Below are 101,956 nucleotides of genomic sequence, written 5' to 3' on the forward strand. Positions count from 1 at the left end.
GGATCAGGCCGTCCGGACGGGCCGGCTGGTGCGGGGTCAGCCAGGTCGTGCGGGGTCAGCGCGGGGCGGACGCCCGCCGGCGGAGGCGGTACCCGGTGACGCCGCCGACGGCGGCGAGCCCCGCGAGCCCGGCGAGGGCCGCCGGGTGCCAGTCGGGCCCGGCCGGCCGGGCCTCGGCGGCGACGGCGACCTGCTCCGCCGCGGCGGCCGTCCCACCGTCCGCCGCGACGGCCGTCGCGCCGTCGACCGGACCGTCCGTCAGGCCGCCGAACCCGCCGGCCAGGCCCTTGCGGTCGTAGGCCGAGCCCGGCAGCTTGTCGCCGTACCGGGTGGCGACCAGCTTCTGGTAGGCGGCGAGGGTGGTGCTCCGCTGCCCGCCCAGGCCGCTCTTGGCCTCCTCGTTGAGCGGCTCGACCATGCCGTCGGCGGTGATCCGGTACCAGGCGTGGATCTGCGGCTCGGTGAAGGTACGGGCCTGCGGGGTGCCGCGTTCGGCCAGGGCGAGGTCGGTGTCGCCGTCCCGGATGCCGGCCAGCTGCCAGCCCTCGGCGCCGACGTTGCGGGAGCCGTCGGGGGACGTGGAGGAGCCGGGGTTGCCCTGCGGCGCGAGCAGGACGGCGGCCTGGTGGCCGTCGGCGGCGGTCACCCGGGAGGCCAGGTAGGTGAGCCGCAGCGCGCCCTGCGGGTTCGTCTGCGCCTTGCCGGCGACGAAGTCGGCGCTGAGCTCGAACACCGGCACCGGGTCCTTGAGGTCGAACCTCGGCGGGGCGGCGACCGCCGTGGGCGGGTTGCCGGGAGCGCCGACGGCGCCACCGTCGGCCGCCGCCGCGGCGGGGTTGGCCGGGCTGGCCGGGCTGCCCGGGCCGGCCTTCGGGGCCGCGACCAGGAAGCGGGAGACGGCGTCCCGGACCTGGTTGCTCTGGAGCACCTGCTGCGCGGACTGGTAGCCCGCGATGCCGTCACCGTCGGCGGCCTGAGACGAAACGATTCCGCACTGGGACGCGGCGAGCGTGGCCGTGGTGACGACGGCGGCTCGGACGATCAGGCGGGCGGAGCGCCGCAGGGTCTGCGTGGTCTGCGTGATCTGCATGGTCGGTCCTCTCCTCAGCCGTGGATGCCGATGCGGGAATGGGTCCACTGGAACGAGTTGTTGTTCACGTAGGTGTCGAAGTTCCACCACGTGTAGGTCTGGGTGCTGGGCCACGGGTCGCCGACGGCGATCATGTTGCTGGCGCCGTCGTAGCCGTAGACCACGTTCATGTGGCCCCCACCGCTGCGCCAGCCGATCCGGACGCCGAACGGCCGGCCCGCGGCGATCTCCGTGGTGGACTCCCCGAACGAGGCGTTGCGGTACAGGCTGCGGCCGCTGGTGCTCAGCCCCAGCCGGGCCAGCCCGTTGGCCATGTCCTCCAGTGTCGCGGGCTGGTTGTTGCAGTCCACCCAGCTGCCCTGGGCCGCGAGGCGGCAGAAGTCGTCCTGGCTGATGCCGGTGCGCCCCCAGTAGTTGGCGATGGTCAGGCCCGAGGCGTCCCAGCACCACTGGGTCTTGACCTGCTTCTGCATGGCGATGTTGAGGGTCCGGCTGTTCGCCGATGTGTTGGTGGGGGCCGGGTCGGGCTTCGAGCCGCAGACCGGCAGGCTGTTGGTGTTCTCCTGGATGAAGGCGTCGGCGATGTAGAACGAACCGGAGTAGATCCAGCGGTTGTTGTTCTCCACGGTGTCGCCGGTGGTCCGGCAGGACATCGCGACCTTCTCGCCGATCCGGGACGAGCCGCTGGTCTGGGCCGAAAGGGACGGCTGGGCACGGTGGTTGATGGTGCTGTACCGGCCGTTGCCCGCGATCACGGTGCCGTTGACCAGGCCGGCCTGGGCGAAGGCGCCGAGGCCGAACAGCAGACCGCCGGAGAGCGCCGCGGCGCTCGCGGTCAGCAGGACCTTCCTGCGGCGGGACTTACGGAGTCGGTGCAATGGTGCTCCTTGATCCGAGTGCTTGGGAGTCCGGGAATTCCCGAACGCGCCTGCCCGGAAAGGGGCCCCGGGCCCGCCGCGCCCGTTGCCCGCCGTTCCGTGAACAGGCGTGACCACATCTCTTTCCTCTGGTGGATCGAGTGGCCGGAATCCTGCCAGAGGTGCCGTGGATCACTGAACGGTCGTTATCCCGTTGCGAAGATGTAACCCTTTCAACCAGTCGGCCCGGATGAATTGTCGATGCGTCAGATAGGCGTCAGGCCACGAGAATTGGTCATCGGCGCCGAACCGCGACCGGATCGCCCACGCAATCCAATCGCACACGACGTGATGCAAACGTTATGTTTTGTGATCTGTTGTGAGACGCGTTATCAGCAAGCGGATCGCGCTTCGGTGGAGAAAATGTGACGCCGGATCAATCGATCGGGAAGAACCGCCCCGGGTTTCCCGGAGGAACGTCGAAGCCCGGCCGTCGGAATGGACGGCCGGGCCCCGGTGGGGGTGTCGACTTCAGGTGTCGGTTCAGGTGTCGGTTCAGGTGTCGGCTTCAGCGGGGGCGGCGGAGCAGGACGGCCACGGCCACGGCGGCGAGCAGGGCGGCGGCGGAGCCGACGAGGAGGGCGTCGTGCATGCCGAGGACGAAGGCCGCGCGGGCGTGCTCCACGGCCGGGCCGCCCATGGCGGTGGCCGCGCCCAGCGAGGAGCGGGCGGCCCGGGCGGCGTGCTCGGGCAGGCCGGGCAGCTGGAGGTGGTCGCGGTAGGAGGCGGTGAGGACACTGCCGAGGACGGCGATGCCGAGGGCGCCGCCGAGTTCGCGGGCGAGGTCGTTGACCGCCGAGGCGACGGTCTGGAGGGCCGGCGGCAGGGCGTCGGTGATGGCGGTGGTGGCCGGCGTCATCGCCAGGCCCAGGCCCGCGCCCAGCAGCACCAGGGTGCCGGCGACCAGGCCGTACGAACTGTCGGCGTCCAGGCGGGAGAAGAACGCCAGCCCGGTGCCGGCCAGGACCAGGCCGAGCAGCCACGGGCGGCGGGCGCCCAGCCGGGCGGTCAGCAGCGGGCTGAGCCGGGAGCCGGGCACCATCCCCGCGGCCATCGGCAGCAGGCTCACGGCGGCGACCAACGCGCTGTCCCCGCGCACCAGTTGGAGGTACTGCATGACCATGAAGAGGAAGCCGAAGAAGGCGAAGGACTGCAAGGTGATGGAGAGCGAGCCGGCGGCGAAGTGGCGGTTGCGGAACAGTCGCGGATCCAGCAGAGGGTGGCGCCGCGTCAGCTCCCAGGCCGTGAAGCCGGCCAGGACGAGCAGGCCCAGCCCGATCCCGGCGAGCGTGACCGGGCTGCCCCAACCGTGCTGCGGCGCCTCGATGATGCTGTAGACCAGCGCGCCCAGGCCGGCGACCACCAGCAGCGCGCCGACCCGGTCGAGCGGCGGGTGCTCCGACTCGGCCGACTCGGGGACGAACAGCAGGGCGCCGAGCAGCGCGACCGCCGCCAGCCCCACGTTCAGCAGGAACACCGAACGCCAGGTCCACTCCTGGAGCAGCGAGCCCGAGACCAGCAGCCCGACCACGGCACTGGCACCCGCGACCGCCGCCCAGACGCTGACCGCGCTCGCCCGCCGCTCGCGCGGGAAGGTGCCGGTGATGGTGGACAGGGTGGCCGGCATGACCAGCGCCGCCCCCGCGCCCAGCAGGACCCGCACCGCGATCAGCATCGCCGGGGACGTGGTGAGCAGGGCCCCGGCCGAACCGCAGCCGAACACGGCGAGCCCGACGATCAGCGCGCGGCGGCGCCCGAACCGGTCGCCCAGCGCGCCCGCCGGCAGCAGCAGCGCGGCGAAGACCAGGCTGTACGCGTCGATGATCCAGGAGAGCTGGGTCTGGCTCGCACGGGTCTCCCGGGCGATCGACGGCAGCGCCACGTTCAGCGAGGACATCGCGGCGACCACGGCACCCAGCGCCAGGCAGGTGACCGCGAGGACCAGGTTGTGCCGGACGGCGGTCGGCGCCCGGCCACCGTCCGCGGCGAGGGTGGCGGCGGGCTCGACGGACGGCTGGTCGGGCTGGACGAACGGCTGGACGGGCCGCTGGGCGGGTGGTTGGACGGCGTGCACGGTACTCGGCCTCCCCGGGTGGATCGGTGGATCGGTGGCTCGGTGGTTCGACCCGGCCAGGCTGGCCCCGCCGCCGCTAGCATTTCAACGGTGATGAATAAATCTCCGCGCCGCGGCCGCCGCCCCGGCAGCCCGGACACCCGCGCCGCCATCCTCGACGTCGCCCGGCGCCGCTTCCTGGCCGAGGGGTACCACGCCGTGACCCTGCGCTCGGTCGCCGCCGAAGCGGACGTCGACCTCGCCCTGATCAGCTACTTCTTCGGCTCGAAGAAGGGCCTGTTCGGCGCCGCGATGGCGCTCAAGGTCAACCCGACCGAGGTCCTCGCCGCCTCCCTGGAAGGCGACCTGGCCACCCTGCCGCAGCGCGCCCTGCGCAACCTGCTGGCCGCCTGGGACAACCCGGAGAACGGGCCGGCACTGCTCGCCATGCTGCGCAACCTGGTCCAGGACGACGGGCACGCCGCCCTGTTCAAGGAGGTGGCGGAGAAGGAGATGATCGACCGGTTGGCCGCGAGGATCGGCGGCGCCCAGGCCCGCCGCCGCGCCGCCGTGTTCGTCGCGCAGATGGGCGGACTGATCGTCGCGCGCTACCTGGTGCGGGCGGAGCCGGTGGCATCGATGTCGGTTGATGAAATCGTCCGGGCCTTCGGACCGTCCCTCCACCAGGCCCTCCAGGGCGCCCCGCCACCCGGCCGCCGGCACTGACGCCAGCGTGCCGCCCCCGGGCCCGGCGCGCCGCGGCCGCACGCTCCGAGCCGGGCGGGCACAGTGGTCGGATGCAGGCGTACGAGGAGGCACCGGAGCAGGAGGCGCCGCAGGAACAGCGGGCCGGCTGGTTCGAGCTCTTCTTCGACCTGGTCTTCGTGGTCACCGTGAGCGTGCTGGCCCACGGCCTGCACGGCGACCCGGGCGCCGGGGAGTTCGGCACGTTCCTGGTGCTGTTCTTCCCGGCCTGGTGGGCCTGGGCCAACCTGACAGTGACCATCAACGTCTTCGGCTCGGACCGCCCGCGCGGCCAGGCCCTGCTGCTGGGCACGATGCCCGCGCTCGGGCTGATGGCCGCCGCCGCGCCGAGCGGCCTGGGCGAGCGGGCCTGGGCCTACGCGCTCGGGGCGGCGTGGGTGCGGCTGGGGTTCTTCGCGATCTGGTTCGAACGGGCCCGGCAGCCGGGGAACTCGCTTCCGCTCTGGCGGCCGGTGCTCTACTGCCTGCTGCCCGCCGTGCTCTGGGCGGTCTCCGCCGCCGTCCCGGCCCCCGGGCGGTTCGTGCTCTGGGCCGTGGCGATGGCCCTGGAGGTGGTGCTCCTGGTGATCCGCGCGGGGATGAGCGACGCCTTCTACGCCGCCCTGTCCGTCGAGCACCTGGTCGAACGGATCGGGCTGTTCGTGGTCATCGTGCTCGGCGAGAGCGTCTTCACCGTCGTCGTCACCCTGGCCGACCACTTCACCCGGCCGTCCGGCGTCGCGGCGCTGTTGGCGTTCGTGGTGGTCGCCGAGCTCGCCATGGTCTTCTTCGTCTGGGGCACGGCGGAGGCCGCCCGTGGGCTCACCCGGGCCCAGGCCGGCGGGTCCGGCCGGGCCATCAGGGACACCGTGATGTACCTGCCGTTCGTCCTGGTCTCCGGCATCACGATGATCGCCGCCGCGCTGGGCACCGCGGTCGCCGAGCCCGACCACGTCCTGCCGCCCGGCTCCCGGTGGGCCCTGTGCGGCGGCGTCCTCGCCTTCTACACGGCCAACGCCGCGATCTCGCTGCGCTACGGCGACGGCCTGCGCGCCGTCCTGGGCTGGTACCTGCCCTGCCTGGTGCTCAGCCTGGCGGGCCTGGTCCCGGCCTCGGTGTTCCTGCCCGCCTGGGCCGCGGTGGGCTGCGCGGCCGCGGTGGTGTTCACGCTGGCCAAGCTCGCGGCGTACCGCAGCGCCGCCCGCCGCCGGGGCCCGGCCGCCGGCTGAGGCCCTGCCACCCGCGTTGCGGGGGCGTGTCACAACACGCCGGGCCGTCGCGTCCTATGGGCACATCCGTCGACACCGAGAGAACGGAAGAGGGACCCCATGAGCAAGGTCTGGTTCGTCACCGGTTCGTCCCGCGGCCTGGGCCGCAGCTTCGTCGAGGCCGCCCTGTCCCGTGGCGACCGGGTGGCCGCGACCGCCCGCAACGCCGGGAGCCTCGCCGGGCTGGTCGCCGCCCACGGCGCCGCGGTGCTCCCACTGGAGCTGGACGTGACCGACCGGGCCGCCGTGCACACGAGCGTACGGCGGGCCAAGGAGCACTTCGGTCGGCTCGACGTCGTCGTCAACAACGCGGGTTACGGCCTGTCCGGCGCCGTCGAGGAGTTGACCGAGCAGGAGCTGCGCGACCAGCTGGAGACCAACCTGTTCGGCGCGGTCTGGGTGGTCCAGGCCGCGCTGCCGCACCTGCACGAGCAGGGCGGCGGGCACATCGTGCAGATCTCCTCGGTCGCCGGCGTCTCGGCCTTCCCGCTCGGCGGCGGGTACTGCGCCTCCAAGTGGGCCCTGGAGGGCCTGAGCGAGTCGTTGGCCCAGGAGGTGGCCGGTTTCGGCATCAAGGTGACCCTGGTCGAGCCCGGCGGCTACGCCACCGACGCGGTCGCCTCCGCCGTCCGGGCCGAGGCCGCGCCGCACTACGACGGTGTCCGCGAGGCCTTCGCCGCGTACGCGAGCACGCTCGACCTCGGCGACCCGGCCGCGGCGGGCCGGGCGCTGCTCAAGCTCGTCGACGCCGAGAACCCGCCGCTGCGGGTGTTCTTCGGCAACCAGGGCCACCAGATGCTCCAGCAGGTCTACACCGACCGGCTGAAGACCTGGGCGGACTGGCAGGACCTCGCGGTGGAGGCCCACGGCCAGAGCCGGAGTTGAGCCGGCGGCCGCGACGGCGAGCGCACGGCCGCGAGCGCACGACGGCGGGTCACCGTACGACAGCGGGCCACCGCCCGAGGGCGGTGGCCCGCGTGGGTCCGGGCCGGTGCGCGGGTCAGTCCGGCCGCCGTGGGCGAACCGCACGATCGTCGCCACCGGTCTGTTGTCCTGGGTGTTCACCCCGTACGGGGCCAGTGTCGCCGACGACTTGATGGTGGTCGTCCCGGCGCCGGAGCCCCGGAAGGCCATCGGAGCGAGCCCGTCCGGGGCCCGTTCCTCCGGTCAGAAGACCGAGAGGCCGGAGAGGGTGGTGAGGGTGTCGAGGGCGGTGACGGCGGCGACGGAGTTGCCGGCCTGGTCGAGGCGGGGGCCCCAGGCGCAGACGGCGGCGCGGCCGGGGAGTATGGCGAGGACGCCGCCGCCGACGCCGCTCTTGCCGGGCAGCCCGACCCGGAAGGCGAACTCGCCGGCCGCGTCGTAGGTGCCGCAGGTGAGGAGGACGGCGTTGACCCGCTTGGCCTCGCTGCGGGTCATCATCCGGGTGCCGTCGGTGCGCAGGCCGTAGCGGGCGAGGAAGGAGCCGGCGAGCACGAGGTCGCGGCAGCTCGCGGCGATGGCGCAGTGGGCGTAGTAGTGGTCGAGGACGGTCTCGACCGGGTTCTCCAGGTTGCCGTGGCTGGCGATGAAGTGGGCCAGCGCGGCGTTGCGGTGGCCGTGGGCGGCTTCGGAGGCGGCCACGGCGGGGTCGGTGTCGAGGCCGGGGTTGCCGGATTCGCGGCGGAGGAAGGCGCGGACGGCTCCGGCGGCGTCGCCGGTCAGGCTCTGCAGGCGGTCGGTGACGACGAGCGCGCCCGCGTTGATGAAGGGGTTGCGCGGGATGCCGTGTTCGGTCTCCAGCTGGACCAGCGAGTTGAACGGGTTGCCGGACGGCTCGCGGCCGACGCCGCGCCAGACGGTGTCGCCGCCGTGGGCCAGGGCGAGGGCGAGGGTGAACAGTTTCGAAACGCTCTGGATGGAGAACGGTCGTTCCCAGTCGCCGACACCGTACAGCTCGCCGTCGACCGTCGCCACGGCCATGCCGAAGGCCTCCGGATCGGCCTCGGCGAGCGCCGGGATGTAGTCGGCGACCCGGCCCTGCCCGGCGGTGGCCCGGGCGGCGGCCTCCGCTGCCTCCAGCAACTGCTGCCAGTCCAGGTTCTCTCCGACGGGCAGAGCGTTCATCGTCCGTTCCTCCACGAGCACGACCACGAGCATGAGCACGAGCGCGGCCGGGGGCGTCCCCGGTCCGAGGAGGATTATCCGTGGTCGCGGCGCTGGTCCCGCCCCTGGTCCCGGCGCCGGTCCCGGCCGTGGTCGCGCAGGGTGCGGCGGGCGGCGCCCAGGGTGAGCAGGGCCCAGAGGACGCCCGCGCCGGCCGTGACGACGAGGCCGCCGCCGAGGAAGGGGAGGTCCTCGTCCGTCGCGGCCGGCGGGGCCCAGCCCGCCGGGTCGACCAGGACGGTCGTGCGGGTGCCGATGCCGGCCGTCGAGGAGCAGCCCGAGCCGCCGTACGAGGCGTGCGGCAGCGGGTGGCCGTCGGCCCGGCGGATGCCGCAGGTCCAGCTCACCCGGCCGCTGCGGTCCGTCGCGCGGTGCGCCGAGGTGATGATCACCTCGGTCTCCACGCCGCGATGGGCGATCAGCTCGGCGCGCAGGCCGGCCGTCGTGACGCCCAGCAGCACGACCCCCAGCAGGACGCCCGGCCAGAGCACCCAGCCGCTGACCCGGACGACCATCAGCCCGCCGAGCCCGGCGATGAACACCAGCAGGGCGAGGACCGTGCAGAGCACGGCGTAGTCCGGGTTGGTGGCGATCGCCAGCAGCCCCGTCATCAGCACCGGGACGAGCAGCCCGGTCAGCAGCGCCGCCCGGCGGACGGTGCGCGGGGAGGGCGGGCGGTCCTTCCCGGGGCGCCTGCGCCGCACGGGCTTCGGGGGCCGGACCACCCCCTCGGCCAGCGGTCTCTTCCGCTTCTTCGTCCGGCTCCGCGCCATGTCGCCCCCGTTCGGTCCCGTCTTCTCGCGTGCTCGCCCGCTCGCGGTGCTCGCGCGCGCTCGAGACAGGACAGTCTGACGCCGCCCCCGGACCGCGGGAAGCCGGGGGGTGACCTCGTCGCGGCGACGACCCGTCACCTTCGTCCACTACCGATCACTACCGATCGGTAGTGCTGTTTCGGACGAGTTCACCGATTGCTCGTCAGATGTCTTGAAACCCGTGCGCCCGGCGAAGTTGGATGCACAACATCCCGCGACCCGACGGGTCCACGACACACCCGCCCCACGGAGCCTCGATGCCCCTGCCGTCCGTCCGCCGCGCCCTCGCCGCCGGTGCCGCCGCCACCGTGCTCGCCGCGCTCGGGACCGCCCCGGCCGCCGCCGAGACCGCGCCGACCACCGCCCCCGCGCTCGACGTCCTGACCTACAACGTCTTCCTGATGAGCACCACGCTCTACCCCAACTGGGGCCAGCAGTACCGCGCGCAGGCGATCGCGTCGGCGGACTTCTTCCAGGGCCACGACGTGGTGGTCCTGGAGGAGGCCTTCGACAACGCGGCCTCGGACGCGCTGACGGCCAAGGCCTCGGCGGCCTACCCGTACCACACGCCGGTGGTAGGCCGGTCCACCAGCGGCTGGGACGCCACCTCCGGCAGCTACAGCTCCACCACCCCCGAGGACGGCGGCGTCACGCTGCTCAGCAAGTGGCCGATCCTGCACAAGGAGCAGTACGTCTACAAGGACGCCTGCGGCTCCGACTGGTGGTCCAACAAGGGCTTCGTCTACGCGGTGCTGAACGTCGACGGCCGGCGCACCCACGTGGTCGGCACCCACCTCCAGTCCACCGACTCGGGGTGCTCCAGCGGCCAGGCGGCGGACATCCGGGCCAGGCAGCTCACCGCGATGCGGGACTTCCTGGACGCCAAGCGCATCCCGGCCGCCGAGCCGATCGTCCTGGCCGGCGACCTGAACATCGACTCGCACGGCTCCGAGTACCAGGCGCTGCTCGACAACGGCAACCTCGCCCCGGCCTCCGCCCGCACCGGCTGGCCGTACTCCTTCGACACGGCGGACAACTCGATCGCCGCCTACCGCTACCCGGGCGAGACCAAGGAGGACCTGGACTACGTCCTCTACCGCGCCGACCACGCCCGCCCGCAGCAGTACACCAACCAGGTCCTGCGGGTGCACAGCGCACCCTGGACGGTGAGCAGTTGGGGCAGGAGCTACACCTACTCCGACCTCTCCGACCACTACCCGCTCGCCGCCCACTGAGCCCGGGGGCTCAGAACTCCAGCGGCCGGTAGATCGGGACGCCCGCCTCGACGAGCTCGCCCCGGATGGCGAAGAAGGCGTCGCCGAACGGGTCCTCGCCGGTGACCGGCAGCAGCCCGCGGCGGATGGCGAGGTCGTGCGGGGCGAGCTCGCCGGCGGTCGCGAGGTGGCGCCGGGCGGCTTCCGGCCGCCCGGCGCGGGCCAGCCAGACCGCGAGCCGGGCGTGGGCGCGGGCCCGCTGCTCGGCGGGGGTCGGCACCCGCAGGTGCTCGGCGACCTGCTCGGCGCCGCCGCCGGCCTCGCCGTCGAGCACCCAGCGGCGCAGCGCCTGCCCGGAGGCCTCGGAGTCGAGGCCGTTCATCGAGCGGAAGAGGTCGGTGGCGGTCTGGGTGTCCTGGGGGCGGGCGATCCGGCCGTCCTCGTCGATCCAGACGACGGTCGGGACGTTGATCACGTTGTAGAGCTCGGCGACCTCGCCGTCCACGTCGATCAGCGCGGGGTGGGTGACCCCGGCCTCCTCGATCCAGGGGCGGGCGTCCTCGGCGGTGCGGTCGGCGGCGATGCTGATGACGGTGAGGCCGTCGGCCTCCAGCGCGGCGTGGCGCTCCTGCCAGGCGGGCAGGTCGTAGCGGCAGCCGCACCAGGAGGCCCAGAAGACCAGCGCCACCTTGCGGCCGCGGTAGGCGGAGAGCGTGGTGCCGTCGAGGGTGAAGTCGGGGGCGGTGGCCTCGGCCGAGAGCCCGGTGTCGGCGTGGGCGAGCGCCAGTGCGCGCTCGGCCGGGTCGAGGACGGCGACCCGGCCGGTCAGCTCCGCGAACCGGAGGACGTCCACGCCCCCGTCGGTGGTGGCCTCGGCGGCGCGGAAGTTCGGCAGGCAGGCGTCGTCCTTGCACCAGCCGTACGACCGGGGCTCCCAGCCCAGCAGCGGCCGGTCGGCCGGCGCGACGAGCCGGCCGTCGACCAGCTCCGCGTCGATCTCGTAGGTGTGTCCGGCTTCGATCACGGTGAACGTGGTGGTCATTGCTCCCCCTTGGATAGTTCGACTATCCAGAGAATAGATAGCATCACTATCCAAGTCAAGCGGGGGCAGCCGGGGGCCGCGGGGCGGGGGAGAACGGGACCGGCCGGGTGCGGAAGGTCGGGGTGCGGAAAATCTGTTATCCGGGCCGCCGGGGCGGGTCTCCTGGGTGTGGGAACGACCGCGGGCCGCCGCTCTGGCGGGTCGGCGGTGCGGTGCGGGGCGTCATGGGGAGGCTCCGCCCGGAGGGGACGGCCGGTGGGCCGGGGCTGGGCCGGTCCGTCCCCGATCGTGGTCGGCTCCCGCCGTGCCGACGGGTCCGCGCCCGCCCGGTCGGCACACTTCGGACGCCGGCGGTCCGTGGGTCCCCCACGGCCGCGGACCGCCGGGCCGGGTCCGGGTCTCAGGCGGGCAGGGTCCAGCGCTGGTTGGGGCCGCCGTGGCAGTCCCAGATCTGCAACCGGGTGAGGTCGTCGCTGCTGCCGTTCCGGGCGTCCAGGCAGCGCCCGGAGGCCGGGTTGAGCAGGGTGCCGTCCGAGCGCGGCTGCCAGTGCTGGGCGCCGGTGCCGTTGCAGTCGTAGAGCTGGGCGCTGGTCCCGGCGGCGGTCCAGCCGTTGGTGACGTCCAGGCACTTGCCGTAGGCGTGCAGCGACCCGTCCTGCTGGACGGTCCAGTCCTGCGCGCCGGTGGCGTTGCAGTGGTAGAGCTGGACGGCGGTGCCGTTGACGGTGGCGGCCCACTTGACGTCCACGCACTGCCCGGCGAGGCCGGTCACCGGGCCGCTCGGGCGCGGGGTGAGCCAGCGTTGGGCGGCCGCCCCCGAGCAGTCCCGCAGCAGCAGCCGGCCGTCGGCGGCGGCCAGGCAGCGGCCGGAGTCGGGGTGGTGCAACGAGGAGTCCGCGCGCAGCCGCCACACCTGGTCGCCGGCCCCGGTGCAGTCCCGGAGCCGGACCGCCGAGCCGTCGGAGGGGCCGGCCGGGCGCAGGCAGCCGTCGAGGACGCGGACGGTGCCGTCCGAGCCGACGGTGAGGTCCTGGGCCGCGGTACCCGCGCAGGCGGCCAGCCGGACCGCCTCGTTGCCGTCCGCGGCGGCGGCGTCCGCGTCCAGGCAGGAGCCGTCGGCGCCGGTGATCCGCCCGGACCAGGCGGAGACGGGCGCCGAGTACGGCACCTCCACCGAGCCGCCCAGCCTCGGCGTGCGCGACGAGGAGCCGACCGTCAGGCCGTACTGCCCGCCGGGCACCTGCCAGCCGTGCGTGCCCTGGTCCCAGGTGGCGAAGGCGGAGCGGTCGAGCGTCAGCTCCAGGTGTGCCGAACGGCCGGGTGGCAGGGTCACCTTGTCGAAGGCCTTGAGCTGCTGCGGCGGCTCCCCGGCGGCGGCGGGGAAGGCGACGTACAGCTGCGGCACCTCGGTGCCGGTGCGGCTGCCCCGGTTGGTGAGCTCGAAGCCGACCCGCACCCGGCCGGCGGCGTCCGGGCCGGTGACGGTGAGGCCGGCGTAGCCGAAGTCGGTGTACGAGAGGCCGTGGCCGAACGGGAACAGCGGCGCGGTGCCGCTCGCGTCGTACCAGCGGTACCCGACGCCGAGCCGCTCGGTGTAGTGGTAGGCGCCGTCCGTGCCGGGGTACTGGGCCTGGTCGCGGATCGGCGTGGCGGCCGCCGAGGTCGGGAAGGTGACGGGGAGCCGGCCGGCCGGGTCGGCGTCGCCGAACAGCACGTCGGCGAGCGCGGTGCCGCTCTGCTCGCCCGGGTACCAGGCCTCGACGACCGCCGGCACCGCGTCCAGCCACGGCATGGTGACCGGGCCGCCGGTGTTCAGCACCACCACCGTGCGCGGGTTGGCGCGGGCGACGGCGCGGATCAGCGCGTCGTCGGCCGGGGCGAGGTCCAGTGTGCGGCGGTCGGCGCCCTCGGTCTCCTCGTCACCGACCACCACCACCGCGACGTCGGCCCCGGCGGCCACCGAGGCCGCGGCGTCCGCGTCGTCGCCCGGGTGGTAGCGCACGTCCACCCCGGTGCCGGCCCGGGCGGCGAGGCCCTGGCGGGGCGTCACGGTGTGGGCGGCGTAGGGGGCGACGTGCGAGGAGCCGTAGCCGCCGGTGTACGCCCGGTCGGCCCAGGGGCCGATCACCGCGATCGACTTCAGCCGGGCGGCGTCCAGCGGCAGTGCGGCCCGCTCGTTGCGCAGCAGGACCGTGCCGGCGGCGGCGATCCTCCGGGCGTCGTGGGCGCCGGCGGCCGGGTCGGAGGCGGGCGGCTGGCCGCCGTCCAGGGCGCCGGTGCGGACCATCAGCCGCAGCACCCGTCGCGCCTGGTCGTCCAGCACGGCCGGGGCGAGCCGGCCGTCGGCCACGGCGGCGGGCAGGTCGGTGAAGTAGGTCGAGCCGCCGAACTCCTGGTCCAGGCCGGCGGTCGCGGCGTTCACCGAGGAGTGGGTGGCCGGGTAGTCGGAGCCGACCGCCCCGTCGAAGCCCCAGCGGCCCTTCAGCACGTCCCGCAGCAGCGGGAAGTTCTCGCACGCCCAGATGCCGTTGACCGGGTTGTAGCCGCACATCGCCGACCAGGCCCGGGCCTCGCGGACGGCCGCCCGGAAGGCGGGCAGCTCCAGCTCGGTCAGGGTCCGCTCGTCGACCTCGGAGCTGTACGACTGCCGGTCGTCCTCCTGGTTGTTCGCCGCGTAGTGCTTGACCTGCGCCGCGACGCCCTGGGACTGGATGCCGCGCACCTCGCCGGCCGCGATCCGCCCGGCCAGGTACGGGTCCTCGCCGAAGGTCTCGAAGTTGCGCCCGCCCTGCGGGACGCGGACGAGGTTGACCATCGGCGCGTACAGCACCTGGTAGCCGCGGGCCCGTGCCTCGCGGCCCAGCACGCTTCCGAAGGTGGTGGCCAGACCCGGGTCGAAGGCGGCGGCGAGCGACACCGGCGCGGGCAGCGCGGTGGCCGGCTGCCCGTCCCGGACGCCGGCCGGGCCGTCGGAGAGCAGCAGCGGCGGGATCCCCAGCCTCGGCACGCCCTCGACGTAGCCCACCGAGTTCACGTCGTTGGGCGCGGTGACGCCTTGCAGCAGCCGGGCCTTCTCGGCCGTGGTGAGCTGACCGAGCAGGGTCTCGACCCGCTGCTCCAGGGGTGTCGCGGTCTTCGGGCGGGAGGCGGTGGGGGAGGCGGTGGGTGTGGGTGTGGGCGTGGCGGTGGTGGCGGGGCCGGTGGTGGCGGGGGCGGTGGCGGTGGGGGTGACCGGGGCGGTCGGGGCGCCGCCGTCGGCGACGGCGCTGCCGGCGCCGGGGACGGCGGCGGCCGCCAGCAGGCAGCCGCCGAGACCGAGACGGAGGAACCGGGGCCAGGAGGGGATGCGTCGCATGCTGCACCGATCGACGGGGGCGGCGCGGGGCGGCCGCACGGGCGGGCGTGGGAGATGTGACGATCCGTCAAATGTAAATCGGATGAACGCTGGGGCGTCGGTAGCACGCGGGGGTGTGTCGGGTACGGACGGGGAGCGGAGGGGTGCGTCGGGGCGCCCGCGCCGGGGCGGGGGCGTGGGCGGCACACCTCGTGCCGTGGGATCGGCCCGAACTCCCGTGCGGCTTCGGCGATTTCCGTGCCATCCCGGGACGGGCGCAGCAACTCCCCTGCTGATCCGGTGAGTTCACCCAGCAGCAAGGTCAGCCGCCGTAACGGCCGCGGGCCCAGGTCACGGCGGCCGCGCAGGCGCCGCCGAGGACGGCACCGGCCGCCACGTCGCCGGGGAAGTGCACGCCGGTGTGGACGCGGGAGTAGCCCACCGTGGCGGCGAGCAGCCCGAGCGGCAGGGCGGCCTCCGGCAGCACGGCCCCGGCCGCCGTCGCGAAGGCGACGGCGGAGGCGGTGTGCCCGGAGGGGAACGAGGCCGAGGCCGGCATCGGCACGAAACGGGTCGCCAGGACCTTGGCGGCCTCCCGGTCCGGCCGCGGGCGGCGGACGAGCTGCTTGCCCAGCAGGTTGGCCGTCGCCGAGGCGAGGCCGAGCGCGGCCACGCCGCTGAGCGCCGCCCGCCGGGTGCGGCCGGGCCGCAGCGCCAGCAGCGCGGCGAGGGTCAGCGAGATCTTCGAGTGGTCGGCTGCGCGGGAGAGCCGCCGCAGGCGCCCGTCCAGCAGCGGGGTGTCGGTGGTGGCGATGGCGGCGTAGACCACCTGGTCGATCGAGGTGAGCTCGCGCAGCAGCGACGGTGTGCCGCGGCCGGGGTCCTCAGCGTGCATCGGAACCTCCCGCTGCCGGGTCGGAACCCCCCGGTGCCTCATCGGAACCCCCCGGTGCCGCGGCGGCCTCCGGCAACGGCCGGCCCAGCGCGAGGGCGCCGAGGCTCCGCCAGTCGAGCGGCCCGCTGGTCCGCGGGGCGCCCGGCCGGTGCACCGGCACCAGGACCCGCAGGGCCCCCGGCCGGATCGCGCAGATCACCGGGGGCGGCAGGCGCAGCGCCTCGCCGTCGACAGCCACCGCGATGTCCGCGCCGTCGTCGGCCGTCCCGGTGACGACCACCTCGCGGGCCGTCAGCTTCCGCAGCCCCGGGGCGCGGGCGCCGAGCAGGGCGATCTCGGCGGCCTGCGCGGGGCCGTCCACCCGGATGCCGAGGACGCCGAGCACCCCGGCGTCCAGGCGCTCGCGCCGTCCGGCGGTGAGCGGATCCGCCCCGGAGTAGGCGTTGTTGCTGACCAGCAGCGCCTGCTGGCCGTCGAGGCGGGCCTGGTCGGCCCGGGCGAGCAGGCGCCGGTCGGGGTTGGCGAGCAGCAGGTCCGGCAGCGCCTCCAGCGCGGTGCCGAGCTTGGCGTCCCGGTACTCGGGGCTCTGGACGATCTCCGCGTACGCGCCGAAGGAGACGGTGTTGACGAAGGGGCGGCCGGAGACCGTACCGAGGTCGACCCGGAGCTCCTCGCCGTCCGTCAGCGCGTCCAGGCAGCGGGAGGGGTCGTCGCGGTCGAGCCCGAGGTCCATCGCGAAGTGGTTGCGGGTTCCCGCCGAGATCACCAGGAACGGCAGGGCGTGTTCCGCCGCGACCGCGGCCACCAGCGCCTGGGTGCCGTCGCCGCCGGCGACGCCGAGCAGGTCCGCCCCCTCGGCCACCGCCCGACGGGCCAGCGCGCCGACGTCCGTCTGCCGGGTGGTGTCCAGCAGGATCACCTCGGCGCCGAGCCGACGGGCCCGTGCGACCAGGTCGAACCGTTCGACCTTGCCCCCGCCGGACCGCGGGTTCATGATCAGGACGGCCCGGCGCGGCCTGGCCGCCGGGTAGGTGCGCATCCGGTGGCGCGGGCGGGCCTCGCGCAGCCCGGCCCGCGCGAGCGCCAGTGCCACCGCCCACAGTGCCACCGCGCCGAGCGCGGGCAGCCAGATCCCGGCGTTCGCGTACCCGGCGACCACCCCGGCCAGCGCGAGTACCACCACCAGCGCGCCGATCCAGCGGTGCACCCCGCGGTGCGCCAGCGACCACCAGGTCCCCGCGGCCGTCAGCGCCAGCCCGAGCAGGCCCCCGATCACCAGCAGCACCCCGCCCTTGCCGATCAGCAGCAGCAGCACGGTGGCCGCCCCGGCCGCGGCGAGGAGCGCGAGGCGGGCCAGGGTGTGCGCCCACCCCAGTCGACGGGGGTCGTGCTGCTCGGTCATCGTGCTCCACTCCGGTTCGCGGGTGCGGCCACGCCGGCCCCCGCCGACGCCGCGGGGCACGGAACCGGGCGCGCCCCGGCACCCCCACCTTCCGGCGCGGCCGGGCCATCCGCAGGCCGGTCTGCTCCGACCGGGCGACATAACGGCGGCGGAGCGGCGGCTGACCGGTGACGCACGGGCGACGGCCTGCGCGGCTTGACGGCCGTTCATCCCGGTTCCGATACTTACCCGTGGCTCGGGTCGGTCGACAGGACGGCGGAGCGCTGGGTCGTGGGCAACCGGGCAGGGACCGGTTGGCTTCATCTCATCGTTGCGCCGCACGACCGTCCGAGGCACGAATCACGCTGTCTCGAGAACGGAATAACGAGCGATGAAGATCGCCTTTGTCGGCGATGTGCACGGCCGTGTCCTGCACGCGCTGGGCGCGGTGCTGATGGTGCAGGCGCGCCGACGGCTGCGGCTGGACGCCGTCGTCCAGGTCGGGGACCTGGGAGCCTTCCCCTCCGCCGACCGGTTCGACGGGTCGAGCCGGCGGTTCCACGCGGACAACCCGGCGCAGGGGGACTTCTTCCGGCTGCTGGACCCGTCACCGCAGGTCGGGGCCGGCGTGCGCGCCGCGCTGGAGCAGCTGCCGCAGGTCCTCTTCCTGAGCGGCAACCACGAGGACCACGAGTGGCTCGGGTCGCTGCACGACGCGGCGGGCGCCGAGGTGGTGCCGGTGGATCCGCTCGGCGCGTTCCACCACGTGGTGTGCGGTCACGTGACCGAGGTCGCCGGGGCGCGGACGGCGTTCCTCGGGCTGATCGAGGCGCCGGGGAAGATGGACTTCGACGAGGCCGCGTACGCGCGCCTGCTCGCCGCCGAGCCCGGCAGTGTCGACGTGCTCGTCACCCACGACGGCCCGCACGGCATGTCCCGCAGCAGGCGGGGGGACGTCCAGGGTTCGGCGCGGCTGTCCCGGCTGATCGAGCACCTCCAGCCGCGCCTGCACGTCGGCGGCCACTACCACCACGCGAACGGACCGCGCCATTACGGCCGGACGGAGTCGCACGCGCTCGCCCAGCTGGTCGACCCCAAGCTGGACCGGTGGCAGCCGGAGCCGGTCAACCCGGAGCAGCGGATCACGGCCGGCAGCATCGGGGTGCTCGACACCGAGACGTACGCGTTCGAGTACGTCCACGACGACTGGCTCGCCGAGGTCCGTGGCGACGACGTCGACCTCGCCGGGATCGCCGCGCTCACCGGGCCGCGGGACGGGACGAGTGGTTCCGATGCCGGTCAGTGGTCGTAGGTCAAGAGCACTTCGCCCCGCCGGATCAGATCCGGCGGGGCGAGGCCAAGACCCGGAGTGTCAGGGCTACTTGGCGGCGGCGCGGAGCTTGTCGAGCTGCTTCTTGACGGTGGCCTGCTCGGGCTGGCCGGGGTCGGCGAGGGCCGAGTCGCCGATCACGGTCACGACGTCCCCGGTGCGGACGGCGACGTAGCCGAGGGACTCGCACGGGGCGTTGTCGCAGTTGTCGGCGCTGACCTTCTCGTTGAAGGCCAGGGTGGCGTCGCCCACCGCCTGGTAGGTGGCCTTGCTGAAGCTGATCTTGACCGTGGGCTGGCCAGGGCTGGTGGCGTTGAAGGCCGAGCAGGATCCGAGCGCGGACTCGGCGGAAGCCATGGCCTTCGCCGCCTGGCCGGCGGCGAACTGGCTGAGCTGGATGGCGGTGTACTCGCGCCCGTTGGAACCCTGGTAGAAGCCGAGCGCGGAGGCGGGCGGCGGGGTGGCCGCGTCGGCGGTGTCGACGAGGTCGAGCAGCGGCTGGCACGCGGGCTTGTCGGCGGTGCGCTTGTGCTTCGCGCCGGCGGCCGGGCCGGTGGTCGACCGCTTGTCGTCGGCGTCGAGGTCCTTCGGGGTGAGCAGGGCCTTGACGAGCTGGTCCTGGGTGAGGGCCTTCCCGGCGGGGGCGGCGGTGCCCGTGCCGACGGACGTGGGCGCAGCGGTCGCGGCCGTGGGAGCGGTCGTGGTCGTGGTCGTGGACTTGTCGTCGTTGCCGGGCCCGCAGGCGGTGGCGGCCAGGGCGAGCGACGAGAGGACGCCGGCGACGACGATGGTGCGCAGAGAACGCATGGTTGGTATTCCCCCGAGTGACAGGTGGTACGCCGAGAACCGTTCGGCGCTCGGAACCGCAGCGGCTGTTGAGTGATCAACTGCTGCTGACGGCGGATCAACGTACCGTATGACCGCGACATCGAGCATCGTGGGACCAGGCCGTCACGATCTTGCTACAGAGCACTCCGGGATCAGGGGGCAGTCGAGGAGGCCGACGGGGCCGGGAGGGGCGGGCCGGTGAGCAGGGTGCCGGTCTCGGAGTAGGGCCAGCCGTTCGGGACGCAGCCGTGCAGGCCCTTGATCTGCTGCATCATCACCGGCGCCGGGGCGCCCGCCGAGGGGCAGTCGACGTGGCCGTTCCCGAGGACGTGGCCGACCTCGTGGTTGACGGCGAGGGCGTGGTAGAGCTCGGGCCTGCCGGCGTAGAACTCGGACAGCTCGTCCCAGCGCTTCACGTTGAGGACGACCTGGTGGCCCGCGCCGCAGTTCACCGCGCCGCCGGTGTCCAGGCCGTACTGGCCGCAGATCCGGTCGGTGGTCTCCGGGGTGGCCAGGTAGACGGTGAAGTCCACCGGGTCGGCCGACTGGCGCTGGAAGGACCAGGTGCCGCCGGCCGCCCAGCCGCGCTGCACGTTGCCGAGGACGGCGTCGACCTCGGCGGCGAACTGCTCGGGGCTGCGCCGCAGGCCGTCCTCCACCCGCACCTTGTACCGGAACAGGCGCTCACCGGTGCCGAAGCGCGGTGAGCCGCCGGTGGCCGTGGTGAACTCCAGCGGCCTGGCGCGGTCGGTGCGGTCGGGGTGCCACGGCTGCCACCAGAGCAGGCCCGCGGTCAGCGCGGCGACCACCGCCAGGGCGAGCGCGCCGGGCCCGCCCCGCCACCTCCGGGACCTCGCGAGCAGCGTCACGGGCGGCTCCGCCCGGTGCGGTGGCGGGGTGTCGGGAGCGGGCCCGATGTCCGGCGGTGCCGGGGCGGGTTGGCCATGTGGTGCCTCCTGTGACCGGGGCTGACGGACGAACGGCTGTACCAGGAGGAACGCGGCGAACCGGGCGATTGGTTCAGTCCGCGGCGGTGGCCGCCGGCTCCGGGGCTGGTCCAGGCCTTTGCCCGGCCCTCGCCGGAGCCTTTTCCGAAGCGTTGTCCGAAGCCTTGTGCCGTCCTGCGGCGGTGCCCATACTCTCCGTCAGCGCCTGTCAGGGGCAGATCACCCACCGTCGTTCCCCACGAGCGCCGGCGCGCGTCCGCGTACCGCCTGACTGCGCCTCACGGCCCCCAACCCTCAGGGGCCTCTCACTCCTTGGAGGAGATCAGTGAGGATCCAGCGCACCACCCCCCACACCGGCATCGTGAGACGCACCCGTCTGCTCGCCGTGGCCGTCGGCCTGCTCTCCGCCACCGCGGTCGCCGCGCCGAGCGCCGTCGCCGCCCCCGCCCCGTCCTTCGGCGCGGCCCAACTGGCCACCGTCAGCGAGGCCGTGCTGAACACCGACGTCGACGGCATCGCCTGGTACACCGACGCCGCCGCCGGCCGGGTCGTGCTGACCGCCGACAGCACCGTCTCCCCGGCCGCGATCGCCAAGCTGCGGCACGCCGCCGGGGCGAACACCGCGTCCCTACGGATCCAGCGCACCTCCGGCAAGCTCACCCCGCTGCTGGCCGCGGGCGACGCCATCTACGGTGGCGGGTACCGCTGTTCGCTCGGCTTCAACGTGGTGAGCGGCAGCACCTACTACTTCCTCACCGCCGGCCACTGCGGGAACGTCGCCAACACCTGGTACACCAACTCCAGCCAGAGCACGCTGATCGGCGCGACCGTCAACTCCAGCTTCCCGGGCAACGACTACGCCCTCGTCCGCTACGACAACAGCGGGCTGAGCCACAGCGGCGGCTTCTCCTCCGCGCCGGACGCCTACGTCGGGGAGTCGGTCAAGCGCACCGGCTCGACCAGCGGCACCCACGGCGGCACCGTCACCGGGCTCAACGCCACCGTGCGCTACTCCGGCGGCGGCACCGTCCGCGGCATGATCCAGACCAACGTCTGTGCCGAGCCCGGCGATTCGGGCGGTCCGTTGTACGACGGGACCAAGGCGCTGGGCATCACCTCCGGCGGCAGCGGCGACTGCCGCACCGGCGGGACGACCTTCTTCCAGCCGGCCAACGAGGCCCTCGCCGCGTACCACGTGAGCGTCTACTAGTCCGTCGACCGGCCCGGCCGGGCCGGTCGTGTGCGGCGGCGGTCCGGCCGAGCCACCGGCGTGTTCCGGGCCAACCAGCGGGTGACGTCAGGGAGTTCACCTGCGGCCGGTGCGCAGTACCGCCGCCGGACCACCCGGCGGCGCCGGAAGGAGCTTCGAATCCCCATGCCGATCAGCAGCATTCCCGCCGCCCTCAGACGGGCCGGAGGCGCCCTCGCGGCGGTCTCGGCGGCCGCCGGGCTGCTCGTGGCCGCGACCACGCCCGCCGCGGCGATCAACTCGTACAACGCGACCCCCGCGCCGGAACGCACCGAGGTCGGGGCGCTGGTGGTGCAATGGGACGACGACGCGAACCCCGCCACCCCGGACCGGGTGGACTGGATGTGCTCGGGCACGATGGTCGACCGCGACACCTTCCTCACCGCCGCGCACTGCACCAGCGACTGGCCGGCCGGCGCCCGCTTCTACGTCTCGCTCGACCAGGACGTGCAGTCCGGCCTCGACGCGGCCCGGGCCGCGCACCCCGGGGACCCGGCCGCCGTCGCCGCCGCGGTCGCCGTCGAGGGCGCGGCCCACCAGGACCCCGGCTACCCCGGCCCGGCCGCCGACCCGCACGACATCGCCGTCATCCAGCTCCCGGCGGCGGCCGTCGCCGCGCGCTGGACCTTCGCCCCGGCCGTCCTGCCCACCGAGAACCAGCTCGGCGCGCTCGGGCCGCAGGGGCTCAACGCGACGGCGTTCGTCACCGCCGGCTACGGCACCCAGGAGGCGCAGCGCGGCCCCGGCGGGCTCACCCACCCGGGCGGCGGCGTGCGGATGAAGGCGCCGGTCGGCTTCGACGCGCTCAACGCGCCCTGGATCCGGCTGGCGATGACCGCCCGGCAGGGCAACGGCGGCGCCTGCTACGGGGACTCCGGCGGGCCCAACTTCGCCACCGTCGGCGGCCGCTTCCTGCTGGTGGCGACGACCATCACGGGCGACGGGCCCTGCTACGCCACCAATGTGACCTACCGGCTCGACACGCCCGTCGCCCGGGCGTTCCTGGCGCCGTTCGTCACGCTGCCCTGAGCGTCGGGGCCTGTCCGGCAAGGGCGAAAAACTGAACTGTTCAGTCTTGACACTGAACCGATCTGTTTAGTTTCATGGATCCCATGAACGCCACCACCGCCGCGCTGCGGTCCATCGCCCAGATCGTCGAGCCCGTCCACACCTACGAGGGCGAGGGCTTCCCCGTCCGCCGCCCCTTCCCCGGTCCCGACCTGCCCTTCCTGGACCCGTTCCTGATGGTCGACCAGGTCGGGCCGGTCGAGCTCGCCCCCGGTGCGGCCAAGGGTGCGCCGCCGCACCCGCACCGGGGCTTCGAGACCATCGCCTACGTCATGGACGGCGACATCGAGTACGCGGACTCCGAGGGCCACCGGGGCGTCGTCCCGCCGGGGGCGGTCCAGTGGCTCACCGCCGGGCGCGGCATCGTCCACTCGGCCCTGCCCACACCGGAGTTCCTGGCCTCGGGCGGCCGTCAGCACAACCTCCAGATCTGGGTCAACCTCCCGGCCCGGCTCAAGGCGACCCCGCCCCGCACCCAGAACGCCGCGGCGGCGCGGATCCCGGTCGTCGCGGCGGCGGACGGCGGCGAGCTGAAGGTGATCGCGGGCAGCACCCACGGGGTGACCGGGCCGTTCGACACCCACGTCCCGGTGCTGGTGGTGCACGCCCGGCTGGCGGCGGGCGGCCGGGTCGAGTTCACCGTCCCCGGCCACCACAACGCCGCCGCGTACGTCCTGTCCGGGGCGGCCGCGGTCGGGGGCGCCGCGCTGGCGGACGGTCACCTCGCCGTGTTCGCCCAGGACGGCGAGCGGTTCGCGGTCGAGGCGCCGGACGGGCCGGCCGAGGTGCTGGTGCTGGCTGGGGAGCCGATCGGCGAGCGCGTCGCCCGCAGCGGCCCGTTCGTGATGAACACCGTCGAGGAACTGCGCCAGGCCCAGCTGGACTTCAGCCGCGGGCTGATGGGTCGGCTGCCGGCCTGACCGGGGCAGACTGAACGGTTCAGTCCGTATACTCGGCGCTGCCGCCGCCCCTCCCACCCGGGGCGCGCGACTGCCCCCCGCCCGTGACTGCCCCCCGCCCTCGACTGCCCCCGCCCGCGACCGAAGGAGCCCCCGCCATGGCCGACGACCCCCTCGCCCCGGTGGACGAGCGCGGCTTCCCGATCATCCCGGACCCGTCCGACGCCGCCCTGCGCAAGCGGCAGGCCATCATCGAGGCGGCGGCGGCCGAGTTCCTGCGCGAGGGCTACGCGGCGGCCGCGATGGACGCCATCACCAGCCGCTCGGGCGTCTCCAAGGCCACCATCTACAAGCACTTCGGCAGCAAGGAGCGCCTCTTCCTGGCCGTCGTCGGCGGCATCCTGCCGAAGGCCTACGCCGACCTGAGGCCGCTCGACGCCGCGCCCGCCACCGCCGCCGACCTCCGGGCCGCGCTGATCGCCCTCACCGTCGACCTGGCCCGGATCGCGCTGCGGCCCGACATCATGGCCCTGCGCCGGCTGGTGATCGGCGAGCTCGACCGCTTCCCCCAGCTCGGCCGGCTCTGGTACCAGGTCAGCTACGACCTGAACAACCGGCCGCTGGTCGAGGCCCTCACCGAACTCGACGCCCGCGGGGTGCTCGCCGTCGACGACCCGGCGCTCGCGGCCCAGCAACTCGTCGCCACCACCGTCGGGGTGCCGCAGCTGATCGGCACCTTCGAGCCGCGGGACCGCCCGGACGAGGCCGCGCTCGCCCGGATCGCCGCCTCCGGTGTGGACCTCTTCCTGGCCCGCTACGCCCGGTAGCCCCCGGGGCGGACGGCTCAGCCCATGGACTTCGCGCCGTCCAGCGACTCGCGGATGATGTCGGCGTGGCCCGCGTGCTGGGCGGTCTCGGCGACGAGGTGCATCAGCACCCGGCGGGCCGAGTACTCGGCGCCCGGCTCGAACCACGGGGCCTTCGGCAGCGGCTGGGTCGCGCCCAGGTCCGGCAGGGTGGCGACCAGTTCGTCGGTGCGGGCGGCCACCTCGGCGTACGCGGCCAGCACACCCGCCAGGGTCTCGCCGGGCAGCAGGCGGAACTCGTCGGCCCGGGCGGCGAGGTCGGCCTCGGTCCAGTTCATGAAGTCGGGGAACGCCGACGGGCCCTCGACGATGAACCGCGCCCAGACCCGCTCGACCGAGGTCACGTGCTTGATCAGGCCGCCCAGGCACAGCGCGCTGGCGGTGGTCCGCAGGCCGGCCTGCTCGTCGGTGAGGTCGCGGGTGGTGAACCGCAGGAAGTGCCGCTGCTTGGCCAGGGCCGTCAGCAGGTCGGCGCGCTCCCCGGTCAGGGCGGCGGTGGCGGCAGTGTCGATGGTGGTGGCGGCGTTGGCGGTCTGGGATGCGGTCATGGTGAGGCCTTCCGTCTGGTTACTGTGGTTCCTGCTCCGTCGGACAACCACCACTCTAGGAAGCATTGCGGCCACTTCCTGTCCTGAATTCACGGAGCCGGGAGAGAATCGACGGCATGGCGAACACCAGCAACCGGACGCTGCGACTGCTCTCCCTGCTCCAGACCCACCGGTACTGGCCGGGCGGTGAACTGGCCGAGCGGCTCGGCGTCTCGGCCCGCACCCTGCGCCGGGACGTCGACCGGCTGCGCGAACTCGGCTATCCGGTCGAGGCGCAGCGCGGCGTCGACGGCGGCTACCAGCTCGCGGCGGGCGCCGCGCTGCCGCCGCTGGTCATCGACGACGAGGAGGCGGTCGCGCTGGTGGTGGGTCTCCAAGGGGCCGCGGAGAGTCCGGTGGACGGCGTCGCCGAGGCCTCGGTCCGGGTGCTGGCCAAGGTGGTGCAGGTGATGCCGGCCCGGCTGCGCCGCCGGGTCGACGCGCTGCGCGCGATGACCGTGCCGGTCGATTGGGGCCGCCCGGCCGCCGCGGGCGTCGACCCGGACGGCCTGACGGTGGTGGCGCTGGCCTGCCGGGACGTCGAACGGCTCCGCTTCGACTACACCACCGCCGACGGCCGGGGCACCGAACGGCACGTCGAGCCGCACCGGCTGGTCTGCCTCGACCGCCGCTGGTACCTGGTGGCGTACGACCTCACCCGGCAGGGCTGGCGCACCTTCCGGCTGGACCGGCTGAGCGCGCCGCGGGGCTGCGGCGACCGGTTCGGGCCGCGCGAGCTGCCCGCCGCCGACGCCGCCGAGTTCGTCCGCGCGGGCCTGGCCGGCTTCTCCCGGTCGTACGAGGTGGAGGCGCTGGTGGAGGCCCCGGCGGCGGTCGTCCGGGAGCGGATCGGGCAGTGGAGCACGGTGGAGGAGGCCGGCAAGGGGCGGTGCCTGGTCCGGCTGAGCACCGAATCGCTGGACTGGCCGGCGCTGGCGCTCGGCGTGGCCGGCGCCGAGTTCCGCGTCCTCGGGCCGCCCGAGCTGGTCGAGCTGATGGCGGACTGGGGCGCCAGGTTCAGCCGCGCGGCCGACCGCTGAGCTGTTCAGCTGGCGGCCAGTCACCCCGGCTTCAGGCCCCGCTACTTGGTCGGATCCACCGGGCCGCGCCCGCCGACTTGGGTATTGTCGGACCTCGGTCCGGTTCGAACGCGTGTCCCCGGAGTGGGCCCGTGCCCGCCGCCGGACCGTCTCGACCCGCTCCGGCCCGAACGAGGAGCAGTCGTGACCGCCAGTCCGCCGCGCCGGCCCGACGAGACGGCGGTCGGCAACACCGCCCAGGGGAAGCGATGTTGAGGGGGCGCCAACCCGAACTGGACTCCCTGCGGCAGCTGTTGGCACAGGCCCGGGACCGCCGCGGTGGAGCCGTGGTGATCCGTGGCGAGGCGGGCGCCGGCAAGACCGAGCTGCTGACGGAGCTGGCCGCCGCGGCCGGCCCGGCCGTGGTGCTGCGCTGCGCCGGGGTCGAGTCCGAGGCCGCGCTGCCGTACGCCGGTTTGCAGGTGCTGCTGCGCGGAGCGCTCGGACCGGCCGACCGGCTCCCGGCCCGGCAGCGGCACGCCCTGCGCGGCGCCGTGGACCTGGCCGACGCCCCGGCCGGGGACCGCTTCCTGGTCGGCGCGGCCGTGATCGGCCTGCTCGGTGAACTCGCCGAGGAGCAGCCGGTGGTGGTCCTGGTCGACGACGCCCAGTGGCTCGACCAGGAGACCGCCGACACCCTGCTGTTCGCCGCCCGCCGGCTCGGCGTCGGCCGGGTCGCCATGGTGTTCGCCGCCCGCGACGGCGCGGCCGGCCCCGCCGCCGTCTTCGGCGGCGGCTGCCTGCCCGAACTGCGCCTCGGCCCGCTCGACCCCGAGGCCGGCGCCGCGCTGCTCGCCGACCACGCGCCCGGCCTGCACACCGCCGTGGCCGGCCGGCTGCTGGCCCTCGCCCAGGGCAACCCGCTCGCCCTGGTCGAACTCGTCGGCGCCCTCACCGCCGCCCAGCGGGACGGCAGCGAGCCGGTCGACGACCGGGAGATCGCCGTCATGCCGGCCTCCTGGCGGGTCCAGCGGATCTTCGACGAGCGGGTCCGCGCCCTGCCCGCCCCGACCCGCGCGCTGCTCACCGTCGCGGCCGCCGACGACACCGGGGACGTCGCCCTCGTCCTCGCCGCCGCCCGGCGGCTCGGCGCCGCCGCCGCCGACCTGGAACCCGCCGAGACGGCCGCCCTGATCCGGCTCACCGGCCACCACCTGCTCTTCCGCCACCCGCTGGCGCGCGCCGCCGCCTACCAGGGGGCCGCGCTGACCGACCGGACGGCCGCCCACCGCGCCCTCGCCGACGCCCTCCCGGCCGGCGGTGACGTCGGCCGCCGGGCCTGGCACCTCGCCGCCGCCACCCTCGGCCACGACGAGCAGGTCGCCGCCGAACTGGAGCGCAGTGCCGAACTGTTCCGCTCCCGGGGCGGCCGGTCGGCGGTCGCCGCCGCCTACCGGCGCGCCGCCCAGCTGACCGCCGACCCCGACACCCGGGCCCGCCGGATGGCCGCCGCGGCCGCCGCCGCCAGCGACGCCGGACAGCTCGAACACGCCGCCGCGCTCGCCAACTCGGCCGGGCCGGGCGGCCGTCCGGAGAACCTCGCCCGACTGGCGACGATCCGGGCCGGCCTCGAACACGGCCGCGGCCGGCCCGAGGCGGCGCGCCTGCTACTGGTCGAGGCGGCGCACGAGGTGACCGGGCGCTGCCCCGGCGTCGGCGCCCGGCTGTTCTTCGAGGCCGCCACCATGGCCTGGGACACCCCCGACCCGGCCGGCGCGGCCGTGGACACCCTCGCCCGGGTCGCCGACCTGGACTTCGGCGCCAGCCCGCTCCAGCACGGCGCCACCGGACTGCTCGGCATCGCCACCGGCGACCTGACCCGGGGCGCCACCGCCCTGCGCGAGTTCGCCGGGCACGTGGCCGACACCCGCGAGCAGCGCAGCCTCGCCGACCACGTCAACCTCCAGGGCTGGGACCTGCTGCTCGGCGAGTACCAGGGCGTCTACGCCCAGGCCGTCGAGCTGGAGCAGGAGTGCCGCGAACAGGGCGCCGTCGGCGTGCTCCCACGGGTGCTGCTCCGGCTCGCCCGCTGCCGGCTCTTCCTCGGCCGCCACCACGACGCCCACGCCACCGCCGTGGAGGGCCTGGAGATCGCCCGCGACACCGGGCAGCGGCAGTTCGTCGCGATGCTCCGCGGCCTGCTGGCGATGCTCGCCGCCCTCGACGGCGACCGGGAGGGCTGCCACCGCCCCGGTGACCCGGACCCCGCCCTCGACGTCCCGCCGAGCCCGACCTGGTACGCCTGGGCGCACGGGCTGCTCGACCTCGCCGAGGGCCGGTACGAGCCCGCGCTGCACCGCTTCGCCGAGGTGGCCGGCGGCCCGCACCGGCACATCGTGGTCGCCCGGCACAGCCTGCCCGACCAGATCGAGGCCGCCGCCCGGCTCGGCCGCACCGCCGAGGCCGCCCCGGTGTACGAGCACTTCGCGCACTGGTCGCAGGCCGTCCGGCCGCCCTGGGCCCGGGCCGTCGAACTGCGCTGCCGCGCCCTGCTCGCCCCCGGCGACGACGCCCAGGCGCTCTACGACGCCGCGCTCGCCGCCCACCACGGCGACGGACGGCCGTTCGAGCAGGCCCGTACCCGGCTGCTGTACGGCGAGTGGCTGCGCCGCCGCAGGCAGCGCGCGGCGGCGCGCGAGCAGCTGACCACGGCGCTGCTGGCCTTCGAACGGATGCGGGCCCGGGCCTGGGCGGAACGGGCCCGCGGCGAACTGCGGGCGGTCGGCGCCGGCCCGGCCCCCGCACCGGCCGGCGAGGGCCTCGCGGGCCGCCTCACCGCCCAGGAGCTCCAGGCCGTCCGGCTCGCCGCGACCGGCATGAGCAACCGCGACATCGGCGCCCGGCTCTTCATCAGCCCGCGCACCGTCGGCTACCACCTGTCGAACGCCTACCCGAAGCTCGGCGTCACCTCGCGTGCCGCGCTCGGCGGCCTGGACCTGGGGGACGGGTAGCACGGGGGCCGGGTAGTACGGGGGCCGGGGGGTGCGAACCAGGTAGCCGGACGACCGGGACCCCGGTCATCTGACGGATCCGCAGCACCCCTGCCCACTCCTACGGTTGGCCCATCGCGCGACTCGCGCGACTCGCGCGACTCGCGCGACTCGCACGACTCGCACGACGAATCACCGAAGGGGAACACCCGTGAAGATCCTCGTCCTGGGCGGCACCGGCTACATCGGCTCCGTCGTCGTCCACCAGCTCACCCTCGACGGCCACGACGTCACCCTGCTGGTCAAGAGCGCCGACCGGCTCGGGCCGGAGGTGCCGGTGCGGGTCGGTGACCTGACCGACCCGGACTCGCTGCGCGCCGCCGTCACCGACGACATCGACGCCGTCCTCGACATCGCGCCCCCGACCGGGGACGAGGCCGTCGACGCCGCCGCCGTGGACGCCCTGCTGGAGCCGCTGCGCGGCACCGGGCGGGCCTTCGTCTACACCAGCGGCGTCTGGGTGCTCGGTCGCACCGGCGACGCGCCCGTCGACGAGGACACCGCCACCGACCCGATCGCCATCGTCGGCTACCGCCCGCGGATCGAGCAGCGGGTGCTCGCCGCGGCCGCCGACGGGGTCCGCGCGATCGTGCTGCGCCCGGGCATCGTCTACGGCCAGGGCGGCGGCATACCGTCCCTGATGCTCGGCTGGGCCAAGTCTGACGGCGTCGGCCGCTACGTCGGCGCGGCCGGCACCCGCTGGCCGATGGTGCACGTGGCCGACCTGGCCGAGCTGTACGCGCTGGCGCTGGCCAAGGGCCCGGCCGGCGGCGTGCTGCACGGCGTGGCGCACGAGGACGTGCCGGTGGCCGCGCTCGCGGCGGTGGCGGACGTCGTGGCGGGCGGTCCGGGCCGGGCCGAGCCGTGGGCGGTCGAGCTGGCCGCCGAGACCCTGGGCGCCCCGTTCGCCGAGGCGCTGGCCCTGCACCAGGTGGTCTCGGCCCGCCGCACCGTCGCCGAGCTCGGCTGGCGGCCGAGCCGCCCGCACGCCCTCACCGACCTGGCCGGGGGAGCGGGTGCCTGAGGACCCGACCCCGGCCGACCGGCTCCCGGTCTGCCGCGCCTGCGGCACGCAGTACGCGGCCGCCCGGCCCGACTGCCCGATCTGCCTGGACGAGCGCCAGTACGTCGGGCGGGACGGCCAGCAGTGGACCAGCCTCGCCGAGCTGCGCGCCGAGGGCCGCACCGGGCGGTTCGAGGAGCAGGGCCCGGACGTGCTGGGCGTCGGCTGCGAGCCCGCCGTCGCCATCGGGCAGCGGGCGCTGCTGCTGCGCACCTCCGCCGGGAACGTGCTCTGGGACTGCGTCCCCTACCTGGACGAGGCGATGGTCCGGGCGGTCGAGGAGCTCGGCGGCATCGCGATGATCGCGGTCAGTCACCCGCACTTCTACGCCGCCATGGTGGACTGGGCGCACGCCTTCGACGCCCCGGTCCACCTGCACGAGGCCGACCGGTCGTGGGTCGGTCGGCCGGACCGCTCGCTGCGGTTCTGGTCCGGCCGGACCCACCGGCTGACCGACGAGCTGACGCTGATCAACCCCGGCGTCCACTTCCCCGGCAGCGCCGTGCTGCACTGGTCGGCCGGCCAGGGCGCGCTGTTCACCGGCGACGTCGTCAACGTCGGTCCGGACGGCCGCTGGGTGAGCATGATGCACAGCTTCGCCAACCACGTCCCGGAACGCCCGCAGGCCGTCCGCGCCGCCGCCGAGCTGCTCGGCCGGTACCGCTTCGAGCGGATCTACGGCGGCTGGTGGCACCGGATCGTCGCCGCGGACGGCAACGAGGTGCTGGCCCGCTCGGTCGAGCGCTACCTCCGCCAGACCGCCGAGGTGGCGACGGGCCGGGTCGACTGAGTGCCTCCGGCCCGTCGCGAACGGGTGGGCCGGCTGGCCCATCCGTCGCGAACGGCCTTGTCAGAAGGCGGAGTTGGCGAACCAGTGGGTGAGCAGTCCGTCGTCCCCGCGGACGTCGAGCCCGGCGGCGGTGCGGTCGAGCCGCCCGTAGAGGAGCAGCAGCAGCTCGGCGGCGCCGCCCCGGATCTCGGCGTCGGCGGATTCGCCCCCGTCCACCAGCCCGAAGCCGTCCGGCCGCAGCCGGACCAGCCAGTCGCCGCCCCCGTCGGTGGCGGTGAAGCGGATGGTCCGGTCCGTGCCGCGCAGTTCGGCGGTCTTCGGGGCGAAGACCGCCGCGTGCGGCAGGTTGACCAGGAACTCGGTCACGCCGTCGGCGGCCAGCACCGGGTCGAGCTCCGGGGTGCGCCCGAGCGCCAGCTCCGCGTCGACCCGGTGCACCAGGGTCTCGAACAGCATTCGCCGCACCCAGAACCGGGCGTGCTGGTCCACGCCCCAGGCCCACATCGGCGCGTCGAGGTCGGTCTCCGCGAAGGCCGTGCCGGCCTCGGCCGCCGCCTGGGCGAGCCAGCCGGGGTAGTCGGCCGTCTGCTCGGGCAGCCGGAGGTCGACCTCGCGGCTGCGGGGCGGCTGCTGGATCCGCTGCCGGAGCAGCACGGTGAACCAGCGCTGCACGCTGCCGGCGTGGCGGGTGAGGTCGGTCAGCGTCCAGCCCGGGCAGCTGGGCACCGGGGTGGACAGGTCGGCGTCGCGCAGGACGGCGACGAAGCGCTCGGTCTCCGCGGCGACGGCGGCGCCGTGGTCGATGGTGGTCATGCGGGTGCTCACTCCTGCGATCGGTGGGGTCGGTACCGGGGGCCGGCGGTCAGGTCAGCGGCTTGTCGACGACGGCCTTGGCGTGGCTGAACGTCTCGATGGAGTACTCGCCGTGGTACCGGCCCATGCCGCTCTCGCCCACACCGCCGAACGGCAGCTCGGGCATGGCCAGGTGGGAGACCGGCAGGCCGAAGGTGAGCGCGCCGGAGGAGGTCTCCTCGACCAGTCGCCGCTTGGTGTCCGCCGACTCGGTGAAGGCGTAGAGGGCGAGCGGCTTGTCGCGCTCGTTGATGAAGGCGATCGCCGCGTCCAGGTCGGGCACGGCGAGGACCGGCAGGATCGGTCCGAAGATCTCCGCGCGCATCACGGGCGCCTCGGGGGAGACGTCGGCGAGGACGGTCGGGGCGAGGTAGCGGCCGGCCCGGTCGTGGGCGCCGCCGGTGACGGTCCGTCCGTCGCCGAGCAGCGCGGTGAGCCGGTCGAAGTGGCGCTCGTTGACGATCCGTCCGTACTCGGGGCTGGCCGACGGGTCCTCGCCGTACAACTCACGGACGGCGTCGGCGAGGTGGGCCTCCAGCTGCTTCGCGGTGTCGCCGACGGCGAGGACGTAGTCCGGGGCGACGCAGGTCTGGCCGGCGTTGAGGAACTTGCCCCGGGCGATCCGCTGGGCGGTGACGGCCAGGTCGACGCCGGGCTCGACCACGACGGGGCTCTTGCCACCGAGTTCGAGGGTGACCGGGGTCAGGTACCGGGCGGCGGCGGCCATGACGATCCGGCCGACCGCACCGTTGCCGGTGTAGAAGATGTGGTCGAAGCGCTCCTCCAGCAGCGCGGTGGTCTCCGGGACGGCTCCCTGGACCACCGCGACGGCCTCCGGGTCGAGGTACTCGGGGATCAGCCGGGCGAGGGCGTCGGAGGTGGCCGGGGCGAGCTCGCTGGGCTTGAGCACGGCCGCGTTCCCGGCGGCCAGCGCGCCGACCAGCGGGGCGAGCGCGAGCTGGAGCGGGTAGTTCCACGGCGCGATGATCAGCACCACGCCGAGCGGGTCGCGCACCACCCGGGCCTCGGCCGGCCGGAAGACCTCGGGCACGCCGGCAGGCTTCGGCCGGAGCCACTGCTCCAGGTGGGCCACGGTGTGGTCGAGCTCGTTGAGCGTGAAGCCGATCTCGGTGCGGTAGGCCTCGGTGGTGCTCTTGCCCAGGTCGGCGTGGAGGGCCTGCAACAGCGCCTCGGTCTGCTCGGTGAGCAGGGCGCGCAGGGCCGCCAGCTGGGCCTGGCGCCAGGCGAGCGGCTTGGTCCGGCCGGTGTCGAAGGCGGCGCGCACGCGGGCGACCACGGCGGGGGTGGGGGTCATGAGGGTCTCGCGGTCCTTCCGGGTGACTTGAGGGCATGGATGGTTTATCGCCTCAAGTATTTCGACGGTAGGCCGCAAAGGTTGAGTATGTCAAGCAATGCCGGGGGTGCCGCGGGTTGCCGGTGGCCGCCGGCGGCCCCCCTCAGGCTCGCCTCAGCTGGCGTCCGCGTCCTCGGGGTACCAGCGGAGCTCGACCGTGTTGCCGTCCGGGTCCTGCACGTAGACCGAGGTCGCGTCGCCCCGGGCGCCGTAGCGGTCGACCGGCCCCTCCAGGACGGTGAAGACGCCGGAGGCGATGACCTCGTCCCAGTCCAGCGGCTCCACGGTGAGGCATATGTGGTCGACGTTGGACTCGCCGCGCGGGCGGCTGGTCAGGTCGATGATGGTCTCCGGGGTGATCCGGACCGAGGGGAACGGGACCTTCCCGGCCCGCCACTCCTCGACGCGGACCGGCTCCAGGCCGAGGAGGTCGAGGTAGAAGGCCAGCGAGCGCTCGACGTCGGACACGTTGAGGACCAGGTGGTCGAAGGCCTTCACGCGCAGGGGGGTGGACACGGTGGCGACTCCGTACGGGTATGACGGGATCGGCCCGGGCGTTGCCGCCCGGCCGGTTGACGTGTTCCATGATCCGCCGGACGGGTGACGCCATCAAGATCGGGATTCGGCCCTTCCGGGCCGCTGCCGACGTTGCCGCCGGCGAATCGGGGGACGGCCGCACGGGTCCGGGGCGGGCCCGCGCGGCCGCGGGTTCACTGGTGGACGAGCTGCTGGAAGCAGGCCACGTCGTACTGGGACGGCGCGTTCGCCTTCTCGTACGCCTGGCCGCCCTTGCCGCCGTCGGGCTGGCTGCCGAAGCCGGGCTCGTCGAACGGGGAGCCCGGGGAGGAACTGGTGTGTCCCGGTGTCTGGCCGCCGGCTGTCAGGACGTCCTGGCAGCTCTGGTTCGGCGGTCCCGGCGGGCCTGGTACCGGGTCCGCGAACGCGACGGCGGAGCCGCCCAGGCAGAGCAGGCCGGTGAGCAATCCGGTGGCTGCGGCGCGGAGCATCGCGCCTCGCCTCCTCGGTCGGGGACGTGCCCGGAGCCGGTCGGCCCCGCGCCCCCGTCGGGAGGTACGGACCGGGGTGGCCCGGCGTTCAGCCCCGGGCCGCCCCGGACTCCCACGGTGCGGGGATCACCCGCAGTTCGTTCCGGATCGCGTTGCCCGTCGTGCTGTCGCTCGTTCCCTCGGTGGTGGTGTTCGGCCTGGGCTTCACCGCGGTCGACCGGGTCCTCGGGGCGCTCGCCATGGTGGGCGGCGCCGGGTGGCTGGCGGTCGCCGCGACGGTGACCGCCGGGCTCTCCGGGGTCTTCCGGACCCGGCTCTACCGCGAGCTGCCGGCGGTTGACTGACGGCCGTTCAACTCCCCGGCCGTGCGGGCCGGCCTCCGGCGGGGGCGGGTTCGGTGGCTCCGGCCTTCCTGTCAGTGGCGTCCGTTATGGTGCGCACTGGTGGGCCCGGCCGGGGTGGGTCGGGTGGAGGGGAGGGGTGTCATGGGTGGTGGCGGCGGTGAGGTCGCGGGGGTCGACGGGCCCGGTGACGGGATCGGCTGGCTCGCCGGGATCTCGTACGAGGTCGGCGGCGTGGTGTTCGCGCGCGGGATACCCCCGGTGGAGCTCGCCCGGCGGATGGGGGCCGACCCTTCGGCGGGCACCCCGCCGATCAGCGGCCGGGCGGTCGCCGGGCTGGACATCGAGGTGTACCGGCCGGGTGGCGAGGGCGACGGCGTGGTCCGGGTCGGCGAGTGCGGCGGCTGGTCCTTCGCGATCGAGTACGGCGACTCCACCGGTGACGAGCGGCTGACCGAGATCTCCCGTGCGGGCGTCGAGGTCGTCCACTTCCGTCCGAACCCGGACGACCCGCCGGCGATGCTGGACTACGCGCACGACGGCGACGTGCTGTGCGGGTTCGGGCTGGTCGAGGAGCGCTGGCGCTGGGGCCGGGAGCCCGATCTGCTGCTGCCCGAGCTGATCGCCGCCCGTGTCCTGGAGGCCGACGGCGAGACCCGCTGCGGGCCGCCGGGCGAGCCGACCGCGGTCGGGCGCCGGCGCACCCTCGGCGCGGTCGGGCGGCGGTTCGGGCTCACCCTGCCCAGGGCCGCCCTGGACGGGCTGCCGTTGCCCGCCTACGCGGTGCGGGGCACGCCGGGGCTGGGCCCCGCCTGATGCCCCGCCCCGTCGGGGTGGCGCGGGTCCGGGCAGGTCAGAGCGGGTCGCCGAGCGGGCCGTGGGCGTCGACCAGGGCCTCGGCCCAGTGCGCCGCGAAGTCGGGCTGCGAGCCGTCCGCGTCGGTGAAGCCGTACTCCTCGTACAGGCCCCAGGTGGCCAGGGCCCGGCCGCTCCTGGCCATCACCTCCGGGTCGGCGGCCAGGGCGACGACGGCCCGGCCGAGGTAGGCGGGGCTCTCCGAGTGCGCGAAGTCGGCGTCCTTCGCGGCGGCCTCGCGCCAGTTCTCCTCGGTGACGCCGAAATGCTCCAGCACCGCCTCCGAGCGGAGGAAGCCCGGGGTGAGGGCGACGGCGGCGACCTCGTGCGGCCGGAGCTCCTCGGCCTGGGCGAAGGCCAGCCGGATCACGGTGGACTTGGCGAGGTCGTAGAAGAACGAGCCCCGGTAGCGCGCGGTGTTGCCGTCGGTGACCTCCACCACCAGGCCGCTGCGCCGGGCGACCATCAGCGGCAGCGCGTACCGGCTGGTGATCACGTGCGTCTCGACGGCCTGGCGGAGCAGCCGCAGGCCGGTGTCGAGGTCCTGCTCCCAGAGCGGGTGCTCCCAGTCGGTCAGCGAGTCGCCGCCCCACACGCAGTTGACCAGCACGTCCAGCCGGCCGTCCTGGTCGGCGGCGATCCGCTCCACCAGGGCCCGGACCTCCTCGGGCCGGCTGTGGTCGGTGCGGACCGGGATCGCGGTGCCGCCGGCGGCGGTGATCCGCTCGGCGGTCTCCTCGATGGTCTCCGGCCGGTCCAGCCCGGTGGCGCCGCCGTCCGCGGTGCTGCTGCGGCCGGTGACGTACACGGTGGCGCCGGCGGCGCCGAGTTCGACGGCGATGCCACGGCCGCCGCCGCGGGTGCCGCCCGCGACCAGGGCGACCTTGCCGGTGAGCGGCTTGTGGTCGGTGGCGTTCATGCGTCCTCCAGGGGCGTAGGGCGGGCGAGGTGTCCGGCCAGCAGGTCGGTGAGTTCGGTGCGCAGCCGGTCCGCCAGGGTGCCCTCACGGTCGAGGGCCCAGGTCAGACCGGTCCCGGCGAGGACGGCCTGGAGCGAACGCGCCAGCCGCGCCGGGTCGGTGCCGGGGCGGAGCTCGCCCTGTTCCCGGGCGGCGTCCAGCAGCCGGGTGAACGCCCGGTGCTGGGCCCGGTGCACGGACAGGGCGTGCTCGTGCAGCTCCGGGTCGGTGAGGTCCAGGCCGAGGAAGGCCAGGTGGTTGGCGAAGCGCGCCGGGGTGGCCATCGGCGCGGCCGCCTCGTCGGCGAGGGCGAGCAGCGCGGCCAGCGGTGAGGAGTGCGCGGTGCGCAGCCGCTCGTACCGGTCGTCCGCCTCCTGCGCGGACGACCGGGCCAGCGCCAGCAGCAGCCCGCGTTTGGAGCCGAACCGCTGCACCAGCGTCGCGGGCACCACCCCCGCCTCCCGCGCGACCGCCGCGAGTGTCAACCCGCCGGGCCCGAGCCGCCCCATCACCTCGGCGGTGTGCCGCAGCAGCACGGCGTCCTCGACGCCTCGGGGGCGTCCTGCCATGGCGTCCTCCTATTCATAAATGACTGTTCATTTATTAAATCGCGAGGGGGTGCGGAGGGCAAGCCTCCGACGGGAGGCCTCACCGTTCCTCACCCGGGTGGCGGGTGGCAGGGGAGGTGGCGCGCGCCCCCTGGTGGGGGGTTTCGGCGGGCGTGGGCGCCGGGCCGCGCCTAGGGTCGGCGGTGCGTTGACCGTGACGGGCGCCGGGGCGTGCGCCGTCCTGTTGTGCGCCGGGACGACCGGCATTCCGAGAGGTGGACCGCACCATGCACACCGTCGTCCGCGGCGCCGGCGTACTCGGCCTGGCCGCGCTGCTGCTGGCCTCCGGCACCGGCTGCCAGGGGGAGAGCGGGCCCGCCGCCGAGCCCGCGCCGACCTCGGCGGCCGCGGCGACGTCGACGGCCGCGGCCTCCGGGGCCGCCGGGCTCGCCGCCCAGCACCTGGACTGGCACGCCTGTGCGGCCCCCACCACCGCGCAGGGCGGCGGTACGGCGCCCGCCGGGAACTGGCAGTGCGCCACCCTCAAGGCCCCGCTCGACCACACCGAGCCGGACGGCCGGACCATCGACCTCGCGCTGATCCGCAGCCCGGCCACCGACCAGGCGCACCGGATCGGCTCGCTGCTGTTCAACTTCGGCGGCCCGGGCGCCTCCGGCGTCGCCACCCTGCCCGCGCTCGGCGCGACCTACGCCTCCCTCAACACCCGCTACGACCTGGTGGGTTTCGACCCGCGCGGGGTCGGCGCCAGCGCCGCGGTGACCTGCCTGGACGACCGGGCGATGGACGCCAGCGCGAACGTCGACGGCACGCCGGAGAACCCGGCCCAGGTGAAGGCGCTGGACGAGAGCACCGCGCAGTTCACCGCGGCTTGCGAGCACAACTCCGGCCCGGTGCTGCCGTTCGTCGACACCGAGAGCGCCGCCCGGGACATGGACCTGATGCGGCAGGTGCTCGGCGACCAGAAGCTGTCCTACTTCGGCATCAGCTACGGCACCGAGCTCGGCGGCGTCTACGCGCACCTGTTCCCGCAGCAGGTCGGCCGGCTCGTGCTGGACTCCGTGGTCGACCCGACCAAGGACCCGCAGCAGTCGGCGCTCGGCCAGGCGCAGGGCTTCCAGCTCGCCCTCGACGACTTCATGAAGGCCTGTGCCACCCAGGCCGCCGCCGCCTGCCCCACCGGCAGCGGCGGCGCCGAGGGCACCGCGCGGATCACCGCCCTGCTGCAACAGCTGGAGCAGTCCCCGCTGCCCACCGACAGCGGCCGCCCGCTCACCGAGACGCAGGCCGTCACCGGCATCGCCGGTGCGCTGTACAGCCAGGAGACCTGGCCGGCGCTGGCCGCCGGGCTGACCGAGGCGATGCAGCAGGGCACCGGGAACACGCTGCTCCAGCTCGCCGACGCGCTCAACGGGCGCGACGCGCAGGGCCACTACAGCAACCTGAACGCCGCCAACCGGGCGATCAGCTGCGTGGACGACCGGCCGCGCTACTCGGACCAGGACGTCCAGCAGCAGCTGCCGCAGTTCCGGACCGCCTCGCCGGTGTTCGGCGCCTTCACCGCGTGGGGCCTGACCTCCTGCACCGGCTGGCCGGTGGCGGGTAAGGCCGACCACCCCGACGTCTCGGCGCCCGGCGCCGCCCCGATCCTGGTGGTCGGCACCACCGGCGACCCGGCCACCCCGGTGGAGGGCGCCCAGGTGATGGCCCGGCAGCTCGGCCCCGGCGTCGGCGTCAACGTCACCCTCCAGGGCGAGGGCCACGGCGGCTACAACACCGGCAACCCCTGCCTCAAGCAGACGGTGGACGCCTACCTGCTGGACGGCACCGTGCCGGCGGACGGGACCACCTGTAGCTGACCCGCGGCGTATGGCTGACCGTGGCTTGTGGCCGACCGTGGCCGCCGGGGAAAGTGGCCCATAGAAAAGATTGATCATTGGCCCTGTGGAGCGGTCCACTCGGCCGCTAGTCTCTCCACCATGACCACCAAAGTCGACTTCTACTTCGATCCCGTCTGCCCCTTCGCCTGGATCACCTCCCGCTGGATCCTGGAGGTCGAGCGCCAGCGCGAACTCGACCTCACCTTCCGGGTGATGAGCCTGTCCGTCCTCAACGAGGGCCGCACCGACCTGCCCGAGCGCTACCAGCGCCTGATGACCACCGGCTGGGGCCCCGTCCGGGTCTGCATCGCGGCCGCCGAGAAGTTCGGCCAGCACGTGCTGCGCGACCTGTACACCGAGCTCGGCACCCGCTTCCACGACCAGGACCGGCCCGCCGACGACGAGGTCATCCGGGAGGCGCTGGTCGCCGCCGGGCTGCCGGAGGAGCTCGCCGACGCCGCCGACAGCACGGCGTACGACATCGCGCTGCGCAAGAGCCACCACGAGGGCATGGACCCGGTGGGCGAGGAGGTCGGCACCCCGACCATCCACGTCGACGGCGTCGCCTTCTTCGGCCCGGTGCTCTCCGCGATCCCGCGCGGCGAGGACGCCGTCCGGGTCTTCGAGGGCGTCCGGCTGCTGGCCGGCTACCCGAAGTTCTTCGAGCTCAAGCGCACCCGGACCGGCTCGCTCGACTTCTCCTGAGCGCGAGACCGTACGGGCACGAGGTCCGTACGGGCACGAGGTCGTTCGTCCACGAGACCGTACGGGCACGGGGCCGTACGGGCGGGGGCGGGCGGCCACGGGGGCGGGCGCTCGGCGGGGTGTGGCCGAAGCTCTTCCCGGTGCCCGTCGCGAACGGGCGCCCGGCGTCCGACCATGGAGACGGGGGGCGCGGCGGTGGCGGAGAGGCGGTGAGCGCGGATGATCGGACGAACCGGGCCGCGCGCCGCCCGGCACCCGGCCACCCCGCCGCGTGGGGACCCGGCCAAGGGCCCGCCGAAGCCCTGGCCCAAAGCGTCGCCCCGCCCGTCGCCGAAGCCGTCGCCCAAGCCCCCGCCGAAGCCGCAGCCCGGGCCGGGCGCCGCCGGTCCGCGCCGCTGGCTGCTGCCGTTCCTGGTGGTGCTCACCCTCGTCCTGCTGGTGCTGGTGTGGCGGCCCGCCCCGGTGGGCAGCCGGTACGGGTACACCGACTTCGTGAACCGGGTCGGTGCCGGGCAGGTGCAGACCGTGAACATCACCGACACCGGCGGCGTCAGCGGCACCCTGAAGGACGGCACCCGGTTCACCAGCCAGATCCCCACCGCCCTGGACACCTCCCAGCTCAGCCGCCAGCTCACCGACCAGCACGTGAACGTCACCGCCAGCCGCACCGGCGGCAGCTCGATCTGGTCCACCCTGCTGCTGTTCCTGCCGCTGCTGATCTTCGGCGCGCTGTTCCTCTGGTCCGGCCGGATGGCCGCCCGCTCGCTCACCGGCGGGCTGAGCGCGATCGGCCGCTCCCGGGCCAAGATCATCGAGGCCGAGCGGCCTGCCACCGGCTTCGCCGACGTCGCCGGGTACGAGGGCGTCAAGCAGGAGGTCAGCGAGGTCGTCGACTTCCTGCGCAGCCCCGACCGGTACGCCGCCGCCGGCGCCAAGGGGCCACGCGGGGTGATCATGGTCGGCCCGCCGGGCACCGGCAAGACGCTGCTCGCCCGCGCCGTCGCCGGGGAGGCCGAGGTGCCGTTCCTGTCGGTGACCGGCTCCGGCTTCGTCGAGATGTTCGTCGGCGTCGGCGCCTCCCGGGTCCGCGACCTCTTCGACGAGGCCCGCAAACGCGCGCCGTCGATCATCTTCATCGACGAGATCGACGCCGTCGGCGCCCGCCGCGCGGGCGGCTCCCGGATCGGCGGCAACGACGAACGCGAGCAGACCCTCAACCAGCTGCTCGCCGAGATGGACGGCTTCGACCAGAGCACCGGCATCGTCGTGATCGCCGCCACCAACCGCCCGGACGCCCTCGACCCGGCCCTGCTGCGCCCCGGCCGCTTCGACCGTCAGGTCACCGTGCCGCTGCCCAACCAGCACGAACGCGCCGCCATCCTCGCCGTCCACGCCCGCGGCAAGACCCTCGCCCCCGACACCGACCTCGACCGGATCGCCCGCGGCACGCCCGGCTTCTCCGGCGCCGACCTCGCCAACCTGGTCAACGAGGCCGCCATCAACGCCGTCCGGGCCGACCGTGCCACCATCACCGCCGACGACCTCGACGCCGCCCGCGACCGTGTCCTGCTCGGCCGCCGCGAGCCCTCCAACGCCCTGCTGCCCGAGGAGCGCCACTCCGTCGCCGTGCACGAGTCCGGCCACGCCCTGATGGCCGCGCTGTGCGAACACGCCGACCCCGTCGCCAAGGTGACCATCCTCCCGGCCGGGGTCTCCCTCGGCGCCACCGAACAACTCCCCGAGGCCGAACGGCACCTGTACAGCGAGGCCTACCTCAACGACCTGCTCACCGTCCAACTCGGCGGACGGGCCGCCGAGTTGGTCGTCTTCGGCGAGGGCTCCACCGGCGCCGCCAACGACCTCGCCAACGCCACCGCCGTCGCCACCCGGATGGTCCGCGAGTTCGGCCTCTCCCCGGAGCTCGGCCCGGTCGGCTACTCCACCGGCTCCCCCCACTACCTCGGCGACAGCCCCGAGGACCTGCTGCGCCGCCCCTACTCCGAACAGACCCAGCACGCCATCGACGAGGCCGTCGCCCGCCTGCTCCGCCACGCCGAACGCCGGGCCGTCGGCCTGCTGCGCCAACACCGGGACCACCTGGACGAGTTGGCGAACCTGCTGGTGGCCCAGGAGACCGTCGACGGCAAGGTCGTGCTGGAACTGCTGCACCGGAACAGCCGGCGCGAGGACGGTCCGGGCGGCCCGGGCGAGCCGGGGTGAGCCGCGGTGTCATTCACGGTGGCCCTGGCCGGGGACACGATGCTCGGGCGGAGCGTCGCCGACCAACTGCGGCACTCCGCACGGGCCGACGCGCTGCTCGCCGCCGAACTCAGGGACGTGATCGGCACCGCCGACCTCTTCGTGCTCAACCTGGAGTGCTGCATCTCCGAGCGCGGCGAGCCGTGGCCCGCGCCCGGCAAGGAGTTCTTCTTCCGCGCCCCGCCGAGCGCGGCGGAGGTCCTCGCGGAACTCGGCGCGGACTGCGTGACGCTCGCCAACAACCACGCGCTGGACTACGGCCGCGACGCCCTGGCCGACACCCTCACCCTGCTCGCCCGGTCCGGCATCCGCACGGTCGGGGCCGGTGAGAACACCGCGGCCGCCCGCGAGTTCACCGTGCTGGAGGCGGGCGGCAGCCGCCTCGCGGTCATCGGCGTGGCCGACCACCCGCCCGACTACGCCGCGCACGCCCACCGCCCGGGAACCGCGTACGCGGACCTGCGCCACGGCGTCCCGGCCTGGCTCACCGCCCTCGTCGGCCGGGCCGCCGAAGCCGCCGACGCCGTCCTGGTCACCCCGCACTGGGGCCCCAACATGACCACCCGCCCGCCGCACCACGTCCGCGCGGCCGCCCGCGCCCTGCTGCCCGCCGGAGCGACCCTGATCGCCGGCCACTCCGCCCACGTCTTCCACGGCGTCGCCGGACCGGTCGTCTACGACCTGGGCGACTTCATCGACGACTACGCCGTCCACCCCTGGCTCCGCAACGACCTCGGCCTGCTCTACCTGGCCACCTTCGACGGCCCCGACCCCCGCCACCTCGCCGTCACCCGGCTGGAGGCGATCCCGCTGGTGCTCGGCTTCTGCCACACCCGCCCCGCCGAGGGCGAGGACCGCACCTGGATCCGCGACCGCCTCACCCTCGCCTGCGCCGAACTCGGCACCGCCGTGACCGAACGGGACGGTCGGCTGCTCGTCGACGTCCCCTCACCGGCCGGCGGCTCCGCTAACCTGCCCGGATGAACCGCTCCCACCGTGCAGCCGGCGCCGTCATCGGCGCCGCCGTGGGCGACGCGCTCGGCGCCCCCTACGAGTTCGGCCCCGCCGGGGCCTTCAGCGCCCGCTTCCCGGTCGGCGGGGAGATGGTCGCCGGCGGCGGCTGGGCGCGCGGCGAGGCCACCGACGACACCCAGATGGCCGTTCTGGTCGGCGAATCCCTGGTCGAGCGCGGCGGGTTGGACCTGCCCGACATCTTCGACCGGTTCCGCCGCTGGGCCGCCGCCGACCCCAGCGACATCGGCATCCAGACCGAGGTCGTCCTCACCAGCGGCCATCCCTGGGACCTCGCCGCAGCGATCCACTTCAACTCCACCCTGCGCGCCGCCGGCAACGGCGCCCTGATGCGGGCCTCGACCTCGGCCGTCGCCTTCGCCCGCACCGGGCGCGCGGGCACCATGGACGCCGCCCGCCGGATCGCCGCGCTCACCCACGGCGACCGGGCCGCCTGGGAGGGTACGGCGATCTTCCACGAACTCGTCCGGCTGGCCCTGGACGGCGCCGACCCGCTCGCCGCCCTGCCCGGGATCCTGACCCAGGTCGACCCCGAGCACCGCGACCGCTACGCCGTCGTCCTCGCCCCGGACTGGCACCCCGACCGCGCCACCGAGGCCAACGGCGCCGTCTGGCCGTGCCTCGGATCTGCGGTCTGGGCGCTGCGTACGACGGCAGGCTTCGACCAGGCCCTGCGTGCGGCGATCGATCTCGGCGGTGACACCGACACCGTGGCCGCCGTCACCGGTGGCCTGGCCGGGGCCCGGTACGGGCTGGCGGCGATTCCGGCGCGCTGGGCCGAGCCGCTGCACGTGTCGCTGCCGGGGTTCGGCGGGCGGGTCCTCCGGAAGGCCGAACTGCTCGCTCTGGTCGAGCAGTTGGTGGCCTGACGGCGGACGGGCGGGATAATTGCCGGGCGGACGGGGCCGGTGTGCGCCTATCCTGCCCGCCGTGATCGACTGGAAGGGCGTCGAGGACGCCGACTACGCCGTGCCCACCGACCGGCCCATGGAAGAACTCGTCTGCGAACTGTCCCGCGCGCTCGCGGATCCCGACCCGGCGATCCGCGACGGCACGCCCTACGGCGTCCTCGCCACCTGGATCGAGCGCGGGGTGATCGAGGAGCCCCGGCGGCTGGCGCTGGGCGACGAGATGGCCGACCGCTTCACCGACCCGCGGATCGAGGCCCGGACCTTCGCGCCGCTGGTGCTCGCCATGCTGGTCGGGAAGGGCGACTTCCGGCCCGGCTGGGTGGACGCCCTCGAACGCTGGTACCCGGCCGAGCAGGACCTGCGCGGCCACGACGAGAAGCTCGGCTGGCTGCACGCCGTCGCGCACGGCGCGGACCTGCTCGGCAGCTTCGGCCGCCACCCCCAGGTGGCGCCGGCCCGGATGCTGGACCTCGCCGCCGCCCGGCTGACGGCCCCCACCGACCACGTCTGGGAGCAGCTGGAGGACGACCGGCTGGCCCGGGCGGTCGCCCTGGTGCTCACCCGGACCGATCTGAGCGAGTCCGAGGCCACCGACTGGCTGGACCCGATCGCCGCCCGCTTCGGCGCCGACCGGATCGCCACCCCGGTGCCCGCCCAGGTCAGCAACTGCCTGCGCACGCTGCGCCTGCTGTACGTGCTCGCCGACCGGGGCGTCCGGCCGACGAGCGAGCAGCCGCCCGTACCGCTGCACCACGGGGAGGCGGTCAAGACCGCGGTCGCCGCCGTCCTGGACCGGATCGTCCGGCGCTGAGCCGGGGTCGGAGAGTCGGGGTCTGAGAGTCGGGGTCGGTCTCGGACGTCACGAGCCCGGCCGGGTCAGAAGACGAAGGTCGGCGGATGGATCATCACCGCGATGAGCAGGACCATCGGCAGCAGTAGGTGGGAGAGCAGCGCGCTGACCGTCGCGCAGCGCCAGCGGCGCTGGACGGTCGACCGCTGCCCGGCGATGGCGGCCCCCAGCAGGGCCGCGAAGAGCACCAGACCGATCAGGGCCAGGGCGGCGGTCACCTCGGGCCGGTGGTCACCCGAGTGACTCTGCGCGGCGGAGTGGTAGTCGAAGGAGAGCAGGAGGCCGTCGATCGTCGCCGCCAGCACGCCGCACACCCACGCGACGACGGTGTCCGGCCGCTCCCTGCCCCGGCCCTTGATCCCCGTCCACCCCATCGCGTTCGCCCCCCGTGCGTGATCTCCGACTACGCGTCGGTACGGTACCGGAGGGACGCGAACCAGTGTCCAGCGGGAAGAACGGGGAGGCGCACGTGGTACCTGAGGTGACGTCAAGGCCGGTGGCCCTGGTGGTCGGTGGCCGCGAGGAGGTGTACGACGACGGCTGGGGGAGCGTCGGCGCGGTGATCCGGCTGGACGGCGAGCAGTTCGGCGAGGAGGCGCTGTACGGGCTGGCGGAGTTCTCGCACCTGGAGGTCCTCTACCACTTCGACCGCGTCCCGGCCGACAAGATCGAGACCGGCGCCCGCCACCCGCGTGGCAACACCGACTGGCCGCTGGTCGGCATCTTCGCCCAGCGCGGCAAGAACCGGCCCAACCGGCTCGGCGTCTCGCGCTGCGAGCTGGTCCGGGTGGACGGCCTGGACCTGCACGTCACCGGGCTGGACGCGGTGGCCGGCACGCCGGTGCTCGACATCAAGCCCTACCTGGCCGAGTTCGGCCCGCGCGGCGAGGTCCGCCAGCCGCAGTGGTCGGCCGAGCTCATGCGCGGCTACTACGAGCTCGGCGACTGAGGGGGCTGACCGGTGACACCGAACCGGCTCGCGGTGGTGTCGGGCGGCGGGACGGGCATCGGCCGGGCGATCGCCGCCCGGCTGGCCGCCGAGGGGCACCGGGTGGTGATCCTCGGGCGGCGCACGGCCGTCCTGGAGGAGGCCCGGGAGGAGATCGAGTGGGCGGTGGGCGAGGGCCGGATCGTCCCGCTCGGTGTGGATCTGACCGACCCGGAGGCGGTCACCGCCGCGGCCGCCCGGATCGCCGAACTCGGCCCGGTGGACGTGCTGGTGAACAATGCGGGCGCGATCGTCACACCGCCCGCGGACGACGGCCTGGCCGCCCTCGCCGAGGCCTGGCGGCGCGACCTGGACGGCAACCTGCTCTCCGCCGTGCTGCTCACCACCGCCCTGGAGGGGCGGTTGCGCCGCCCCGGCGGCCGACTGGTCGTGATCAGCTCGGCGGCGGCCCAGCGCGGCGGGGCGGGCCCGCACTCGGCCGGGTCGTACGCTGCCGCGAAGGCCGCCCTGCACGGCTGGGCGTTCGGCCTGGCCCGGCAGTTGGGCCCGGACGGGATCACGGTGAACGTGCTCGCGCCCGGCTACATCGAGTCCACCGAGATCTTCGGTGACCGCTGGAGCGAGGAGTTCCACCGCCGGAAGATCGAGGACACCCTGGTCGGGCGGGCCGGGACCCCGGTGGACGTGGCGGAGGCCGTCGCGTACCTCGCCTCGCCCGCCGCCGGATACCTCACCGGTCAGGTGATCGGCCTCAACGGCGGTGCGGTGCTGGGGCGCTGACGTCGGCCCGGGAGGGGGCCGGAAGCGGGCTCCCCGGACGGGTTCCCGAGGCGGGCTCCTGAGGTCTGTCCATCGATTGTCAACCGCCCGCTCCTACGGTGGGTCCGCAGACGAACGACGGAACCGACCTCAGGAGCCTCCGGTGTCCAGGATCATCACCACCGCCATCCCGGCGCACGGGCACACCAGCCCGATGCTCGCCATCTCCGCCGACCTCGCCGCCCGCGGGCACGAGGTGACCTTCCTCGGGGGCGCGCGGTTCGCCGGGGCGGCCGAGCGGGCGGGGGTGCGGTTCGTCGCGCTGCCCGCCGAGGCCGACTTCGACGACCGCGACCTCGACGCCCGCTTCCCCGGCCGGGCGAGCCTGCCGCCGGGGCCGGAGCGCACCGCCTTCGACGTGAAGCACGTGTTCGTCGACCCGATACCGGCCCAGTACCGGGCGCTGCTGGCGCTGTTGGCGGAGTTCCCGGCGGTGGCGGTGCTCGCCGACGCGTTCCTCCAGGGCGCGCTGCCGCTGGCGCTGAGCCGCCCGCGCGGGGAGCGCCCGGCGCTCGTCGGGATCGGGACCACCCCGCCGCTGCTGCCGAGCGTGGACACCGCGCCGTTCGGCTTCGCGCTGCCGCCGCTGCCGGGGGAGGAGGGCCGGGCCCGCAACCGGGTGCTCCAGGAGGAGGCGGAGCGACGCGGGGAGCCGCTGCGGGCGTACGCGGAGGCGGTGTACGCGGGGCTCGGGGTGACCCTGCCGGAGGGGCCGCGCGGCCTGGCCATGGTGACCGTGCCGGACGTCTTCCTCCAGCTCACCGTGCCGGGCTTCGAGTACCCGCGCAGCGACGCCCCGGACACCTTCCGGATGATCGGCGCGCTGCCCGGGATCGTCGGCAACGAGCAGCCGCTGCGGCCCTGGTGGGACGAGCTGACCAGCGGCCGGCCGGTCGTGGTGGTCACCCAGGGCACCCTCGCCAACCAGGACCTGGGGGAGCTGGTCGCCCCGACCGTGACCGCGCTGGCGAACCGGGACGACCTGCTGGTGGTCGCCGCCACCGCCCGCCCGGACGGCCCGGCGGACCTCACCGCGCTGCTCGGCGGACGGCTGCCGGCCAACACCCGGGCGGCGGGCTACATCCCGTTCGACCAGCTGCTGCCGCACACCGCGGTGCTGGTCAGCAACGGCGGCTACGGCGGCGTCCACACCGCGCTGCGGTACGGGGTGCCGCTGGTGGTCGCGGGCGCCAGCGAGGACAAGCCGGAGGTGGCGGCCCGGGTGCAGTGGTCGGGCGCGGGGCTGGACCTGCGGACCGGCCGCCCGGAGCCGGCCCAGGTCCGCCGGGCGGTCGACGAGGTGCTCGGGCGGGTCCGGTTCCGCGAGCGCGCCTGCGCCCTCGGCGCGGAGCTCGCGGCCCACCGGCCGTTCGACGCGATCGCCGAGCTGGTCGACTCGCTGGCCGGTTGAGCGGGCTGCGGGTCAGGGCGTGTCCGGCCGGGGCCGCCTCGGCCGGGCGGCGGTCCGACCGGCCGTAGCCGGGGTCGGGGTCGGCCGGTCGCCGCCGGGGCCGGTCAGTCGTCGTCGGCGTCGGCGGTGGCGGTGGGGGCGCCGGCGGGCTTGAGGCCGAGCTTGGTCTCGGCGGTGGTCCAGTCGGTGGCGATGGCCTGCTGGACGGCGGCCAGCGTGGCCTGACCCTTGCAGATCGCGGTGTGCAGACGGGTCTCGACGGAGTCCTTCGGGTTGTTCGGGCCCTTGCCGGGGACGTGGTCGGGGGAGGGCGGCTGGACCCAGAGGTTGCGCGGGTCGTTCGGGTCGCCGCCCAGCTGGAGGCTGATCAGGTGGTCGTACTCGGCGTCGCCCATCGGCCCGGTGTAGCCGTAGGACTTGGCGTTCTCGGCCTTCTCCTTGCCGGTGATGTTCACCGGCGGCCGGATGGTCGAGGTGTAGCCGCCCTGCTTGCAGATGGTGTCGTTGAGGTTGGCCTGGGTCACCGCCGGGCTGATCGCGCCCGGGGTGCACTTGGGGTCGGGCAGCGGCTGCTTGTCGGCGGTGTAGCGGTAGGCGCAGGAACCCGGCGCGGGCTGCGGCTGGACCTCGTACGAGCTCTTGGGGCCGGGGCCGGTGACGAGCGCCGCCGGGGCGGGTGCGGCCCCGGTGGCGGCGTCGGCGGCGGGCGGGGCGGAGCTGCGGCCGCCCGGCTTGGCGGGGTGGCCGCCACCGGCGGAGCAGCCGGCGGCCGCGGCGAGCAGGACGGCCGAGGCTATCGCCAGGGCGCCGCGGGCCAGCGGGCGGTGCGTCAGTCGGCCGTGCGCCGGTCGGTCGTGCGTCGGGGTGCCGTGCGTCGGGGTGCCGTGCGTCGTCGGGGTGCCGGTGCGCAGGGCGGCGCGGGCGGGAGCCACCACGGGTTCCTCCAGGTCGGTGCGGTTGCGGGCGGCCGGTCCGACGGGTCGCCGGGTGCCGCGCCAGCGGACACTACCCTGTCCAGGGGGCCGAACAGGTGACGCCATGTCCGGGCGCGGGGAGCCCGGCGTGGGCGCGCGGAATCGCTCCCGGCGGGGGGGCGACGTCGGGCGGAGTAGCAGCACAGGGCGGGGTGTCCTGACCGTGCGTAGCTTCGGGATCGAACGACTCCCCCCGAGACCCTTGCCGGAGTACCTCCATGCGGATCCCCGCCCTCCTCGCGGCAGCCGCGCTGCTGCCGCTCACCCTGTCCGCGGCAGAGACCGCCCAGGCCGTGCAGACCGTCCAGGCCGAACAGGCTGGGCAGGTCGCCCCAGCGGCCGGGCCGACGCACCGTTCGACGTACGCCGAGGACCTGAGCGTGCAGGTCAGCCCGCCGTCCTTCCCGACCGCGCCCGGCGGGGTCGGGACGATCCTGGTGACGGTCTGCAACAACGGCACCGAGACGCCGACCGAGGCCACCTTGGTGGTCAACGGGCCCGGCGACCCGGGCCTGGTGCTGACCACCAGCCACGCGGGCCCGGTGGACGGCGGCTGGAACTGGATCCGGTTCCAGGTCGCGCAGGGCCTGAAGCCCGGCAGCTGCGAGACCGAGACGATCTTCGGCAGGACCCTCAGCACCACGCCGGGCCCGCGGAGCTACCAGGGCGGCACCGCCGTGGTCACCTGGGACCAGGCGCAGAACCCGAACGACAACTCGACCACCTGGGCCTTCGACACCTCCGCGCCGGTGACCGACGCGGTGCTGGAGCTGTGGCGCCCGCCGCGGTCGGCCGCCCCCGGCAACCCGGCCGACTTCGAGGTGCTGGAGCGCAACCTCGGCCCGTCCACCGACTACCCGTGGCGCGGACGGGTCGTCGCCCAGCTGCCGCCGGGCTCCACCTGGCTGGACTCCGCGCCGGACTCCAACAAGTGCGTCATCTCGCCGGACGGGCGGACGGCGACCTGCGACGACCCGGTGAACAACACCTGGTCCCGGTACAACCGGGGCTTCGCGCTCCGGGTGGACCCGGCCGCGACGCCGGGGACGAGCGTGCCCGCCACCCTCACCTACGAGGCCCCGGCCAACCCGGACCCGCACCGCTTCGTGCTGACGGTGCTGATCCCGGTCTGCTGAACCGCCCGCCCGCCCGCCCACCGGACCGGACAAACTGGACCGGACGAACCGGACCGGACTACTGGACCGCGATCCAGTCCGAGACCAGCTCGTCCAGCACCCCCAGCGGCAGGCTGCCGTGCCCGATCACCTGGTGGTGGAACTCGCGGATGTCGAAGCGCGCCCCGAGCGCCGCCTGCGCGCGCTCCCGGTGCCGGACGATCTCCCGGCGGCCGATCAGGTACGCGGTGGCCTGGCCCGGCCAGGCGATGTAGCGGTCGATCTCGTTGCGGACGTTGTTCTCGGTGGTGGCCGTGTTGTCCCGCATGTAGTCGATCGCCCGCTGCCGCGACCAGCCGAGGTGGTGCAGGCCGGTGTCCACGACCAGGCGGACGGCCCGGACCGCGTCGAGCGAGAGCATCCCGAAGCGGGAGAGCTCCGAGCTGTAGAGGCCCATCTCGTCGGCCAGCCGCTCGGTGTACAGGCCCCAGCCCTCGGTGTGGGCGGTCAGCTGGCCGCTCGCCTTCTGCCGGAACTCCGGCAGGTGGTGCAGGGTCTGCGCGACGGCGATCTGCAGGTGGTGGCCGGGCACGCTCTCGTGAAAGGCCAGCGCCTCGTACTCGTAGCGGAACCGGGTGTCCGGGCGCAGCGTGTTGATCCAGTGGGTGCCGGGCAGGCCGCCCGGGCCCGGCGGCTGGTAGTAGGCGAGCGGCGCGGTCTCGGCCTCGATCGGGTCGATCTCCCGGGTCACGCAGTCGGCGATCGGGTAGGCCCGGAAGTAGTCGGCCGAGGCGCGGCGGGCGCGCTCCAGGGCGTCGTCGACCAGGGCGATGATCTCCCGCTCGCTCTCGAAGCGCAGCGAGCGGTCCTCGCGCAGCGCGGTCAGCACGCCCTCGGGGGTGCTGATGCCGAGCACCTTGCCGCCCAGCTCGGCGAACTCCTCGCGCAGCGCCGCCACGGTGTCCAGGCCGATCCGGTGGACCTCCTCGGGGCTCAGCCCGGGCCGGGTGAAGCGGCTGACAGCGTCGGCGTAGCCCTCGGTGCCGCCGGGCACGTGGCAGACGCCGGCCTGCTCGTCCGGCCGGGCGTCCGGGGCCAGCCGCTGGGCCAGCCCGGCCCGGTAGCGGGCGACGGACGGGCGGATCCCGTCGCGCACGATCGCCATCGCCCGGTCGAACTCCGGGTGGTTCTGGAGCGGGCGCAGCAGCTGGTCGCCGACCGGGTCGGCGGCGAGGTAGGTGTCGAGCTGGGTGACGGCGCTGTCGACGCCGCTGCGCAGCGGGTGGCGGCCCTCGGCGGCGGCGTCGAGGTGGCGCTGGAGGTGGGCGTCGAAGTAGCCGGGCAGGGCGGCCAGCCGCTCCAGGTAGGCGTCGGCGCCCTCGTGGTCGACGGGGGTCATCGCGCAGGAGATGAAGGCCTCGTTGTGCGGCGCCACGATCGTCGCCGAGACGCTGAAGTCGGCCAGCCCGTGGGTGATCTGGCCGGTCCCGCTGTCGATCAGGCGGGCCAGCACGCCGTGGGTGACGCGGTCCTCGCCGGTCAGTGCGTCCACCGGGATCGCGGCGAGGCGCGCCTCCAGGCCCTGGAGCCGCTCCCGGTGCCGTAGCGCCGCCGCGCGGGACGGGTCGGGTACCCGGTGGGCGTAGCCCTCGACGCCGCTGGCCGTGGCGTCGAAGGGGTTGTGGGTGTTCTCGGCGGCGAAGAACTCGTCCGCGAGCGCGGCGAGTTCGCTCTGCTGGCGCTGCTCGGTCATACGTTGTTCCCCCGTCCGGTGTGGCCAGTGCGACGCGGGTAGCCTGGGGCGCCCCGGTCCGGCCGATTATTCGGAGTCGGTGCGCGCGCGGTCAATACGCGCCGTCAGGAAAGGCGGTGGGGACGGGAAGGCGGCCGGCTCGCCCCCGGCCGCCCCGCGCGGCCCGCCCCGGCCGCCCTGGCGGACGGCGCGTCAGCGGTAGGCCTCCGGGGCCGCCGGCTTGCCCGCGTCCTGCACCTCGACCAGGTAGCGCCAGCAGTCCGGCCGGCTGCCGTCCCGGTCGGTGAAGCCGTAGACCTGGGCGAGCCCGCCGCTGGACAGCGAGCGGCCGTTCCACCGGGCGACGTCGGGGTCGGCGGCCAGGGCGGCGACGGCCCGGCCGACGAAGAACGGCGTCTCGGAGATGCCGAAGTGCGGCTCCCGGGCAAGGGCGTCGCGCCAGTTCTCCTCGGTCACGCCGAAGTGGTCGAGCATCATCTCCGAGCGCAGCCAGCCCGGGGTGAGCGCCACCGCCGTCGCGCCGCGCGGGCCCAGCTCGTGGCCGAGCGAGAAGGCCATCCGCAGCACGGAGGACTTGGCGAGGTCGTAGAAGAAGGAGTTGCGGTAGGTGTCGCGGTTGTACTCGGCGGTGCCGTCCGTCATCTCGACGACCAGGCCGCCCGGGCGCCGCAGCAGCAGCGGGAGCAGGTGGTGACTGGTGACGGCGTGCGTCTCCACGGCGAGCCGGAGCAGCCGCAGGCCCTTGTCCAGGTCGTGCTCCCAGACCGGGACGTTCCACCCGAACAGGTGCTCGCCGCCCCAGACGTCGTTGACCAGGACATCCAGCCGGCCCTGCTCGGCGTCGATCCGCTCGGCCAGCGCACGCACCTCGGCCGGGACGAGGTGGTCCGTGGGCACCGCGATGCCCCGGCCGCCGGCGGCGGTCACCAGCTCGGCGGTGTCCTCGATGGTCTCCGGGCGGTCGTACTCCGAGCGCCGCTCCCGGGTGCTGCGCCCGGTGACGTACACCGTCGCCCCGGCCGTGCCGAGCTCGACCGCGATGCCCCGCCCGGCGCCCCGCGTCGCGCCCGCGACCAGCGCGATCCGCCCCTCCAGTGCGCCTGCCATCTCCGACCTCCCTGCCCGTCGACACGCCGGCCGTGGTGACGACCGTGCCGACGCCCGGACGTGCGGGCGTCGGCACCATGCTTACCGCAGGGGTCTGACAATCGGCGGGAGCGCCGGGGGCGGCTCGGGTGGGTCAGCCGGCCTGGTCCGCCTTGGCGGCCTTGGCGGCGGCCTCCTTCTCGTGCTTGGCCTTGATCCGGGCGGTCTCCTTGCGGACGTCCACCTGGTTGGCGCGCTCGTGCTGGAGCCAGAGCGGGTTCTCGGCCTTGATCGCCTCGATCTGCTCGGTGGTGAGCGCCTCGGTCACCCCGCCGCGGGCCAGGCCGGAGATGGAGATGCCGAGCTTGGCGGCGACCACCGGGCGCGGGTGCGGGCCGTTCTGGCGCAGCTCCTGGAGCCACTGCGGCGGCTCGGCCTGCAGCGCGTTGAGCTCCTCGCGGGAGACCACGCCCTCCTGGAAGCCGGCGGGGGCCGCGTCGAGGTAGATCCCCAGCTTCTTGGCCGCGGTGGCCGGCTTCATGGTCTGGCTGGTCTTCTGCTTGAGCGATGTCATGGAGACAAGGGTAAGGGAGTGCGCGGGTGCTTCCGGTCACGGTCGGTAGCCTTGCCCTGTGACAGACATGCAGGTGAACCCGTCCTTCCGGCTCGTGTACGTCCCGGGCGTGACCCCCGGCAAGTGGGCCCGCGTCTGGGGTGAGCGGTTGCCGGACGTGCCGCTCGACCTGGTGGCGCTGCCCGCCGAGGAGGGTGAGCGCACCCTGCGCGAGGGCGGGGCCGACGCCGGGCTGGTCCGGCTGCCGGTCGACCGGGACGTGCTCAGCGCGATCCCGCTGTACACCGAGACCACCGTCGTGGTCTTCCCCAAGGACCACTGGCTGGCCGCCGCCGAGGAGGTCGCGCTGGACGACCTCGCCGAGGACGTGGTGTTCCACCCGCTGGACGACACCCTCGGCTGGACGGACCTGCCCGGGCGCCCGGCGATCGAGCGCCCGGCCACCACCGCCGACGCGATCGAGCTGGTCGCCGCCAACGTCGGCGTGCTGCTGGTGCCGCAGTCGCTGGCCCGGCTGCACCACCGGCGGGACCTCACCTACCGCCCGGTGCCGGCCGCGCCGCAGTCCCAGGTGGCGCTGTCCTGGCTCCAGGAGCGCACCACGGACCTGGTGGAGGAGTTCATCGGCATCGTGCGCGGCCGGACGGTCAACAGCTCGCGCGGGCGCGGTGCCCAGCCGGCGGCCGAGGCCGCGCAGCCGAAGAAGGCCGCCCAGCCGCGCAAGCCCCAGCAGCCGAAGTCCGGTCAGCCGAAGTCCGGCCAGCCCAAGGGCGGTCAGGCGAAGGGCGGCCAGGCGAAGGCCGGTGCGCAGAAGCCCCGGCCGAAGCCCGCGGCCGGGGCCCGGGGGGCCGCCGCCAAGCGGGGTGGCGGCAAGCCCAAGCGGCGCTCGTAGCGTAGCGTCGGCCCCGTTCGGGCGCGCCGGGGCGAGCGCGTCGAGGGAGGAGCGGGGCGGTGTGGCACGACCTGGTGACGGTGCCGGTTCCGGTGGGGGAGAAGATCCTCCGTACGGTCGCGGTCTACGCGTTGATCCTGCTGCTCTTCCGGTTCGCCGGGAAGCGCGGGCTGGCGGGCCTGAACACCTTCGACATGGTGGTGGTGTTCCTGCTCTCCAACGTGGTGCAGAACGCGATCATCGGCAACGACAACAGCCTGTCCGGCGGTGCGATCGGCGCGGTCACCCTGGTCGTGGTGAACGCGGCGGTCACCCGCTGGCTGGCCCACGACCCGCGCGCCGCCCGGCTGTTGGAGGGCACCCCGACCACGGTGGTGCGCGACGGCGAGCTGGTGCCCGAGGCCATGCGCGGGCTGGCGCTGCGGGCGTCGGAGATCGAGCACGCCGTCCGGGTGCAGAACGGCGACGACGTCTCGGACGTCGCCGTCGGCCGGCTGGAGCCCGACGGGCAGCTGGTGATCACCCTCAAGCCGGCCGAGCGGGGCGCGACCCAGGGGGACGTCGAGGAGCTGCACCGGCGTCTGGACGCCATCGAGCGCCTGCTGACCACCCTGGCCGCCGATCGGCCGCCGAGCCGCTGATCGCCGCCGGGGCCGCCGCGTCGAGCCCGCCGGGTCGAGCCCGCTCAGCGCACCCGGCGGGTGAGGGTGGCGGTGAACGGCCGGGGCGAGAGCGAGGAGCTGCGGGTCGGGCGGACCGGGCGCCCGGGGGTCGGGGTGACGGTCCAGCGGGCGGCGATGGTGGCGACGGCGAGGACGGCCTCGGTGGTGCCGAAGGCGTCGCCGATGCAGCGGCGGGCGCCGAGGCCGAACGGCGTGTAGGTGCCGGGGGCGGGGCGGGCGGTGAGCCAGCGGTCGGGGTCGAAGCGCTCGGGGCAGGGGAACAGGTCCGCCCGGTGGTGCAGCAGGTACGCGCTGTAGAGCAGGGTGGCGCCGGCCGGGACGTGGTGGCCGCCGAGCTCGGTGTCGGTGGCGACGGTGCGACTGAGCAGCCAGACCGGCGGGTAGAGCCGCAGCGTCTCGGCGACGATCCGGGCGGTCAGCGGCAGCGCGGGCAGGTCCTCGTACCGGGCCGGGCGCCCGGCGAGCACCGCGTCGAGTTCGTCGTGCAGGCGCTCGCGGATCACCGGGTGGGCGGCGAGCAGCACCCAGGCCCAGGAGAGGGCGGCGGCCGTGGTCTCCATCCCGGCGAGCAGGAAGGTGACCACCTGGTCGTGGATCTCGGCGTCGGAGAGGCCCTGCCCGTCCTCGTCGCGGGCGCTGAGCAGCACGGACAGCAGGTCCTGGTGGTCGCTGCCGGCGGCGCGGTAGTCGGCGATCAGCCGCCGGGTGATCTCGGCCAGGTCGGCGCGGGCGCGCCGGAAGCGCCGGTTGCCGGGGGTGGGGAGCCGGTCGACGCCGGGCAGCGGCATCATGACGCGCCGGCCGACGCCCCGGGTGATGACGTCCATGCTCTCGTGCACGGGCAGCGAGCCGGCCCGCTCGTGGGCGGCGAACAGGCAGCGCGCGGTGACGGCGGTGGTGAGGCGGTACATCGCGGCGGGGACGTCGATCGTGTCGCCGTCGCGCCAGGGCGCGGTGGTGCCGGCGATCTCCTCGGCCATCATCGCCGCGTAGCCGGGCAGCCGGTCCCGGTGGAACGCGGGCTGGAGCATGCGGCGTTGGCGCCGGTGCGCGGCGTGCGGGCAGGTGGCGAGGCCGTCGCCCATCACCTCGCGGGCCTTGTCGAGGACGAGCCCGCCCTTGTCGTAGACGCGGTCCTCGGTGAGCAGTCGGCGGACCAGGTCGGGGTGGCAGGCGACGTAGACGGCGAGCGGGCCGAGCTTCAGCCGGACGAGGTCGCCGTGGGCGGGCAGGCCGGCGAGGAACGCGTGCGGGCGGCGGACGAAGGCGGGGGCGTGGCCGAGCAGGGGGAGCGCGCCGGGGGCGGTGGCCGAGGTGTACGGGGCGGACTGCGTGGACTGGGCGGGCACGGGCGTCACCTTGGATGGGGGAGTGGCCGAAACGGTTCGTGATCGCCACCTTTCCCGGACGCGCCGGGCGAAACGATCCTGGACCGGCGGGTGGGGTGAACGTGGGGGCGCATGCCGAACGCCCGTGCGCCGTCGGGCGGTTGGGGAACAGCCGTGGTGCCGCCGGTCGCGCGGATGCGCCCCGGGTGCCGGGAACACGCGGCGGCAGGCGCCGGTCCGCGCGGTGGCGCGGGGGGTATCCGCGGGCGCGGTCGCACGCCTACACTGCGAAGCTCTTGCGAGACTACTGGTCAGTAGGGAATGGGGAGTTCGGATGACCGACGAGCGGGCCCACGCGTTCGCCGACGACGCACTCGGCGAGCACGACGCGGTGGCGCTGGCCGCCCTCGTCCGCGCCGGGGAGGTCACCCCCGGGGAGCTGGCCGCGGCCGCCGCCGCCCGGGCCGCGCGGATCGACGCGGCGCTGACCCCCGTCGCCCACCCCTCGTACGAACGGCCGCGGACCGGCCCGGTCGGCGCCGCCGGACCGCTGTACGGCGTGCCGACCTTCCTCAAGGACAACGTGGACCTGCGCGGCCTGCCCACGGGCATGGGCAGCGAGGCCTTCCGGGCCCACCCGGCCCGCCGCAACGCCCGGTTCACCGATCAGCTGCTCTCCACCGGCCTGGCCGTGCTCGGCAAGACCAGGCTGCCCGAGTTCGGGCTGAACGCCTCCACCGAGTACGCCACCGCCCAGCCGGTGCGCAACCCGTGGAAGACCTCGCACTCGGCCGGCGCCTCCTCCGGCGGCGCGGCCGCCCTGGTCGCCTCCGGCGTGGTGCCGATCGCGCACGCCAACGACGGCGGCGGCTCGATCCGCATCCCGGCGGCCTGCTGCGGCCTGGTCGGCCTCAAACCCACCCGGGGGCGGCTGGTCGCCAACGCCCAGGGCGGCAAACTGCCCATCGACATCGTCACCGACGGCGTACTGACCCGCTCCGTCCGGGACACCGCCGCCTTCTTCGCCGCCGCCGAACGCCACCACCGCAACCCGAAGTTGCCCCCGCTCGGCCTGGTCGAGGGCCCCGGCGAGCGACGGCTGCGGATCGGGCTGGTGGTGGACTCGCCGATCGCCACCACCGACGAGCCGACCCGCAAGGCCGTCGAGGAGACCGCCGAACGGCTGGCCGCGCTCGGCCACCACGTCGAGCCGGCCACCCTGCCGTTCGACGAGGAGTTCTCCCGCGACTTCGTCCTCTACTGGGGCTACATCGCCTTCGCCATCGCGGTCAGCGGCCGGCTGATGCTCGACCGCAGCTTCCGGGTCAACCGGCTGGACGGCCTGACCACCGGTCTGCGCCGGCTCTACCAGCGGGAGTTCCTGCGCACCCCGGGCGTGCTGCGGCGGCTGCGCCGGGCCGAGGCGGTGTACGCGGGCGTCTTCCGCCGCCACGACGTGATCCTCTCCCCGGTGCTGGCCCACGTCGCCCCGCCGATCGGGCACCTGAGCCCGAACGTGGCCTTCGACGAACTGATCGAGCGACTGCTGCGCTACGTCGCGTTCACCCCGGTCAACAACGTCAGCGGCGGGCCCGGCATCGCGCTGCCCACCGGGGCGGCGGGCAGCGGCCTGCCGATCGGAGTCCACCTGTCGGCCGCGCACGGGCAGGAGCGGCAGCTGCTGGAGCTGGCGTTCGAGCTGGAGACGGACCGGCCCTGGCGGCGGATCCAGGACCTTTCCTGAGGGGCCTCAGCCGCTGCCCGGTGCGGCGATGGCCCGGGCGGCGGCCACCTCGTGGTGCAGCCGGGCCAGCGCGCCGCCGGAGGTGGGCACCCCGTCGTCCGGGGTGGGCGTCTCGCCGTCCGGGGCGGGCCGGGGTGAGTCGGTGCGCAGCGCCCGGGCCAGGTCGTTCAGCTCCCGGGTGACGGCGGCGACCTCGGCCGGGGACGGCGCCGGCGCGCCGTGCTCGACCCGGACCCGGGTGGCGGTGGTGGTGTCCACGATCCGCTCGACCGCGATCACCAGCGGCCACCAGGCCTCGGCCCGGGCCCCGACCGGGGGCGGCTCGGTGAGCGCCCGCTGGAACTCCGAGCGCACCGTGGAGAGGTCCCGGTAGAGCCGGCGCCGGTACCGGGCGCGGGCCGGCTGGTCCCGCCCCGGACCGGCGGCGAAGGCCAGTGAGACGTACGCGGCGGTGTCGGCGACGGCGTCGGCCAGCCGGTCCCCGATCCGGGTGCGCCAGGACTCCGGCCACAGCAGGTAGCCGGCCAGCAGGGAGATCGCGCAGCCGATCAGCGAGTCGTACAGCCGGGGCAGCACCAGGTGGAAGCCCTGGTGGTTGAGCAGGTCGGAGAGCAGCAGGATCACCGGGGTGATCGCGGCGGTCTGGAACGCGTAGCCCTTGACCGACAGCGCCGGGATCAGCATCGCCAGCAGCGCCATCACCGGGACGTCCCACCAGCCGTGCGGCACCTCGGCCAGCACCGGCATCGCGATCAGCAGCCCGGCCGCGGTGCCGAGCGCGCGCAGCACCGCGCGGGAGAACACCGAGCCGAAGTCGGGTTTCATCACGAAGGTCACGGTGAGCGTCACCCAGTAGGAGCGGGGGACGGCGATCACCGACACCAGGGTCTGGGCGAGGCCGATGCACAGCGCCAGGCGCAGCCCGTACCGCCAGGACGCCCCGGACAGCAGCAGGGCGCGGGCCGCCCGTCGGGCCCGGACCCGCAGGGCGGCGGGGCGGCCGAGCCGGTCGCCGGTGGCGTCCGGGTCCGGGTCGGCCTCGTGCACGACGGTGGCGGCGTGGCCGATCGCCTCGACCACGGCGCGGCTGGACGGCCCGGTGGGGGCGGGGAGGGCCAGGGGCGGCGCGGGTCCGGAGCGGCCCCGTTCGACGTCCTCGGCCAGCTGCCGGACGGCCGCCGGGTACGCGGCGGGCAGCGGGCCGGCCTCGCGCGGGCGCAGCCGTACCGCGGAGGCCGCCTCGACCACCGGGATGACCGCGTTGAGCTGGGCGAGCAGTCGCACCAGGGTGGGGGAGCGGCCGTGCCGGCGGGCCCGCCGGGCGAGCAGCAGGTCGTAGGACTGGTTGAGCTCCTGGGTGAGCGTCTGGCGGCTGCGGTCGTGGTCGGGCGTGCCGGAGTCCGCCAGGAAGTCCGCCACCGCCCGGTAGGTGGCGGCGATGGCCGAGCGCTCCGGCGTGCCGCCGCGCAGCGGCCAGGCCAGCAGGGTGAGGGCGAGCACCAGCAGGCCGCCGAGCAGCAGCAGGCCGGGCGGCAGCCACCACGGGGAGGGCAGCGGCAGGCCGGCGCCGACCACCGCGTTCAGCAGCAGGAGCAGCCCGGAGACGGAGGCGACCGCGCCGATCGAGGAGATCATGCCGGAGACCAGGGCGATCAGGGTCAGCACGGCGACGGCCGTCCAGCCGGTGCCGTACACGAGGGTGCCGAGCAGCACCCCGAGGGCGCCGAACAGCTGGGGCACGGCGATGTTGAACACCCGCATCCGGTAGGCGTCCGCGGTGTCGCCGATCACCCCGGACAGGGCGCCCATGGACACCAGCGCGCCGTACCCGGTCTGCCCGGTGGCCGTGCCGACCGCGAGCGGCGCGGAGAGGGCGATCGAGGCCCGGGCCACCGCCGCCCACGGGACCGGGGCGGGCTCGGGCCGCAGGCCCGCGGTCAGCCAGGCGGGCGGGGCGAGCCGGGCGGCTCGCGGGCGGGGTGCCATAGGCCCAACGTACGGCGGGATTAACGGACGCGCGGCGTGCGCGGTTCAACCGGCGGCCGGCCGTCTTATGTCAATTCCCGAAACATTCCCCGGGTTCCCGGGTTATGTCGGTTTCCGGAACATAAAGCGCTGCGAGAGCGTGCGTGAGCTGCGTGGATTTCCCTATCGGTAACCGGCGGCGAAGGGTTGACACCATAAGTTGGTCTAGTCCAACGTAGGGGAGCGCGGTTCGGCAAAGGCTGAGGTGGAGTGAGAGTCCTTGCCGGACGGGCGAGTTGCCCCCACGGCGTGGCGCTGAATCCACGGCCCGGGGGCTGGGCGGGGCGGAACGTATGCGGACCGGTGTGCCGTCCGCGCGCCGAATTCCGAGGCGTCCGGGAAGCGCCGCATCGACTACGAACCATGGGAGGGACAGCTCATGCCGACCCCTGAGGGATATCTGTACCGGGCCGCCACCGACCGCCCCTACTTCAGTGCGGACGGGGAGACCTACCTGGCGCGGACCGCGCTGCGCGAGGTCGAGAAGCGGCGGCCGCTGCGCGTGCTCTCGGAGGAGGACTTCGCGTTCTGGCAGACCTACGGCTACGTCGTGGTCAGGGAGGCCATCCCGGCCGAGGCCGCGAAGCGCCTGCTCGACTTCACCTGGGACTTCCAGGGCCTCTCGCCCGAGCGCCCCGAGGAGTGGTACCGCGAGCGCGACTACCGCGACGAACTCGACCAGCACCTGCACATCTACGGCTTCGTCGAGGCCTACCACCACCAGCTGATCTGGGACAGCCGGCAGACCCGACGGGTCTACGACGCCTTCGTCGACGTGTGGGACTGCGAGGAGCTCTGGGTCACCCTCGACCGGCTCAACCTCAACCCGCCGAACGTCCGCAACCGCGACCGTGCGCACATCGAACCCACCGACACGGGCTTCGACATCGAACTGCACTGGGACGTCGACACCACCCAGGGCATGCTGCCGCAGCGCGTCCAGGGCATCATCGCGCTCAACGACACCCGGCCCGACCACGGCGGCTTCCAGTGCGACCCGGAGCTGTTCCGCCGCTTCAACCAGTGGCAGGCCGCCCAGCCGGCCGACCGCGACCCGATCCGCCCGGCCGTCGACCGCACCGAATACCCGGTGGTGCGACCCGAGTTGCGCGCCGGCGACCTGCTGATCTGGAACGGGCTGCTCGCCCACGGCGTCGCCCGCAACACCTCGGAGAACGGGGTGCGCGCCGTGCAGTACCTGTCGATGATGCCCGCGCTGGAGGAGGCCGGACCGCTGCGCCGCTCCCGGGTCGACTCCTGGCACACCCTCGCCACCCCGGACTGGAACCGCACCCTGGTCGGCGACCCCGACCGGCCCGAGTCGCTGCGCTACGGGCGGGCCGAACTGACCGAGCTGGGGGAGAAGTTGCTCGGCCTGCGGTCCTGGAGCGGTGACCTGTTCGAGGATCACGAGCCGCTGGACGAGACAACGGGGGAGAACGAATGCGTGCCGTCTGCCTGACCCTGCCGACCAACCGCGAGTGCGTGGCCACCATCGCCGCGGTCGGGGCCGAAGCCGCGTACGCCGCACGGCGGTTCGGCGTCCAGGTGCACCTGCTGATCCTGGACTCGGCCGAGCCCGACACCGTCGAACGGCACGCCAAGGCCGTCGCCGACCTGCCCGCCGCCGCGCACGTCCTGGTGCGCCACCTGGACGAGGACGCCCAACGCGCCCTGCTGCGCGAGGTGATCGAGCGCTCCGGCGCCGCCGAGCCGCACCGGCTGCTCGACCTCATGCTGCCCGGGGCCGTCTCCTACGGCGCCTGCACCAACCGGGCGTTCCTGCTCGCCGCCGCGCTCGGCTGCACCTCCGTGCACCGCCGCGACTCCGACAGTCGGTACCAACTCCTCGGCGGCGAACCGGTGTTCCCGATCGAGCACGAGCTCGCCGCGCTCGGCCGCACGGCCGCGGACGTCGCCGCCTCTGGCGTCGTCACCGCGCACCACCTCGACCCGGCGCACGCCGACAAGCCCGTCGCCCTGGTCGGCGGCTCCTTCGTCGGTGAACTCTCGGTCGACCTCGGCGAGATCCGCGACCTCGACCCCGAGGCCTACCAGCGGATCGTCGGGCTCTGGGCGCCCACCGGCGCGAGCGAACAGGAGCGGAGCGAACTCGTCGCCGACTCCTTCACCGGCGGCGGCACCGACCCGTTCACCCACGACCGCGCCGTGCTCGACCTGCCCGACATCTGGCGGATCGACATGTGCAACGTCGCCCTCGACCACGAGGTCTACGAACGCGTCCCGCTGCCGCCCGCCACCGCGACCATCGGCAGTGACTACTTCCTGCTGCACGTGGTCCGCGACGCCACCCTGCCCGGGGTGACCCACAACCGGCACATCGTCAACTACTACACCCCGGAACGGCGCACCGGCCCCGGCTTCACCGCCTACCAGCTGCGCTACGTCAAGTTCCTGCTCTCCATGCTCTACCTCTACCCGGTCTACTTCGACCTGGAGGCGGCGGCCGGCGCCCTGCTCGACGAGGAGCACCACGTGCGCGCCGACCTGATCGCCGACTCCGCCCGCCGCAGCGCCGCGACCGACCGCGCGGAGAACCACCGGCGGCTCGCCGTCCTGGACCACTGCTACCGGCAACTCGGCGGTAAGTATGCCGAGTTCGCCGACCACCTGGCGCCCCTGCGGGCGCGTCTGCTCGACGAGGCGCAGGCGGACATCGAGGACTTCGCGCTGCTGATCGACGCGTGGGGCCCGCTGGTGCGGGCGGCCAAGGCCACCCCCGTCGACCGGCCCGCGTGGTAGCCGGACCGACCGGGAGCCCTGTTGTGATACGTCAGACACGCCAGAAAACCAGCCGTCGCGACCACGCCGACGCTCGTCGTGACCATGCGGACGGCCGTCGCGAGACCGCCAACCACCGCGCCCCCGGGCAGCCCGCCGCCGCGCACACCCGGGTCGCGCCCGAGGCCGCCCCCGACCGCAGTGCCCTCCGCGCCGCGCTGGCCGCCGCCACCGAGGACACCATCATCTACGACCTGGACGGGATCGGCCGCCAGTACGCCGCCCTGTGCGCCGAACTGCCGGGCGTGGCCGTCCGGTTCGCGATGAAGGCCTGTCCGGTGGACGAGGTGCTCGACCGCCTCGCCGCGCTCGGCTCCGGCTTCGACGCGGCGAGCCCGCAGGAGATCGCCCAGGCGCTGCGCACCGGGGTGGCACCCGAGCTGATCCACTACGGCAACACCGTCAAGTCCGACCGCAACATCGCCGAGGCCTACCGGCTGGGCGTGCGCGACTTCGCCACCGACTGCCTGGAGGACGTCGCCGCGATCGCCGAACACGCCCCCGGCTCCCGGGTGTTCTGTCGGCTGGCCACCACCGGGGACGGCGCGCTGTGGGGCCTCAGCCGCAAGTTCGGCTGCTCGCCCGAGGACGCGCTGCGCGTCCTCGACGCCGCGCGCGCCGCCGGGCTCACCCCGTCCGGACTCTCCGTCCACGTCGGCTCGCAGCAGATGACCGCCGAGGCCTGGGGCGCGGCGATCGACTCGCTGGCCGCCGTCCTGGAGGCTCTCAACTGGCGTGGCATCACGCCGGATCGGATCAACCTCGGCGGCGGCCTGCCCGCCCTCGGCGTGCTCGACCGCGGCGGCCGCCCGCTGGAACCGCCGCTGGACAAGATGTTCGCGGTGATCCGCGAGGGCATGGAGCGGCTGCGCGCCGTCAACGCCGCACCGCTGGACTTCCTGCTCGAACCCGGCCGTCACCTGGTCGCCGACCACGGCGCCATCCGCGCCCACGTCGCCCGGCTCTCCGCCCGCCGCCAGCTCGACGGCACCCAGGAGGACTGGCTCTACCTGAGCTGCGGCAAGTTCAACGGCCTGTACGAGATGGACGCCCTGCAGTACCGGCTGGAGTTCCCCACCCACCCCGGCGGCCAGTTCGTCAACGCCGTGGTCGCCGGCCCGACCTGCGACAGCGACGACGCGTACGCGGCCGAGGGCGGCCTGGTGCGCGTCCCGCGCGCGATCGCCTCCGGCGACCCGGTCTGGATCCACTCCTGCGGCGCCTACGCCGCCGCCTACACCACCCGTGGTTTCAACGGCTTCGAGCCGCTGCCGTACACCTGCGTCGGCGGCCCCGCAGCGGCGAAGGAGGAGCCCGCCGGATGACCGACGTACGGATGAGCGACCCGATGACGGACATACGGATCCGGGCCCTCGACGAGGAGGACTGGGACCCGCTGGTCGCCCTGGAGGAACGCGCCTACGCCGCGGGCGGCCTCTCCGAGGGCCGCGAGGCACTGCGCTCCCGGCACCGCGCCTCGCCCGACACCTGCTTCGTCCTGGAACACCGCGGCGGTTTCGGCGGCTACCTGCTCGCCCTGCCCTACCCGCTGTACCGGTGCCCCGACCTCAGCCGGGCCGAGGCCGGCGGCTCGCGCGGCGGTGGGCGCGGCAGTGCGCGCGGCACCAACATGCACGCGCACGACCTGGTGATCAGCGAGGAACTGCGCGGCCACGGCCTCGCCCACCGGATGCTGCGCCACCTGGAGCACACCGCGCGGGCGGCCGGCTACCGGACCATCTCCCTGGTCGCCGTCCGCGGCGCCCACGTGGTGTGGAGCCCGCTCGGCTACCGCGCCCGGCCCGAGGTGCCGCTGCCGGAGAGCTACGGCCCGCAGGCGGTCTACATGGCGATGCCGCTGGAACCCGCCCCCGCCGACCTGCCGACCCCCGGCCCCCGAACCCCCGAGCTGTCCCCACCCACCCGAGCCGAACTGGGCTGATGCACATGTCCCCCGTACGCGACGACTTCCGCCGGTCCCAACTGGCCATCGCCGCACTGTTCTTCGTCCTCGGGTTCCAGTACGCGACCTGGGTCTCCCGGATCCCCGCGCTGAAGACCCGGCTCGACCTGAGCGAGTCGCAGATCGGCCTGCTGCTGATGACCTGCGGGGTCGGCGCGGCCGTCTCGTTCCCCCTGGTGGCGGCGCTGATGCGGCGGTTCGGCTCCCGGCTGCTGTCGGTGCTGTCCGCGCTCGCCCTCGGCGGCGTCCTGCTCGCGCTGTCCGTGGTGCCGAACTACCCGGTCACCCTGCTGGTGCTGTTCTGCGACGGCGTCGCCGTCGGCTGCCTGAACGTCGCCATGAACGCCCAGGGCGCGGCGCTGGAAGCCCGCCACCAGCGGACCACCATGTCCCGCCTGCACGCCACCTTCAGCGCGGGCTCGCTGCTCGCCGCCCTGCTGGCCTCCGGCGTCAACGCCTTCACCGGCACCCTCGCCGTGCACTTCGGCCTCGCCGCCGCACTGCTGGCCGCACTCGTCGCGGTCGCCCGCCCCGGGTTGCTGGCCGAGCAGCCGGGCGAGCGGTCGGCCGAGCCCGCCGAGGGCCAGGGGAAGGAGCGCCGCCGATTCGCCCTGCCCGCCGCCGCGACCCTCTGGATGGGCCTGGCGATGGTCTTCGGCACCGTCACCGAGGGCGCCATGAACGACTGGTCGGCGCTCTACCTCAGGGACGTCGTCGACGCGGGCGCCGGACTCGCCCCGATGGGCATCGCCGTCGTCTCGACCATGATGGTGCTCGCCCGGATCTTCGCCGACGGCTGGCGCACCCGGTTCGGCGACGGCCCCGTCGTCCGTGCCGGCAGCCTGCTCGCCGGCGCCGGACTCGCCCTCGCCCTGCTCGCCGGCGGTGTGCTGCCGACCCTGCTCGGCTTCGCCTGCGTGGGCCTCGGCGTCGCCGCCGTCACCCCCTGCGTCTACGTCGCGGCCGCCCGGCAGGGCTCCGAGGCGCTCTCCCTGGTCGCCGCCATGGGCACCACCGGCCTGCTCGCCGGGCCCGCCGTGATCGGCTTCGTCGCCGACGCCAGCGGCCTGGTGTGGGGCATGGCCGCCGTCGCCGCCTCGGCCGCCGTGGTCTCGCTCTGCGCACTGCGGATCCCCTGGCCCGCCCCGACCCCCAGCACCGACCTGCGCCTCGCCCCGGACGCCAGATAGCACTCGACCGGTCGGCCCGTCAACCCTCGCCCGGCACGCCCGCGCCCCCGTCGCGGACGTGCCGGGCGAGCCATTCGCGCCGCGCGAACCGCGCTCACCGCTGCCCCGGGTGCCGGTACGTACGGAGATGGTTGAGGTGCCCATGGTCGAGGCCGAATTGGCCGTTCGTGAATGCCGTCACGGCCCTTTTCGCCGTGGCCACGGACCCCCTAGGCTGAGCCGCCCTGACGGACCATCAGGTTGGGAAACCCATGAATCCGACCAACGTGCCCGCGCCGGGATCGAGACCGGAGGTGCGGGGCCTGTGACCTATCGGGAAACTCCTGGAATCGGCGCGGGCAGCGTGCGCAACTCGGCCGACATCGGCCTTGCCCTGGGAACGGTGATCCAGGGCCGGGACATCAGCATCACGCTGCCGTCCCGCATCACTCCGGCGATGGCCGGTCTTCCCCCGGTCTCCCCGGTCTTCACGGGCCGGGCCGGGGAGGTGGAGTCCCTGATCGGCGAACTCGCCCCCACGGCGGAGACCTCGCCGGTGATCACCCTGGTCGGTCTCGCCGGCGTCGGCAAGACCGAACTGATGCTGCACGTGGCCTCGAAGGCCCTCGCCCGGGACGGATGGTTCCCCGGCGGCGTGCTCTACGTCGATCTGCAGGGATACGACCCCGCCCGACACCGGACGCCGGACGAGGCCCTCGGTCTGCTGCTGCGAGCCCTCGCCGTCCCCGCCGAGCACGCGGCCGGCGACACGGACTACCGTTCCGCGCTTCTTCGCAGCATTCTCTCGACCTACGCGAGGGCGGGGCAGCGCATCCTGCTCCTCCTGGACAACGCCTCCGGCGACGACGACCTTAGCCCGTTGCTGCCCTCCGACGGCGCCACGGCCACGATCGTCACCTCCCGGGACGAACTCGGGCTCAGCTCGCGGCGCCACCACGTGGACACCCTCGACGACGACGCCGCCCTGTCGCTGCTTCGCGCCGCGGTGGACCTGGCCCACCCCGGCGACGCCCGTCTCGACGAGGATCCGGGACACGCCGTCGCGATCGCGCGCTGGTGCGCTGGGCTGCCCCTCGCCCTGAGCATCACGGCGGCACTGCTCGCCGACCTCCCCACCCGGCCCCTGGTCTCCCTCGCCGCCGATCTCGCCGCCGAACACACCCGCCTGCAGAAACTCAATCTGCACCGGCGCGCGAAGGCGGTGCGGGCCGCCTTCGACCTGTCCTACCGGCGGCTGACCGCCGAACAGCAGCGGGTGTTCTGCCTCATCCCGTTCAATGCGGGCCCTGACCTGTCGACCGCCGCCGTGGCCCGGATGGCCGGCCTGGCCGCTGACGACGCCGAACGCGTGCTGCGGGAGCTCGCGCGCGCCAATCTCGTCAAGCCCGAACACGAGTGGGGTCGCTGGACACTCCACGACCTCGTCCGGCTCTATGCCGACGGGGAATCGCGCCACCTGTTCAGCGACACCGAACGTTCGAGCGCCATCGGGCGTCTCCACACCCACTACATCGACACCGCCGTAGCCGTCTACGGTCTCCCGGTCGAGCACATGCCCGAAGCGCGGGACGCGTCGCTGCCACGTGAGGTGTCGCAGCTGCCTCGTCCGCTCGGAGTGGCCGCCTACCTCGTCAGCACCTACCTGGCCGCCGCCGTCACCTCGGCCGAGCAGAACGTACCGGCGCCTCCCGGGGGCCGCGCCGCGGACACCGCGATCACCGACTGGGAGGAGGCGCGAAGCTGGTTCAAAGCGGAGGGTGCCAACCTCATGGCGGCTCTGGAGCAGGCCGTCACACGTCAGCAGCACGAAGCGGCGTTCCAGCTCGGAGCCTGCCTGACCCGCCTGCTCAGGCTGGAGCTACGTCTCGCCGAAGCACGGACGGTCGCTGCGGCCACCCTGAGCGCGGCCGGCCTCGTGGGAGACCGGCGGGCCGAAGCCTGGGCCCTGAACAGCCACGCGGTCACCCTGGCCACCGGAATCTTCAGCACTCAGGTCGCCGAAGCACTCACGTTCCACGAGCAGGCGATCGCCCTCTACGAGCAGCTCGGCGAGCGGCAGGGGCTCGCCTGGGCCCTCAACGGCTACGGCATCAACCTGCGCAGGGCGGGGCGTCTCGCCGAGGCGTTGACCGCTCACCGTCGCGCCCACGAGCTCTACACGGACCTGGACGACCCGGTGGGCCGGGCCTGGGCGCTCAACAGCCTGGCCATCACCCTCACGAAGGCCGGACGGGCGCACGAGGCCGTCGACCACCATGCCCAAGCGATGTCCCTCTACACCCGCAACCCCGCCGGCCTCAGCTGGGCAGCACAGAGCTCACAACTCAGTGACGTCTCGAAGTTGTGGTCTCAGGTCAGCACGACATTCTCCAACTGGTGGCAGCGACGGAAGAAGCGCAAGTAGCCACGGCGCCGACCACGCCCGGTGTCTGACGGTGCGTCCGTGACGCGGGTTGTCTAGAGTCGCCTGCGGTACGACCGTACGACCGAGAGGCGTGAGCAGACCATGACCGAGCAGGCCCCCGAGCCCTTCGAGCCCGTCACCGAGGACTGGCAGACCGCGCTGGCCGTCGTCGCGCACCCCGACGACATGGAGTACGGCGGGGCCGCGGCCGTCGCCCGCTGGACCTCGCAGGGCAAGAAGGTCGTCTACGTGATGGTCACCAGCGGCGAGGCCGGGATCGACTCGATGAGCCCCGAGGAGTGCGGGCCGCTGCGGGAGGCCGAGCAAATCGCCTCGGCGGCCGTCGTCGGCGTCGACACCGTCGAGTTCCTCGGCCACCCGGACGGCATGCTGGAGTACGGGCTGCCGCTGCGCCGCGACATCGCCCGGGCGGTGCGGCGCCACCGGCCGGACATCGTGATCACCAGCAACTTCCGCGAGACGTACGGCGGGGAGTTCCTCAACCAGGCCGACCACATCGCGGTCGGCCGGGCCACCGTGGACGCCGTCCGGGACGCCGGCAACCGGTGGGTGTTCCGGGAGCTGCTGGACGAGGGGCACCAGCCGTGGAACGGGGTGCGGCAGGTGTGGGCGGCGGCCTCGCCGGACGCGCGGCACGCCGTGGACACCACCGACCACTTCGACCTCGGGGTCGCCTCCTTGCAGGAGCACAAGGCGTACCTGGCCGGGCTCGGCGGGGCGATGGCCGACGCGCACGAGTTCCTGGAGGGCTTCGGGCGGGGTGCGGGCAGCCGGCTCGGGGTGCGCTTCGCGGTGCCGTTCGAGGTGTTCCCGATGAGCTGAGGCCCGGGGGGGTCACCCGGCGTTCTCGCCGCTGCTGTCTCCGTTGTCGCCGTTCGGGTTGTTCCCGCCCGGGTTGTCGCCGTCCGGGTTGGCTCCGTCCGGGCCGGCGCCGGTGTCCTCGCGACGCCGGCGCCGGTAGCGCAGCACCTGGCGGAGGATGAGCACGGCGGCCAGCACACCCAGGCCGATCGCCAGCCAGAGCTGGTAGCGGATCGCCGTCCGGTACACCGCGCCGATGTTGGCCCCGGCCAGGTAGCCGAAGGTCGCCCAGACGCCGGTCCACAGCGCCGCGCCGAGCAGGTTGAACGGCGTGAACCGGCGCCAGGGCATCTCGGTCGTCCCGGCGATGATCCCGTTGGTCTGGCGCAGCCCGTCGACGAACCGGGCGACCGTGACGACCTTCCCGCCGTGCCGGGCGAAGAAGCCGTCCGCGCGCTCCATCCGGGCCGGGGTGAGCAGCACGTACCGCCCCCAGCGGTGGACGAACGCGCGCCCGCCGGTGTGGCCGATCAGGTAGCCGAGGCTGTTGCCGAGCGAGGCCGCGGCGAAGGCGATCAGCACGACGGCCGCGAAGTCCAGGTGCCCGGCGCCGGCGTAGACGGAGGCCAGGATGAGGATCGTCTGGCCCGGCACCGGGATGCCGCAGTTGTCCAGCAGCACGAGCAGCGCCACCGCGAGGTAGCCGTAGTGGTCCAGCAGTGGCGCGAGCCCGGCGAGTGCCCCGGGCAGCGGGGTCGACGGGGCGGACACCGCGCCTCACCACCTCGCCCCGGGACGGCGCGGGGTGGCGGGGGCGTCGTTCAGCGGTCCGCCGCGGTACGGGGTTCGATGTTGCAGTCGGGGCCGGGGTAGATCAGGCCCTCGTGGCCGTCCTCGAAGCGAACCATGTACGGGGGCTCGCCGTTGGTGCCGCGGACCTCGATGATCTCGCCCTTCTGGTCCACCATGCCCACCGACCTGCTGTGGATGTGGAGCTGGTCACCTACCGCTGCGTGCATGGTCTGCTCCTCGGGTCGTGGTGCCGCGTCCGCGGCCGGTCTGCTTCCACTGTGCTGCGGCGCGGGCGCCCTCGCAACGGCTCGGGCGGACGGGATCCGAGGGACTCCCGGTGGCCGCGCTCAGTGGGCGGGCAGTTGCTCCGCGCTGGGCAACTGCTCCGCGAGGTAACAGCGAACCAGCCGCTTGCACTCGCCGATCAGCGCCGGATCGCCGTCCGGATCGCTGCGGAAGGCCAGCTTCAGCACCGCGTCGGCGGCCTCCAGGGCCACCCGCAGGGCGAGCGTCAGCGCCGCCGGGTCGCCCGCTCCGAACAGCTCGCCACCGAGGGCCTGGAGCCGCAGCGCCACCGCCGTGTTGTTGTCCACGCCCTCGTCGAGCAGGTGCAGGTCGTCCCGGACCCCGGCCGGGACGACCGCCCCGGCCAGTCCGAAGTCGACCTGGCCGAAGCCGGGCACCGTGCGCTTCATCGCGACGAACTCCTCCACCGCCAGGTCGGTGAATCCGGCCGGGCCGACCGGCGCGGTGGCCGCCAGGAGGTGGTCCAGCCGCTGGAGGTACTGCTCCAGGTTGCGGGTGGCCAGCGCCGCCAGCAGGTCCTCCTTGCCCGCGAAGAACTGGTACAGGGTGCCGATCGGCACGTGCGCGCGGTGTGCGACCTCCTTCGTGGTGAGCGCGGTCGCGCCGACCTCGTCCAGCAGCCCGGCGCAGGCGTCCAGGATCCGGCCGTACCGCTCCTGGCTGCGCTGCTGGACCGGCCGCCGGCGGGCCGCCGGGGCCCGCCCGGTGCTCTGGTGACTCCTGGTGTCCGCGCTCATGCCGTCACTCTGCCGCATCCGCTCTGCCAGGGGCGAATCACCGGGACGAGTCGCCGCGGTGTTCGCCTGCCGGGGCGCTCCGGCGTGCCGGCCCAGAGGTGGTTCAGGGGTGCGGGACGACCGCCACCGGCGCGGGCGAGTGGTGCAGGACGGCGTGGGCGACCGCGCCGAGCCGGGGACCGACCGGCAGCGGCCGCTCCCGCCGGCCCACCACGACCAGCGAAACGTCCTGCTCGGTCGCCGAGTTGATCAGTGACCAGGCGGCGCCGTCGAACCGCAGCTCGGTCACCACCGCGACACCCGGGTACTTCGCCCGCCACGGCGCGAGCGCCTCCTCCAGCGCGGCCCGGGCGGCACCCTCCTGCCCGACCGGGTCGACCGGCGGCGGGACCACCCCGCCGTAGACCCCGACCGGGGTGAGCTGCCAACTGTGCACCGCGCGCAGCGGCACGTCGCGCAGCGCCGCCTCCGCGAAGGCGAAGTCGAGCAGGGCGTCGGCGGGCTGGTGGACGTCGACGCCGAGCAGCACCGCACCGTCCGCCCGCCCGACGCCACCCTCACCGGTGGCCGCGTGCCGGGCCCGGACCAGCACCGCCGGGACGGCCGAACGGGCGGCCACGGCGAGACCGACCGAGCCCACCACCAGACCGGCGAAGCCGCCGATCCCGCGCGAGCCGACGACCAGCAGCTCGGCCCCGGCGCTCGCGCGCAGCAGCCCGTCCACCGGGTCGGCCCCGATCAGGTCGGTCTCCACGGCCAGCCCCGGGTACGCGGACCGCAGCCGCTCCGCCGTACCCGCCAGCGCCTCCACGGCCGCCGGCTGCAACCCACCCGGGCACGGCGTACCGGCCTCGGCCACCGCCCCGACAGCCAGCCACGGCCAGACGTGCACCAGCCGCAGGCCGACGCCCCGGGCAGCCGCCTCCCGAGCGGCCCAGTCGGCGGCCGCCTCGCTCTCCGGCGACCCGTCGAGGCCGGTGAGGATCTGTCGCGTGGTCATGAAAGCCCCTCCCTGGGCCGACCCGGCTACGGCCGCCGGGCGATGCCACCACCTTCCCGCCCCCCACCGCACCCCGCCCAGTGCCGGACGACACGCTGCTGCCCAGGACCTTCGACCCCTGCCACCCCATGCCGCGCACAGGAAGTCGGCTCGGTCGACTTCCTGCGTATGGGGATGGGGATGGGGATGGGGTTATCGGGTTGGGCAGGTGGCGAGGTGGGCGGCGGCGGTGGCGGGGTCGGTGTGGGGTAGGCGGGGGGACAGGTCGGCGAGGAGGGTGAGGAGGCGGGTGTGGACGGGGCCGGGGGTGGTCGCGACGGAGCCGGTGAGGACGAGGGGGTGGCCGGGGCCGGCGGCCGTGGTGCGGACGAGGGCGGCCAGGTGGGCGGCGGCGGTGTGGGCGATGGCGAGGGCGGTGGCGTCGCCGTCGTCGGCGAGCCGGGAGACGAGCGGGGCGAGGGTGGCGAGGCGTCGGGGCGGGCCGGCGTAGGCCCAGTGCAGCAGGGCGGCGGGGGAGTCGGCGGCGCACTGGGCGAGGACGGCCGCGCCGAGGGCCCCGGCCGGGTCGGCGTGGGCGTGGCGGACGGCCTCGCGGCCGAGCCAGAAGCCGCTGCCCTCGTCGCCGAGCAGCCAGCCGAGGCCGCCGCCGCGCGCGACCGCCCGTCCGTCGGCGAGCCGCACGCAGACCGCGCCGGTGCCGGCGATCAGGACGGTGCCGGTGCCGTCGGTGACGCCGCCGGAGGCGAGCGCGGGAACGGTGTCGGGGACCAGCCGGACCGGGCAGGGCAGGCCGAGGGCGGTCCGGCAGCGGTCGGCGAAGCCATCCGGGCGGGCCAGCGCCCCGTACCCGGCGAGGCCGATCAGGCAGGAGGCGACCCGCCCCGGCTCCCGCCCGCCCAGGGCGGCCGCCACCGCCGTGGCGAGCGCCGCGAGCGCGTGCTCCTCGCCTGGCCCGGCCGGGTTCGCGCCGGGGCCCTCGCCGCGCCCGTGGACGGTGCCGGCGGCGTCCAGCAGGACGGCCCGGGTCCGGCTGCCGCCGGCGTCGACCCCGAGGTGGAGGGTGGTCATCGGGCGGCTCCCGGCGGGGGTGGGATGCGGTGGGGTCCGAGGACCCCAGGTTACGTCCGGTCCACCGCCGCGCCCTGAGCTCGGCGCCGGGGGGGGAGGTGGCGGCGGGGCCGGGGGCCGCCGCCACCGGCGGAAAGTGGCTGGTCACGGTGGGGTCGAGTCGGCAGGATGGCCGGCATGAGCGCCGCATTCACGATGGCCTGGCAGCACGCCGCAGGCCTGATCATGCCCGAGCAACTGCCCATGAGGGCCGCCGAGTTGTTGGCGGCCGGCGAGGACTCGCCGGCTCTTCGCGACCTGGCCGGGCGGTCCCGGCACGAGGACACCGCGGAGTTGGGGCAGCTGTTCCGGCAGACGTTGGCCGATCTCGGCCAGGACGTTCCGGACGAGGACACCGTCGGGCGGTGCCTGCTCCACCACCTGGCGGCCGGGCTGGAGGCCGGCGAGGTCACCGCCACGGAGGTCTGCACCCGGCTCTGGGACGGCGGCGCGGCCGAGACCGACCTGGAGAAGGCGTTCCTCAGGGCGGCCGTCGATGCGGTGGAATACGTCGACTACTACGAGCTCTACAACCCGGCGGCCTACCGGGCCTGGGAGGAGAAGCTGCGGGCGGCCGCTCGGGCGCTGGCCGCCGAGCGCGCGACCGGGCCGCTGGGGGCGGGCGGGTCGTAGCGCGTAGCGTGGTGTTCGAGGCCTGTGACGGAGGTTGAAATGCCTGTCAAGGAAATTCACGATCACGGCCGCGTTCTCCTGAGCGAGACCGAACACCACGGTCACCGGATCGACGATCCGGGCGACCTGCGGGCACGAATCGTGCAGCACGCACTGTTCGCCGGACATCTGGTGGTCACGGATTCGCAGGTGCTGAACAATGCGGCACTGCGCCCCTTGCTCGGCGAGCGGCACGAATCCGACGACCCGTCCTATCTGGCCGACCTGGCTGCGCTGGTCGGCGCCGACCTGCTCTTCGTGGCCCGGCGTGATTCGGCCGGCTCCCTCCGCGAGGTTCGCGACGGGCACGCGAGCAGAGACGTCCAGGGGGTGCCGAGCGAGGAGTACGCCGACACGATCGACGAGATCTCGGAAGGGCATCACGTTTTATATTCCGGCAGCAAGGTGTCCGACCGGTTCAAGGAGCGTACGGTCGAACACCTGAAGGCGCTCATCGAGCCGCCGGAGGACGACTTCGCCAGGACTCTGCGAGCAGCGGTGGGGTGGATCGACGAACAGGATCCCTTCTACTACAACTCCCTGCGGCAATGGTCGGCGCATTACGCCTCGCACAACGAGGCGGCGTCCGATCTGGCTCTTGAATCCGTGGAGAAGACGACCAACTGGGCGTACCGGACGGCAGTTCCCAGCGCGCTGGACGTTCCGATCGCGTGGGGCGCCGTGCACACGCCCACCACCGTCGCCGTCCGGGGTGATGTGCACCGGGATGATGAACTCATGCCGAGTTGGGAGCTCAATCCCCGGATCCTCAGGCGACTCCCCGCGGAGATCGTCTGTGAGTCCACCCAACTGGCGTCGCGCGGGGTGGTCGTGGAGCAGTTCGCCAGGGTCCACGCCCACCAGCAGGTGGACGCAAAGTCGCTGGAGGACAACGCCCGGGAATACCTGCACCACCTCCAGGCTGCGGCCCTGGCCGCGTTCCGTGGTTCGTATGACGAGGCACTGGACGCGGTGCGTGACGAGCGAGGCGCCAGGCTTCACGTCTCGATGTCCACGGAGGTGGGCGCCGTTGCCAGCTCTTTCATCACGCTGGGTAGCGCTGGTCTGGATGTGAAGGCGCTGATGTTGAACCTGTTGGCCGTGCCGGCGTCCGTGCTGGTCGACAGCAGGGAAGCCGGGCGCCAGCGGAGCAAGGACCGGATGCGCGAGTGGCTGGAGAAGGAGTGCGACCTTTCCGACGAGGCCAAGCTGCTCCGTGTCGTCAGTCGGGAGGAGCCGTTCGACTGAGCTCCGCCTGCACGGCCTGCGCCAGTGCGGTGGCGGCGATGGTGATGCCGCACCGCACCTTCCCCTGGGCCGTGGCGTCCAGCAGTTTCTGCGGGGTGAACCAGGCGGGTGCTCCGAGGGACTCCATGCGCTCGGGTGACTGCTTCTCGAAGTGGGGGCCGGTCACCTGGGCTTCGACGACGTGGACGGGGGTCTCGATGAGGCCGGTGTCGGCGAAGAGGGTGCCGACCTCGGTCACGACGGAGGCGCGCAGACCGGCCTCTTCCCACAGTTCCCTCGCGGCGGCCGCGTCGACCGTCTCGCCGTCCTCCTGGCCCCCGCGCGGGAGCTCCCAGGAAACATCGGCAACGGAATAGCGGAAAGAGGGAACCAGCGCGACCAGATCGCCCCACCGGGGGATCACCACCACGCCCGGATTCGCCCACCGCCACCTGAGGTACCGACCGGGCTTACCGCCGGCGGAGGTCACCTCGTCGTCGAAGAGGGTTCCGTGCGCGTTGCGGAAGACCTCCACCGCGCGCTGTCGCCGGATCGGGGCTGGCTGCATCGGACTCCTCGGAGATCGTGGCCGGGTTCAACTGTCCTCCGCCGCCGGTCGGCCTGCCACAGGCAGGCCACGGGCCGGCTGGTCAGCCGATCCCGAACCAGCCGAGGACGGTCTGGGCGAGCAGGACGGTGGACATGGCGGCCACGCCGACGACCACGGCGGTGGCCGCGATGCGGTAGCGGGGGCCGTTGACGGCGTCGCCCAGGACGGCGCGGCGGTTGGTGAGCACGAGCAGGTAGACCAGCACGATCGGGCTGATCAGGCCCTGGAGGACCTGGGTGCCGATGAGCAGCTGGATGACGTCGACGGGGGTGAGCGCGACGACGGCGCCGAGGGCGATCTGCGCGGTGAACAGGCCGAGGAACAGCGGGGCGTCGCGGAAGCTGCGGGAGACGGAGCGCTCGACGCCGGCGGCCTCGCCGATGGCGTAGCTGGCCGAGAGCGGTACGACGGCTCCGGCCAGGGCGGAGGCGCCGATGAGCCCGAAGGCGAACAGCAGCTCGGCCCCGTGCCCGGCGACCGGGGTGAGGGCCTCGGCGGCCTGAGCCGCGGACTCCAGCGGGCCGGTGCCGCCGATCGCGGCGGCGGTGGCGATGATGATGGTCAGGCTGATCAGGCAGGCGAACACCGCGCCGAGGACGGCGTCGGCGCGGATCAGCCGGTAGTCGGCCGGCTTGGCGCCGCGGTCGACGACACCGGCGGCGGCGTAGAACTGCATGTACGGGCTGACGGTCGTGCCGATGAGGGCGACGGCCAGCAGGATGAAGTCCTTGCTCGGTTCGAGGTGCGGGACGACCAGGTGCTCGCCGACCTGCCCCCAGTCGGGGCTGCCCAGGACCATGGCGACCGGGTAGGCGAAGAAGGCCAGCGACATGATCAGGAAGATGCGCTCGGCCCACTTGTAGGAGCCGAACAGCACCAGTGACCAGAGCAGGACGGCGGCCGGCGGGATGACCGCCCACTTGGGGACGCCGAGGAGCTCGAACGCGGCGCCGATGCCGGCGAACTCGCTGACCACCAGGCCGGTGTTGGCGAGCAGCAGGCAGAAGACGGCCAGTGCGGTGAGGCGGAGGCTGAACTGTTCGCGGATCAGGGCCCCGAGGCCCTTGCCGGTGTGGGCGCCGAGTCTGACGGCCATCTCCTGCACCATGACCAGGGCGACGGTGACCAGCACCATGAAGAACAGCGTGCCGTAGGTGAACTGGGCCCCGGCCGAGGCGTAGGTGGCGATCCCGGCGGCGTCGTTGCCGGCGTTGGCGGCGACCAGGCCGGGTCCGGCGACCATGGCGATGGCGGTGAAGCGGCGAAAGCCCTTGCGGCGGGGTGGAGTTGTCGAGGAACTGGGCAGAGCGGGAGTGGTGTCCAGATCGCGGGTGTCCAGATCGCGGGTCACTTGAGGAGCCTCCGGAAGTGCAGGCGCCCGCGCTCGGGCAGCAGCGAGTCGAGGATGTCGTCGGCCAGGATCCGGCCGAGCGGGCGCCCGGTGTCGTCGACCACGAGCAGGGAGGTGGCGCGGGCGGCGACCAGTTGGTCGGCGGCCTCGGCGAGCCGGGTGTCGGGCCGTACGGTGACCGGCGGGCCGAACTGTTCGAGCCACGCCACCAGGTCCGCGACCAGGGCGCTGTCCTCGGCCACCGCCAGGTCGAACAGCGGGAGGTCGCCGAGCAGCCGGCCCTCGTCGTCCAGGACGGCGACCGCGTCGATCTCGGTGCGGTGCTCGGCCTGCGCGGCCAGCTCCGCCCGTACCCGGGCGATGGTCTGGGCGGGGCGGGCGGTGACCGGCAGGGTGGTCATCGCGCCGCCCGCGGTGCCCTCGCGGTGGGTGAGCAGGGTGCGCAGCTCGGCGGCGTCGGGAGCGGGCATCCGGGCCAGCAGGGTCTCGCGCTCGCCGGGGTCGAGGTCGCGCAGCGCGTCCGCGGCCTCGTCCGGCTCCATCTCGTCGACCAGGCGGGCGGCGTGCTCGGGCGACACCTCGCGGAGCAGGTTCTCCAGCTCGGCGGGTTCCATCTCCTCCAGGGCGTCCGCGGCGTGCTCGGGCTCCAACCAGCCGAGCAGCTGCTGGCGTTCGTGGCGGCCGAGGTCCTCCAGGATGTCGGCGAGGTCGGCCGGGCGCAGCTGGTGCAGCGCCGAGCGGGAGGCGCGCAGCCGCACCTCGGCGGGGCCGTGGGTGGCCTGCTCGCCGAACGGGGCGACGGACTGCCAGTCCAGGACGCGGTCGGGGGTGGGGCGGACCTGCCAGCGGCGGGGGCCGAGCCGGCGCAGCAGCGTGGGCAGCGAGACGTCCACGCCGACCAGGACGGTGCGGTCGGCCAGCGGGGTCAGGTAGAGGTCGGCGGCGCGGGTGACCTGGACGCCGTCGACGTCCACCAGCTGGTGGTCCATCACATCGCGGGCGAGCAGCACCTCGCCGGGGCGCCGGACGAAGTCGCGCAGGTCGACGCGGGAGGTGCGCAGGCGGATCCGCCCGGCCTGGACCTTGTCGACGCGATCGGCGGCGAGGAAGGCGCGGCGCCGTCCTATTCGGATGATCAGACCGGTGACCGGGGGGTAGGGCTCGGGGCCGTAGAGGCGGGCGACCACGTCGACGACGCGGCCGACCTCCTCGCCGGACTGGTTGGTCACCGGGCCGCCGATCAGTCCGGCGACGGACACCAGCGAGTCCCGGACGGTGCGGGTGGCGGAGGCACGGCGCGCGACCTCGACCTTGCGGTCGCGCAGCCGGGCCGTGGCGGACATGAGCAGAGTGGCGGCAGCCACGAGGAACACCCCCTGGGCCCCGGCGGGAACGGGGCGGCGGGCAGCCCGGAACACGCCTGTCCGCCCCTGACGGCGGCAGCGCCGGGCCGGCCCGCGCGCACCGGAGCGTCACGTCCCGGGGATGCGGGACGGGCCCGGCGCGCTGGGCCGGGGAGGTCAGGGGAGGAGCGGGCGCTCCGGGCCGCGGAAGGACGGCGAGGAAAGCGTCGAGGACGACGGCGAGGGCAACGCAATGGGGGGCCGACTATGGCCCGGACTACTGTCCATTCCGCCTCCTCCCGATTCCGGCCGCGAAGGGGCTTCGCGGCGGCGCGGCAAGGGGAAACCAGGGCGACGGCCCCGGCTGCACCCCAACTCGTCAGAGCTTTGGCACTCCACGGCGTGTCCCCGGCCGCGCCGGGGAAGCCACTTGGGGTCACCCCTTGGGCCGGGGAGACCTGTCCTGATCCGGAGCGTCTCTCGACGGGTGGGATCAGTGGCCTGTGTCCGTGAAGACGCCTCACCGAACGAGGTGTCTGTTTCAAACCTGCCCAAGCATAGGCCCCCGCCGACCGCACGGCCCAATCCTTGACCGGACCTTGACTCCGGGACGACGGTGCTGACCAGCCCTCCTGCGACCCTGTGCCCCTGCGACCCGGGGGCCGGGCACGGTCGGGTCAGTCGACGTGCAGGGTGAGTTCGGCGGTGTGCAGGCGTCCGCCGGTCTGGAACTGGAGGAAGATCCGCCAGTTGCCCGGCTCGGCGAGCAGGGCCTGGAAGGTCAGGACCGGCCCGCCGTGGTCGCCGTTCACCGGGTCGGCCGGGTGGAGGTGCGCGAGGGCCTGGTCGCCCTCGTGGAAGGCGCTGAGGTGGGCGTAGCTGTCGAGGTAGGGCTGGAGGTCGGTGACCGGTCGGCCGTCCTGGCTGATGGTGGCGGTCAACTCGTGGGCGCCGGCCTTCGGTTGGGCGCGCAGGGTGACGGTGTAGCCGTCGACCGTGGTGGTGTCGGCCGGGGCGGGCAGCGGTAGCGCGACGGGCTCGCCGGGCACCGTGACGGTGCGGCTGAGCACGAGCTCCGGGGCGTGGTGGGAGCCGGTGTCGGGGATGAAGTCGGCGTACAGCCGCCAGCTGCCCGGCGCGAGGGCGGCGAGGTCGGCGGTCCAGGTGCCGTCCCCGGCCATCTCCGGGTGCAGGTGCTGGAAGCCGGTGAGGTCGGCGCGGATCGCGTAGAAGTGCAGCCGCTTGGTCTGGTGCTCGGCGAAGGCGGTGACGGGCGCGCCGTCCGGGCCGGTGACGGTGAACCGGAAGGCCGCCGGCCCGGCGGCGGGCAGCTCGGTGGTCAGGGCGTTCAGCCGGTAGCCGTCCTGCTCGGCGGCGAGTCCCCGGCCGGGGGCCGACGAGGCGCCGGGCATCCCCGGCATCCCCGGCATCCCCGGCATCCCCGGCATCCCTGGCATCGCGGCCTGCGGGGCGACGGACGGCCCGGACGGCCCGGGCGCGGCGGACGGCACGGCCGGAACGGATGCTGCCATCCCGAGCACCAGCAGCACGGGCACGCACGAGGCGAGCAGCCAACCCCGGGAGAACGGGCGAGGAGTAGCGGTCATCGGCGGTTCTTCCCGTGGTCGTCCGGGGCCGACGGATTCGGCCGCGCTACCGGGGAGACCGCCGACGGGCGGCCGCGATAACGAAAACCCCGCACGGGAACCAGGCGACGACCCGGCCTCAGGTCCGGCCCGCCCGCCGACTCGCCCGTTGCCCGGCCTGGCGACTCGCCCGCCGGCCGCGCCACCGCCGCACCACGGCGAACAGCACCGCGAGGGCGGCGGTGGCGGCGAGGACCAGCAGCCAGTTGCGCAGATAGGGCAGCGGCAGCACGGACGGGTTGCCGTGGTCGTCGTCGGCGCGCAGGACGGCGGGCAGCCCGACGGCGGTGACGGCGGCCGCGACGATCAGCCAGCCGCGCAGCACCGGCCCGCGCGCCAGGTACGCGCCGACCAGGCAGAGCAGCGGCACCCAGAGGCCGTCGTGCAGCACCAGCCCGCCGACCGCCCAGCCGAGCACGTCGAGCGGGTCGGTGATGTACGCGTCGGCGAGCAGCCCGGACAGGCCGTAGCCGATCAGGGCGAGGCCGCCGGCGAGCAGGGTGAGGCGGAGCCAGCGGATCATCAGATCACCTCGATCCGGACGACCCACTTGGTCTGCAGGACGCCGGGCCGGTTGGGCGCGATGATCCGCGCGGGGTAGCCGTGGTCCGCCGTCAGCACCTGGCCGTTGACGCGCAGGGCGAGTAGGGTGAGCGGGTCGTCGGCGTACTGCGCGGGCATCTCCATCACCCGGTACGGGCCGTCGGCCTCCAGCGAGGTGACCCGGACGGCCGAGCCGGCCGGCGCGCCCGCCCGGGCGAGCAGGTCGGCGATCCGGACGCCCGTCCAGCGCGCCGAGGCACTCCAGCCCTCGACGCAGGCGATCGGCAACTCGGCTTCGGTCTGCGGCAGTCGGGCGAGCTCGTCGAGGGTGAGCCGGTACGGGCGGGGGCCGTCGACGTGCAGCTGCCAGTCGGCGGGGACGGTCACCGTGCCGGCCTGGGCGGCGGTCCGGTTGACCGGCAGGCCGAGCTCCCCGACGTCGGGGCGGCGCGGGGCCAGCAGGTCGGAGCGGCGCAACCAGGGGACGGTCTGTCCGGCGGTGGTGAGGGTGACGACGCCGACCGCTGCGGTCACCGAGGTGAGGAAGGCCCGCCGCCCGGCGAGTGCCGGGACGGCCCGGCGCCACCAGTGCGCCGCGATGGTCGGCGCCTTCGCGGCGATGTGGACGAGCAGCCCGCCAGTGGCCAGCCAGCCCAGCCAGAAGTGGGTCTGCCGGAAAGGGAACAGCCATGGGTACCACTGGAGGGTGTTGAGCAGCCCGGTGAACAGTTCCAGCAGCAGCGCCGCCACCAGGACGGCGATGCCGAGGCGTTCCAGTGCGTGCAGCACGCTGCGGGCGGGCGGCCACTCGAAGAGCCGGGGGTAGACCGTCCAGAGTTTCGCGCCGGTCAGCGGGATGGCGGCGATGCCGCTGATGACGTGCAGCCCCTGGGTGACCCGGTAGCCGTCCGCCGGGCGCGGCGGCAGGTGGTCGACCAGCCAGCCCGGCGGGTCCTGGAGCACGTGGCTGGCCAGCCCGGTCAGGAAGCAGACCAGCAGCGCACCGCCCAGCCAGCGGCCGAGGACGACGGTGGTGCGCGGCTCGTGCAGCGGCGAGCGGAACGCCCCGGCCCGGAACGGGCCCCGGCGCAGTGATTCGGGTGGCGCCGGGAGTTGCCGGAGCGACGAAAGCGACGGAAGCGAGGGGAGCGACGGAAGCGAGGGGCGCGACGGCAGCGACGGGCGGAGGCGGCGGCGCCGCGGCGGCTCGGCGGGGGATTGGGATTCCACCGCTCCATCGAAGCGCGTGGCGCCGCCCGATCGGAGGTGCGACGTGCTTACGGAATCCGAACGGGGCCTCGCCGCTGCGGGGGTGACCCGTCGTCCGGTGCGAGGGTGGCCGGGTGCCGAACCACCCTGTGCTGAACCGGTCCCTCCTGCCGTCCGCCCTCCTGCCCTGCGTGCTCGCCCTCGCCGCGCTGGTGGTCGCGCTCGCCGCGACCGTCACCGGCGGCGGCACGCTCGGCGACCGCTCCGCCCTCCCCGCCTGGTACCTGCTCGACGCCGCACTGTTCGCGCTCGCCGTGCTGCTGCTGCGCCGGGTGCCCGACCGCCGCCGGGTGGTGCCGCTGGTGCTGGCGGGCGGGGTCGCCGTCGCCGCCGTGGGGCTGCTGGCGCCGCCGCGCACCAGCGACGACGCCTACCGCTACGTCTGGGACGGCCGGGTCCAGGCGGCGGGCGTCTCGCCGTACGCCCACGCCCCGGACGACCCGGCGCTGGCCCGGCTGCGCGACCCGGGCCTGTTCCCGCCGGGCGACACCTGCGCGGCCTGGGACGAACGGCGGACGGCCGCCGGGGACTGCACCCGGATCAACCGGCCCGCCGTCCGGACCATCTACCCGCCGGTGGCGGAGGCGTGGTTCCTGGCCGTGCACCCCCTCGGCGGCGGGGTGCGCGGGGTCCAGGCGGCCGGCGCGCTGCTGGCGGTGGCGACCACCGGGGTCCTGCTGCTGGTGGGGCGGGCGGAGCCGTGGCGGGCCGCGCTCTGGGCGTGGTGCCCGGGCGTCACGGTGTGGGCGGTCAACGACGCGCACGTCGACACCCTGGGCGCGCTGCTGATGGTCGCTGGGCTGGGCTGCGCGGCCCGGGGGAGGGCGGCTCCGGGCGGACCCTTGTGGGCGGGGGTGCTGCTCGGCGGGGCGGTCGCCACCAAGCTGCTGCCGGCCCTGGCACTGCCCGGCGCGTTCTCCGGCCTGCTCGCCCGGCGGCCGGGCCGGCGCGAGGCCGTCCGCGCCGCCACCGTCCTCGCCGCCGGTGTGCTCGGCGCCGACGTGCTGGCGTACCTGCCCTACGTCGTCGCCTCGGGCCCCGGCGTGCTGGGCTACCTGCCCGGCTACCTGCGGGAGGAGGGGTACGACCAGGGGCACCTCGACCGGTTCGGCCTGCTCCGCCTGGTGCTGCCGGACCGGCTGGCCCCCTGGGCGGCGGGGCTGGTGCTGGCGGCGGTGGTGCTCGGGGTGCTGCGCCGGGGCGACCGGGACCGCCCGTGGGCGGGCGCCCTGCTGGTGACCGGGACGGCGCTGCTGCTGGTCGCGCCCGGCTACCCCTGGTACGGGCTGCTGGTGGTGGCGCTGGTCGCGCTCGACGGCCGCTGGGAGTGGCTGGCCGTCCCGGCGGCCGGGCAGGTGCTCTACCTGGCAGGTGGGAGCCGGGTGCAGCAGGCCGCGTACGGCGCCGCGCTGGCCGTGGTCCTCGCGGGCCTGCTGGTGCGGCGGGCGTACGCACCGGTGCCGAATGTGACGAAACGCTGACGTCCTCGCCCCCGCCCTGGCGCCCGACCGCCCTGACCTGGTCGAATCGGGCTCGTGGACGAGGACGTACCGGATGAGGAACGCGACATGCGAGCGGACGCGGAGGAGCCCGGACGGGGCACCCCGGTCGGCCGCCGGGTGGTGCTGGGCCTGCTCGGGCTCGGCGCGCTGGGCGTCGCGGCCGGACCGTACCTCCAGCGGGCGCAGGAGGCCGTGGCCGGGAAGGACCCGACCGGGCTGACCGGCCTGCTCCCCGGCGGTGGCGGCTTCCGGTACTACTCGGTGGCCTCCTCGGTGCCCGAGCGGACCGCCGAGGACTACACGCTGACCGTGGACGGCCTGGTGGACCGCCCCGGCGGCTACCGGCTCGCCGACCTGCGGGCGATGCCGCAGCGCCGGATCGTGCGGGACGTGCAGTGCGTCACCGGCTGGCGGGTGCCCGAGACCCCCTTCGAGGGCGTGCCGCTCGCGCACCTGCTGGACGCCGCCGGGGTGCGCCCGGGCGCCGGGGCGGTGCGGTTCAGCTGCTTCGACGGCGTGTACACCGAGAGCCTGACCCTGGCACAGGCGCGCCGCGACGACGTCCTGGTGGCACTGCGGATGCGCGACGAGGAGATCGCGCACGCGCACGGCGGCCCGGTCCGGCTCTACGTCGCACCGATGTACTTCTACAAGTCGGCGAAGTGGCTGTCCGGGATCACCGTCACGGAGTCCGTGCAGCCGGGTTACTGGGAGCGGAACGGTTATGACGTCGACGCCTGGGTCGGCCGGTCGAACGGACGTGACGATGCGCCGACCGCCTGAGCTCCTGCTCCGGTTCACCCGCGCCGAGCGCTGGGTGCACCGCACCACCGCCGCGCTGATGCTGACTTGCCTGGCCACCGCCGCCTGCCTCTACCTGCCGCCGCTGGCCGAACTGGTCGGCCGCAGACGGCTGGTGGTGACCGTGCACGTGTGGTGCGGGCTGGCGCTGCCGGTCCCGCTGCTGCTCGGCCTCGCCTCCCGGGCGCTGCGCGCGGACGTCACCCGGCTCGGCCGGTTCACCCCGGCCGACTGGGCCTGGCTGCGGGCCGTCCGGGCCCGCCGCACCGGGCTGGGCCCGGCGGGCCCAGCGAGTTTCGCGGGCAAGTTCAACGCCGGGCAGAAGCTGTACGCGCAGTGGACGCTCGGCTCGATGCTGGTGATCCTCGGCACCGGCCTGATCATGTGGCTGACCCACCTCACCCCGCCCGCCTGGCGCACCGGCGCCACCTTCGTCCACGACTGGCTGGCCGCCGCCATCGCCACCGTCGTCGCCGGCCACGTCTGGATGGCGATGCGCGACCCGGAGGCCCGGCTCGGCATGCGCACCGGGCTGGTCGACCGCCGGTGGGCCGAGCGCGAGCACCCGCTCTGGCGGCATCAGCAGCATCAGCATCGGCATCCGGTGGATGACGGCCGCCCCGTTGAACGCGAGCTGCCCGGGCAGTGAACGGGAGGTGACTCGGCGATCCGAGGTGCGCGAGGGAGGTGGGACGCGCTACGTTCACCCGATGATCAACACGGGGGAACGCGCCGACCGGAGCTGGTGGGCGCTCGTACGAAGAACGACGGCGGCCAGTTGGTGGCAACTGCTCCTGGTGCACACGGCCGTCGCGGGGGCCTTCCTGGGCCTGGAGAAACTGAGCACCCAGCTGCTGCGGTCCGGTGAGCTTTCCGGGGCCCACCTGCTGACGGTGGTCGCCGGCGGCCTGGTCACCGCCTGGGGTTGGTCCGTCAGCCTGCGGATCCTGGACGGCGGCGGTCTGCTGAGGGCGCTCCGGCCGGCCCCGCTCCGGCTCGGGCGGCTCTGGTGCTGGCTGGTGGCGCTGAACATCTCCGGTCTGACGGTGGTGGTGGTGATGTCCGACCTGACCACCTACTCCACCTTCCTGATTTCGCCCGAGATGAAGGCGATCCAGCTGCTGACCCTGTACCTGGCGTTCGCCGGCGCGCTGCTGCCGATGGCGGTCCTGCTGGAGGGGCGGGGCATCGTCCGGGGCCTGCGACTGTCCCACGGCGGCTGGCGCACCGTCCTGCGGGTGCTGCCGGTGCTGCTGCTCGGCTGGATCGTCTCCGGGGTGATGAACGAGCGGGAGACGCTCGCGCTCGTCGTCTACCCGCGCCCGACCGGCATCGTCGCGGAGCAGGTGGAGCGGTTCCTGGTCGAGGTCGGACAGGGCGCGCTCACCGCGATCCTGCTGTACGCCGCCTACCGGCTCGCCGCACCGAAGCCGAACCCGAACCCGGCGACCCACGACGACCACCACCCCGAGTACATGGACCACGTCGGCTAGGGCCTTCTCCGACTGGCAAGATGCGAAGGCCGTATCCGATCAAGGAACAGGGGACTCCCGGCATGGCCGTCATCCACCAGACCGAACTCAAGCCGACCAAGCTGGAGCTGCTCACCTCCTGGCTGCCCTCCCGGCCGTGGTACCTCGGCGGTCCGGGCGAACCCGAGCTGGCCAAGGCCGGCGGCTTCCGGCTGGACGACCCGGAGGGGGAGGTCGGGATCGAGTTCATGGTGGTCACCGACACCTCCGGCACCCACCCGACCAGCTACCTGCTGCCGCTCACCTACCGCGGCGCCCCGCTCGACGGGGCGGAGCACGCCCTCGTCGGCACCATGGAACACGGGGTGCTGGGGCGGCGCTGGGCCTACGACGGCTGCCACGACCCGGTGCTGCTCGCCCAGTTGCCGGCCCTGATCGGGGGCGGCATCGAGGCCCAGCACCAGAACGCCAGCGACACCCCCGACCGCGAGATCACCCGCTCCTGGACCGGCGACGGCTCCGTCCCCACCGACTTCTCCACCGCTGCCACCGACGACCAGGACGGCACCGAACTGTCCGGGCCGCACGGCGCGACCCTCCGCCTGCACCGGGTCCTGACCCCGGCCCCGGACGGCACGCCCGTCCTCCCGCCGGGAGCGACCGGCCACGTCGCCGGCGCCTGGCAGGCCCCGGACGGCACCCGCGCCCGCGGGCTGTTCGTGGTCCTGCACACCGACCCGCGCGGCTAGCGCCTGACCCTGGGGTCTGACCCGGGGGCGGCGCCCACGGCGACCGCCCCCGGTCACCGGCCGGCGGCCTCCCCGCCTGCGCCGAGGAACTCGGCCACGAGCCGACGGCCGTACGCGGCGTCGAGCCCGGCCGGACGGAAGAGGATGCGGTACATCAACGGGGCGACGAGGCGGTCCATGGCCGTCTCGACGTCGGGAACGTGCTCCCCGCGCTCGCTCGCGCGGGCCAGGATGGCGTCGATCTGTTCGGCCGCGTAGGCCGAGCACTGACCGGCGTTGCCACCGTCCGGGTCGCCGAGCAGAGCGTCGCGGACGTAGGCGCGGCCCGGAGGGGACGCCATCTCGTCGAGGAACTGCTCGGCCCAGGCCGTCAGGTCGGACCTCAGGTCACCGTGATCCTCCGGCGCCGTGTCGGGCCGTAGGTGCTCCACCGCGACATCCGACAGCAGCTCCTGGAGGTCACCCCAGCGGCGGTAGATCGTCGAGGGGGTGACTCCTGCGCGTTCGGCGACCAGCGGCACCGTCAGCGCGTCGCGGCCCACCTCCGACAGGAGTTCGCGCACAGCGGTGTGCACCGATGCCTGGACCCGGGCGCTGCGTCCGCCGGGACGCACCATCTGCTTGCGACTCATGGCTCCAGCTTAATGCGCAATCATTGCGTTTAAAGCGCATGCTCGACGGCTGCGCCCTGTCCCGGCGCGCCCCTGCGCCGGAGCCCTCGCCCGATCTCGCCGCCGCTCTCAGGCCACCGGCGCGAGCGCCCGGGCGGGCCGGGTCTGCTCGTAGGCGTGACCGGTCCGCAGCAGTGTGCGTTCCCCGAGCGGTCGGCCGAGCAGCTGCATGCCGATCGGCAGGCCCGCCCTGTCGTGGCCGACCGGGACGGACAGGGCGGGCACCCCGGTGATGTTGGCGGGGGCGGACAGACGCACGTAGGCGTCGGAGACGCTCTCGACCGTGCCGTCGGGCCAGGTGGTCGTCTCCTCCCCGGCCTTCACCGCGGTCATCGGGACCGTCGGGGCGGCGATCACGTCGACCTCCTCCAGGAGGCGGGCCCACTCCTGTCGCATCAGCGTCCGGGAGCGCTGGGCGCGCAGGTAGTCGCCGCCGGTCATCAGCTCGCCCGCTTCCAGGAGGATGCGGACGTCCGCCTGGTACAGCTCGGGGACCGCACGCAGGCTGCCCTGGTGGTAGGCCGATGCTTCCGGCACCATCAGGCCCCACTGGGTGGCCTTGATGTAGCGGGTCATCGGGATGTCGATGTCGACGAGCTGCGCGCCGAGCGCTTCCAGCTGTCCGATGGCGCGCCGGACGGTGGCCTCCACCTCCGGGTCGACGTGGTCGAAGTAGTAGCTGCGTGGCAGGCCGATGCGCAGCCCCGTCAGGTCCGTGCCCGCGCCCGGTCGGTAGTCCACGGCGGGGGTGGCCAGCGAGGCGGGGTCGTGCGGGTCGTACCCGGCGAGGGCGGTCAGGACCAGGGCCGCGTCCTCGACGGTCCGGGTGATCGGGCCGACGTGGTCCAGCGACCAGGACAGGGACGTGACGCCGTGGCGGGGGACGAGGCCGTAGGTCGGCTTGAGGCCGACGACGCCGTTGAGTGCGGCCGGTACGCGGATCGAACCTCCGGTGTCGGTGCCCAGGGCGAAGGTCGCCGAGCCCGAAGCGACGGCGACGGCGGACCCGCCGCTCGACCCGCCGGCGACCCGGCCGCGGTCCCAGGCGTTACTGGTCTGCGGGGTGGTCAGGCCGAAGGCGAACTCGTGGGTGTGTGTCTTGCCGAGCAGGATCGCGCCGGCCGTCGTGAGGCGCGCGGCGACCGTGCTGTCGGCCTGTGCCCGATGGTCGGCGCGGACCCGGGAGCTGGCCGTGGTGGGCAGTCCGGCGACGTCGATCAGGTCCTTGAGTCCCAGCGGGATGCCGTGCAACGGCCCCCGGTAGCAGCCCCGGGCCGCTTCGCGCTCGGCCTCGCGCGCGGCCAGGCGTGCCCGCTCGGCGGTGACCGTGACGTAGGCGCCGAGGTGCGGCTCCACCTGCTCGATGCGCTCGAGGACGGAGTCCACCAGCTCGACGGGGGACAGTCGGCGGGCCCTGATCGCCTGCGCGGCGTCGGCGAGGGACAGCTCATACGGCTGCATCGTGCGTCCCCTCTCCCACGCGGAGGGCGCCGGCGGGTGGGGTGTCCCCGAAGTCCAGCTCCCGCAGGACCGTGACGACGGAGTGGATGTGGTCGGCGGTGGCTGCGACCGCGGTGTGGCGGTCCTCGGGCAGCGGAAGACCGGCCCGGGCGGCCCAGCGGGCGGCCTCGGGCGGCGTGAGTCCAGCGGAGGACACGGTTTCCCTCCTGATCGGGGGTGGGGTGGCGGAGCGACCCGGCCAAAAGCCAAGGGTTTGCTTTAGTGTGACTGTAGGTTCTAGGGTCCCTTAAAGCAAATACATTGCATTTAAGGAAGCGACCAACCATGCAGACTTCCCTCGCCACCTCCGTCCCCTCCTGGGCCGTGGGCGATGTCACCGTCCACCGCGTCGACGAGATCCCCCTGCCGCCCGCGACCGGACCGTGGCTGCTGCCCGACGCCACCCCCGAGGTGGTGGCCGGCCAGCAGTGGCTGCACCCCGATTTCGCCGACCACGAAGGCGTCCTGCGCCTCGACAGCCACAGCTTCGCGTTCGTCGTGGACGGGCTGCGCGTTCTCGTCGACACCGGCATCGGCAACGGCAAGGAGCGGGCCAACCCGGCCTGGCACAACCTGCGGACGGACTTCCTGGAACGTCTCACCGCCGCCGGATTCCCCCCGGAGTCCGTCGACCTGGTGATCCTCACCCACCTGCACGCCGACCACGTCGGTTGGAACACCCGGAACGTCAACGGCGAATGGGTTCCCACCTTCCCCAACTCCCGCTACCTCACCTCCCGCGCCGAGCGGGAGTTCTGGGCCGGGTACGACATGGAGGAGGCGCGCCGGCAGATGTTCCGCGACTCCGTGATCCCGGTCGAGCAGGCGGGGCTGCTGGACACGATCGACGTCCCGGCCGGGGGCGTCGAGATCGCCCGGGGCCTGCGCCTGATCCCCACCCCCGGCCACACCCCCGGCCACCTCGCCGTCGAACTGACCAGCCGGGGTGGGGCGGCGCTGATCACCGGAGACTGCATCCACCACCCGGTCCAGCTCGCCCACCCCGCCGTCGGCGCCTGCGTCGACATCGACCCGCGACAGTCCGAGGCCACCCGTCGAGAACTGCTCGGCTCCCTCGCCGGGACCGACACCCTCCTCCTCGGCACCCACTTCGCGCCGCCCACCGCCGGCCGCGTGGTCGCGCACGAGGACGCCTACCGGCTTCAGCCCGTCCCCGCCGCCTGAGACCGGCGAGCCGCCCCGCCGGACCTCTCGGCGGCCAGCCCGATGCTGCTCGGCCCTCATCCCCCTGGCGGAGGAGGGGAGTTCGACGGCCGCCGGTGCCCCTAGGGTCTTCCGTCCGGATCCGCGGGCGGGCCGGATGCGGAGGCCGGCTGGAGGGTGAGGAAGTGGCGGCCGTGGGAGGTCCAGTGGTCCGTTGCGACCAGGCCGAGGCGGCGGGCGCGGCGGAGGGTGGCGCCGGCGCCGAGGCGGGCCCAGGGGAACGGTGGGCCGAGCCGGCCGTCCGGGCCCTCGACCTGGACGACGGCCCGTTCGTCGACCTCCTGCGGCTCCACCTCGACCAGCAACTGACCGTCCGGGGCGAGGAGTTCGGCGGACCGGCGGAGCAGGGCGTCCGGGTCGCCGCCGATACCCAGGTTGCCGTCGGCGAGCAGGGCCGCGCCCCAGCGGCCCTCGCCGGGCAGCCGGTCGAACACCGAGCGGCACAGGGCGGGGCCGCCGAGGCTGCGGGTGCGGGTGACGGCGGCGCGGGTGATGTCGACGCCGAGCGCGGGGACGCCGAGGGTCAGCAGCGCCTCCACCAGGCGGCCGGGGCCGCAGCCGAGGTCGACCACCGGGGTGGCCAGCCGGACGCAGCGCAGCAGCAGGCTGTGGTCGGCACCGGCCGCGGGCGCGCACCAGCGCTCGATGTCCAGGGCGATCCGCCGCCCGTCCGTACGGCGCAGCCAGAGCGGGCCGCGGCCGCTGCGCACGGCCTCGGCGAAGGGGTCGTCGACCCAGGGCGCGGCGGTCGCGCGGGCGGAGGGGGCCGGGGGCGCCGTCAACCCGCCACCTCCGGGGCGTGGTCGATCGACCGCAGGCGCTCGGCGAACCGGCACCCGGGCGCCTGCGCGGCGACCAGTCGGGCATCCGCGATGGTGTCCACGTCGGTGAGCAACGGTAGTTGATGGATCGTCAAATCGGCCTCGGTCAGCCGGTCGAGGAGCGCCGCGCCCGTCCCCGGGGTGGACATCGGTACCCCGAGCAGGAGTTGGCGGGCCAGCCGCTCGGTCGGCCGGGCCAGGCCGAGGGCCCAGAAGCCGCCGTCGGCCGCCGGACCGTACCAGGCGTCCACGCCCGTCCGGCGGGCCGGTGAGAGCGGTTCCGCCAGTGCGGCGGCCGACAGGTGCGGGGTGTCCATGCCGACCAGCAGCGCCGGTGCGTCCGGGGCCAGTCGGGCCGCGTGCGCGAAGGCCGCCGCGAGTCGTTCGGCCAGCCCGCCGCCGCACTGCGGCAGGACCAGCCAGCCGTCCGGCAGCCAGCTGCCCGGCTCGCCGTCCAGGACCAGCAGGCGGCGCCCGGCCGGGACGGTGCCGAGCGTGTGCAGGGTGTCGGCGAGGGCGGCCTCGGCGAGCCCGGCGGCCTGTTCGGGCGTGCACGGCGGGGTGAGCCGGGTCTTCACCCGGCCCGGCACCGGCGCCTTGGCGATCACCAGCAGGGTCGGCGGCGGCGCCGCCAGCACCGCCCGCATGTCCCGCACCGCCTGCCGGGTGCCGCGCAGCGTGCCGGTCACCTTGGAACGGCCCGCGCGCGGCCGGTAGTCGACCGGGGTCTCGGCGATCCGCATCCCGGCCGCCGACGCGGCCAGCACCATCTCCAGCGGGTAGCCGGAGCGGCGGTCGCCGAGGCCCAGGGCCAGCAGCCGCTCGCGGCGGGCGGCGCGCATCGGGCCGAGGTCGTGCAGCGGCGCGCCGGTACGGGCGCGCAGCCGCCGGGCCAGCGCGGCGTTGGCGATCCGGGCGTGCGGCGGCCAGGCCCGCGCCGTCACCGGGCGGCGACGGCCGAGCACCAGGTCGGCCGTGCCCGCTGCCACCGGGGTGACGACCAGGGGCAGTTGGGCGGGGTCGAGCGAGCTGTCGCAGTCCAGGAAGCAGACCAGTTCGGCGGAGGCGGCCAGCAGCCCGGCGTGGCAGGCGGCGCCGAAGCCCCGCCGGGGCTCCTCGACGACGGTCGCCCCCAGCGCGCGGGCCAGCTCGGCCGAACCGTCCCGGGAGCCGTTGTCCACGACGATCGCCCGCCAGCCGGCCGGCACCCGCCCGAGCACCCAGGGCAGCGCCTCGGCCTCGTCGAGGCAGGGCAGCACGACGTCGACGCCGGAGGCGAGAGGAAGGGTAGGGATCACGCCGGTCACGCTAACCGCGTCCGGGCCGGTCACGGCCGCAGCGACGCCTTACGGAATCCGAACGGCGGCCGCCGCGCCCGCCGCCCCCTCGCCCGCCGCGCGCCGCGCTCGGGCCGGTCACGGTCGCCGCGACGCCTTACGGAATCCGAACGGCCGCCCCCGTGCCCGCCAGGCGCCGCCCCGGGCTCCTATCCTCGGCGGGGTGAACGCCGAGAACCTCCCCGCCGCTGACCCGCCACCCCTCGGGCGCGTCCTGGTCGTCGACGACGACCCGACCGTCTCCGAGGTCGTCGCGAGCTACCTCGCCCATGCCGGCTTCCACGTGGACCGGGCCGCCGGCGGCCCGCAGGGCCTCGCGCTGGCCCGCGCCCACCGGCCCGACCTGCTGGTGCTCGACCTCATGCTGCCCGGCATCGACGGCCTGGAGGTGCTGCGCCGACTGCGCGCGGGGGACGGTGTCGCGGACGTTCCGGTGGTGCTGCTGACCGCCAAGGGCGACGAGGCCGACCGCATCCTCGGCCTGGAGCTCGGCGCCGACGACTACGTCACCAAGCCGTTCAGCCCGCGCGAGCTGGTGCTGCGGGTCCAGTCGGTGCTGCGCCGCGCCCGCGCGGGCACGGCGGCGACCCCCGGCGGGCCGGTGCTCTCGGGGGACGTCCAGCTCGACCCGAAGGCCCGCCGAGTCTCCCGGCGGGGGCGTGAACTCGCCCTGACCATAAGGGAGTTCGATCTGCTGGCGTTCCTGCTCCGGCACCCGGCCACGGTGTTCTCCCGGCAGGAGCTGATGCAGCGGGTCTGGGGCTGGGACTTCGGTGACCTCTCCACGGTCACCGTCCACGTCCGGCGGCTGCGCGAGAAGATCGAGGACGATCCGGCCGCGCCCGCCCTGATCAGCACCGTCTGGGGCGTCGGCTACCGCTACGACCCGGCGGGCGGGCCGGAGGCCCCGGGAGCGCCGGGAGCGTCGGAGGCCCCCGGAGTGCCGGAAGCCCCCGAGGCCCCGGAGCCTCTCGAAGGCGGGGCGGCGGTATGACAGACCTCCTGCTCATCGCCTTGTTCGCCGCCCTCGGCGCGGGCGGGGCCGGCCTGCTCGGCTGGCCCGCCGTCCGGCTGCTGCGCCGCCGGTCGATGGCCCTGTCGCTGTTCTGCGTCGCCGCCGTCACCGTCCTCGCCGTCACCTCCGGGACGTTCGCCGTCGCGCAGGCGATGTTCCTCTCCACCCACGACCTCGGCGTGGTCATCACCGTGCTCGGGATGGCCGCCGTCGTCTCCCTGCTGACCGCCGCCCTGCTCGGCCGCCAGGTCGTCGCCGGAAGCCGGGCGTTGACCGCGGCCGCCCGTACCGTCGGCAGCGACGCGGGGTTCGCCGCCCCCGAGCACCCGCTCGGCCTGGAACTGGCCCAGCTCAGCGCCGAACTCGCCGCCACCAGCACCCGCCTCGCCGAGTCCCGGCTCCGCGCGCAGGCGCTGGAGCACTCCCGGCGCGAGCTGATCGCCTGGATCTCGCACGACCTGCGCACCCCGCTGGCCGGGCTGCGGGCCATGGCCGAGGCACTGGAGGACGGCGTCGCCGACGACCCGGACCGCTACCTGCGCCGGATGCGTACCGAGGTGGAGCGGCTCACCGGCATGGTCGACGACCTCTTCGAGCTCTCCCGGATCCAGGCCGGCGCGCTCTCGCTGTCGCTCGCCCGGGTGTCCGTCTACGACCTGGTCGACGAGGCGCTGGCCGGTGCGGACCCGCTGGCCCGGCGGCACGGCGTGCGGCTGATCGGCCGCCAGGTCGCCCGGGAGCCGGTCGAGGTGGACAGCCGCGAGATCACCCGGGTCCTCGGCAACCTGCTGGTCAACGCGATCCGCTCCACCCCCGAGGACGGCGTGGTCGCGGTCTCGGCTCGCCGGGAGACCGACGAGGTGGTGCTCTCCGTCACCGACGGCTGCGGCGGCATCCCCGAGCAGGACCTGCCCCGGGTCTTCGAGACGGGCTGGCGCGGTAACACCGCGCGCACCCCCAGCCCGGCCGGTACCGCCGGGGCCGTCCCGGTCGGCGCCGTCCCCGTGGGAAACGGGGGCAGCGCCGGCAGCGGCGACCCCGCCGCCAACGGGGGCAGCGGCGCCGGGCTGGGCCTCGCGATCGTCCGCGGCATCGTCGAGGCCCACGCCGGCCGCGCCCGGGTGCACAACGTGGCCGGCGGCTGCTGCTTCGAGATCGCCCTCCCGATCGCCCGCGGCTGACCAGGGTCCCTGGGCTGAGCAGGGTTCAGCCGCGCAGCGGCGCGGCCGCGAAGCCCACCATCCCGTCCGCGAACGACACCCGGGGCCGCCAGCCCAGTTCGGTGCGCAGCCGGGTCGAGTCCGCGGTCACGTGCCGGACGTCGCCGAGCCGGTACCCGCCGGTCACCACCGGCGCCGGGCCGCCGTACGCGGCCGCCAGCGCGGCGGCCATCTCGCCCACCGTGCGGACCTCGCCGCTGCCGACGTTGTACGCCCTGGAGGTGCCCGGCGGGCGCTCGCCGACGGCCGCCAGGGCGGCGAGGTTGGCGGCGGCGACGTCCTCGACGTGGACGAAGTCCCGGCGCTGGCCGCCGTCCTCGAACACCCGCGGGGCCTCGCCCCGGGCCAGCGCCGAGCGGAACAGCGAGGCCACCCCCGCGTACGGGGTGTCGCGCGGCATGCCCGGGCCGTACACGTTGTGGTAGCGCAGCGTCAGCACGGTGCCCTGGGCGGCGCGGGCCCAGGCGGCGGCCAGGTGTTCCTGGGCGAGCTTGGTGACGGCGTACACGTTGCGCGGATCGCCCGGCGCGTCCTCCGTCACCAGCGCGGGCCGCAGCTCGGCCCCGCACACCGGGCAGGGCGGTTCGAAGCGGCCCGCGTCGAGCTCGGCCGGCCGGCGCGGGCCCGGCGCGACGTCCCCGTGCGTCGGGCAGAGGTAGCGGCCTTCCCCGTACACCACCATCGACCCGGCTAGGACGAGCCGCGGCACGTCCGCCCGGGCCATCGCGGCGAGCAGCACGGCCGTGCCCAGGTCGTTGCAGGCCACGTAGTCCGGGGCGTCGTCGAGGTCCAGCCCCAGGCCCACCATCGCCGCCTGGTGGCAGACCGCGTCCACCCCGTCCAGCGCCGCCTCGACGGCCGCCGCGTCCCGCACGTCCCCGCGCCGGACCTCCACGCCGTCCGGCAGCGCCGACGCCGTCGGCGAACCGTGTGCGGCGGCCAACAGCACGTCCAGCACCCGGACTTCATGGCCCGCACCGACCAACGCCCGCGTCACGGCCGACCCCACGAACCCGGCACCGCCGGTCACCAGAATCCTCATGCCGTGGACGCTAGCGCCCGCCGCCGGCCCGACCCGGCCGTTCCGGGCCGGTGTCACTCTTCCGTAAGAGGGAGCTCGACGGCGGCGCGCGCCCGTTCGCCGAGTACGGCCCTGCGCGGGGCCTCCCCGGCCGGTTGGCGGTTGGCGGGTCAGCAGCCAGGAAGGCGGCTGCTGGCCCTCGTTGAGTGCGTCGAGGCGGCGCCGGGTCGGTCGTGCGGCTTCCACCGTCCGGTCGCTCGCCGTAGAGTGCGGCCTCGTGCCCGACGCCACCGCCCCAGCGGCCGCCCCCGCCCCAGCCGCCGACACCGCCATCGACCCGGCGGGGTTCGCGCGGCTGCTCGACGGTGTCAGGCGGTCCGCCGAGTGCCTGCTGGCCACGGTCGGTACGCTGACCGACCGCCAGGCCCGCGAGCCGTCGGCGCTGCCCGGCTGGAGCCGGGGCCACGTGCTCACCCACCTCGCGCGCAGCGCCGACGTCTACCGGTGGCTGCTGACAGTGGCCCGTACCGGCGTCGAGCCGGGGCCGCGCGCGGACGCCGACGCGCTGGAGCGCGCACTGCGCGAGGGCGCCGGGCGCGGCGCGGCCGAGCTCGTCGCCGACCTGCGCGGGAGCCTGGCCCTGCTGCTCGATGAGGCGACCGCGTTGCCCGCCGATCGCCGGGCCACGCTGGTCACCGCGCTGGCGGGCTGGCGGCACCCGGCCTGGTTCACCCTGCACCGCTGCTGGCGTGAGCTCGAAACCCATCACGCCGATCTGAACCTCGGTTACGGCACGGCGGACTGGCCCGCCGACTACCTCGGCTGGGCGCTGGACGACACCGTGGCGGCGCTGGCGGCCCGCGCGTTCCCGCTCGCCCGGATCGAGGCCCAGGACCTCGGCCGTGTTTGGCTGCCGGCCCCGACCGGCCCGGCCGCCCCGGCCGGTGACGCTCCGACCGTCACCGGCCCCGCCCATCTGTTGCTCGCCTGGCTCGCCGGGCGTGGCCGGGACGCTCGGTTGCGTTCGGACCAGCCGCTGCCGGCCCCGCCGCAGTGGCCGTTGCCTCCGGCTCCCGGCTGGGGCTGATCCTGTAGCCGTATCGGGGTGCGGGGCGAAGCAGTGATGGCCTGGCCGACCGTTTCGGTCATGAGTACCCTGCACGGCATACACATTCTTGATGACCCCACCGTGTCGCCCCGGCTTCGCAGCTTCCTTGAGCCGCGTGCGCGGCGACATGCACCAACATCTGCCGACCGGATCAGGCAGTACGCGACAGCTGTCGACGCGGAACCCGAGATCGTGGACGCGATGATCCGGTTCGAGGAGCGATACGGCGGCCTGTGCTACTCGCCGCGAGGCGGCAACGCCAACGAGTACGGTCTGGACGGGGTTCCGTCTGCCCACTGGACGTCTCATGGCTGGGCCTTTCCCGGAATTCTTGACGGTCCCGAGACCTGCCGAGTGGACGTACTCGCGGACGGCCGCACCGCGATTCCGGTGCCGGGACTGCCGCACAGGGTGATCAACAGCAGCGTCGATCAGCGTCTGGAGGCCGACGCGCTGTTGGCGAGCGTGTACCAGTGGCCGCACCTCGTCCTGCGGACCAGCACAGGTCTCGGAGTGGACCCTTCCATCGCTGAGGAACATCTGCCACCCCGCATAGACGAGGCAACCGGCCCCGCCGACAAGTGGTGGTTCGACGGCAGGTCGGCCTTCGACCTGGAACTCCGTAGCTGGTGGACACCGCGGACAGACCGTGACACCTGGACCGTGCGCTGCTTCACGCTGAACGGCGACGCGCTTGACCGAGCCGCCTCCGCTCTGCGGGCCGCAGTCCCCGAACTCACCGCCGCCCTCTTCGACTGGTGCTCCCTGTGTGGCCGGGGCCTGGACGCAGGCCGATCCTGCCAACCCGTAATTCCCCCAGCAGAGCGGTAGCACTCACCGCTCTGCTCAATCCGCACCGCCACCCCTTGGAGCCGCCGTCCACCGTCCACCGCCCACCGCAGCAGCCGCTTGTGCGTGGTCCTGAAGGACCCGAGTTCCTCAGGCAGGTCCCGCCAGGGCGCGCGCTCCGCCGGGCTTCGGCGGGATGCGCTCCCGCCTCCGCCTGGCGATGAGCGCGCCCTGACGCCGGGGGCCGTGCCGATCCGGCAGGTGCGCCGGACAGGCCGTCAGCCTCCGGTGTGGGCGAGTCGGGTGGCGAGGCTGTGGGCGCCGGCGCGGATCCGCTGCTCGCCGAGCTCCGGTAGCAGGGCGGAGACGTGTTCGGCGGCGAGGGTGGCGAGCAGGGCGTGTGCGTCGTGTTCGGGGTCCGCGGCGCCGGCGCGGGTGAGCAGGATCGTCGCGTGGCGGTGCCAGAAGCGGTAGGCGCCGACCTGGTAGCGGGCGCCGCTGGCGGCCGTCTCGGACATCCGCACCAGGTCGAGATGGGCGAGCAGGTAGTCCAGGTAGGCCGTCACGAAGGCCGCGAGCCGTTCGGCCGGGTCGGGTTCCACCATGCCGCCACCACCGTCGCCCCCGGGGCCGAGTGGTGCCGGTCCGCGCAGGATCGCCTCCTGGAGCACCCGCTCGCGGGCGTCCAGCAGGGCCACTCCGAGCCCGGCCTTGCTGCCGAAGCGCCGGAACAGTGTGCCCTTGCCGACGCCCGCCTCTGCTGCGACCTGGTCCATCGAGACCGCCGCCACCCCGTGTTCGGCGAAGAGCCGGGCGGCCGCCTCCAGGACGGCGGCCCGGTTGCGGGCGGCGTCGGCGCGTTCGGCGGGCGGCGGGGTGCGCAGCAGTTCGAGCGGGGGGATTGCGGAAGCGGACTGCGGTCCGTTACGGTCGTGAGCCATAACCGGACTATAGTCCGAATCTCAAGGAGGTAGCGGCATGACCGCGCTCATCACCCGGGACGACCTCGTGGCCGCGATGGAGACCGACTCCGTCACGGTCGTCGACACCCTCGGCGGCCAGTACTACGACCAGCAGCACCTGCCCGGCGCCATCGCCCTCGTCCGCGCCGACGTGGACACCCTGGCGCCCACCCTGCTGCCGGACCTCGACGCCGCGATCGTCACCTACTGCTCCAACCCCGCCTGCCCCAACAGCGGCCAGGTCGCCGACCGGCTCACCGCCCTCGGCTACACCAACGTCCGCAAGTACCGCGAGGGCATCCAGGACTGGACCGAGGCCGGCCTGCCGGTCGAGTCGGCCTGATCGCACCGCCCGTAGTACCAGCACTGCCCGTAGCACCAGCACTGCCCGTAGTACCAGTACTGCCCGCAGCACCAGCGCCGCCCGCAGCACCGGGACCGCCGGTGGGGAGGGGCCGCACGGGGGACCGCCCCCTCCCCGGCGGGACCGATCGCGCCCTTCCCCACCGGCGGCGCCGCCCCTCGGCACCGCCCCCGGGGAGCATGGCGGACCCCACCGACAGCATCAACGGACCGTGCCGTCGAGCCCGTTCACGGGTCGCCGACGGCCGTGATCTCGTCGCGCCCGGTGTCCCTACCGCCGATCGTCCCCGGTGGCGGGTGGGCCGTACGAGGCGAAGCCGATGCACTCGACGTCGATCTGGTCGGCCAGCTCCCGCAGGGCGCCGACGAGCCGGGCCGTGGTCACCGGATCGAGATCGGAGTCCTCGCTCTCCGCCCAGCGCTGCCACTGGCCACCGAGGTGGCGCAGCAGCGCGGTGACCTGGTCGGCGGGGACGACCAGGGAGTCGCCGACGCCCCAGATCATGCTCACCTGGCTCATCGTCCGCGCCTCCTCCCGGCGAGTCCGAGTCGTCCGGTTCGGGTGCCTCCGAGCCGTCCGGTCCGGGTGCCGCTGGTGCGGGTGTCCGATTTTCCGCCCGCTACTCCTTCCAGACTGGCCGGATCCCGGCGGGGGCGCAATAACGGGGAGTGCCCGGTGGTCAGGCCAGGCGGTAGAGCACCGGCATCGCGGTGATGCCGTTGGCCCGCAGGTTGGCGAGCACGAAGCTGCGGAAGCTCCGCTTGCCGAACTGGCGCAGGAAGAGCTGGGCCAGGCCGGTGTCCCAGCGGGCGTGGTTGACGAAGACGTAGTCGGAGTCCCCGAGCGGGCCGAGTGGGGCGAGCAGGGTGGAGTTGTCCAGGCCGGTCTCGGCCGCGTACCAGCCGGCGAGGTGTTCCCAGACCTCCAGGGCCGCGGCGGTGTCCTCGGCGGCGAAGTGGTTGAACAGGAACAGGCCCGGGCGGGTCTTGTCCACGTCGGCGATCCGCCGGATGCACCGGGCGGCCATCACATGGGTGTCGGACGCGGCCTCGCGGACCACCTCCAGCAGACGCCGGTAGGTCTCGCCCTCCTCGACCTCGGCGAGCCGCTCCGGCGCGGCGGAGGTGGTCTCGACCAGCACGGCGACGTCGTACCGGGCGGGGTGGATCCCGTCGTTCCGTCCGCTCTTGCCGTAGGACGTCGGCGGGATCAGGACCGCCCGGTAGACGGTGGCCCTGGTGACCGCCGGATCGTCGACCAACTCCGCGGCGAGCGGCTTGAGCCGAGCCAGCAGGGCGTCCCGTTCGGGGCTGCTGCGCAGGAACGGCGGCCCCGCCTGCGGTGGCGGCTGGACGGCGGCGGCGACATGGAGGTAGCCGGTCGGCGGCGCGTCGACGAAGAGGACGGGCCGGTACGCCGGGTGCGGGTTGACGATCGTTGCGGTGGTCATCGGATTCCCTCTCCGGAGGTGCCGCGGGCGTCGTGGCGGCGCCCTTCGGCCGGGCTGTTCCGATGCCGGGCGGCTACCCCGGTTCGGCGATCCCATGCGCGGCCGGGCCCGGGTACGGCCGGAGGTAAGCGGTCGTCGGGCTGGTCGAGCTGCCCGTCCCGGCGGCGCAGGTGCCGGAGCGGAAGGAGCAGCCAGCAGTAGAGGTACCAGAGCATGACGGCTCCGGTGACCCAGCCGGCCGCCGCCGAGCCGGTGGCGACCCGCAGCAGGAGCAGCAGCGCGGAGCCGATGGTCAGCGCCAGCAGGACCAGGCCGACGCCGACCAGGCGCGCGGCGGAATCGACCAGTTGGGGCTTGCGCCGGTGGCCGGCGAAGATCCGGTGGTAGGCGACCGGGGCGGTCAGGGAGCCGGTGGCGAGCGCGCCGAGGACGACCGTGGTCACGTAGAGCCCCCGGTCGACGGCGCCGAGTTCGGCGAAGCGGGGCATGAAGGCCACGCTCAGCAGGAACCCGAAGAGGATCTGCGAACCGGTCTGCGCCACCCGCACCTCCTGGAGCAGGTCGCACCAGCGGCGGTCCGCCCGCTCCTCCGGCGACTCCTGCCGTCCGGTCCGGGGCAGCGGGCCGTCGCGACCGGTGTCCGCCGTCGTCATCGTGACCGCCTCCACGGAGTCATCGTGACCGCCTCCACGGAGTCATCGTGACCGCCTCCACGGAGTCATCGTGACCGCCTCCACGGAGGCGTGTAGCCGACGAGGGGCCGGGCAAACGCCCGGGCATGGACGACCAGCAGGCCGTGCGCCCGGCCGCACCCGGGTACCGTGCCCCGGCTCCCGTCGTCCGCGCGGTCCGACACCCCGCGCGGCATGATGGTCGGGGCGGTACGGTGCCGCCCCGACCGGACCGGGAGCCTGCCATGCCACGGCCAGCCGAGGAGCCCACTGGGGGAACGTCGGAGTCCGAAGCGCCGGAGTACACCGGGAGCGGGAGCGGGGGCGGGAGTGGCCCGTTGCGCGTCGCGGTCCGCCGCGGGGGCGCCGTGCGGATCGTCTCGGTCGTCGGCGAACTGGACCACGACAGCGCGGACGGGCTGCGCGAGGCGCTCGCCCGGCCCGTGGACGAGGGCGTGCGGCGGATCGTGGTCGACTTCACCGACCTGCGGTTCTGCGACTCCACCGGGCTGAACATCCTGCTGCGGGCGCGCCTGGACGCCGAGGCGGCCGGGGTGCGCCTGGACGTCGCGGGCCTGCGCCCGGTGGTGGCCAGGCTGTTCGCGATCACCGGCGCCGACAGCGTGCTGCGGATCCACCCCGACCTGAACACAGCACTGGAGGCCTCCGACCGTGCCGCCTCCGACCACGCCTCCGGGCCGGAGTGAGGTGCCCGCCGTGCAGTTCCCCGGCGGAGGACCGCCACCAGACCCGCCGGGCCCCGAGCGGACCAGACGGCTGGTGCTGGACGGCCGCGAGGGCGCCGTGCAGCGCTGCCGCGACTTCAGCCGCCGGGCGCTGCTGTCCTGGCACTGGCTGCCCGCCGTCGACGAGGAGCAACTGGCCGTGACCGAGGACGTCCTGCTGATGGTCTCGGAGCTCGTCACCAACGCCTGCCTGCACGCCCCCGGCGGTCCGCGCGAGCTCCGGCTGAGCTGGAACGGCGAGCGGCTGCGGGTGGAGGTCACCGACGCCAGCCCGGCGCCCCCGACGCTGCGCCCCTTCGCGGACCCGGCCCGCCCCGGCGGCCACGGCCTGCGGGTGGTGGACCGGCTGGCCCGGGCCTGGGGCTCGCTGCCGGAGGGTACGGGCAAGCTGGTCTGGCTGGAGGTGCCCTCCCCGCTGCACCGCGCCGGACACCGGGTGTGATCCGCGTCCGGGTCCGACCGGGCCGGCCCAGCTTCACCGGTCCAGCCTCACCGGCCCAGCGCGTGTGCCAGCTCGCGCTTGTTCATCGTCGAACGTCCCTTGATGTTGCGCTGCTTGGCCTCGTTGTACAGCTGGTCGTACGTCGGGCCCTCGGCGCCGCTGTGCGAGCGCTTGCCGCCACGGTGGCCGGAGGAGACGTCGTGGGTGGAGGAGCGGCTCGCGGTCTTGGACTCCCCGTGCCGGGCGCGTTCCTTGTTCACCGTCCGGGCGGCGATCTCCTTGGCCCGCTTCTCGCTCTCGCCCCGGTCGAGCGCGCTCTCCTTGATGTGTTCGTACTGCCGCTCCCGCTTGCGGCTGGATCCCTGGGGCATGGCCGTGGCTCCCTTCTCACCGGGGTCGTTGCCGAGCTGCGCCTACCCGGAGCGGCACCGGCAAACCCGTCCGTACACCGGCCGACCGCACGGGATGAACCACGCCTCAACAGGGTAAAAAACCAGACGGGGTAAAAAATCCACTCGGAGCGGCCGTGTCGATCCGTCGGCCGCCCGCCCAGGAGAAGGCCGTGTCCACCCCGTTGGAAACCGATTGCCCCGCGCGTCCGACCGAGGCCGAGCTGCGCGCGATGGGCAAGTCCGAGGCGCGCGAACTGAGCGACGCGCTGTTCGGGCGGCTGGCCGGGCTCGCCCGGGAGAGCCGCGCCTACAGCTACGTGCGCGGCACGATCATCGAGCTCAACATGCCGCTGGTCCGCTTCATCGCCGCCCGCTTCCGGCACCGCGCCGAGGACATGGAC

Annotated in this window: 97 protein-coding genes, 2 pseudogenes and 1 riboswitch; of the genes and pseudogenes, 51 read left to right on the forward strand and 48 right to left on the reverse strand. The window is 74.4% G+C overall.

From position 1 onward, the window contains the following. Positions 1-55 precede the first annotated feature (55 nt). From ABTY15_RS19195 to ABTY15_RS19205, 3 genes are all read right to left on the reverse strand, one after another. Positions 56-1,090 carry a hypothetical protein gene (locus ABTY15_RS19195; protein WP_350592078.1) on the reverse strand — a complete coding sequence of 345 codons (1,035 nt, stop codon included), beginning with the start codon at positions 1,088-1,090 and terminating at the stop codon, positions 56-58. Between the two features lie 14 nt (positions 1,091-1,104). Continuing rightward, positions 1,105-1,968, reverse strand: coding sequence for a papain-like cysteine protease family protein (locus ABTY15_RS19200; RefSeq protein WP_350592084.1), 864 nt, complete (start codon positions 1,966-1,968; stop codon positions 1,105-1,107). A gap of 547 nt (positions 1,969-2,515) precedes the next feature. Beyond that, positions 2,516-4,081, reverse strand: a complete 1,566-nt coding sequence (locus ABTY15_RS19205) for an MFS transporter (RefSeq protein ID WP_350592089.1) — start codon at positions 4,079-4,081, stop codon at positions 2,516-2,518. Positions 4,082-4,174: 93 nt separating this feature from the next. Between ABTY15_RS19205 and ABTY15_RS19210 the strand changes: the two genes are divergently transcribed. From ABTY15_RS19210 to ABTY15_RS19220, 3 genes are all read left to right on the forward strand, one after another. Beyond that, positions 4,175-4,786, forward strand: a complete 612-nt coding sequence (locus ABTY15_RS19210; protein ID WP_350592601.1) for a TetR/AcrR family transcriptional regulator — start codon at positions 4,175-4,177, stop codon at positions 4,784-4,786. Positions 4,787-4,857: 71 nt separating this feature from the next. Then, positions 4,858-6,033 (forward strand): low temperature requirement protein A, encoded by a 1,176-nt coding sequence (locus tag ABTY15_RS19215; protein WP_350592093.1) that lies wholly within the window; start codon positions 4,858-4,860, stop codon positions 6,031-6,033. A gap of 99 nt (positions 6,034-6,132) precedes the next feature. Further along, positions 6,133-6,957: an SDR family NAD(P)-dependent oxidoreductase gene (locus ABTY15_RS19220; RefSeq protein ID WP_350592100.1), complete on the forward strand. Its 825-nt coding sequence runs from the start codon at positions 6,133-6,135 to the stop codon at positions 6,955-6,957. Positions 6,958-7,239: 282 nt separating this feature from the next. On the opposite strand, the gene ABTY15_RS19225 is transcribed toward ABTY15_RS19220, so the two are convergent. After that, the gene (locus ABTY15_RS19225; protein ID WP_350592105.1) at positions 7,240-8,178 is read right to left on the reverse strand and encodes a glutaminase; all 939 of its coding nucleotides are present in this window, start codon (positions 8,176-8,178) and stop codon (positions 7,240-7,242) included. A 74-nt stretch (positions 8,179-8,252) separates the two neighbouring features. Then, complete coding sequence (locus tag ABTY15_RS19230) at positions 8,253-8,990, reverse strand: hypothetical protein (protein ID WP_350592111.1); 738 nt, start codon at positions 8,988-8,990, stop codon at positions 8,253-8,255. 296 nt (positions 8,991-9,286) lie between these two features. On the opposite strand from ABTY15_RS19230, the gene sph reads away from it, so the two are divergent. Next, a complete protein-coding gene (gene sph / locus ABTY15_RS19235) occupies positions 9,287-10,264 on the forward strand; it encodes a sphingomyelin phosphodiesterase (RefSeq protein WP_350592118.1) in 978 nt (325 codons plus the stop codon). 10 nt (positions 10,265-10,274) lie between these two features. Here sph and ABTY15_RS19240 read toward each other — a convergent pair whose 3' ends face one another. The 4 genes from ABTY15_RS19240 to ABTY15_RS19255 all read right to left on the reverse strand — a co-directional run bounded on the left by ABTY15_RS19240 (position 10,275) and on the right by ABTY15_RS19255 (position 16,916). After that, positions 10,275-11,285: a redoxin domain-containing protein gene (locus tag ABTY15_RS19240; RefSeq protein WP_350592122.1), complete on the reverse strand. Its 1,011-nt coding sequence runs from the start codon at positions 11,283-11,285 to the stop codon at positions 10,275-10,277. A gap of 400 nt (positions 11,286-11,685) precedes the next feature. Then, on the reverse strand, positions 11,686-14,640 hold the full coding sequence (locus tag ABTY15_RS19245) for a glycoside hydrolase family 3 C-terminal domain-containing protein (RefSeq protein WP_350592128.1): 2,955 nt from the start codon (positions 14,638-14,640) through the stop codon (positions 11,686-11,688). Positions 14,641-14,941: 301 nt separating this feature from the next. Then, positions 14,942-15,514 carry a phosphatase PAP2 family protein gene (locus tag ABTY15_RS19250; RefSeq protein WP_350592137.1) on the reverse strand — a complete coding sequence of 191 codons (573 nt, stop codon included), beginning with the start codon at positions 15,512-15,514 and terminating at the stop codon, positions 14,942-14,944. Beyond that, complete coding sequence (locus ABTY15_RS19255; protein ID WP_350592144.1) at positions 15,504-16,916, reverse strand: diacylglycerol/lipid kinase family protein; 1,413 nt, start codon at positions 16,914-16,916, stop codon at positions 15,504-15,506. The genes ABTY15_RS19250 and ABTY15_RS19255 overlap by 11 nt, the downstream gene beginning before the upstream one ends. Positions 16,917-17,286: 370 nt before the next feature. On the opposite strand from ABTY15_RS19255, the gene ABTY15_RS19260 reads away from it, so the two are divergent. After that, positions 17,287-18,207, forward strand: coding sequence for a metallophosphoesterase family protein (locus ABTY15_RS19260; RefSeq protein ID WP_350592152.1), 921 nt, complete (start codon positions 17,287-17,289; stop codon positions 18,205-18,207). A gap of 66 nt (positions 18,208-18,273) precedes the next feature. Here the strand turns inward: ABTY15_RS19260 and ABTY15_RS19265 are convergent, their stop codons facing one another. Beyond that, positions 18,274-19,032: a hypothetical protein gene (locus ABTY15_RS19265; RefSeq protein ID WP_350592157.1), complete on the reverse strand. Its 759-nt coding sequence runs from the start codon at positions 19,030-19,032 to the stop codon at positions 18,274-18,276. A gap of 173 nt (positions 19,033-19,205) precedes the next feature. After that, positions 19,206-19,922 (reverse strand): DUF3152 domain-containing protein, encoded by a 717-nt coding sequence (locus ABTY15_RS19270; RefSeq protein WP_350592161.1) that lies wholly within the window; start codon positions 19,920-19,922, stop codon positions 19,206-19,208. A 403-nt stretch (positions 19,923-20,325) separates the two neighbouring features. On the opposite strand from ABTY15_RS19270, the gene ABTY15_RS19275 reads away from it, so the two are divergent. The 4 genes from ABTY15_RS19275 (at position 20,326) to ABTY15_RS19290 (ending at position 24,043) form a co-directional block, all read left to right on the forward strand. Beyond that, the gene (locus ABTY15_RS19275) at positions 20,326-21,210 is read left to right on the forward strand and encodes a S1 family peptidase (protein WP_350592164.1); all 885 of its coding nucleotides are present in this window, start codon (positions 20,326-20,328) and stop codon (positions 21,208-21,210) included. 165 nt (positions 21,211-21,375) lie between these two features. Further along, positions 21,376-22,278: a trypsin-like serine protease gene (locus tag ABTY15_RS19280; protein ID WP_350592168.1), complete on the forward strand. Its 903-nt coding sequence runs from the start codon at positions 21,376-21,378 to the stop codon at positions 22,276-22,278. Positions 22,279-22,361: 83 nt separating this feature from the next. Further along, entirely contained in the window at positions 22,362-23,237 is an 876-nt protein-coding gene (locus tag ABTY15_RS19285; protein WP_350592172.1) for a pirin family protein, read from the forward strand. A gap of 137 nt (positions 23,238-23,374) precedes the next feature. Then, on the forward strand, positions 23,375-24,043 hold the full coding sequence (locus ABTY15_RS19290; RefSeq protein WP_350592178.1) for a TetR/AcrR family transcriptional regulator: 669 nt from the start codon (positions 23,375-23,377) through the stop codon (positions 24,041-24,043). Between the two features lie 17 nt (positions 24,044-24,060). On the opposite strand, the gene ABTY15_RS19295 is transcribed toward ABTY15_RS19290, so the two are convergent. Beyond that, positions 24,061-24,630, reverse strand: a complete 570-nt coding sequence (locus ABTY15_RS19295) for a DinB family protein (RefSeq protein WP_350592184.1) — start codon at positions 24,628-24,630, stop codon at positions 24,061-24,063. Between the two features lie 116 nt (positions 24,631-24,746). Between ABTY15_RS19295 and ABTY15_RS19300 the strand changes: the two genes are divergently transcribed. The 4 genes from ABTY15_RS19300 (at position 24,747) to ABTY15_RS19315 (ending at position 30,591) form a co-directional block, all read left to right on the forward strand. After that, positions 24,747-25,709 carry a helix-turn-helix transcriptional regulator gene (locus ABTY15_RS19300; RefSeq protein ID WP_350592191.1) on the forward strand — a complete coding sequence of 321 codons (963 nt, stop codon included), beginning with the start codon at positions 24,747-24,749 and terminating at the stop codon, positions 25,707-25,709. A gap of 248 nt (positions 25,710-25,957) precedes the next feature. Further along, a complete protein-coding gene (locus ABTY15_RS19305) occupies positions 25,958-28,699 on the forward strand; it encodes a helix-turn-helix transcriptional regulator (protein WP_350592195.1) in 2,742 nt (913 codons plus the stop codon). Between the two features lie 190 nt (positions 28,700-28,889). Beyond that, complete coding sequence (locus tag ABTY15_RS19310) at positions 28,890-29,762, forward strand: NAD-dependent epimerase/dehydratase family protein (RefSeq protein ID WP_350592199.1); 873 nt, start codon at positions 28,890-28,892, stop codon at positions 29,760-29,762. Continuing rightward, positions 29,755-30,591 carry an MBL fold metallo-hydrolase gene (locus tag ABTY15_RS19315; RefSeq protein WP_350592205.1) on the forward strand — a complete coding sequence of 279 codons (837 nt, stop codon included), beginning with the start codon at positions 29,755-29,757 and terminating at the stop codon, positions 30,589-30,591. Before ABTY15_RS19310 ends, ABTY15_RS19315 begins: the two co-directional genes overlap by 8 nt. A gap of 60 nt (positions 30,592-30,651) precedes the next feature. Here the strand turns inward: ABTY15_RS19315 and ABTY15_RS19320 are convergent, their stop codons facing one another. The 4 genes from ABTY15_RS19320 to ABTY15_RS19335 all read right to left on the reverse strand — a co-directional run bounded on the left by ABTY15_RS19320 (position 30,652) and on the right by ABTY15_RS19335 (position 33,804). After that, positions 30,652-31,404, reverse strand: a complete 753-nt coding sequence (locus ABTY15_RS19320; protein ID WP_350592210.1) for a maleylpyruvate isomerase family mycothiol-dependent enzyme — start codon at positions 31,402-31,404, stop codon at positions 30,652-30,654. Positions 31,405-31,453: 49 nt separating this feature from the next. After that, entirely contained in the window at positions 31,454-32,758 is a 1,305-nt protein-coding gene (locus ABTY15_RS19325) for an aldehyde dehydrogenase family protein (RefSeq protein WP_350592214.1), read from the reverse strand. 153 nt (positions 32,759-32,911) lie between these two features. Next, a complete protein-coding gene (locus ABTY15_RS19330) occupies positions 32,912-33,301 on the reverse strand; it encodes a VOC family protein (protein ID WP_350592607.1) in 390 nt (129 codons plus the stop codon). Between the two features lie 206 nt (positions 33,302-33,507). Then, complete coding sequence (locus ABTY15_RS19335; RefSeq protein WP_350592217.1) at positions 33,508-33,804, reverse strand: hypothetical protein; 297 nt, start codon at positions 33,802-33,804, stop codon at positions 33,508-33,510. A 161-nt stretch (positions 33,805-33,965) separates the two neighbouring features. Here ABTY15_RS19335 and ABTY15_RS19340 point away from each other — a divergent pair, with 161 nt between their 5' ends. Continuing rightward, positions 33,966-34,148: a hypothetical protein gene (locus ABTY15_RS19340; RefSeq protein ID WP_350592220.1), complete on the forward strand. Its 183-nt coding sequence runs from the start codon at positions 33,966-33,968 to the stop codon at positions 34,146-34,148. A 141-nt stretch (positions 34,149-34,289) separates the two neighbouring features. Then, positions 34,290-34,961 (forward strand): DUF6461 domain-containing protein, encoded by a 672-nt coding sequence (locus tag ABTY15_RS19345; protein WP_350592222.1) that lies wholly within the window; start codon positions 34,290-34,292, stop codon positions 34,959-34,961. 37 nt (positions 34,962-34,998) lie between these two features. Here ABTY15_RS19345 and ABTY15_RS19350 read toward each other — a convergent pair whose 3' ends face one another. Beyond that, positions 34,999-35,919, reverse strand: a complete 921-nt coding sequence (locus ABTY15_RS19350) for an SDR family oxidoreductase (RefSeq protein ID WP_350592226.1) — start codon at positions 35,917-35,919, stop codon at positions 34,999-35,001. Then, positions 35,916-36,527 (reverse strand): TetR/AcrR family transcriptional regulator, encoded by a 612-nt coding sequence (locus tag ABTY15_RS19355; RefSeq protein ID WP_350592235.1) that lies wholly within the window; start codon positions 36,525-36,527, stop codon positions 35,916-35,918. The genes ABTY15_RS19350 and ABTY15_RS19355 overlap by 4 nt, the downstream gene beginning before the upstream one ends. 266 nt (positions 36,528-36,793) lie before the next feature. Here ABTY15_RS19355 and ABTY15_RS19360 point away from each other — a divergent pair, with 266 nt between their 5' ends. From ABTY15_RS19360 to ABTY15_RS19385, 6 genes are all read left to right on the forward strand, one after another. Further along, positions 36,794-38,383 (forward strand): alpha/beta hydrolase, encoded by a 1,590-nt coding sequence (locus ABTY15_RS19360; RefSeq protein ID WP_350592242.1) that lies wholly within the window; start codon positions 36,794-36,796, stop codon positions 38,381-38,383. Between the two features lie 120 nt (positions 38,384-38,503). Next, a complete protein-coding gene (locus tag ABTY15_RS19365; RefSeq protein ID WP_350592247.1) occupies positions 38,504-39,109 on the forward strand; it encodes a mycothiol-dependent nitroreductase Rv2466c family protein in 606 nt (201 codons plus the stop codon). Positions 39,110-39,328: 219 nt separating this feature from the next. Beyond that, on the forward strand, positions 39,329-41,329 hold the full coding sequence (ftsH, locus tag ABTY15_RS19370; protein ID WP_350592253.1) for an ATP-dependent zinc metalloprotease FtsH: 2,001 nt from the start codon (positions 39,329-39,331) through the stop codon (positions 41,327-41,329). Between the two features lie 6 nt (positions 41,330-41,335). Continuing rightward, entirely contained in the window at positions 41,336-42,352 is a 1,017-nt protein-coding gene (locus ABTY15_RS19375; RefSeq protein ID WP_350592261.1) for a CapA family protein, read from the forward strand. Further along, positions 42,349-43,269 carry an ADP-ribosylglycohydrolase family protein gene (locus ABTY15_RS19380; RefSeq protein ID WP_350592269.1) on the forward strand — a complete coding sequence of 307 codons (921 nt, stop codon included), beginning with the start codon at positions 42,349-42,351 and terminating at the stop codon, positions 43,267-43,269. The genes ABTY15_RS19375 and ABTY15_RS19380 overlap by 4 nt, the downstream gene beginning before the upstream one ends. A 61-nt stretch (positions 43,270-43,330) precedes the next feature. Then, a complete protein-coding gene (locus ABTY15_RS19385; RefSeq protein WP_350592273.1) occupies positions 43,331-44,122 on the forward strand; it encodes a DUF2785 domain-containing protein in 792 nt (263 codons plus the stop codon). Between the two features lie 65 nt (positions 44,123-44,187). Here ABTY15_RS19385 and ABTY15_RS19390 read toward each other — a convergent pair whose 3' ends face one another. Further along, complete coding sequence (locus tag ABTY15_RS19390; protein ID WP_350592279.1) at positions 44,188-44,535, reverse strand: hypothetical protein; 348 nt, start codon at positions 44,533-44,535, stop codon at positions 44,188-44,190. 107 nt (positions 44,536-44,642) lie between these two features. On the opposite strand from ABTY15_RS19390, the gene ABTY15_RS19395 reads away from it, so the two are divergent. The 3 genes from ABTY15_RS19395 (at position 44,643) to ABTY15_RS19405 (ending at position 47,340) form a co-directional block, all read left to right on the forward strand. Further along, a complete protein-coding gene (locus tag ABTY15_RS19395) occupies positions 44,643-45,110 on the forward strand; it encodes an SAM-dependent methyltransferase (protein ID WP_350592286.1) in 468 nt (155 codons plus the stop codon). A gap of 12 nt (positions 45,111-45,122) precedes the next feature. Further along, positions 45,123-45,890, forward strand: a complete 768-nt coding sequence (locus ABTY15_RS19400; RefSeq protein ID WP_350592296.1) for an SDR family NAD(P)-dependent oxidoreductase — start codon at positions 45,123-45,125, stop codon at positions 45,888-45,890. 142 nt (positions 45,891-46,032) lie between these two features. After that, entirely contained in the window at positions 46,033-47,340 is a 1,308-nt protein-coding gene (locus ABTY15_RS19405) for a glycosyltransferase (protein ID WP_350592303.1), read from the forward strand. Between the two features lie 104 nt (positions 47,341-47,444). Here ABTY15_RS19405 and ABTY15_RS19410 read toward each other — a convergent pair whose 3' ends face one another. Next, complete coding sequence (locus ABTY15_RS19410; protein ID WP_502893540.1) at positions 47,445-48,158, reverse strand: hypothetical protein; 714 nt, start codon at positions 48,156-48,158, stop codon at positions 47,445-47,447. A 374-nt stretch (positions 48,159-48,532) separates the two neighbouring features. Here ABTY15_RS19410 and ABTY15_RS19415 point away from each other — a divergent pair, with 374 nt between their 5' ends. Then, entirely contained in the window at positions 48,533-49,450 is a 918-nt protein-coding gene (locus tag ABTY15_RS19415; RefSeq protein ID WP_350592315.1) for a hypothetical protein, read from the forward strand. Between the two features lie 58 nt (positions 49,451-49,508). On the opposite strand, the gene ABTY15_RS19420 is transcribed toward ABTY15_RS19415, so the two are convergent. The 3 genes from ABTY15_RS19420 to ABTY15_RS19430 all read right to left on the reverse strand — a co-directional run bounded on the left by ABTY15_RS19420 (position 49,509) and on the right by ABTY15_RS19430 (position 52,842). Beyond that, positions 49,509-51,182 (reverse strand): DUF885 domain-containing protein, encoded by a 1,674-nt coding sequence (locus tag ABTY15_RS19420; RefSeq protein WP_350592321.1) that lies wholly within the window; start codon positions 51,180-51,182, stop codon positions 49,509-49,511. 192 nt (positions 51,183-51,374) lie between these two features. Then, the gene (locus tag ABTY15_RS19425; protein ID WP_350592328.1) at positions 51,375-52,289 is read right to left on the reverse strand and encodes an SDR family oxidoreductase; all 915 of its coding nucleotides are present in this window, start codon (positions 52,287-52,289) and stop codon (positions 51,375-51,377) included. A gap of 133 nt (positions 52,290-52,422) precedes the next feature. Then, on the reverse strand, positions 52,423-52,842 hold the full coding sequence (locus ABTY15_RS19430; RefSeq protein WP_350592334.1) for a DUF5997 family protein: 420 nt from the start codon (positions 52,840-52,842) through the stop codon (positions 52,423-52,425). A gap of 58 nt (positions 52,843-52,900) precedes the next feature. Here ABTY15_RS19430 and ABTY15_RS19435 point away from each other — a divergent pair, with 58 nt between their 5' ends. Further along, positions 52,901-53,734, forward strand: coding sequence for a LysR family substrate-binding domain-containing protein (locus ABTY15_RS19435; RefSeq protein WP_502893539.1), 834 nt, complete (start codon positions 52,901-52,903; stop codon positions 53,732-53,734). Between the two features lie 59 nt (positions 53,735-53,793). Beyond that, on the forward strand, positions 53,794-54,375 hold the full coding sequence (locus ABTY15_RS19440; RefSeq protein ID WP_350592341.1) for a DUF421 domain-containing protein: 582 nt from the start codon (positions 53,794-53,796) through the stop codon (positions 54,373-54,375). Between the two features lie 44 nt (positions 54,376-54,419). Here ABTY15_RS19440 and ABTY15_RS19445 read toward each other — a convergent pair whose 3' ends face one another. Then, positions 54,420-55,766 (reverse strand): cytochrome P450, encoded by a 1,347-nt coding sequence (locus ABTY15_RS19445; protein ID WP_350592348.1) that lies wholly within the window; start codon positions 55,764-55,766, stop codon positions 54,420-54,422. A 313-nt stretch (positions 55,767-56,079) separates the two neighbouring features. On the opposite strand from ABTY15_RS19445, the gene ABTY15_RS19450 reads away from it, so the two are divergent. Next, positions 56,080-57,489 (forward strand): amidase, encoded by a 1,410-nt coding sequence (locus ABTY15_RS19450; RefSeq protein WP_350592354.1) that lies wholly within the window; start codon positions 56,080-56,082, stop codon positions 57,487-57,489. Between the two features lie 6 nt (positions 57,490-57,495). On the opposite strand, the gene ABTY15_RS19455 is transcribed toward ABTY15_RS19450, so the two are convergent. Next, positions 57,496-59,475: an FUSC family protein gene (locus ABTY15_RS19455; protein ID WP_350592359.1), complete on the reverse strand. Its 1,980-nt coding sequence runs from the start codon at positions 59,473-59,475 to the stop codon at positions 57,496-57,498. A 418-nt stretch (positions 59,476-59,893) separates the two neighbouring features. On the opposite strand from ABTY15_RS19455, the gene ABTY15_RS19460 reads away from it, so the two are divergent. From ABTY15_RS19460 to ABTY15_RS19490, 7 genes are all read left to right on the forward strand, one after another. Next, positions 59,894-60,976 carry a phytanoyl-CoA dioxygenase family protein gene (locus ABTY15_RS19460; RefSeq protein WP_350592367.1) on the forward strand — a complete coding sequence of 361 codons (1,083 nt, stop codon included), beginning with the start codon at positions 59,894-59,896 and terminating at the stop codon, positions 60,974-60,976. Then, positions 60,958-62,277, forward strand: coding sequence for a DUF6271 family protein (locus ABTY15_RS19465; protein WP_350592371.1), 1,320 nt, complete (start codon positions 60,958-60,960; stop codon positions 62,275-62,277). Before ABTY15_RS19460 ends, ABTY15_RS19465 begins: the two co-directional genes overlap by 19 nt. 197 nt (positions 62,278-62,474) lie before the next feature. After that, entirely contained in the window at positions 62,475-63,641 is a 1,167-nt protein-coding gene (locus tag ABTY15_RS19470; protein ID WP_350592615.1) for a type III PLP-dependent enzyme, read from the forward strand. Continuing rightward, positions 63,638-64,258, forward strand: a complete 621-nt coding sequence (locus tag ABTY15_RS19475) for a GNAT family N-acetyltransferase (protein ID WP_350592375.1) — start codon at positions 63,638-63,640, stop codon at positions 64,256-64,258. Before ABTY15_RS19470 ends, ABTY15_RS19475 begins: the two co-directional genes overlap by 4 nt. Beyond that, the gene (locus tag ABTY15_RS19480; protein WP_350592381.1) at positions 64,258-65,469 is read left to right on the forward strand and encodes an MFS transporter; all 1,212 of its coding nucleotides are present in this window, start codon (positions 64,258-64,260) and stop codon (positions 65,467-65,469) included. The genes ABTY15_RS19475 and ABTY15_RS19480 overlap by 1 nt, the downstream gene beginning before the upstream one ends. 304 nt (positions 65,470-65,773) lie before the next feature. Next, positions 65,774-67,873 carry a tetratricopeptide repeat protein gene (locus tag ABTY15_RS19485; RefSeq protein ID WP_350592387.1) on the forward strand — a complete coding sequence of 700 codons (2,100 nt, stop codon included), beginning with the start codon at positions 65,774-65,776 and terminating at the stop codon, positions 67,871-67,873. A gap of 102 nt (positions 67,874-67,975) precedes the next feature. Beyond that, positions 67,976-68,716: a PIG-L deacetylase family protein gene (locus ABTY15_RS19490; protein ID WP_350592392.1), complete on the forward strand. Its 741-nt coding sequence runs from the start codon at positions 67,976-67,978 to the stop codon at positions 68,714-68,716. A 12-nt stretch (positions 68,717-68,728) separates the two neighbouring features. Here ABTY15_RS19490 and ABTY15_RS19495 read toward each other — a convergent pair whose 3' ends face one another. From ABTY15_RS19495 to ABTY15_RS19515, 5 genes are all read right to left on the reverse strand, one after another. Further along, positions 68,729-69,466: a DedA family protein gene (locus tag ABTY15_RS19495; RefSeq protein WP_350592399.1), complete on the reverse strand. Its 738-nt coding sequence runs from the start codon at positions 69,464-69,466 to the stop codon at positions 68,729-68,731. A gap of 50 nt (positions 69,467-69,516) precedes the next feature. Then, positions 69,517-69,714: a DUF1918 domain-containing protein gene (locus ABTY15_RS19500; RefSeq protein ID WP_350592404.1), complete on the reverse strand. Its 198-nt coding sequence runs from the start codon at positions 69,712-69,714 to the stop codon at positions 69,517-69,519. A gap of 120 nt (positions 69,715-69,834) precedes the next feature. After that, positions 69,835-70,530, reverse strand: coding sequence for a TetR family transcriptional regulator (locus ABTY15_RS19505; protein ID WP_350592412.1), 696 nt, complete (start codon positions 70,528-70,530; stop codon positions 69,835-69,837). A gap of 103 nt (positions 70,531-70,633) precedes the next feature. Then, complete coding sequence (locus ABTY15_RS19510; protein ID WP_350592420.1) at positions 70,634-71,530, reverse strand: universal stress protein; 897 nt, start codon at positions 71,528-71,530, stop codon at positions 70,634-70,636. 192 nt (positions 71,531-71,722) lie between these two features. Then, positions 71,723-72,598, reverse strand: a complete 876-nt coding sequence (locus tag ABTY15_RS19515) for an N-acetylglucosamine kinase (protein WP_350592430.1) — start codon at positions 72,596-72,598, stop codon at positions 71,723-71,725. 177 nt (positions 72,599-72,775) lie between these two features. On the opposite strand from ABTY15_RS19515, the gene ABTY15_RS19520 reads away from it, so the two are divergent. Then, a complete protein-coding gene (locus ABTY15_RS19520; protein WP_350592434.1) occupies positions 72,776-73,270 on the forward strand; it encodes a hypothetical protein in 495 nt (164 codons plus the stop codon). Between the two features lie 39 nt (positions 73,271-73,309). Beyond that, the gene (locus ABTY15_RS19525) at positions 73,310-74,557 is read left to right on the forward strand and encodes a hypothetical protein (RefSeq protein WP_350592440.1); all 1,248 of its coding nucleotides are present in this window, start codon (positions 73,310-73,312) and stop codon (positions 74,555-74,557) included. On the opposite strand, the gene ABTY15_RS19530 is transcribed toward ABTY15_RS19525, so the two are convergent. The 6 genes from ABTY15_RS19530 to ABTY15_RS19555 form a co-directional block, all read right to left on the reverse strand. Next, on the reverse strand, positions 74,532-75,104 hold the full coding sequence (locus tag ABTY15_RS19530; protein WP_350592449.1) for an NUDIX hydrolase: 573 nt from the start codon (positions 75,102-75,104) through the stop codon (positions 74,532-74,534). The two genes, ABTY15_RS19525 and ABTY15_RS19530, sit on opposite strands and share 26 nt — an antisense overlap. Positions 75,105-75,186: 82 nt before the next feature. Next, positions 75,187-76,497 (reverse strand): NRAMP family divalent metal transporter, encoded by a 1,311-nt coding sequence (locus ABTY15_RS19535; RefSeq protein ID WP_350592454.1) that lies wholly within the window; start codon positions 76,495-76,497, stop codon positions 75,187-75,189. After that, complete coding sequence (locus tag ABTY15_RS19540) at positions 76,494-77,861, reverse strand: magnesium transporter MgtE N-terminal domain-containing protein (protein ID WP_350592465.1); 1,368 nt, start codon at positions 77,859-77,861, stop codon at positions 76,494-76,496. The genes ABTY15_RS19535 and ABTY15_RS19540 overlap by 4 nt, the downstream gene beginning before the upstream one ends. A gap of 342 nt (positions 77,862-78,203) precedes the next feature. Further along, positions 78,204-78,379, reverse strand: a riboswitch (M-box (ykoK) riboswitch). A 138-nt stretch (positions 78,380-78,517) separates the two neighbouring features. Further along, a complete protein-coding gene (locus ABTY15_RS19545; protein WP_350592472.1) occupies positions 78,518-79,447 on the reverse strand; it encodes a DUF8832 domain-containing protein in 930 nt (309 codons plus the stop codon). Between the two features lie 118 nt (positions 79,448-79,565). Continuing rightward, positions 79,566-80,009, reverse strand: coding sequence for a hypothetical protein (locus tag ABTY15_RS19550; protein WP_350592477.1), 444 nt, complete (start codon positions 80,007-80,009; stop codon positions 79,566-79,568). Beyond that, entirely contained in the window at positions 80,009-81,121 is a 1,113-nt protein-coding gene (locus ABTY15_RS19555) for a molybdopterin-dependent oxidoreductase (RefSeq protein WP_350592619.1), read from the reverse strand. Before ABTY15_RS19555 ends, ABTY15_RS19550 begins: the two co-directional genes overlap by 1 nt. Positions 81,122-81,372: 251 nt before the next feature. Between ABTY15_RS19555 and ABTY15_RS19560 the strand changes: the two genes are divergently transcribed. From ABTY15_RS19560 to ABTY15_RS19580, 5 genes are all read left to right on the forward strand, one after another. Next, positions 81,373-82,779, forward strand: coding sequence for a glycosyltransferase 87 family protein (locus tag ABTY15_RS19560; RefSeq protein WP_350592482.1), 1,407 nt, complete (start codon positions 81,373-81,375; stop codon positions 82,777-82,779). Between the two features lie 87 nt (positions 82,780-82,866). Then, positions 82,867-83,583, forward strand: coding sequence for a molybdopterin-dependent oxidoreductase (locus ABTY15_RS19565; RefSeq protein WP_350592488.1), 717 nt, complete (start codon positions 82,867-82,869; stop codon positions 83,581-83,583). After that, a complete protein-coding gene (locus ABTY15_RS19570; RefSeq protein WP_350592493.1) occupies positions 83,567-84,250 on the forward strand; it encodes a cytochrome b/b6 domain-containing protein in 684 nt (227 codons plus the stop codon). The genes ABTY15_RS19565 and ABTY15_RS19570 overlap by 17 nt, the downstream gene beginning before the upstream one ends. 61 nt (positions 84,251-84,311) lie before the next feature. Beyond that, on the forward strand, positions 84,312-85,094 hold the full coding sequence (locus ABTY15_RS19575; RefSeq protein ID WP_350592495.1) for a hypothetical protein: 783 nt from the start codon (positions 84,312-84,314) through the stop codon (positions 85,092-85,094). A 62-nt stretch (positions 85,095-85,156) separates the two neighbouring features. After that, positions 85,157-85,822, forward strand: a complete 666-nt coding sequence (locus ABTY15_RS19580; protein WP_350592498.1) for a maltokinase N-terminal cap-like domain-containing protein — start codon at positions 85,157-85,159, stop codon at positions 85,820-85,822. A gap of 53 nt (positions 85,823-85,875) precedes the next feature. On the opposite strand, the gene ABTY15_RS19585 is transcribed toward ABTY15_RS19580, so the two are convergent. The 3 genes from ABTY15_RS19585 to ABTY15_RS19595 all read right to left on the reverse strand — a co-directional run bounded on the left by ABTY15_RS19585 (position 85,876) and on the right by ABTY15_RS19595 (position 88,150). Further along, positions 85,876-86,454, reverse strand: a complete 579-nt coding sequence (locus ABTY15_RS19585; RefSeq protein ID WP_350592503.1) for a TetR/AcrR family transcriptional regulator — start codon at positions 86,452-86,454, stop codon at positions 85,876-85,878. Between the two features lie 108 nt (positions 86,455-86,562). Beyond that, a complete protein-coding gene (locus tag ABTY15_RS19590) occupies positions 86,563-87,954 on the reverse strand; it encodes an amidase (RefSeq protein ID WP_350592508.1) in 1,392 nt (463 codons plus the stop codon). Beyond that, positions 87,941-88,150, reverse strand: coding sequence for a hypothetical protein (locus ABTY15_RS19595; RefSeq protein WP_350592514.1), 210 nt, complete (start codon positions 88,148-88,150; stop codon positions 87,941-87,943). The genes ABTY15_RS19590 and ABTY15_RS19595 overlap by 14 nt, the downstream gene beginning before the upstream one ends. 128 nt (positions 88,151-88,278) lie before the next feature. Here ABTY15_RS19595 and ABTY15_RS19600 point away from each other — a divergent pair, with 128 nt between their 5' ends. Then, on the forward strand, positions 88,279-89,178 hold the full coding sequence (locus ABTY15_RS19600; RefSeq protein ID WP_350592520.1) for an MBL fold metallo-hydrolase: 900 nt from the start codon (positions 88,279-88,281) through the stop codon (positions 89,176-89,178). Between the two features lie 101 nt (positions 89,179-89,279). Here the strand turns inward: ABTY15_RS19600 and ABTY15_RS19605 are convergent, their stop codons facing one another. From ABTY15_RS19605 to ABTY15_RS19615, 3 genes and pseudogenes are all read right to left on the reverse strand, one after another. Continuing rightward, positions 89,280-89,999, reverse strand: coding sequence for a class I SAM-dependent methyltransferase (locus tag ABTY15_RS19605; protein ID WP_350592526.1), 720 nt, complete (start codon positions 89,997-89,999; stop codon positions 89,280-89,282). After that, positions 89,996-90,646, reverse strand: a complete 651-nt coding sequence (locus tag ABTY15_RS19610; RefSeq protein WP_502893541.1) for a TIGR04282 family arsenosugar biosynthesis glycosyltransferase — start codon at positions 90,644-90,646, stop codon at positions 89,996-89,998. Before ABTY15_RS19610 ends, ABTY15_RS19605 begins: the two co-directional genes overlap by 4 nt. Then, positions 90,623-91,336, reverse strand: a pseudogene (locus ABTY15_RS19615) (glycosyltransferase family 2 protein); the annotation flags it as partial. The pseudogene ABTY15_RS19615 and the gene ABTY15_RS19610, both read right to left, overlap by 24 nt. A gap of 202 nt (positions 91,337-91,538) precedes the next feature. Between ABTY15_RS19615 and ABTY15_RS19620 the strand changes: the two are divergent. Beyond that, a complete protein-coding gene (locus ABTY15_RS19620; RefSeq protein WP_350592533.1) occupies positions 91,539-92,369 on the forward strand; it encodes a response regulator transcription factor in 831 nt (276 codons plus the stop codon). Further along, positions 92,366-93,571, forward strand: coding sequence for a sensor histidine kinase (locus tag ABTY15_RS19625; protein ID WP_350592539.1), 1,206 nt, complete (start codon positions 92,366-92,368; stop codon positions 93,569-93,571). The genes ABTY15_RS19620 and ABTY15_RS19625 overlap by 4 nt, the downstream gene beginning before the upstream one ends. Positions 93,572-93,596: 25 nt before the next feature. On the opposite strand, the gene ABTY15_RS19630 is transcribed toward ABTY15_RS19625, so the two are convergent. Continuing rightward, the gene (locus tag ABTY15_RS19630; RefSeq protein ID WP_350592542.1) at positions 93,597-94,652 is read right to left on the reverse strand and encodes an NAD-dependent epimerase/dehydratase family protein; all 1,056 of its coding nucleotides are present in this window, start codon (positions 94,650-94,652) and stop codon (positions 93,597-93,599) included. A 256-nt stretch (positions 94,653-94,908) separates the two neighbouring features. Between ABTY15_RS19630 and ABTY15_RS19635 the strand changes: the two genes are divergently transcribed. Further along, on the forward strand, positions 94,909-95,718 hold the full coding sequence (locus tag ABTY15_RS19635; RefSeq protein WP_350592549.1) for a maleylpyruvate isomerase family mycothiol-dependent enzyme: 810 nt from the start codon (positions 94,909-94,911) through the stop codon (positions 95,716-95,718). A 60-nt stretch (positions 95,719-95,778) separates the two neighbouring features. Further along, entirely contained in the window at positions 95,779-96,570 is a 792-nt protein-coding gene (locus tag ABTY15_RS19640) for a hypothetical protein (protein WP_350592553.1), read from the forward strand. Between the two features lie 236 nt (positions 96,571-96,806). On the opposite strand, the gene ABTY15_RS19645 is transcribed toward ABTY15_RS19640, so the two are convergent. After that, complete coding sequence (locus tag ABTY15_RS19645; protein WP_350592562.1) at positions 96,807-97,469, reverse strand: TetR/AcrR family transcriptional regulator; 663 nt, start codon at positions 97,467-97,469, stop codon at positions 96,807-96,809. Between the two features lie 37 nt (positions 97,470-97,506). On the opposite strand from ABTY15_RS19645, the gene ABTY15_RS19650 reads away from it, so the two are divergent. Then, a complete protein-coding gene (locus ABTY15_RS19650) occupies positions 97,507-97,833 on the forward strand; it encodes a rhodanese-like domain-containing protein (protein ID WP_350592565.1) in 327 nt (108 codons plus the stop codon). A gap of 291 nt (positions 97,834-98,124) precedes the next feature. Here ABTY15_RS19650 and ABTY15_RS19655 read toward each other — a convergent pair whose 3' ends face one another. The 3 genes from ABTY15_RS19655 to ABTY15_RS19665 all read right to left on the reverse strand — a co-directional run bounded on the left by ABTY15_RS19655 (position 98,125) and on the right by ABTY15_RS19665 (position 99,957). Next, on the reverse strand, positions 98,125-98,373 hold the full coding sequence (locus ABTY15_RS19655; protein ID WP_350592570.1) for a DUF6213 family protein: 249 nt from the start codon (positions 98,371-98,373) through the stop codon (positions 98,125-98,127). A 160-nt stretch (positions 98,374-98,533) separates the two neighbouring features. Then, positions 98,534-99,304 (reverse strand): hypothetical protein, encoded by a 771-nt coding sequence (locus ABTY15_RS19660; RefSeq protein ID WP_350592574.1) that lies wholly within the window; start codon positions 99,302-99,304, stop codon positions 98,534-98,536. Then, positions 99,301-99,957, reverse strand: a complete 657-nt coding sequence (locus ABTY15_RS19665; protein ID WP_350592580.1) for a DUF6328 family protein — start codon at positions 99,955-99,957, stop codon at positions 99,301-99,303. The genes ABTY15_RS19660 and ABTY15_RS19665 overlap by 4 nt, the downstream gene beginning before the upstream one ends. A gap of 356 nt (positions 99,958-100,313) precedes the next feature. Between ABTY15_RS19665 and ABTY15_RS19670 the strand changes: the two genes are divergently transcribed. Continuing rightward, entirely contained in the window at positions 100,314-100,682 is a 369-nt protein-coding gene (locus ABTY15_RS19670; protein ID WP_350592585.1) for an STAS domain-containing protein, read from the forward strand. A gap of 10 nt (positions 100,683-100,692) precedes the next feature. Further along, entirely contained in the window at positions 100,693-101,163 is a 471-nt protein-coding gene (locus tag ABTY15_RS19675; RefSeq protein ID WP_350592590.1) for an ATP-binding protein, read from the forward strand. Positions 101,164-101,210: 47 nt separating this feature from the next. Here ABTY15_RS19675 and ABTY15_RS19680 read toward each other — a convergent pair whose 3' ends face one another. Continuing rightward, entirely contained in the window at positions 101,211-101,534 is a 324-nt protein-coding gene (locus ABTY15_RS19680) for a plasmid stabilization protein (RefSeq protein WP_350592595.1), read from the reverse strand. A 191-nt stretch (positions 101,535-101,725) separates the two neighbouring features. Here ABTY15_RS19680 and ABTY15_RS19685 point away from each other — a divergent pair. Next, positions 101,726-101,956, forward strand: a pseudogene (locus tag ABTY15_RS19685) (RNA polymerase sigma factor SigF); the annotation flags it as partial.

Origin of the sequence: Kitasatospora sp. NPDC097643, from assembly GCF_040302625.1 — a bacterium.
Classification (GTDB): domain Bacteria; phylum Actinomycetota; class Actinomycetes; order Streptomycetales; family Streptomycetaceae; genus Kitasatospora.

What these genes read in the sequence shown, in the direction of transcription:
- ABTY15_RS19650 (WP_350592565.1), top strand. Translation starts at nt 97,507, where the DNA reads ATGACCGCGCTCATCACCCGGGACGACCTCGTGGCCGCGATGGAGACC.
- ABTY15_RS19525 (WP_350592440.1), top strand. Translation starts at nt 73,310, where the DNA reads ATGCCTGTCAAGGAAATTCACGATCACGGCCGCGTTCTCCTGAGCGAG.
- ABTY15_RS19300 (WP_350592191.1), top strand. Translation starts at nt 24,747, where the DNA reads ATGGCGAACACCAGCAACCGGACGCTGCGACTGCTCTCCCTGCTCCAG.
- ABTY15_RS19415 (WP_350592315.1), top strand. Translation starts at nt 48,533, where the DNA reads ATGCGGATCCCCGCCCTCCTCGCGGCAGCCGCGCTGCTGCCGCTCACC.
- ABTY15_RS19390 (WP_350592279.1), bottom strand. Translation starts at nt 44,535, where the DNA reads ATGGGGTGGACGGGGATCAAGGGCCGGGGCAGGGAGCGGCCGGACACC.
- ABTY15_RS19215 (WP_350592093.1), top strand. Translation starts at nt 4,858, where the DNA reads ATGCAGGCGTACGAGGAGGCACCGGAGCAGGAGGCGCCGCAGGAACAG.
- ABTY15_RS19505 (WP_350592412.1), bottom strand. Translation starts at nt 70,530, where the DNA reads ATGAGCGCGGACACCAGGAGTCACCAGAGCACCGGGCGGGCCCCGGCG.
- ABTY15_RS19530 (WP_350592449.1), bottom strand. Translation starts at nt 75,104, where the DNA reads ATGCAGCCAGCCCCGATCCGGCGACAGCGCGCGGTGGAGGTCTTCCGC.
- ABTY15_RS19680 (WP_350592595.1), bottom strand. Translation starts at nt 101,534, where the DNA reads ATGCCCCAGGGATCCAGCCGCAAGCGGGAGCGGCAGTACGAACACATC.
- ABTY15_RS19575 (WP_350592495.1), top strand. Translation starts at nt 84,312, where the DNA reads ATGATCAACACGGGGGAACGCGCCGACCGGAGCTGGTGGGCGCTCGTA.
- ABTY15_RS19245 (WP_350592128.1), bottom strand. Translation starts at nt 14,640, where the DNA reads ATGCGACGCATCCCCTCCTGGCCCCGGTTCCTCCGTCTCGGTCTCGGC.
- ABTY15_RS19640 (WP_350592553.1), top strand. Translation starts at nt 95,779, where the DNA reads ATGAGTACCCTGCACGGCATACACATTCTTGATGACCCCACCGTGTCG.
- ABTY15_RS19520 (WP_350592434.1), top strand. Translation starts at nt 72,776, where the DNA reads ATGAGCGCCGCATTCACGATGGCCTGGCAGCACGCCGCAGGCCTGATC.
- ABTY15_RS19305 (WP_350592195.1), top strand. Translation starts at nt 25,958, where the DNA reads ATGTTGAGGGGGCGCCAACCCGAACTGGACTCCCTGCGGCAGCTGTTG.
- ABTY15_RS19355 (WP_350592235.1), bottom strand. Translation starts at nt 36,527, where the DNA reads ATGGCAGGACGCCCCCGAGGCGTCGAGGACGCCGTGCTGCTGCGGCAC.
- ABTY15_RS19465 (WP_350592371.1), top strand. Translation starts at nt 60,958, where the DNA reads ATGCGTGCCGTCTGCCTGACCCTGCCGACCAACCGCGAGTGCGTGGCC.
- ABTY15_RS19655 (WP_350592570.1), bottom strand. Translation starts at nt 98,373, where the DNA reads ATGAGCCAGGTGAGCATGATCTGGGGCGTCGGCGACTCCCTGGTCGTC.
- ABTY15_RS19590 (WP_350592508.1), bottom strand. Translation starts at nt 87,954, where the DNA reads ATGCAGCCGTATGAGCTGTCCCTCGCCGACGCCGCGCAGGCGATCAGG.
- ABTY15_RS19515 (WP_350592430.1), bottom strand. Translation starts at nt 72,598, where the DNA reads ATGACCACCCTCCACCTCGGGGTCGACGCCGGCGGCAGCCGGACCCGG.
- ABTY15_RS19425 (WP_350592328.1), bottom strand. Translation starts at nt 52,289, where the DNA reads ATGGCAGGCGCACTGGAGGGGCGGATCGCGCTGGTCGCGGGCGCGACG.
- ABTY15_RS19585 (WP_350592503.1), bottom strand. Translation starts at nt 86,454, where the DNA reads ATGAGTCGCAAGCAGATGGTGCGTCCCGGCGGACGCAGCGCCCGGGTC.
- ABTY15_RS19195 (WP_350592078.1), bottom strand. Translation starts at nt 1,090, where the DNA reads ATGCAGATCACGCAGACCACGCAGACCCTGCGGCGCTCCGCCCGCCTG.
- ABTY15_RS19220 (WP_350592100.1), top strand. Translation starts at nt 6,133, where the DNA reads ATGAGCAAGGTCTGGTTCGTCACCGGTTCGTCCCGCGGCCTGGGCCGC.
- ABTY15_RS19230 (WP_350592111.1), bottom strand. Translation starts at nt 8,990, where the DNA reads ATGGCGCGGAGCCGGACGAAGAAGCGGAAGAGACCGCTGGCCGAGGGG.
- ABTY15_RS19380 (WP_350592269.1), top strand. Translation starts at nt 42,349, where the DNA reads ATGAACCGCTCCCACCGTGCAGCCGGCGCCGTCATCGGCGCCGCCGTG.
- ABTY15_RS19265 (WP_350592157.1), bottom strand. Translation starts at nt 19,032, where the DNA reads ATGCGTTCTCTGCGCACCATCGTCGTCGCCGGCGTCCTCTCGTCGCTC.
- ftsH (WP_350592253.1), top strand. Translation starts at nt 39,329, where the DNA reads ATGATCGGACGAACCGGGCCGCGCGCCGCCCGGCACCCGGCCACCCCG.
- ABTY15_RS19600 (WP_350592520.1), top strand. Translation starts at nt 88,279, where the DNA reads ATGCAGACTTCCCTCGCCACCTCCGTCCCCTCCTGGGCCGTGGGCGAT.
- ABTY15_RS19665 (WP_350592580.1), bottom strand. Translation starts at nt 99,957, where the DNA reads ATGACGACGGCGGACACCGGTCGCGACGGCCCGCTGCCCCGGACCGGA.
- ABTY15_RS19580 (WP_350592498.1), top strand. Translation starts at nt 85,157, where the DNA reads ATGGCCGTCATCCACCAGACCGAACTCAAGCCGACCAAGCTGGAGCTG.
- ABTY15_RS19280 (WP_350592168.1), top strand. Translation starts at nt 21,376, where the DNA reads ATGCCGATCAGCAGCATTCCCGCCGCCCTCAGACGGGCCGGAGGCGCC.
- ABTY15_RS19335 (WP_350592217.1), bottom strand. Translation starts at nt 33,804, where the DNA reads ATGCTCCGCGCCGCAGCCACCGGATTGCTCACCGGCCTGCTCTGCCTG.
- ABTY15_RS19295 (WP_350592184.1), bottom strand. Translation starts at nt 24,630, where the DNA reads ATGACCGCATCCCAGACCGCCAACGCCGCCACCACCATCGACACTGCC.
- ABTY15_RS19290 (WP_350592178.1), top strand. Translation starts at nt 23,375, where the DNA reads ATGGCCGACGACCCCCTCGCCCCGGTGGACGAGCGCGGCTTCCCGATC.
- ABTY15_RS19255 (WP_350592144.1), bottom strand. Translation starts at nt 16,916, where the DNA reads ATGACCGAGCAGCACGACCCCCGTCGACTGGGGTGGGCGCACACCCTG.
- ABTY15_RS19630 (WP_350592542.1), bottom strand. Translation starts at nt 94,652, where the DNA reads ATGAGGATTCTGGTGACCGGCGGTGCCGGGTTCGTGGGGTCGGCCGTG.
- ABTY15_RS19325 (WP_350592214.1), bottom strand. Translation starts at nt 32,758, where the DNA reads ATGACCCCCACCCCCGCCGTGGTCGCCCGCGTGCGCGCCGCCTTCGAC.
- ABTY15_RS19490 (WP_350592392.1), top strand. Translation starts at nt 67,976, where the DNA reads ATGACCGAGCAGGCCCCCGAGCCCTTCGAGCCCGTCACCGAGGACTGG.
- ABTY15_RS19350 (WP_350592226.1), bottom strand. Translation starts at nt 35,919, where the DNA reads ATGAACGCCACCGACCACAAGCCGCTCACCGGCAAGGTCGCCCTGGTC.
- ABTY15_RS19345 (WP_350592222.1), top strand. Translation starts at nt 34,290, where the DNA reads ATGGGTGGTGGCGGCGGTGAGGTCGCGGGGGTCGACGGGCCCGGTGAC.
- ABTY15_RS19660 (WP_350592574.1), bottom strand. Translation starts at nt 99,304, where the DNA reads ATGACCACCGCAACGATCGTCAACCCGCACCCGGCGTACCGGCCCGTC.
- ABTY15_RS19550 (WP_350592477.1), bottom strand. Translation starts at nt 80,009, where the DNA reads ATGATCCGCTGGCTCCGCCTCACCCTGCTCGCCGGCGGCCTCGCCCTG.
- ABTY15_RS19320 (WP_350592210.1), bottom strand. Translation starts at nt 31,404, where the DNA reads ATGACCACCATCGACCACGGCGCCGCCGTCGCCGCGGAGACCGAGCGC.
- ABTY15_RS19480 (WP_350592381.1), top strand. Translation starts at nt 64,258, where the DNA reads ATGCACATGTCCCCCGTACGCGACGACTTCCGCCGGTCCCAACTGGCC.
- ABTY15_RS19430 (WP_350592334.1), bottom strand. Translation starts at nt 52,842, where the DNA reads ATGACATCGCTCAAGCAGAAGACCAGCCAGACCATGAAGCCGGCCACC.
- ABTY15_RS19450 (WP_350592354.1), top strand. Translation starts at nt 56,080, where the DNA reads ATGACCGACGAGCGGGCCCACGCGTTCGCCGACGACGCACTCGGCGAG.
- ABTY15_RS19420 (WP_350592321.1), bottom strand. Translation starts at nt 51,182, where the DNA reads ATGACCGAGCAGCGCCAGCAGAGCGAACTCGCCGCGCTCGCGGACGAG.
- ABTY15_RS19500 (WP_350592404.1), bottom strand. Translation starts at nt 69,714, where the DNA reads ATGCACGCAGCGGTAGGTGACCAGCTCCACATCCACAGCAGGTCGGTG.
- ABTY15_RS19250 (WP_350592137.1), bottom strand. Translation starts at nt 15,514, where the DNA reads ATGCACGCTGAGGACCCCGGCCGCGGCACACCGTCGCTGCTGCGCGAG.
- ABTY15_RS19365 (WP_350592247.1), top strand. Translation starts at nt 38,504, where the DNA reads ATGACCACCAAAGTCGACTTCTACTTCGATCCCGTCTGCCCCTTCGCC.
- ABTY15_RS19510 (WP_350592420.1), bottom strand. Translation starts at nt 71,530, where the DNA reads ATGACCACGCGACAGATCCTCACCGGCCTCGACGGGTCGCCGGAGAGC.
- ABTY15_RS19565 (WP_350592488.1), top strand. Translation starts at nt 82,867, where the DNA reads ATGCGAGCGGACGCGGAGGAGCCCGGACGGGGCACCCCGGTCGGCCGC.
- ABTY15_RS19210 (WP_350592601.1), top strand. Translation starts at nt 4,175, where the DNA reads ATGAATAAATCTCCGCGCCGCGGCCGCCGCCCCGGCAGCCCGGACACC.
- ABTY15_RS19460 (WP_350592367.1), top strand. Translation starts at nt 59,894, where the DNA reads ATGCCGACCCCTGAGGGATATCTGTACCGGGCCGCCACCGACCGCCCC.
- ABTY15_RS19225 (WP_350592105.1), bottom strand. Translation starts at nt 8,178, where the DNA reads ATGAACGCTCTGCCCGTCGGAGAGAACCTGGACTGGCAGCAGTTGCTG.
- sph (WP_350592118.1), top strand. Translation starts at nt 9,287, where the DNA reads ATGCCCCTGCCGTCCGTCCGCCGCGCCCTCGCCGCCGGTGCCGCCGCC.
- ABTY15_RS19260 (WP_350592152.1), top strand. Translation starts at nt 17,287, where the DNA reads ATGAAGATCGCCTTTGTCGGCGATGTGCACGGCCGTGTCCTGCACGCG.
- ABTY15_RS19625 (WP_350592539.1), top strand. Translation starts at nt 92,366, where the DNA reads ATGACAGACCTCCTGCTCATCGCCTTGTTCGCCGCCCTCGGCGCGGGC.
- ABTY15_RS19240 (WP_350592122.1), bottom strand. Translation starts at nt 11,285, where the DNA reads ATGACCACCACGTTCACCGTGATCGAAGCCGGACACACCTACGAGATC.
- ABTY15_RS19360 (WP_350592242.1), top strand. Translation starts at nt 36,794, where the DNA reads ATGCACACCGTCGTCCGCGGCGCCGGCGTACTCGGCCTGGCCGCGCTG.
- ABTY15_RS19645 (WP_350592562.1), bottom strand. Translation starts at nt 97,469, where the DNA reads ATGGCTCACGACCGTAACGGACCGCAGTCCGCTTCCGCAATCCCCCCG.
- ABTY15_RS19545 (WP_350592472.1), bottom strand. Translation starts at nt 79,447, where the DNA reads ATGACCGCTACTCCTCGCCCGTTCTCCCGGGGTTGGCTGCTCGCCTCG.
- ABTY15_RS19570 (WP_350592493.1), top strand. Translation starts at nt 83,567, where the DNA reads ATGCGCCGACCGCCTGAGCTCCTGCTCCGGTTCACCCGCGCCGAGCGC.
- ABTY15_RS19475 (WP_350592375.1), top strand. Translation starts at nt 63,638, where the DNA reads ATGACCGACGTACGGATGAGCGACCCGATGACGGACATACGGATCCGG.
- ABTY15_RS19455 (WP_350592359.1), bottom strand. Translation starts at nt 59,475, where the DNA reads ATGGCACCCCGCCCGCGAGCCGCCCGGCTCGCCCCGCCCGCCTGGCTG.
- ABTY15_RS19285 (WP_350592172.1), top strand. Translation starts at nt 22,362, where the DNA reads ATGAACGCCACCACCGCCGCGCTGCGGTCCATCGCCCAGATCGTCGAG.